This window comes from Chitinophaga lutea (assembly GCF_003813775.1).
Taxonomy (GTDB): Bacteria; Bacteroidota; Bacteroidia; order Chitinophagales; family Chitinophagaceae; genus Chitinophaga; species Chitinophaga lutea.
The window spans coordinates 286289-401631 of record NZ_RPDH01000003.1 but is presented as its reverse complement, the minus strand read 5'-3'; the positions used below and the strand labels follow the sequence as shown (position 1 = coordinate 401631).

The 115343-nt window shown below is 54.4% G+C and carries 97 protein-coding genes and 3 tRNA genes (2 of these 100 running past the window's edge); 59 read left to right on the top strand and 41 right to left on the bottom strand.

Annotated elements, in window-relative coordinates; translation table 11 throughout:
• Positions 1-339: the 3' portion of a hypothetical protein gene (locus EGT74_RS24745; RefSeq protein ID WP_123849301.1), read on the top strand. It extends 273 nt beyond the left edge of the window; 339 of the gene's 612 nt are visible here — the last part of the coding sequence; its start codon lies beyond the left edge, outside the window; it ends in the stop codon at positions 337-339.
• A 110-nt stretch (positions 340-449) separates the two neighbouring features.
• Positions 450-2330 carry an STN and carboxypeptidase regulatory-like domain-containing protein gene (locus tag EGT74_RS24740; RefSeq protein WP_123849300.1) on the top strand — a complete coding sequence of 627 codons (1881 nt, stop codon included), beginning with the start codon at positions 450-452 and terminating at the stop codon, positions 2328-2330.
• A gap of 196 nt (positions 2331-2526) precedes the next feature.
• Here EGT74_RS24740 and EGT74_RS24735 read toward each other — a convergent pair whose 3' ends face one another.
• Complete coding sequence (locus EGT74_RS24735) at positions 2527-3759, bottom strand: BaiN/RdsA family NAD(P)/FAD-dependent oxidoreductase (RefSeq protein WP_123849299.1); 1233 nt, start codon at positions 3757-3759, stop codon at positions 2527-2529.
• A 113-nt stretch (positions 3760-3872) separates the two neighbouring features.
• Here EGT74_RS24735 and EGT74_RS24730 point away from each other — a divergent pair, with 113 nt between their 5' ends.
• The gene (locus tag EGT74_RS24730) at positions 3873-6308 is read left to right on the top strand and encodes an MG2 domain-containing protein (protein ID WP_123849298.1); all 2436 of its coding nucleotides are present in this window, start codon (positions 3873-3875) and stop codon (positions 6306-6308) included.
• 472 nt (positions 6309-6780) lie between these two features.
• Here the strand turns inward: EGT74_RS24730 and EGT74_RS24725 are convergent, their stop codons facing one another.
• Complete coding sequence (locus tag EGT74_RS24725; RefSeq protein ID WP_123849297.1) at positions 6781-7986, bottom strand: hypothetical protein; 1206 nt, start codon at positions 7984-7986, stop codon at positions 6781-6783.
• Between the two features lie 314 nt (positions 7987-8300).
• On the opposite strand from EGT74_RS24725, the gene EGT74_RS24720 reads away from it, so the two are divergent.
• The 3 genes from EGT74_RS24720 (at position 8301) to EGT74_RS24710 (ending at position 11815) form a co-directional block, all read left to right on the top strand.
• A tRNA-His gene (locus EGT74_RS24720) sits at positions 8301-8374 on the top strand.
• 65 nt (positions 8375-8439) lie between these two features.
• Positions 8440-9030, top strand: coding sequence for a DUF445 domain-containing protein (locus EGT74_RS24715; protein WP_123849296.1), 591 nt, complete (start codon positions 8440-8442; stop codon positions 9028-9030).
• 187 nt (positions 9031-9217) lie between these two features.
• Positions 9218-11815, top strand: a complete 2598-nt coding sequence (locus EGT74_RS24710; RefSeq protein ID WP_123849295.1) for an outer membrane beta-barrel family protein — start codon at positions 9218-9220, stop codon at positions 11813-11815.
• An 89-nt stretch (positions 11816-11904) separates the two neighbouring features.
• On the opposite strand, the gene EGT74_RS24705 is transcribed toward EGT74_RS24710, so the two are convergent.
• The 6 genes from EGT74_RS24705 to EGT74_RS24680 form a co-directional block, all read right to left on the bottom strand.
• Positions 11905-12828 (bottom strand): PorP/SprF family type IX secretion system membrane protein, encoded by a 924-nt coding sequence (locus EGT74_RS24705; RefSeq protein ID WP_123849294.1) that lies wholly within the window; start codon positions 12826-12828, stop codon positions 11905-11907.
• A gap of 17 nt (positions 12829-12845) precedes the next feature.
• On the bottom strand, positions 12846-19028 hold the full coding sequence (locus tag EGT74_RS24700) for an Ig-like domain-containing protein (RefSeq protein ID WP_123849293.1): 6183 nt from the start codon (positions 19026-19028) through the stop codon (positions 12846-12848).
• 9 nt (positions 19029-19037) lie between these two features.
• On the bottom strand, positions 19038-20201 hold the full coding sequence (locus EGT74_RS24695) for an ABC transporter substrate-binding protein (RefSeq protein ID WP_123849292.1): 1164 nt from the start codon (positions 20199-20201) through the stop codon (positions 19038-19040).
• Between the two features lie 19 nt (positions 20202-20220).
• Positions 20221-20811: a phage tail protein gene (locus EGT74_RS24690; protein ID WP_123849291.1), complete on the bottom strand. Its 591-nt coding sequence runs from the start codon at positions 20809-20811 to the stop codon at positions 20221-20223.
• Positions 20812-20859: 48 nt separating this feature from the next.
• Positions 20860-22053, bottom strand: a complete 1194-nt coding sequence (locus EGT74_RS24685; protein WP_123849290.1) for a Gfo/Idh/MocA family protein — start codon at positions 22051-22053, stop codon at positions 20860-20862.
• A 230-nt stretch (positions 22054-22283) separates the two neighbouring features.
• The gene (locus EGT74_RS24680) at positions 22284-22940 is read right to left on the bottom strand and encodes a protein-L-isoaspartate(D-aspartate) O-methyltransferase (RefSeq protein WP_123849289.1); all 657 of its coding nucleotides are present in this window, start codon (positions 22938-22940) and stop codon (positions 22284-22286) included.
• Positions 22941-22994: 54 nt separating this feature from the next.
• Here EGT74_RS24680 and EGT74_RS24675 point away from each other — a divergent pair, with 54 nt between their 5' ends.
• The 3 genes from EGT74_RS24675 (at position 22995) to EGT74_RS24665 (ending at position 26535) form a co-directional block, all read left to right on the top strand.
• Positions 22995-23741, top strand: coding sequence for a HEAT repeat domain-containing protein (locus EGT74_RS24675; RefSeq protein ID WP_123849288.1), 747 nt, complete (start codon positions 22995-22997; stop codon positions 23739-23741).
• An 83-nt stretch (positions 23742-23824) separates the two neighbouring features.
• Positions 23825-25549, top strand: a complete 1725-nt coding sequence (locus EGT74_RS24670; protein WP_123849287.1) for a phospho-sugar mutase — start codon at positions 23825-23827, stop codon at positions 25547-25549.
• A 122-nt stretch (positions 25550-25671) separates the two neighbouring features.
• Entirely contained in the window at positions 25672-26535 is an 864-nt protein-coding gene (locus tag EGT74_RS24665) for a DUF2279 domain-containing protein (protein WP_158618294.1), read from the top strand.
• A gap of 3 nt (positions 26536-26538) precedes the next feature.
• Here the strand turns inward: EGT74_RS24665 and EGT74_RS24660 are convergent, their stop codons facing one another.
• The gene (locus EGT74_RS24660; protein WP_123849285.1) at positions 26539-27036 is read right to left on the bottom strand and encodes a phosphoribosyltransferase family protein; all 498 of its coding nucleotides are present in this window, start codon (positions 27034-27036) and stop codon (positions 26539-26541) included.
• A gap of 61 nt (positions 27037-27097) precedes the next feature.
• On the opposite strand from EGT74_RS24660, the gene EGT74_RS24655 reads away from it, so the two are divergent.
• From EGT74_RS24655 to EGT74_RS24645, 3 genes are all read left to right on the top strand, one after another.
• Positions 27098-28390, top strand: coding sequence for a (Fe-S)-binding protein (locus EGT74_RS24655; protein WP_123849284.1), 1293 nt, complete (start codon positions 27098-27100; stop codon positions 28388-28390).
• Between the two features lie 16 nt (positions 28391-28406).
• Positions 28407-29186, top strand: coding sequence for a (Fe-S)-binding protein (locus EGT74_RS24650; protein WP_123849283.1), 780 nt, complete (start codon positions 28407-28409; stop codon positions 29184-29186).
• A 79-nt stretch (positions 29187-29265) separates the two neighbouring features.
• The gene (locus tag EGT74_RS24645) at positions 29266-29775 is read left to right on the top strand and encodes a hypothetical protein (RefSeq protein WP_123849282.1); all 510 of its coding nucleotides are present in this window, start codon (positions 29266-29268) and stop codon (positions 29773-29775) included.
• A gap of 108 nt (positions 29776-29883) precedes the next feature.
• On the opposite strand, the gene EGT74_RS24640 is transcribed toward EGT74_RS24645, so the two are convergent.
• Together EGT74_RS24640 and EGT74_RS24635 are read right to left on the bottom strand one after the other, a co-directional pair.
• Positions 29884-29956: transfer RNA gene (locus tag EGT74_RS24640), tRNA-Gly, on the bottom strand.
• Between the two features lie 48 nt (positions 29957-30004).
• The gene (locus tag EGT74_RS24635) at positions 30005-30487 is read right to left on the bottom strand and encodes a hypothetical protein (RefSeq protein WP_123849281.1); all 483 of its coding nucleotides are present in this window, start codon (positions 30485-30487) and stop codon (positions 30005-30007) included.
• A 210-nt stretch (positions 30488-30697) separates the two neighbouring features.
• Here EGT74_RS24635 and miaB point away from each other — a divergent pair, with 210 nt between their 5' ends.
• The 8 genes from miaB (at position 30698) to EGT74_RS24595 (ending at position 38912) form a co-directional block, all read left to right on the top strand.
• Positions 30698-32116: a tRNA (N6-isopentenyl adenosine(37)-C2)-methylthiotransferase MiaB gene (gene miaB / locus EGT74_RS24630; RefSeq protein WP_123849280.1), complete on the top strand. Its 1419-nt coding sequence runs from the start codon at positions 30698-30700 to the stop codon at positions 32114-32116.
• A 20-nt stretch (positions 32117-32136) separates the two neighbouring features.
• On the top strand, positions 32137-33378 hold the full coding sequence (locus EGT74_RS24625) for a sigma-54 interaction domain-containing protein (protein ID WP_123849279.1): 1242 nt from the start codon (positions 32137-32139) through the stop codon (positions 33376-33378).
• A gap of 8 nt (positions 33379-33386) precedes the next feature.
• A complete protein-coding gene (locus EGT74_RS24620; protein WP_123849278.1) occupies positions 33387-33902 on the top strand; it encodes an LptE family protein in 516 nt (171 codons plus the stop codon).
• Between the two features lie 45 nt (positions 33903-33947).
• Positions 33948-35666 (top strand): hypothetical protein, encoded by a 1719-nt coding sequence (locus tag EGT74_RS24615; protein WP_123849277.1) that lies wholly within the window; start codon positions 33948-33950, stop codon positions 35664-35666.
• A 14-nt stretch (positions 35667-35680) separates the two neighbouring features.
• Positions 35681-36052: a preprotein translocase subunit SecG gene (secG, locus tag EGT74_RS24610; RefSeq protein ID WP_123849276.1), complete on the top strand. Its 372-nt coding sequence runs from the start codon at positions 35681-35683 to the stop codon at positions 36050-36052.
• Between the two features lie 80 nt (positions 36053-36132).
• Positions 36133-37185 (top strand): endolytic transglycosylase MltG, encoded by a 1053-nt coding sequence (gene mltG / locus EGT74_RS24605; protein ID WP_123849275.1) that lies wholly within the window; start codon positions 36133-36135, stop codon positions 37183-37185.
• A 38-nt stretch (positions 37186-37223) separates the two neighbouring features.
• On the top strand, positions 37224-38192 hold the full coding sequence (locus EGT74_RS24600; RefSeq protein ID WP_123849274.1) for a YihY/virulence factor BrkB family protein: 969 nt from the start codon (positions 37224-37226) through the stop codon (positions 38190-38192).
• A gap of 117 nt (positions 38193-38309) precedes the next feature.
• Entirely contained in the window at positions 38310-38912 is a 603-nt protein-coding gene (locus EGT74_RS24595; protein WP_123849273.1) for a thioredoxin family protein, read from the top strand.
• Between the two features lies 1 nt (position 38913).
• Here EGT74_RS24595 and EGT74_RS24590 read toward each other — a convergent pair whose 3' ends face one another.
• Entirely contained in the window at positions 38914-41415 is a 2502-nt protein-coding gene (locus EGT74_RS24590; RefSeq protein WP_123849272.1) for a M14 family metallopeptidase, read from the bottom strand.
• 130 nt (positions 41416-41545) lie between these two features.
• On the opposite strand from EGT74_RS24590, the gene ggt reads away from it, so the two are divergent.
• The 9 genes from ggt to EGT74_RS24545 all read left to right on the top strand — a co-directional run bounded on the left by ggt (position 41546) and on the right by EGT74_RS24545 (position 56107).
• Positions 41546-43231, top strand: a complete 1686-nt coding sequence (gene ggt, locus EGT74_RS24585) for a gamma-glutamyltransferase (RefSeq protein WP_123849271.1) — start codon at positions 41546-41548, stop codon at positions 43229-43231.
• 318 nt (positions 43232-43549) lie between these two features.
• A complete protein-coding gene (locus tag EGT74_RS24580) occupies positions 43550-44074 on the top strand; it encodes a DUF1572 family protein (protein ID WP_123849270.1) in 525 nt (174 codons plus the stop codon).
• Entirely contained in the window at positions 44071-44487 is a 417-nt protein-coding gene (locus EGT74_RS24575; protein ID WP_123849269.1) for a putative periplasmic lipoprotein, read from the top strand. Before EGT74_RS24580 ends, EGT74_RS24575 begins: the two co-directional genes overlap by 4 nt.
• Before the next feature lies 1 nt (position 44488).
• Positions 44489-45541: an aminotransferase class I/II-fold pyridoxal phosphate-dependent enzyme gene (locus EGT74_RS24570; protein ID WP_123849268.1), complete on the top strand. Its 1053-nt coding sequence runs from the start codon at positions 44489-44491 to the stop codon at positions 45539-45541.
• A gap of 3 nt (positions 45542-45544) precedes the next feature.
• Positions 45545-46399 (top strand): TraB/GumN family protein, encoded by an 855-nt coding sequence (locus EGT74_RS24565; RefSeq protein ID WP_123849267.1) that lies wholly within the window; start codon positions 45545-45547, stop codon positions 46397-46399.
• Between the two features lie 196 nt (positions 46400-46595).
• Positions 46596-48749 carry an outer membrane beta-barrel protein gene (locus EGT74_RS24560; RefSeq protein ID WP_123849266.1) on the top strand — a complete coding sequence of 718 codons (2154 nt, stop codon included), beginning with the start codon at positions 46596-46598 and terminating at the stop codon, positions 48747-48749.
• Between the two features lie 64 nt (positions 48750-48813).
• A complete protein-coding gene (locus EGT74_RS24555) occupies positions 48814-49899 on the top strand; it encodes a sensor histidine kinase (protein ID WP_123849265.1) in 1086 nt (361 codons plus the stop codon).
• Between the two features lie 3 nt (positions 49900-49902).
• Complete coding sequence (locus tag EGT74_RS24550; protein WP_123849264.1) at positions 49903-50628, top strand: LytR/AlgR family response regulator transcription factor; 726 nt, start codon at positions 49903-49905, stop codon at positions 50626-50628.
• A 700-nt stretch (positions 50629-51328) separates the two neighbouring features.
• On the top strand, positions 51329-56107 hold the full coding sequence (locus tag EGT74_RS24545; RefSeq protein WP_123849263.1) for a translocation/assembly module TamB domain-containing protein: 4779 nt from the start codon (positions 51329-51331) through the stop codon (positions 56105-56107).
• 6 nt (positions 56108-56113) lie between these two features.
• Here EGT74_RS24545 and EGT74_RS24540 read toward each other — a convergent pair whose 3' ends face one another.
• The gene (locus EGT74_RS24540) at positions 56114-56605 is read right to left on the bottom strand and encodes a hypothetical protein (protein WP_123849262.1); all 492 of its coding nucleotides are present in this window, start codon (positions 56603-56605) and stop codon (positions 56114-56116) included.
• A gap of 218 nt (positions 56606-56823) precedes the next feature.
• Here EGT74_RS24540 and EGT74_RS24535 point away from each other — a divergent pair, with 218 nt between their 5' ends.
• Both EGT74_RS24535 and EGT74_RS24530 read left to right on the top strand, forming a co-directional pair.
• A complete protein-coding gene (locus tag EGT74_RS24535) occupies positions 56824-57876 on the top strand; it encodes a hypothetical protein (RefSeq protein WP_123849261.1) in 1053 nt (350 codons plus the stop codon).
• 13 nt (positions 57877-57889) lie between these two features.
• The gene (locus EGT74_RS24530; RefSeq protein ID WP_123849260.1) at positions 57890-58672 is read left to right on the top strand and encodes a hypothetical protein; all 783 of its coding nucleotides are present in this window, start codon (positions 57890-57892) and stop codon (positions 58670-58672) included.
• On the opposite strand, the gene EGT74_RS24525 is transcribed toward EGT74_RS24530, so the two are convergent.
• The 6 genes from EGT74_RS24525 to EGT74_RS24500 all read right to left on the bottom strand — a co-directional run bounded on the left by EGT74_RS24525 (position 58673) and on the right by EGT74_RS24500 (position 68750).
• Positions 58673-59644, bottom strand: a complete 972-nt coding sequence (locus EGT74_RS24525) for a carboxylesterase family protein (protein ID WP_158618293.1) — start codon at positions 59642-59644, stop codon at positions 58673-58675.
• 4 nt (positions 59645-59648) lie between these two features.
• Positions 59649-62018 (bottom strand): ABC transporter permease, encoded by a 2370-nt coding sequence (locus EGT74_RS24520; protein WP_123849259.1) that lies wholly within the window; start codon positions 62016-62018, stop codon positions 59649-59651.
• 162 nt (positions 62019-62180) lie between these two features.
• On the bottom strand, positions 62181-62657 hold the full coding sequence (locus tag EGT74_RS24515; RefSeq protein WP_123849258.1) for a hypothetical protein: 477 nt from the start codon (positions 62655-62657) through the stop codon (positions 62181-62183).
• A gap of 314 nt (positions 62658-62971) precedes the next feature.
• Positions 62972-63988 (bottom strand): phytase, encoded by a 1017-nt coding sequence (locus tag EGT74_RS24510; protein WP_123849257.1) that lies wholly within the window; start codon positions 63986-63988, stop codon positions 62972-62974.
• A 152-nt stretch (positions 63989-64140) separates the two neighbouring features.
• On the bottom strand, positions 64141-66954 hold the full coding sequence (locus EGT74_RS24505) for a TonB-dependent receptor (protein WP_123849256.1): 2814 nt from the start codon (positions 66952-66954) through the stop codon (positions 64141-64143).
• Between the two features lie 188 nt (positions 66955-67142).
• Positions 67143-68750 (bottom strand): tetratricopeptide repeat protein, encoded by a 1608-nt coding sequence (locus EGT74_RS24500; RefSeq protein ID WP_123849255.1) that lies wholly within the window; start codon positions 68748-68750, stop codon positions 67143-67145.
• Positions 68751-68854: 104 nt separating this feature from the next.
• Between EGT74_RS24500 and EGT74_RS24495 the strand changes: the two genes are divergently transcribed.
• The gene (locus EGT74_RS24495; RefSeq protein WP_123849254.1) at positions 68855-69448 is read left to right on the top strand and encodes a DUF4291 domain-containing protein; all 594 of its coding nucleotides are present in this window, start codon (positions 68855-68857) and stop codon (positions 69446-69448) included.
• Between the two features lie 419 nt (positions 69449-69867).
• Here the strand turns inward: EGT74_RS24495 and EGT74_RS24490 are convergent, their stop codons facing one another.
• Positions 69868-71067 carry a bifunctional 3,4-dihydroxy-2-butanone-4-phosphate synthase/GTP cyclohydrolase II gene (locus EGT74_RS24490; RefSeq protein ID WP_123849253.1) on the bottom strand — a complete coding sequence of 400 codons (1200 nt, stop codon included), beginning with the start codon at positions 71065-71067 and terminating at the stop codon, positions 69868-69870.
• 302 nt (positions 71068-71369) lie between these two features.
• Between EGT74_RS24490 and EGT74_RS24485 the strand changes: the two genes are divergently transcribed.
• The 4 genes from EGT74_RS24485 to EGT74_RS24470 all read left to right on the top strand — a co-directional run bounded on the left by EGT74_RS24485 (position 71370) and on the right by EGT74_RS24470 (position 78186).
• The gene (locus EGT74_RS24485; protein ID WP_123849252.1) at positions 71370-74615 is read left to right on the top strand and encodes a TonB-dependent receptor; all 3246 of its coding nucleotides are present in this window, start codon (positions 71370-71372) and stop codon (positions 74613-74615) included.
• A gap of 210 nt (positions 74616-74825) precedes the next feature.
• A complete protein-coding gene (locus tag EGT74_RS24480) occupies positions 74826-76055 on the top strand; it encodes a M12 family metallopeptidase (protein WP_123849251.1) in 1230 nt (409 codons plus the stop codon).
• 161 nt (positions 76056-76216) lie between these two features.
• Entirely contained in the window at positions 76217-77191 is a 975-nt protein-coding gene (locus tag EGT74_RS24475; protein ID WP_123849250.1) for a hypothetical protein, read from the top strand.
• A 20-nt stretch (positions 77192-77211) separates the two neighbouring features.
• A complete protein-coding gene (locus EGT74_RS24470) occupies positions 77212-78186 on the top strand; it encodes a hypothetical protein (RefSeq protein ID WP_123849249.1) in 975 nt (324 codons plus the stop codon).
• A gap of 56 nt (positions 78187-78242) precedes the next feature.
• On the opposite strand, the gene EGT74_RS24465 is transcribed toward EGT74_RS24470, so the two are convergent.
• Positions 78243-79007: an alpha/beta hydrolase gene (locus EGT74_RS24465; protein WP_123849248.1), complete on the bottom strand. Its 765-nt coding sequence runs from the start codon at positions 79005-79007 to the stop codon at positions 78243-78245.
• 72 nt (positions 79008-79079) lie between these two features.
• Between EGT74_RS24465 and EGT74_RS24460 the strand changes: the two genes are divergently transcribed.
• The 7 genes from EGT74_RS24460 to EGT74_RS24430 all read left to right on the top strand — a co-directional run bounded on the left by EGT74_RS24460 (position 79080) and on the right by EGT74_RS24430 (position 85027).
• Positions 79080-79583, top strand: coding sequence for a DUF695 domain-containing protein (locus EGT74_RS24460; RefSeq protein ID WP_123849247.1), 504 nt, complete (start codon positions 79080-79082; stop codon positions 79581-79583).
• 98 nt (positions 79584-79681) lie between these two features.
• A complete protein-coding gene (locus EGT74_RS24455; RefSeq protein WP_123849246.1) occupies positions 79682-80398 on the top strand; it encodes an esterase family protein in 717 nt (238 codons plus the stop codon).
• 48 nt (positions 80399-80446) lie between these two features.
• Positions 80447-81391 carry an ATP-grasp domain-containing protein gene (locus EGT74_RS24450; RefSeq protein WP_123849245.1) on the top strand — a complete coding sequence of 315 codons (945 nt, stop codon included), beginning with the start codon at positions 80447-80449 and terminating at the stop codon, positions 81389-81391.
• A gap of 89 nt (positions 81392-81480) precedes the next feature.
• Positions 81481-82581 (top strand): carboxylate-amine ligase, encoded by a 1101-nt coding sequence (locus EGT74_RS24445; RefSeq protein ID WP_123849244.1) that lies wholly within the window; start codon positions 81481-81483, stop codon positions 82579-82581.
• A gap of 9 nt (positions 82582-82590) precedes the next feature.
• A complete protein-coding gene (locus tag EGT74_RS24440; RefSeq protein ID WP_123849243.1) occupies positions 82591-83412 on the top strand; it encodes a type 1 glutamine amidotransferase in 822 nt (273 codons plus the stop codon).
• A gap of 15 nt (positions 83413-83427) precedes the next feature.
• The gene (locus EGT74_RS24435) at positions 83428-84618 is read left to right on the top strand and encodes a hypothetical protein (RefSeq protein WP_123849242.1); all 1191 of its coding nucleotides are present in this window, start codon (positions 83428-83430) and stop codon (positions 84616-84618) included.
• A 13-nt stretch (positions 84619-84631) separates the two neighbouring features.
• Positions 84632-85027 carry a RidA family protein gene (locus EGT74_RS24430; RefSeq protein ID WP_123849241.1) on the top strand — a complete coding sequence of 132 codons (396 nt, stop codon included), beginning with the start codon at positions 84632-84634 and terminating at the stop codon, positions 85025-85027.
• Positions 85028-85200: 173 nt separating this feature from the next.
• Here the strand turns inward: EGT74_RS24430 and EGT74_RS24425 are convergent, their stop codons facing one another.
• The 4 genes from EGT74_RS24425 to EGT74_RS24410 form a co-directional block, all read right to left on the bottom strand.
• Positions 85201-85509, bottom strand: a complete 309-nt coding sequence (locus tag EGT74_RS24425; protein ID WP_123849240.1) for a rhodanese-like domain-containing protein — start codon at positions 85507-85509, stop codon at positions 85201-85203.
• 28 nt (positions 85510-85537) lie between these two features.
• Entirely contained in the window at positions 85538-86365 is an 828-nt protein-coding gene (locus EGT74_RS24420) for a PASTA domain-containing protein (RefSeq protein WP_123849239.1), read from the bottom strand.
• Positions 86362-87375, bottom strand: a complete 1014-nt coding sequence (locus tag EGT74_RS24415; RefSeq protein ID WP_123849238.1) for a D-alanine--D-alanine ligase — start codon at positions 87373-87375, stop codon at positions 86362-86364. Before EGT74_RS24415 ends, EGT74_RS24420 begins: the two co-directional genes overlap by 4 nt.
• A 102-nt stretch (positions 87376-87477) precedes the next feature.
• Complete coding sequence (locus tag EGT74_RS24410; protein ID WP_123849237.1) at positions 87478-87825, bottom strand: 4Fe-4S dicluster domain-containing protein; 348 nt, start codon at positions 87823-87825, stop codon at positions 87478-87480.
• Between the two features lie 161 nt (positions 87826-87986).
• On the opposite strand from EGT74_RS24410, the gene EGT74_RS24405 reads away from it, so the two are divergent.
• Both EGT74_RS24405 and EGT74_RS24400 read left to right on the top strand, forming a co-directional pair.
• On the top strand, positions 87987-89009 hold the full coding sequence (locus tag EGT74_RS24405) for an acyl-CoA reductase (RefSeq protein WP_123849236.1): 1023 nt from the start codon (positions 87987-87989) through the stop codon (positions 89007-89009).
• Between the two features lie 243 nt (positions 89010-89252).
• Entirely contained in the window at positions 89253-90788 is a 1536-nt protein-coding gene (locus EGT74_RS24400) for a trypsin-like peptidase domain-containing protein (RefSeq protein ID WP_123849235.1), read from the top strand.
• Between the two features lie 296 nt (positions 90789-91084).
• On the opposite strand, the gene EGT74_RS24395 is transcribed toward EGT74_RS24400, so the two are convergent.
• The 3 genes from EGT74_RS24395 to proS are packed head-to-tail and all read right to left on the bottom strand — an operon-like array spanning position 91085 to position 96291.
• Complete coding sequence (locus EGT74_RS24395; RefSeq protein ID WP_074237512.1) at positions 91085-91846, bottom strand: LytR/AlgR family response regulator transcription factor; 762 nt, start codon at positions 91844-91846, stop codon at positions 91085-91087.
• Positions 91843-94758, bottom strand: a complete 2916-nt coding sequence (locus EGT74_RS24390) for a sensor histidine kinase (RefSeq protein ID WP_158618292.1) — start codon at positions 94756-94758, stop codon at positions 91843-91845. The genes EGT74_RS24395 and EGT74_RS24390 overlap by 4 nt, the downstream gene beginning before the upstream one ends.
• 57 nt (positions 94759-94815) lie before the next feature.
• The gene (gene proS, locus EGT74_RS24385) at positions 94816-96291 is read right to left on the bottom strand and encodes a proline--tRNA ligase (RefSeq protein ID WP_123849233.1); all 1476 of its coding nucleotides are present in this window, start codon (positions 96289-96291) and stop codon (positions 94816-94818) included.
• Between the two features lie 326 nt (positions 96292-96617).
• Here proS and EGT74_RS24380 point away from each other — a divergent pair, with 326 nt between their 5' ends.
• Together EGT74_RS24380 and EGT74_RS24375 are read left to right on the top strand one after the other, a co-directional pair.
• Positions 96618-97688 carry a hypothetical protein gene (locus EGT74_RS24380; protein ID WP_123849232.1) on the top strand — a complete coding sequence of 357 codons (1071 nt, stop codon included), beginning with the start codon at positions 96618-96620 and terminating at the stop codon, positions 97686-97688.
• A gap of 124 nt (positions 97689-97812) precedes the next feature.
• Positions 97813-99387 (top strand): OmpP1/FadL family transporter, encoded by a 1575-nt coding sequence (locus tag EGT74_RS24375; protein ID WP_123849231.1) that lies wholly within the window; start codon positions 97813-97815, stop codon positions 99385-99387.
• A gap of 56 nt (positions 99388-99443) precedes the next feature.
• Here the strand turns inward: EGT74_RS24375 and miaA are convergent, their stop codons facing one another.
• The 5 genes from miaA to EGT74_RS24350 form a co-directional block, all read right to left on the bottom strand.
• On the bottom strand, positions 99444-100346 hold the full coding sequence (gene miaA / locus EGT74_RS24370; RefSeq protein ID WP_123849230.1) for a tRNA (adenosine(37)-N6)-dimethylallyltransferase MiaA: 903 nt from the start codon (positions 100344-100346) through the stop codon (positions 99444-99446).
• A 66-nt stretch (positions 100347-100412) separates the two neighbouring features.
• Positions 100413-100988, bottom strand: coding sequence for an IS1096 element passenger TnpR family protein (locus tag EGT74_RS24365; RefSeq protein WP_123849229.1), 576 nt, complete (start codon positions 100986-100988; stop codon positions 100413-100415).
• A 36-nt stretch (positions 100989-101024) separates the two neighbouring features.
• On the bottom strand, positions 101025-102443 hold the full coding sequence (locus EGT74_RS24360; protein ID WP_123849228.1) for a CCA tRNA nucleotidyltransferase: 1419 nt from the start codon (positions 102441-102443) through the stop codon (positions 101025-101027).
• Between the two features lie 117 nt (positions 102444-102560).
• Entirely contained in the window at positions 102561-103133 is a 573-nt protein-coding gene (locus tag EGT74_RS24355; protein WP_123849227.1) for an L-threonylcarbamoyladenylate synthase, read from the bottom strand.
• Between the two features lie 3 nt (positions 103134-103136).
• Entirely contained in the window at positions 103137-104303 is a 1167-nt protein-coding gene (locus EGT74_RS24350) for a glycosyltransferase family 4 protein (RefSeq protein WP_246008296.1), read from the bottom strand.
• Between the two features lie 130 nt (positions 104304-104433).
• Between EGT74_RS24350 and EGT74_RS24345 the strand changes: the two genes are divergently transcribed.
• The 7 genes from EGT74_RS24345 (at position 104434) to EGT74_RS24315 (ending at position 109156) form a co-directional block, all read left to right on the top strand.
• On the top strand, positions 104434-104586 hold the full coding sequence (locus EGT74_RS24345; RefSeq protein ID WP_123849226.1) for a microviridin/marinostatin family tricyclic proteinase inhibitor: 153 nt from the start codon (positions 104434-104436) through the stop codon (positions 104584-104586).
• Positions 104587-104636: 50 nt separating this feature from the next.
• Positions 104637-104816: a microviridin/marinostatin family tricyclic proteinase inhibitor gene (locus tag EGT74_RS24340; protein ID WP_123849225.1), complete on the top strand. Its 180-nt coding sequence runs from the start codon at positions 104637-104639 to the stop codon at positions 104814-104816.
• Between the two features lie 74 nt (positions 104817-104890).
• Complete coding sequence (locus EGT74_RS24335) at positions 104891-105853, top strand: MvdC/MvdD family ATP grasp protein (RefSeq protein WP_123849224.1); 963 nt, start codon at positions 104891-104893, stop codon at positions 105851-105853.
• Positions 105846-106829 (top strand): MvdC/MvdD family ATP grasp protein, encoded by a 984-nt coding sequence (locus tag EGT74_RS24330; protein ID WP_123849223.1) that lies wholly within the window; start codon positions 105846-105848, stop codon positions 106827-106829. Before EGT74_RS24335 ends, EGT74_RS24330 begins: the two co-directional genes overlap by 8 nt.
• A gap of 54 nt (positions 106830-106883) precedes the next feature.
• Complete coding sequence (locus EGT74_RS24325; RefSeq protein ID WP_123849222.1) at positions 106884-107696, top strand: 2,3,4,5-tetrahydropyridine-2,6-dicarboxylate N-succinyltransferase; 813 nt, start codon at positions 106884-106886, stop codon at positions 107694-107696.
• A gap of 72 nt (positions 107697-107768) precedes the next feature.
• Positions 107769-107852, top strand: a tRNA-Leu gene (locus tag EGT74_RS24320).
• Positions 107853-107950: 98 nt separating this feature from the next.
• Entirely contained in the window at positions 107951-109156 is a 1206-nt protein-coding gene (locus EGT74_RS24315; RefSeq protein ID WP_123849221.1) for a tyrosine-type recombinase/integrase, read from the top strand.
• On the opposite strand, the gene EGT74_RS24310 is transcribed toward EGT74_RS24315, so the two are convergent.
• Positions 109153-109380 carry a helix-turn-helix domain-containing protein gene (locus tag EGT74_RS24310; RefSeq protein WP_123849220.1) on the bottom strand — a complete coding sequence of 76 codons (228 nt, stop codon included), beginning with the start codon at positions 109378-109380 and terminating at the stop codon, positions 109153-109155. The two genes, EGT74_RS24315 and EGT74_RS24310, sit on opposite strands and share 4 nt — an antisense overlap.
• A 265-nt stretch (positions 109381-109645) precedes the next feature.
• Between EGT74_RS24310 and EGT74_RS24305 the strand changes: the two genes are divergently transcribed.
• Entirely contained in the window at positions 109646-110014 is a 369-nt protein-coding gene (locus tag EGT74_RS24305) for a hypothetical protein (protein WP_123849219.1), read from the top strand.
• 608 nt (positions 110015-110622) lie between these two features.
• Here the strand turns inward: EGT74_RS24305 and EGT74_RS24300 are convergent.
• Entirely contained in the window at positions 110623-111288 is a 666-nt protein-coding gene (locus tag EGT74_RS24300) for an SOS response-associated peptidase (protein WP_158618290.1), read from the bottom strand.
• 19 nt (positions 111289-111307) lie between these two features.
• Positions 111308-111553, bottom strand: coding sequence for a hypothetical protein (locus tag EGT74_RS24295; protein WP_123849217.1), 246 nt, complete (start codon positions 111551-111553; stop codon positions 111308-111310).
• Positions 111554-111588: 35 nt separating this feature from the next.
• On the opposite strand from EGT74_RS24295, the gene EGT74_RS24290 reads away from it, so the two are divergent.
• From EGT74_RS24290 to EGT74_RS24280, 3 genes are all read left to right on the top strand, one after another.
• Complete coding sequence (locus tag EGT74_RS24290; protein ID WP_123849216.1) at positions 111589-111894, top strand: hypothetical protein; 306 nt, start codon at positions 111589-111591, stop codon at positions 111892-111894.
• 73 nt (positions 111895-111967) lie between these two features.
• Positions 111968-112294: a hypothetical protein gene (locus EGT74_RS24285; protein WP_123849215.1), complete on the top strand. Its 327-nt coding sequence runs from the start codon at positions 111968-111970 to the stop codon at positions 112292-112294.
• A complete protein-coding gene (locus EGT74_RS24280; RefSeq protein WP_123849214.1) occupies positions 112291-112512 on the top strand; it encodes a helix-turn-helix transcriptional regulator in 222 nt (73 codons plus the stop codon). Before EGT74_RS24285 ends, EGT74_RS24280 begins: the two co-directional genes overlap by 4 nt.
• A gap of 125 nt (positions 112513-112637) precedes the next feature.
• Here the strand turns inward: EGT74_RS24280 and EGT74_RS24275 are convergent, their stop codons facing one another.
• Together EGT74_RS24275 and EGT74_RS24270 are read right to left on the bottom strand one after the other, a co-directional pair.
• Positions 112638-112847, bottom strand: a complete 210-nt coding sequence (locus EGT74_RS24275) for a hypothetical protein (protein WP_123849213.1) — start codon at positions 112845-112847, stop codon at positions 112638-112640.
• Positions 112848-112893: 46 nt separating this feature from the next.
• On the bottom strand, positions 112894-113121 hold the full coding sequence (locus EGT74_RS24270) for a hypothetical protein (protein WP_123849212.1): 228 nt from the start codon (positions 113119-113121) through the stop codon (positions 112894-112896).
• A gap of 525 nt (positions 113122-113646) precedes the next feature.
• Between EGT74_RS24270 and EGT74_RS24265 the strand changes: the two genes are divergently transcribed.
• Entirely contained in the window at positions 113647-114054 is a 408-nt protein-coding gene (locus EGT74_RS24265; protein ID WP_220392963.1) for a hypothetical protein, read from the top strand.
• On the opposite strand, the gene EGT74_RS24260 is transcribed toward EGT74_RS24265, so the two are convergent.
• The 3 genes in view from EGT74_RS24260 to EGT74_RS24250 are tightly spaced (each overlapping or abutting the next) and all read right to left on the bottom strand, a layout consistent with a single transcriptional unit that may run on beyond the window.
• The gene (locus EGT74_RS24260) at positions 114049-114621 is read right to left on the bottom strand and encodes a hypothetical protein (protein WP_123849211.1); all 573 of its coding nucleotides are present in this window, start codon (positions 114619-114621) and stop codon (positions 114049-114051) included. The two genes, EGT74_RS24265 and EGT74_RS24260, sit on opposite strands and share 6 nt — an antisense overlap.
• Positions 114618-115019: a hypothetical protein gene (locus EGT74_RS24255; RefSeq protein ID WP_123849210.1), complete on the bottom strand. Its 402-nt coding sequence runs from the start codon at positions 115017-115019 to the stop codon at positions 114618-114620. The genes EGT74_RS24260 and EGT74_RS24255 overlap by 4 nt, the downstream gene beginning before the upstream one ends.
• Positions 115016-115343, bottom strand: partial view of a hypothetical protein gene (locus tag EGT74_RS24250; protein ID WP_123849209.1) — the 3' portion only. 245 nt of this gene lie beyond the right edge of the window; only the last 328 of its 573 coding nucleotides appear in the window; the start codon falls outside the window, past its right edge; the stop codon is at positions 115016-115018. Before EGT74_RS24250 ends, EGT74_RS24255 begins: the two co-directional genes overlap by 4 nt.

Sequence of the window (115343 nt, the reverse complement as noted above, 5' to 3'; positions counted from 1 at the left end):
GAATGGGGCCTCTGGTATGCCGGCGGGGTATTCGAATACGTGCACAATTCGGATAAACTGTTCCATTGGTCCGCCGGCGCACTCGTTGGCGGCGGCAGGGTAACCGAACGGGAAGACGTCCGGGGCGACCACGACCGCGACCGTGATCGCATTCATGCCTCCAGCGCCGCCTTTGTCGCCGAACCGTTCATCAATGCGGAAATGAACATCACCCCTTACATCCGCGTGATCGCCGGCGGCACCTACCGGCAGGTATTAGGCACCAGCGGCATCGGTCTCGGCAACGACAAACTGAGCGGCCCCTCTTTCCACCTCGGGGTGAAAGCAGGCATATTTTAACCGCCCGTACAGAAAGCACTAGCCCCTTTTATCTGATTTAACCTAATTTTGGCCCGCCGGGAACTGCTCTTACAGTCCCGGCGTTCGCCATGCATAAACCCTGTAGCACATTGTCACGCTTCTGTTTCATACTCCTGATATGCCTCGCCGGCATCTGCGGCGCTCCTGCCCTGTATGCGCAGCAACCTCTCAATAAAAACGTTTCGATCAACGTGGTACGCCAACCTGTTGATACGGTACTGGCCCGGCTCAGTTTACAGAGCAAGGGCTCTTTTTCGTTTATAGGGAGCCCTTTCAGAAAAGACAGCCTGGTCACCCTCCGCGTAGTGAACAAACCCCTGCGCCAGGTGCTCGACCAGTTGTTCCAGGGCCGCATACAGTATGTGGAAAGTGGCGATAACATCGTGCTGCAGCGGGCAGACGGCCAGCGGGAGCGGCATTACATGATCAGCGGTACCGTGCGCGACCGGCTAAGCGGTCAGGCCATCGAGGCAGCCAGCATCTTCGAGCACAGCAACCTCGCATCCACCTTCACCGACAGTGAAGGCCATTTTCATTTGCGGCTGCGCGACCGCGGGCGCATGCCTTCTGTGCAGCTCACGGTGAGCAAGGAATTTTATCTCGATACCGCTTTATACATCATGCCCGGCTTCGACCGGGAAATATCCATCGCCATTGCGCCCGCCCCGCCAGTGCAGCTGCGGGAGTTCACCGTTACCGACGGGGTGGAAAAGACCTGGCTCGGTAAAAAGCTGCTCTCCAACACGCTGCGGCGGCAGACCCAGAACATTTCCCGCTTCTTCGCCGAAAAGCCGGTGCAGACCTCCATTGTGCCTTCGCTTGGCACACACGGCAAGATGGCCGGGCAGGTGGTGAACAAGTTTTCGCTCAACATCGTGGGCGGCTACTCCGCCGGCCTCGACGGCGTGGAAGTAGCCGGCGGTTTCAACATCAACAAAAAAGACGCACAATACGCACAGGTGGCCGGCCTGTTCAACATGGTAGGCGGTCACATGAAAGGCGCGCAGGCCACCGGGGGCATGAACCGGGTGATGAAATCGGCGATGGGCGCGCAGGCGGCGGGCATCGCCAATATCATCGACAGTAGCATGACCGGCGCACAGGCCACCGGGGGCATCAATAAAACCGGCGGTTTTTCAAGCGGCGCGCAGGCGGCCGGCCTCGCCAACGTGGGCAACGGCAGCTTCATGGGGTTCCAGGCCGCGGGCGGGCTCAATATCATCCGCGGCGAAGTGCTGGGCGCACAGATAGCAGGATTGAGCAACTACAGCGAAGGCACATCGAAAGGCGCCCAGATCACGGGCGGCCTGAACCACGCCAAAGGAACGGTGGAAGGCATCCAGATTGCGGGGATCTACAACTCCACCGGCGACAGCCTGAAGGGCATTCAACTGGCGGGCATCGCCAACCGCACGAACGGCATCAACCATGGCGCGCAGATCGGGGTGTTCAACTACGCGCGCACCGTCAAGGGTCTCCAGTTCGGCCTCATCAATATTGCCGACTCATCGGCCGGTACCAGCATCGGCCTTGTGAACATCGTGCGAAAGAATGGATACTACAAATTATCCATCTCCGCTTCGGATCTGCTACCCGTACAGGCTTCCTTGAAAACAGGACGGCGGCAGCTTTATTCGGTGCTGATGGCGGGAAAGGGCGATGCGCAATATGGTTTCGGGTTCGGTATCGGCACGGCGTTCACACTGTACAAAAGACTGGGGATGACGGCGGAACTGGTGCAGCAGACGTTGTTTGACGGGAACTGGGATGTGAGTGCGACGATCGGGCGGCTGATGCCGCTTGTCAATTTCCGCATCGCACCCTGGCTGTCCGTTCACGCAGGGCCCGCGTTTTCCATCGGGGAATACAGCGAGTTGCACCCGGTGCCTGGTAAAGGATATCCTTCTTTCTTCGATAACGGCGACTTTAACGCCTGGCTCGGCTGGCAGGCCGGGATTACATTGTTCTGAGAACGAAGTAAAGGACTGTGCCGCTATCCGGTACACTGATATGACAGGTTGAATTGGATTACCATCCACCACCCGTTTGTATCTGCTGAAAAAAGCGTTTCAATTTATGTTACGGGGGCTCACCGGGCTACTTCGCTATCCGGCCAGTTCACACCCTAATGCGACTTCTCTGTCCGACAACAACCATCCCGGCGCACTAAGCGCCCAGCTGCGCGGCAATCCAGCCGCTGGTCCATGCATGCTGAAAATTAAACCCGCCCGTGATGCCGTCTACATCCATGATCTCACCGGCAAAATATAAATCCTCCACTACCCTGCTGCGCATGGTGAGCGGATCGATCTCGGACAGCTGCACACCGCCGCAGGTCACAAATTCTTCTTTAAAAGTGGTTTTTCCTTTCACGGGGAAGTCCATCGCCGTTAAAAGGCGGATGAGTTTATTCTGCTCCTTGGCCGGCAATTCGGCCCATCTGGCATTTTCGTGTATGCCTGCCTGTTGCAGCAAAAACTGCCAGAGGCGCTGCGGCAGGCTGAAGGGGTTGCGGTGGTGAATGGCCTGTCCGCCCATTTCGAGGCGCAACGCCGGCCAGGCTTCGCGCAGGGAGTTTTCGTTATAATCCGGCAGCCAGTTGACGATCAGCGTAAAGGTGTATTGTTCTTCCTGGAGGTAACGCGCGCCCCATGCCGAGAGCCGCAGCACGGCCGGGCCGCTCATGCCCCAGTGCGTGATCAGCACCGGGCCCGTTTCCACCAGCTTGCTGCCGGCGATTTTCACCTGCGCCCTTGGAACAGACACGCCCATAAGCGCCGTTACCGGGTTCTGCGGCATATTGAAGGTAAAGAGCGATGGCGCCGGTGTTTCAATCCCGTGCCCCAGCTCCTGCAGCCAGCTGTATTTACCGGCCTGGGCATAGCCGCCAGCCGCTATACACACATGTTTCGCTTTGATGGTGCGCCCGCCCTGCAGGTGCACCGTCCATTCGCTGTTCCGTTCCAGCCGCACCACATCCGCATGCATCATCACTTCCACCCCGTATCGATCGGCTTCGCGCAGCAGGCAGTCGATGATCGTCTGGGAATCGTCCGTATCGGGGAACATCCGGCCATCGTCTTCCGTTTTCAGCCGCACGCCGCGCTCGGCATACCAGCGCACCGTATCGTCCGTAAAAAAGCGCCCGAACGATTTCTTCAGGAACCGGCCGCCGCGGGGATAGCGCTTCACCATCTCGGCAATGCTGCCCAAAGCGTGCGTTACGTTGCAACGCCCGCCTCCGGAGACTTTTACCTTCGAGAGCAGCTTGCCCGTTTTTTCCAGCAGCACCACCTCCAGGCCCGGATGCAGCCGCGCTGCGTTCACCGCGCAAAAAAATCCGGCCGCTCCGCCGCCGATCACCACCAGCCTGTTTGTTCCCTGTTGCCTTTGTTCCATGGCGGCGAATTTCGCAAATATGCCGTAAATATGAAATGTTAAAATATCGTCAGCTTTGTCTACTAATTATTCGTAATTCACTATCTTGGAAGATTATAAACCTTCAACAATCCATGCAACGTACATCCCTGAGGAAGTTCCGTGCCCTGTTCATCGCCGGCCTGTTAGCCACCGGCGTCGCCGGCGCGTTGGGTTTTACCAGACCCGACGACTGGACGGAACGGATACTGAAAGCTTTGGAAAAATTCACCAACGATTATCCGCAAGAGAAAGTTTACCTGCACTTCGACAGGGATTATTATGCCGCCGGGGAAACCATCTGGTACTCCGCCTACATCACCCTCAACGAACAGCCCGCACTCGGTGCGCGCAACCTCTATGCGGAGCTGCGCGACGCCAAAGGCGCCATTGTGCAGAAACAGCTGGTGGTGGCCTACCAGGGCGGCGCAGCCGGGGAATTCACCCTGCCGGAAAACATGAAGCCGGGCCTCTACCAGGTACGCGCTTACACTGCCTGGATGCTCAATTTCGACAGCTCTTTCCTCTTCTATAAAAACATCCAGATCATGGACCCGAAATCGGGTAAAACCGGCGAAACAGCCGCTACCCGCGATTTTTCGGTACAGTTTTTCCCGGAGGGAGGCGATCTTATCAACGACGTGAGCAGCCTCGTCGCCTTTAAAGCCATCGACGCGAACGGGTACCCCATCAAGGTAGCGGGGGCCGTACGCGACAGCAAAGACAAACAGGTGGGCGTCATCGAAACGGTGCACGACGGGATGGGCAGCTTTGAACTGAAACCCGAAGCGGGGGAAAGCTACAAAGTGGTGGTGCAGTCCGCCACCGGCCAGCAGAAAACGTTCAACCTGCCCACTGTCAAGCCCAAAGGCGTGGCCCTGAAAGTATACAACCGCGGCGCAAGGGTGTTTTTCCTCGCCGGCTTCAGCGGTATCGACACCAGCCTCAACAAATTGATGCTGGTAGCCCAGATGCAGAACCAGGTCGTGTATAAAGCCAACCTCAATATCGCGGAAGGCCAGGTAAGCGGCCTCATCCCCGTGGCGGAATTGCCCACCGGCATCCTGCAGCTGACCCTTTTCGACACGAACGGCAATCCGCTCAGCGAACGTATCGTGTACGTGCGGCAGAAAACCGAACTGCTCGATTTCATGCTCGACCCGAACGAACTCAACAAAGCCCCCCGCGGCAGAACGGAGCTCGTACTGCAGGTACCCGACAGCATGCGCGGCCGTATCAGCGTTTCGGTAACGGATGCCGACCAGGTAGCGCAGGACCCTTACGCCAACAACATCATTTCCAATACCCTGCTTACGTCCGATATACACGGCTACGTACACAACCCGTACTGGTATTTCCGCAACAACAGCGATACCACCAACGCCGCGCTCGACCTGGTGATGCTCACCAATGGCTGGCGCCGGTTTTCGTGGAAAGAAATCCTCCACGACAAATACCCGCAACTGACCTATCCCTACGAACAGGGCATCAACATCACCGGCACGGCGCGCACTGCCGGCGGTCAGCTGGTCACCGACGGACAGGTGAGTTTCCTCATCCGCATCCCGGTAGACAGTTCGTCCGCCTTTGCCTCCGCCCCCGTGAACCCGCAGGGTAAGTTCGCGCTCACGAACATGCTGTTCAGCGACACCGCCAACGTGTACTTCCAGGGGAATATGACCAACAAGAAATGGAAAGACGTCGATGTGAAATTCGACCGCCACTTCTTCGACGTGTACAACTCCGTTAAAACACCCGTTCCACTGTTGCCGCCCCCGCCGATGGACAACCGGGTATTGAAAAACTACCTGGCCACGGTGAACGAAGGCATCGGCGTGAACAAAATGATCAATAACCGCACGATATACCTCAAGGAAGTGAATATCAACGCCCGCAAGCCCGCACCGTCGGAAACGACCGAAAAACGGTACGCCAGCGGCATGTTCAGCGGCGGCGACGGGTACACCTTCGACCTTACCGAAGAAAATCCCACTTCCTTCAACGTATTCCAGTACCTGCAATCGCGCGTGCCGGGGCTGCAGATCGGCGGCGACATCAGCAATCCCACCCTGAGCTGGCGAGGCGGCGCACCCGGTATCTACCTCGACCAGATGCCCGTGGATGTGAGCATGGTATCGACAATCCCCATGTCGGACGTAGCACTGATCAAAGTATTCCGTCCCCCATTCATGGGCGGCATGGGCGGCGGCAACGGCGCCATCGCCATCTGGACGCGCCGTGGCGGTGATTACAAAGGCGACCCGAACGCCAAAGGCATGGAGCTGGTGAAGAAAGGCGGTTACAAAATCATCAAGGAGTTTTATAGTCCCGACTATGCCGTTAAAAAAGCCGTACACAGCCTGCCCGATAAACGCCTGACGCTGTATTGGAATGCCAGCCTCCGGATCGATACCACCAATAACACCACCCGGTTTACTTTCTACAACAACGACTTCACCAAAAACTACCGCGTAGTGGTGGAAGCGATGGACCAGTTCGGGCGCGTAGGCCGGCTGGAAAAAACTTTCTAAAAGATTATATCTCAGATAAAGATTTCACAAAGGGGAGAGACGCAACATCTCCCCTTTTTTTATTCATCCAATGCACGCTTTCTCCGTCTCCCCGTCCCGAACGAACCTTCAACGAAGCCTCCCTGGGGGAATAACGAACCTACACGGAAAAGTTGATCGTTCGTTGAAGGTTCGTTGGAGGTTCGTTGGAGGTTCGTTGAAGGTTCGTCTTTCATCCAGACTCGTCCTAAACCAGGTTTACACCCTGGCGAGATAATCCGGATGAAGGTTTACACCTCTGTCGTTAATCCGTACAAAGGTTTACAGGGTCAAAGATTTAAAAAAAGAAGCTATTCCGGCCATTGTCATAGTTGTTCTTTTTCCCGGCTCAACTGCTGCCAGGGGAGCCTGGCCGCCGGATGCTCACTACGATACAATAAAAAAAGCCTGTTTCGATGGAAACAGGCTTTTTCTTTCGCGGATTGCGGTATGATTAATCCTTCAGTTTGTTTAAGTAAGAGCTCAGTTTGAACAGCAGTTCATCCTGCAGACCGGCGCGCAGCTTGGCTTCTTCCTCCGTGATACCGAGCCGGCGCAGGCGCTGGTAGTATACGTAAGAACCGCCGATCAGCTCGAGGCATTCCTGGATTTTGGTCTTCACCTCTTCCTCTTTCGCCTTTTTTTCGAATTCCTTTTTAGACAGGATTTTATCTACGAAGTAGAACGCATCCTTGTCCTCCATCCACTTACCGCCTTCTTTGTGCTGGGGTTTGTATACCTCCAGGTAACAATTGTCGAGTTTGAGGGCTTCGCCGAACTCCGCTTTAATGTCGATCACCAGCGGTTTTTCAGCCGCGCGGTTGGCCAGGCGCTTTTTGATGGCATTGCTGATTTCCACGCCCAGTTCCCCGCCGCTCATGAGCAGCTGGTTCAGCTCGGAAAACTCGAGGCCGATGGTGATGCGGGAATAGCTTCTGCCGTTCCTGATTTTACCGAACAGGCTGGGCGTCGTATTGTCGTCGAACACGATGTCTTCCACCTGTATTTTCGAGATCGTTTTATAATTGGGTTTATACCCTTCTTCGGCGGGCGTCAGCCGTTTGTTTTGCGGCTTGGCCACCTCCTGGCGGTGCAGATGCTGCACGAAGTCGTCCACAAAGCGCACCTGGAGCTTTTTCAGCTTGCCGTACAGCTCGTGGGTGGAATAATTGTGCATCTTGCTGAGAACGGCCAGATCCTCCCAGCTTTTGTGTTTCTGCACGTTTTTCAGTTCGTCCAGGATATCCTGCGGCGCCATGTTGCGGCGGTACAGCAACTCCCCTACCAGGAAGATGGCGTACTCGTGGGCGGGATAACCCAGCTCCGGCAGTACATCGTACGGACTGCGTTTCTGATCGCGTGCCTGCGTAAGCAGTTCCTGGTCGCTCATAACGGGTGACAATAAATACTTCCGCGCGGCGGTGCGCAGCTTTTTGCTCACATAGTCGAGCAGTTGGTCATTTACCACACTGTGATTCACAAAATCGTGCAGAATCTGTACGAACCGTTTGGATACCGGCAAACCGAACTGGGTGAGGATGTCGTTCTCGAGCTCCTGCACCGTGTCCTCTTCCCCCTCTGCTGCCTTCCCCGATGGCTGTTTCTCCAGTTTCTGATACTGTTGGTAATACTCCTGTAATTTCAGTTTCAGTTGATCCATATGCATAATTAGTTGAATGTCAGTATTCTATATAATTTTTTGTTGGTATATAAAAACAAAAAGCCCAGCACTTCGCATGCTGGGCTAGTAAGTTTCTTGGGTATTGCGAGAGGCAAAGATAAGGCATTTTTTGTGGAAATCATGTGCATAACCGGGGCATCTGATACATTTCTAGCTTTCATATGTTACGCCATTTATCATCAGCCACTTACCCTCGCGAAAAAAAATTGCTATCTCCTGAAAATTTTTCCCTGGCAGTATTTGGAAAATGAAAAGGTTTTCCATTACCTTTGCACTCCGCAAAACAACACACGGTGACCATAGCTCAGTTGGTTAGAGCATCAGATTGTGGTTCTGAGGGTCGGGGGTTCGAGACCCCTTGGTCACCCAAAAAAACTGAAAAGGCCTTTAGCAATATGGGCCTTTTCTCTTTTATCCAAATTCGAGCTGCAAATGGTCTATCTGATTCCCATATTAGGCGCTTTTACCGGCTGGTTTGTGAACCGCGCCGCCCTCTGGCTGTTGTTCCGCCCCGTTCAACCGGTGAACCTCGGCCTGTTTACCCTCCAGGGCGCATTTCCCCGGCAACAGCAGCAGCTGGCCGCGGCGCTGGGCAAGATGGTGGCCACGCAGTTTTTTTCCTTCGACAACATCCGGCAGAAACTCACCGACCCGCAGAAAATCAGTGCCATCAAACCTGTCGTGGAAGAACATCTCGAACACTTCCTCCGGAAAAAACTCCCGGAAACGATGCCCATGATTTCCATGTTCATCGGCGACAGCACCATCAACCAAATCAAAACCACCCTGGCCAACGAGCTCGATCTCCTTTTCCCGAAACTCATCGGCCAGTATCTCGATAACGTGCAGAACGACCTCGACCTGGAAGCGATCGTAACGGCCAAAGTAGCGGCCCTCTCGTCCGAACAGCTCGAACAGGCCGTTCACCAGCGCCTGGGCGGCGCCCTTAACAAACTGGGCTGGCTCTGCGCCGCTACCGGCTTCCTGATCGGCCTCCTGCAACTGGCCCTGGCGGTGACCTGATCTGTTAACCAATGTTAATACCATCCGCCCCGTTTTACCATCTTTCGTCGACGGATATTATCCCTTTATCAAGATTTCTCCGGGGCGTGCCGAATTGCATCTACTTTTGTGCTGCAAATTATCAGTTCCTGTAAAGGTCTCGTTTAAAAACAACGTCTAAACTCTGAGTCAACGTTTCAAAGCTATTATGATGAAAAAATTGTACGCATTATTCCTGGGACTGATGGTCCTGCAGCTGCATGCTGCCGCGCAGGCGCCACAAGGCGGCAGGCCTGCCGGTGCGGGCGCAGGAGCCGGTCAGCAACGCCCCGGAGGTGCCAATATGCCACAGATTGGACAGATATACGGTAAACTGGTCGACGCTCAAACCAAAAAAGGCGTGGAATACGCTTCCGTAGCACTGCTGCGTGTGAAGGATTCCAGCGTGGTAACCGGCATGCTGAGCAAACCCAACGGGGATTTCAACCTCGAAAACCTCCCCTTCGGCCCCTTCCTCGTCCGTATCAACTTCATGGGTTACAACACCATCTATAAAAAGGTAACGGTAACGCCGCAGACCATGTCGCAGGACCTGGGCAACATCCGCATGGAAGCCAACGCCAAGGCATTGTCTGAAGTGGAGGTAACCGGCCAGCGCAGCGCCTTCCAGATGAACATCGATAAAAAAGTGTTCAATGTGGACCGTAACCTCACCAGCGTGGGCGGTACGGCGGCGGACGTGCTGAAAAGCGTGCCCTCCGTGAATGTGGACATCGACGGTAACGTGAAAGTGCGGAATGCCACCCCTACCATTTTTGTAGACGGCAAACCCAGCACCCTGACCATCGAGCAGATACCGGCGGACGCGATCGAAAGCGTGGAACTGATCACAAACCCCTCCGCCAAATACGATGCGGAAGGCATGAGCGGCATCCTGAACATTGTGCTGAAAAAGAACAAGAAGGCAGGATACAACGGCATGATCATGGGCGGTATCGGTACGGGCGACAAATACAACGCCGGCGGTAACATCAACATCCGTCAGGGCAAGCTGAACTTTTCCGCGAACTACAATTACAATTCCCAGCGCAACTGGGGCAACGGCACCACCGACCGTACCAACTTTGCGGTACCCGGCGCGTCGGAACTGAATTACATTAACCAGAACAGTGACAGCCGCAGCGGCGGCCTGTTCCAGTTCGGCCGTTTCGGCGTCGATTATTACCTCGACAACCGGAACACCATTTCATTGTCGCAGAACATCGTCAGCGGCACCTTCAAAAACAGGGAAACCCTCGGAAGCGTGTACAGCGATGCGGATAAAGACATCACCCGCCGCAATACCCGCTACTCCGACAATAAATTCGGGTTCAACAACTACACCACCACCCTCGGTTTCAAGCATCTGTTCGCGGAAGCCAACAAGGAACTGACGGCGGACATATCGATGAACAAAAGCAATAACAACCGCGACGGCGGTTTCAGCACGCAGAACGAAGACCTTTCCGGCAACCCGGTAGGCAACCGTTTCGTGCAGTCGAACCAGAGCAAGGGCAACACGGATTTCTACACCTTCCAGGCCGATTACGTGGACCCCATCGGTAAAACCGGCAAGTTCGAAACCGGTATCAAAGGTACCTTCCGTAACTACAGCAGCTTCTATGACGTGTTCAACGGCAACAACGGCGTGAAGGAAAAAATCGACAGCCTGTCTAACGACTACAAATACAACGAGCAGATCTATGCCGTGTATGCGAACTACTCCAACGCCATTAAAAACTTCGGTTACCAGGTGGGACTCCGCGCGGAACAATATGTATACGCCGGTGAAATCCCCAGCGAAAACATGAAGTTCAAACCCACGAAAGCCGTACCGGGCCTGTTCCCCAGCGTATACCTCTCGTACAAGCTGGAAAAAGAGCAGGAATTGCAGCTGAACTATTCGCGCCGGGTGAACCGTCCGAACTTTTTCCAGCTCATCCCCTACCGCGACTTCTCCGACCCGCTGAACCACCGCCAGGGCAACCCGAATCTGAAACCGGAGTACACCAACAGCCTCGAGTTTTCGTACATGAAAACCTGGAAGAAACACAACTTCCTCGGTTCGCTGTACTACCGTAATACGAACAACCTCATCAGCACCATCAACGAGCCCATTCACCCGGGCACCGATACGCTGCTGACCACTTTCGTGAACGCCAATAAAAACTTTTCCTACGGTGCGGAACTGACGATGAAGAACCAGATCATTCCGGGCTGGGACATCACCACCAACGTGAACCTGTACCAGACGGAACTGCAGGTGCGCAATGCCAAGGAGAATTACACCAACAGCGGATTCAGCTGGATGGCTAAAATCAACTCCGAAACCAAACTGCCCGCCAACTTCACCTTCCAGGTTACCGCCAACTACCAGGCGCCGACCATTACCCTGCCCGCAGGTGGCGGCGGTGGTGGCCGTGGCGGCGGAGGTGGCGGCGGTGGAGGATTTATGATGATCCCCACTTCCGCGCAGGGCATGATCAGGGGCCTGAGCGCGGTAGATATCGCACTTCGCAAAGACTTCCTGAAGAGCAAAGCGCTCACCGCTACCCTTTCCCTCAGCGACGTGTTCAATACCCGCGAGTTCGGTATGGAGCAGGAGTCCCCTTATTTCATGCAGGACATGGTGCGCAAACGCGAATCAAGGGTATTGCGCCTCAACGTGAGCTACCGTTTCGGCAAATTCGACGCGCAGCTCTTCAAGCGGCGTAACAACCGGAGCGGCGGAGATAACATGCAGATGGAAACAGGCGGAGGATTTTAATTGTAAGTTTTAGTTATCAGTTATATAGCACAAAGGCCGGCGGGAATAATCCCGCTGGCCTTTTTCGTTGCATTCGTTTAAACGGCCGCTTACCGGAACAGGTGGATGGTTGCGCCTATTTCGTAGCTGCCGTCGACATAAGTTTTAATACCGCCGGTTTGCGTGGAATACATCGCCTGTATGACCAGCGTTTCCCGGATATTGACGCCGATGCCCGCCGTTACGCTTTTGGAGGTATGGTACATCGCCATTACGTTCGCCTTGTTTTGCAGGAAACCGACATTCACCCCGACGTCGAGGATGTTATCGAACCCGCGCACGCCGCGGTAGCAGATCTTGGGCTCAATCAAACTGACGGCGCCTTCCGGCAGAAAGCGGTAAGAAGCCGCGGTGAGAAAGATGCTCCCGCCGTTCGCTTCGTTGTTGCCGCTCACGACGCTGCGGATGTTGGGCAGGGCGGCCTGTAACGTCCAGTGCCTGTCGGTATAGGCCATACCGAACTCACCTTCGAAATAATCGTCGCGGCGGTTGAAGGCCGAAACCGAAGGATCGTTGATATCACCGTCGAGGTCTTTGTAGTTGATCCGCTGAAAGTTCATGGCGCCCGAGATACCGAAATGCAGGAACTGCCCGCGATCGGAAACCGGGAGGTGATACGCATAAGTAAGCGCCGCACGCGTCCTGTTCATCAGGCCCGCCTTATCGTTGTACACCGTGAGCCCCGCTCCCACACGGCGGGCTACGGGCCCGTCGGCCGTAAAGAACATGCTCTCCGGCGCGCCTTCAATGCTCCCCCATTGCCGCCGGTAGGCGGCGTTCAGATGCAGGCCCGAGTCGATGCCCGCCATGGCGGGGTTGCCCAGGTACTGATTCTGGAAAAACTGCGTACCGGACGGCACCAGCAACGCAGGTGATTCGCCGGCCGACTGCGCGGCAGCCTGCTGCGTGAGCCCTGCTGCCAGCAGGAATGCGCCGCAAAGGATGCTCCGTAAGTGATATGAATACCTCTTCATGGTACTATAATTAAGGATTAGTTGCGATCCCGCACAATGGTGATATACCCTTTGGCGGTTTTCGCTCCTCCGTTAATAATCAGGATGTAATAATAAGTGCCTTCCGCCAGCGGGTTCCCGTTGACCATGCCATCCCATTCGTTGTTATAATTCCTGCGCGTATACACGATGCGGCCCGCGCGGTCGTAAATCTTCAGTTCATTGTCCGGGTAGCTGCCGATGTTGCGGATCACCCACTTGTCGTTTCTTCCGTCGCCGTTAGGCGTAAGGATGTTGGTAGCGTCCACTTTGAAGTCTTCGAGCACCGTGATCTGGATGTTGCCTGTGCCGTTGCATCCGTCTGCCGTAGTGCCGGTCACCTGGTAAGTGGTGGTTGCCATCGGTTTGGCTTCCAGCACCGGCTGCTGCTGCCCGCTGATGATGCCGTCCGCATTGGCCCAGCTGTAGGTAGCGGCGCCGCTCGCGGTGAGCAATACGACATCTCCCTTGGAAATGGTGCCGCCTTTGTTGCTGCTGATGCTGATGGCAGGGAGGCTGTTGATGGTGATGGTGAAGTTGCGGCTGAAGGCGTCTACACCACCATTGGCCGTTCCCCCATTGTCTTTGATGGTCAGCGTGATGGTTGCCTGCCCGCTTGTTACCGTGTTTTTCAGCTGGTAACTGATGAGGCCGGCCGCATTCACCGACAATACATCAAAGTATGGCTGGTTGCTGCTGATCGTGAAGGCATAGGTCTGACCCGGCTCCGTTGCTGTGGCGCCCGTTACCTGGATGGTACGCATGGTAGTGGATGCACAAACCGCAGCATCGGCCACCGTGTTGAAAGCCGGTGCCTTGTTCACGAAGTTGATGGTGATGGTCACCGGAACCGGCGCGCTGGTATTGAGCCCGTCGCTGATGGTAACACTCACCGCTACGGTGCGGCCTGCATTGGCCGCTAGTATCGCTGCGTCTTTCACGGTGATGTTACCCGTTGCATCTATGGCAAAGGCGCCGCCGGAACCGTCGTTGGTAATCGTCCAGTTCTGCAGGGTGCCCACAGCCTCGGTTGCCGTCACCTTCCCTGCCACTGTGCCCACGGTGCTGTTCTGGCTGGTCGTGAATGCCTGGCCGGCCGTGATGACCGGTGCAGTGCCGTCGTAGTTCACGGAAACCGTATTGGATGCCGTGTTGCCGTTACCGGCGATGTTCACCGCAGCCGCAGCCGGTACATGTATGCTTACCGGGCCGTCTGCCGCCGGCGTGATCAGCAAGGTGTAGGTGATGTTATTGGCCGTTTGCAGGTTGCTGCCGGTGCCGTTGGTGAGTGTTACCTCGCCGGCGGTGAGACCGGTTACCGCCTCACTGAACACCAGCGTGGCCGTAAACGGAGCGTTCACGCGGGCGGGCGCAGCGGTGGATACCGTCACCGAAGGTTTCGCCGTATTCACGAACACGCCTGCCGTGCTGCCGGTATTGTTGAGCGTGGTCAACGCCGTATTACCGGAAGCATCGCGGGCAACGGCGCCGTTCATCGACAGGCCGCCGGTGATGGCAATGCCGTCCATATCCATTTCACCATCCTGCACCGTGTAACGGAACGTCCATGCAGACGAGCCTGAACCGCCCGTGAATACCGCCTGCCGCGTGCTGCTGCCGATGATGACGCTCAGGCTGGGTATTCCGCCGGTTGTATTGACCGTTACGTTTTCGCTGTAGTTCACCGTGAAGTTCAGCACGTCGCCGGCCTTGTAATAGCCGTTTGCCGGTACGGTTACGGAGCTTACTGCCGGCGCGGTGCCGTCGTAATAATAAGAGATGACGTTCGACAGGGTGTTGCCCCTATTCGCGATATTGACGGCCGCGTTTGCCGGCACCTGCAGGCTGACCCCACCCTCCGCTACCGGCGTTACCAGCGCGGTATAAGTGATGTTGTCGCTTGTCTGCAGGTTACTGATCACGGCGTTGGTGGCGACAATATCAGCCGCAGCAAACCCGGTCACCGCCTCGCTGAACACAATGCTCAGCGGGAACGGCGCGTTTAACCGCAAATTGTCGGTCAGCAGTGCTACCGCAGGTATCCGCGAATACACGAAAACATTGCCGGTGTTGCCGACGTTCTGCAGGGCAGGCAATGCGTCGTTGCCGGCTACATCCCTCAACGTGCCGCCATCCGGTATGATGCTGTTGCCGGCGACGATACCATCGGTATCCTGGTCGCCCGCCTGCACCCGGTAGCGGAACAACAGCACGTTCGTCCCGGAGCCGCTTGTATAGTTGGCGCGCACGGTAGCAGCGCCCAGTGTGAGATCGATATAAGGCAGGCCGCCGGTTGTAACGACCGTCACCGGTTCGCTGAACACAACGGTAAAGCTGAGCTGGTCGTCTGTTTTATAATATCCGTCAGCCGGAATGCCTACCGAGTAAATCACCGGCGCGACGGCGTCTACCCGTACAGCGCCGAGGTTGCCGGCGTTGGCCAGCGCGAGTGATGCATGATTGCCCGAAGCGTCCCTGATGCCGGCGCCATTCAACTGCAACGCGCCGCCCAGTGCGATGCCGTCTGTGTCGAGCTCGCCGTTCTGGACGGTATAAGCGAAGGTCAGCGCGGATGTACCATCGCCACCGGTATACCCGGCCTGGCGGGTAACGCCGCCGACGCTCACTCCAAGGGTGGGTGCGCCACCCGAGGTGTTAACCATCACATTTTCGCTGTAATTCACCGTGAATTGCAGGACATCCCCGGCTTTGTAATAACCATTCGCCGGAACAGCCACGGAGGCGACTACCGGCGCGGTGCCGTCATAAGTATAGGCGATCGCATTCGAGGCGGTGTTGCCGGTACCCGCAATGTTGAACGCCATATTCGCCGGTACGCTGATGTTCACCAAACCGTCCGCAACCGGCGTCACCACGGCGGTGTAGGTGATATTGTCCGCCGTTTGCAGGTTGCCGATCGTCGCATTGGTCGCGCTGATATCTGCCGCTATGAAACCGGTTACCGCTTCGCTGAACCCGATATTCACCGTAAACGGCGCATTCAGCGAAGGCGTGCCGGACAATTGCACGGAGGGGACCGCAGGATATACATAAACATTGCTGGCATTACCGATATTCTGCAGAGCTGGCACGGCCATATTGCCGGCCGCATCATTCAGCACCCCTCCGCCCAACATTACACTGTTACCCAGCGTAATGCCGTCCAGGTCCAGATCGGCCGCCGTCACCTGGTAACGGAACGTGAGCGCCCCTGCACCGGTGTGACTGATCAGCGTTGCGGAAACATCGCCCGACGCCAGGTGGACGGTCAGGTATGGGATGCCGTTTGTGACGGTGACGCCCACCGGTTCGCTGAATTGCACGATAAAGTCGAGCTGCCCCCCTGTTTTATAATACCCGGGAGCCGGCACTGTTACCGACAGCACTACAGGAGCTACTGCGTCTACCAGCACGCCCGCTGAGCTTCCCGCGTTATTGAGCGTCAACGTCGCGTTGTTGGTGGCGGCATCTTTGATGGTGCCTCCGTTCAGTGCGATACTGGCGCCCAGTGCGATGCCGTCCTGGTCCAGTTCGCCTGCCTGTATGGTATAGCTGAATACGAACGCCTGGGTACCGGAACCGGCGCTATATGCGGCCTGCCGGGTATTCCCGCCGATGATTACAGGGAGGGAAGGCGTGCCTGTGACCACTACATTTTCGTTGAAGTTCACTGTAAAGTGCAGCACATCTCCGCTTTTGTAATTCCCGGATGCGGGCACGGCGACATTCGCCACAGCCGGCGGATCCGCGTCGTACGTAAGTGTGAGCGTATTGGAAACCGTATTCGGATTGCCGGCGACATTGCTCGCCCGGTTGGCGGGCACTTCCACCGTCAGGTTGCCGGCGGCAACAGGTATGACCTCGAAAGTATAGGTGATGTTATCCGATGTGCTGAGGCCGCTGAGGCTGGCGTTCGTGGTACTGATATCGGCCATTGTGAAGCCTGTCACCGCCTCACTGAATGTTGCCGTGGCGAAGAACCGCTGGTTGACCGGTGAAGTAGCGACAGTACTGAGCGTCACTGTGGGCTGCTGGGTGTTCACCAATATGCCGGATGTGCTCCCTGTATTGTTGAGCGCCGACAGGATGCTGCCGCCAAGGGCGCTCTGCATGGTGCCGCCGTTCAATGTAACGGACGGTGCCAGCGCGATACCGTTCATATCATTGTCACCTGGCTGAATGATATAGACAAAGGTCAGCATACTGGTACCGCTGCCGCCGGCATAGCCAGCCTGTTTGGTGTCCGTACCGATCGTTACGCCGATATAAGGTGTGCCGCCAGCGGTATTCACGGTCACATTCGCATTGAAGTTCACGGTAAAGTTAAGCGCATTACCAACTTTGTAATAACCGTTTGCCGGCACTGCTACGCTCGTCACTCCGGGGTTAAGGATGCTGATGTTCCACGTATATGGTTCAGGTGTAGGATCAACATTCCCAGCCTGATCTTTCGCCCTTACGTTGATGGTGTGAGGCCCCGTTACCAGTCCGGCAAATGTTACCGGATTGCTGGCTGCAGCGAATGCACTGCCGTCAAGACTTACTTCAAAAGTTGCTCCCGTTTCGTTGGAGCCGAACTCGAACGTAGCGCTCGTGCTGGAACTATTCGAAGGCGGACTCGTTACAATAGTAGTGCTTGGCGGGATCTGATCCAGGGTGATGTCATCTGAAATGGTGGCGGTGTTTACATTACCGGCCCTGTCGCGCAGTCGCATTGACACGTTTTTTACGCCATCGCCCGCCGGCAGCGTCCATGCTTTGGTGGCGGCGAACGGTTCATAAGCAGTCCAACCTGCACCATTGGAAAAAGCCATTTCCAGCGGCGTACTGACGTCGGTGCCGGTGATATTGAGCGTTACATTCGGGCTGTTCGTAGCAGCCGCGCCGCTGTTGATCTGTAATGAACCGGTGGGCCCCGTTCTGTCGATGTTATAAATGGTTCCGCCGGTATAGGGTATGTTTACCAGCGGATTGATGATACCGGTACCATTGACGTCCAGGCGGATAGTGCCGTCGCCCGTACCCGTAGCCACGGTGACGGTATACACGTTGCCGGAACCGCTCACACCGGTAATGCTGCTGCCGGTGAGGCCGGTGGTGGTCAATGAAAAAGCCGATGATGTTACTTCATCCGGGAGACCGCTGAAGACAACTGTAAAACTGACACTGGCCGCAGCGGTGGGATTACTGCCCGCCGGCAAGATGCTCGCTACCGATACCGGTTGAGGCGCCAGCTGCAAAAAGCGGCCGATACCACCTGCGCCGCTGCCGTCGTTCACATGAATCACATTGCCTGTACTGTTTACCGCAATGCCCCAAGGGTAACCTAAAATGACGTTCGTCAGACCCGTAAACAACTCCGTGCCGGGCTGCGTAATATCTTTGTACTTCATCACATGCGCCGTGGAGCCATCTCCCCCTTCAATCCCTTCAATCGTATAAATGTAACCTTTGCCATCAATGGCGATGGACGAAAATGACCTGCCGGTGGTGACCGGTGTAGCCGGGGCATAGCCTGGATAGGGTAACTTAATCACACGCCCACCGCTGTTTTCCCACATATCCAGAATGTAAATATTTCGCTGGGCATCGGTGATGATGCCCCAGGGATAGGTGAAGGTAACGCCGGCGGTATAGGTCAGTCCGTTATAAATCTCCACGCCGGCCATGTGCTCCTGCCCCGCCTGGTACCTCATCAAACGGTACCGGGTCGGTGGTCCGGCATAGTATTCCATCACCAATAAATTATTATCAATATCCACAGCCAGTGCGGAATAATATTTTCCGGTTTGTATTACGGAAGGTGTGTATACGCCGGCATTATGGGCCAGCTTTACGATCTCCCACTGGTTGGCAGGATTGGGATTCGTCACAAACACATCGCCGTTGGCGTTGACCGCAATGCCCCAGGGAAATTCAGTGGCTCCGAACGAGAGGTTCGAATAAATCGATATTACGTTGGCAGGATCGCCGTTGACATACTTCGCCACCTCGTATTTGCCAGCCGTACTATTGTAACGAACCAGGTAAACGTTATTCTGCTGGTCCCTGGTTACCGCGCAATAGTACTTTCCGGTTTCAAGGACGGTCGAATTGTACTGCGCCATGGCAAAGATGCTGCAGGCAAGCATGCTGCACAGCAGCAAGAGGGGTTTCATGCTTTTTACAAACATGTTTTTCATAGCAATGAATTAAATACAGAGAAAAGGGTTTTGCCAGCCCGAAACGCTTTCGTTGTGAATCACTTCAAATTCCCCCGCGTCGAAGCGCATACCTTTTCCCTGGTCGAGAATGATTTTATGTATTTTATTTCCGGTCGTATGAATCCGGAGGATATTGGTAACAGGTAACGCGAAGCCGGAGGCCGGGTAAAAATTCCGTTCTCCCCGCGGGCCGTTCACAATGCCGTTGCGCAGCTGCTGCTTCACCGTATCCCAGTCCCTTTTCAGCGCATACGGCAGCACTTCCTTCCAGACCAGCCCCGCCTCATACCCCAGGAGGGCGTAGATGTTTGCCGGCTGTTGCGCCACCGCTTCAAATTGTTTAACAAAGCGCTGGTTGATATTATTTTCATCCTCACGCATCCATTGCTGGGCGGTGTACATTTCGAAGTCGATATGGCGGACGTCTTCGAGCACATCGTCGTACGCCATCGTTTCATTCACGACAAGCGGGATTTTACGGTGCAGCCCGCTGCTGATCCATTTTTGCAAAAACCGGTTGCCTATGCTGCCGGCAAAAACAGCATGCACATAGGGAGGAGGTTCTTTCGTCAGCCGGGCAAAAAGTTCGTCGAGCTCCATTTTCTGCGGATCGTTGGGGTCGAACGGCAGTACGGTGAGCTGCAACCGGGTGCCGCCCGCTGCGGCCACGCCTTGCTGGAAGCTGCTGTTCAGATGATATCCCGCTTCGTACACCGGCATCACTACATGCCCGCCGCTGCCGAAACGTTGCTCCGCCCAGTACCCCAGTGCATACTGTGATTGCCACAACTGGTGGGAGGCGTAAAAAATATCCGGGCTGAGATGGGGGAAATGAGGAACATATTCTCCCATATCGAAGAAAAAAGCCGGCTTTCTGTCTCTTTCCACCAGGGGAATCAAACCCGGCAGCGCCTTGTAACTGATGAGGCCGGAGAGTACATCCACGCGGTTAAAAAAAAGCATTTTCTGCGCGGCGGCTTCACTCTGTGCGATGCCGCCCATTTGTGTATATTCCTGTACGAAACGGATGGTTTGCTGCCTGGCCGGGTCAAGGCCCATCCCCAGCAACCACCCTGTAAACAGGTGCGGCGCATAGTGGGGATATATACCCGAATAAGGTGTCAGAAATCCGACGGTGAGAGATGCGTTCATGTAGCGATTTGTCGGCGTATTAATTTCTCGGAGGGAAGATACCTTCCATGGCAATCAGATAATTCACACCAAGGTACGGGCTCTCGATGCTGAAGGGCTGGCTGCCGCCGGCAATCCCGATATTTATGCCGCCGCCGATAGTTGCAGGCGACAGGGTGGCAGTATTGTCTTTAACCCCATACCCTTTAATGGCGCTTGCGCTGGGGCCGCTGCCAATGACCGGCAACGCGGCAGGTACAAGCGTTGAACCGGGTATGTTTGTGGTGCCTTGCGCCGTACTGGCTGATTGCGTTACGGTAAGCGTGCTGAAATCAGCCACGTGATTATGCATCGGCATATTATTGATCGTCAGTGTAGTGGACGGGCTGCCGCCTATCTGCCCCAGTTCATAGTTCGGTAAACCCGGCCCCTGCCCCCATCCGATCGGCATTCTTCCCCGCAGGTCAGGCAGGGCGAAGGTGGTTTGGCCATTACCGCCGTAAGTAGTGCCCAGCAGGGAAAAAAGCGCGGTATTCTGGGCGATCGATACTATCTGGCCCCAGCAGGTGGACCATCCCCTGATGGCGAAGTTGCCGCCAAATATCATAATCATCGCTAAGTAAGATTCCATGAGTTGTAGAGTTTGGTAATAGAGAATAATTTTTATGAAGAATGATGTTTATGCACTGAAATCGGGCATCGTCATAACCGCGCCGCCCTGTTCGGCAGACTGTTCCGCCAACAGCCCGATCGCACTGTTGGTGGCGGCAGTGTACACCGGCAGCCAATCGCCTGCCGGCTTTTGAAGGATTTCCACGAAGTGATGCAGCGCCAGTGAACATTCCCTGTTATCGGGCAACTGCCGGTAAGGGGTTTGCGTGGCATACCAGCGCCGGTGATCGAACCGGCTGAGGTAAGGGGTATCGGCTTCCCAGGTCTGTTGTGGTGAGCCCTTGCTGTTGATGAATACCGAACCGGCCACGTCCATCCAGCTGCCACCGGTGCCTTTGATGCGGAAGCCGGTAGAGAGCGGCTCCGATTGTCCGGCGGCCGATTGTAAAAACACTTCCTGGCCGCGGCTGGTGCCAAGCATGGCAGTGCGTACAGGCCGCTTCGTAAAATATAACCGGTGTTCCCTGCTTCGCGGATGCGGCTTGTTGATCACACACTCCTGTTCCGCCGTAACGGCGCGTATGGTGGTGTAGCGGTTGCCGCCCGGCAAATCCAGCATTCCCGCCACCGCTCCGCCCGGGTACGCCGGGTAAGGCAACGGAAGCGCCGCTGTAACCTGCCGTGCGCCGGCATGAAGTGTTTCGAGTTCACCGAATACGCCTTCCGATACCATGTTCGACACGGCCAGGAGGTCGCGGCGATAACTGTCTTCTTCCAGCGTAAAATAATGCCGGCCGCTTTGTTTGCAGGTGCGTACAATGTCGAAATGTTCTTCCAGGGTGTTACCCATCACCGGCCCGCAGGCCACGTGTTTGCCGGCCAGCAATGCAGCTTTCGCAATGGTATAATGCTGGTGCCAGGGCGCAGCGATGATCACGGCGTCGATGTCGGCACGCGCGAGCACAGACTCGAATGCGCCGGGCCCCTCCCGGTAAACCGCGGGGCGGGTGTAACCGGCCTGCCGGAACAAATCCAGCGCTGCCTGTAAGGCATCATTATCGTGCTCGCAAACGCCCGTCACATCCAGGTGCCGGTGCTGTAAAGCCTGCGCCAGGTATTGTCTTCCCCACGAACCGGTACCGATAAAGGCAACGCGCAAACGGCTGCTGCCGGCATGCAGGGCCAATGACGGCATACATGCAAGAAATGGGGCGATGATGGCGGTGTTCCTGATCAGGCGCCTTCTTCCGGGATTATGCATAGAGGTATAGATTCAGCGATTTTTTCGGTCTTAAATAATTGTTTTTCACGGCTATGTATTGCTACGACAGTGACAGGCTTTTCAGAAATAGGGCTATTATTTTTTAGGGTATGTGGAGCAAAGGTATATTTTACTTCGGATAAATACTCACTTTCCATGAAGACTCCCCTGAAAGAGGTAGCAGGTGCAGATGTACCGGGCGCAGCAGGTAAGCGCGCCCGTACATTGCGTTATCCTTTTTTGCCCGTGAGCATGGGCACAAAGGAAAAATCGTCGAAAAACTCGCGCTGGTATTCGTCTTCCCCGACTTTGGTGATCCGGAGCATGCGCTGCACGTCCTGCCCGCCTACGGGTATCACCATTTTACCGCCGATTTTCAGCTGCTGCAGCAGCTTTTCGGGCACATGCGGCGCCGCCGCCGTTACCAGCACCTTATCGAAAGGCGCAAACGTGGGCAGGCCTTCATACCCGTCGCCATAGAAAAAGCGCAAAGTGGGATACTTTGCCTTAAAGGGAAACTGTTTCACCAGGTCGAACAGTTTTTTCTGCCGTTCGATGGTGTATACATTGGCCTTCAGCTCTCCCAGCACACAAGCCTGGTAAGCACTGCCCGTGCCGATTTCAAGGATCTTTTCAAAGGGTTTGACTTCCAACAGCTGCGTTTGATAGGCTACCGTGTAGGGCTGCGAAATCGTCTGCCCTTCGCCGATGGGAAATGCCCGGTCTTCATAAGCTATCCCTTCAAAAGCCGTGTCGAGAAAGTAATGCCGGGGGATGTTGTTGATGGCTGCCAGTACATTTTCATCTGTGATACCTTTCTGCCTGATGTTGTCTACCAATTGTTTGCGTAATCCTTTTTGCTTATAATTGTCTTCGTACCGCCTCATAGGCGCAAAAATAACTATTACAGGCGATTTTTTCACAGTCCTTACAATTGTAACATGGCATTTTACGACCTGCCCAAAGAAGCGCGCGCCGCGTTGGTACTGCAAATGGAGGCTGCCATTGCAAAAGCCGTACAATCCGGCCGGCTGGCGCCCTTGAAAAAATATGCAGCCGATGAAGACACCTACATCCGCAAGGCTACCTACCAGTCCCTCGGGCGGCTTCATGGCGCCCATCCGCAGGAGGTGCTGGCCGCCATCGGCATTTTACTGAAAGAAACAGACCCCAAAGTGCGGCAAACGGCCATTAACGCAGCCGGCGAAATCGGGCGCAGCGATTTTAAAGCCGTTCAGCACATGATGGACACCGGCCTGTTCGACGAGCATCATATGGTGCGCAACGCCGTCATCGGTTCGGTGAAAAAAATGGGCGAGAAAAACCCGAAGCCGGTGCTAGCCTGGGCCAAAGGATACCTCCGGCACCCCGACAAAGAAATCCGCCGCGAAATATGTCATGGGATTGAATTGCGGGGCAGAACGCACCCGCAGGACATACTCCCCCTGCTCGAAAGCCTTCAGCACGACCCGACGGCCCGTGTGCGCAACACACTGGTGCACGTCCTGGGGCAAATCGCCTACAAAAAAGGCTGCCTCGAAACGGTGGTGGCCGCTTTGAAAAACTGGGAGAACCAGGCCCTCGTGAAGGATGCGCTGGTGGAAATAATCGACGTGCACGAGCGTTATAAAGACTTTGCGGTGAAAACCCGGGAGGAAGCCGAAGCATATATAACAAAATCATTTTGAAGGGAATCCGGCATGATATTGGTTTTTCTCATTAATTTCACCACAGATTATCATTAAAAGCCCTGTAAACAGTATATTGAAACATGGACGCAAACATTCTCAGCAAAGCAGAACAATGGCTTGACGGCGGATTCGACGCAGAAACCGTAGCCGCCATCCGGAAACTTCAACAGGAAAACCCGGAAGAACTGACCGACGCATTTTACCGCAACCTCGAATTCGGCACCGGCGGCCTCCGCGGCGTAATGGGCCCCGGCACCAACCGGATGAACAAATACACGGTGGGAATGGCCACACAGGGTTTCGCCAACTATCTCAAAAAATCGTTTACGGGAGACATCAAAATGGCCATTGCGCACGACAGCCGCAACAACAGCCGCTTTTTCGCGGAAGTGACGGCCAATGTGATGGCGGCCAACGGCATCAAGGTGTTTTTATTCGAAAGCCTGCGGCCCACGCCCGAGCTCTCTTTCGCCATCCGCCACCTGCATTGCCAGGCCGGCGTGGTGATCACCGCCTCCCATAATCCGCGCGAATACAACGGCTACAAAGCTTACTGGGACGACGGCGCACAGCTGGTCCCCCCCCACGATAAAAACGTCATCCTCGAAGTAGATAAAATCAGCGGTATCGGCGAAGTGAAATGGACCGGCTGGGAACAGAACATCACTCTCATCGGCAGGGAAATCGACGAAGCCTACCTCCAGATGCTCAAAGGTCTCAGCGTATATCCCGAGGCAGTGGCGGCGCAGCACGACCTGAAAATCGTGTACACCCCCATCCACGGTACCGGCATCACGCTCGTGCCCGAAATCCTGCAACGCTTCGGCTTCACCAATGTACATGTAGTGGAAGAACAGGCCAAACCCGACGGCAACTTCCCAACGGTGGTATACCCCAACCCGGAAGAATCCGAAGCCATGAGCATCGGCCTCAAAAAAGCCGCTGCCCTGGATGCGGACATCCTGCTGGGTACCGACCCGGATTCGGACCGTGTAGGCATTGCCGTGAAAGACCATACCGGCAAATGGATCCTCCTCAACGGGAACCAGACCGCCGTGCTCCTATTCAATTACATCGTGGAAGGCCGTAAAAAGAAAGGCCTCAGCAAACCCAACGACTACATCTGCAAAACCGTGGTGACCTCCGATCTGATCGACGTGTTCGCCGCCAGCAATAATATCACCTGCTACAACACGCTCACCGGGTTTAAATGGATAGCGGATCTCATCCGTCGCAAGGAAGCCGAAGAAAACTTCATCTGTGGCGGCGAAGAATCGTACGGTTATATGATCGGCGATAACGTGCGCGACAAAGACGCGATCGCTTCCGTAGCCATGATCTGCGAAATGGCCGCTTACGCCAAAAACCAGGGCAAGTCGCTGTTCGAGCAACTGATCGACATTTACCTGCAGTACGGGCTCTACAAGGAATCACTCATCTCCATTACCAAAAAAGGCATGAAAGGCGCGGAAGAAATCGCCGCCATGATGAGCGCCTACCGCGAGCAACCCCCTGCCGTCATCAATGGTTCGCCCGTGGTAAAAATTTACGATTACCAGTTGCAGCATGTAACCACGCTGGCCACCGGTGAAAAAGAGCCGATCGACCTGCCGAAATCCAATGTATTGCAATTCCTGCTGGCTGATGGTAGCCGCATTTCCGCGCGCCCTTCCGGCACAGAACCGAAAATAAAATTCTATTTCAGCGTGCGTGAGCCGCTGGACAGTGTAGCTGATCTTGAAAGAGTGGAACAATTGCTTGATACCAAAGTCAGCAATATTATTCACGACATGAAACTTGGATGATCCAATCACCGGTAAAAAAACTGCACACAGGCGGGCCCCTCTATATCCTTTGCCTGTGTGCTTTTTTATTTTCAACCATATCTTTACGCGCACAAAAAACAGGGAAGACCGGTTTCTTTGACGTGCCCGACTCTACCGTGCCCGCCCGGGTGTGGACGCTGGCCGCAGGCTCCGTGGCGGCTTACAGCGGTTCCCTGATGGTACTGAACAAATACTGGTACAAAGACTATCCCAAACGCAGTCCCCATACCATCAACGACTTCGGTGAATGGCTGCAGATGGACAAGTTCGGCCATGTATACAGTTCCTATGTTTTTTCTTTGTATAGCCGGGAAATATGGCGGTGGACGGGCCTTTCGCGCAAGCAGCAGATCTGGATAGGCGGCATGAGCGGTTTCGCCTTTCAGTCCGTCATCGAATTGCTCGATGCGCATTCGGCGCAGTGGGGTTGGTCGTGGGGCGACGTAGGCGCCAATGCCCTCGGATCCGGCCTTATGATGGGACAGGAATTATTATGGAATGAACAGCGTTTCCAGCTCAAATTCTCCTCCACACCCATCCATTATCCCGATACCGATCCCAACCTCAAAGCCCGTGCAATAGACCAGTTCGGCGTTCGCATGGTGGAGCGGACCCTCAAAGATTACAATGCACAAACATACTGGCTGTCATTGAACCTTTCCAGCGTGATGAAAGACCAGCACCTGCCCAAATGGCTCAACGTGGCGGTGGGATATGGTGTGGAAGGACTGTACTCCGCGCGGAGGAACCAGTGGAAAAACACCGAAGGGGAAATGATGTATTACGGGCACATCCGCCGCACCCGCCGGGTATTCCTCTCCCCCGACGTGGACTTCACAAAGATACCTACCCGTCACAAAGGCCTGAAGGTTCTCTTCAAAGCGCTGAATGTGATCAAAATACCCGCGCCGGCCCTCGAAGTGAACGGAGCCGGCCAGCTGAAATTACATGCCCTGAAATTCTGATGTTTATACGAGATATGCGGATTTGATGTCATTGCCTTCCACATCCACCATCACCATGTCTTGCAACGTGGTAGAGAGGCTGTAGCCTACGAAGTCCACGGAAAGCGGGAACGACTTATGCCGGCGGTCTACCAGCACGGCCGTCTGTATTTTTTTGGGGAGGTACTGCAGGAAGGGTTTCAGCGCATACAGCATGGTACGGCCGGAATTGGCCACATCGTCGATCAGTACGATCACTTTGCCGGTGAAATCGGCTTCGTGGGAGAGCGTCACTTCTTTCGGCGCCTGTTTGTCGAGTTTGATTTCCATCACCTCGATACCGAACGGCGCGATGCGCCGGAGGTGTTCCGCAATTTTCCCGGTAAGGATGGAACCGCGATCCCAGATGCCGACCAGTATGATGGAGGGCTCATCATAGTTGTGCTCATATATTTCATACGCAATCCGTTCTATTTTCTTTTCTATTGCCTCTTGCGTCAGGATAACGTTCTTATTTTTCATATTGCGGTTTTGTGCAGCCAAAAATACATAAATTGCGATAACAACGGGTCAAATCAAGGATATGCAAATTGTCAGTCAGTTACTTTTCGTCGTTGCCCTGGCCGCCGCCATTTATGTTTTTTCGCGCAGGGTCATGGGCATCCGGCGCAACATTCTGCTGGGCAGGGATGTAGCGTTGAACGACCAGCCGGCATTGCGCTGGAAAAACCTGCTGCTGCTCGCGTTCGGGCAGAAAAAGATGTTCCGCAATCCCCTGGTGGCGGTGCTGCACTTTTTCGTATATGCAGGCTTTCTCATCATCAACCTTGAAATCCTGGAGATCATCATCGACGGCGTCGCAGGCACCCACCGGATATTCGCGCCATTCATGGGCGTCGTTTACGGCGTGCTGATCGGCTGCTTCGAGATACTGGCGCTGCTGGTAGCCGGCGGCTGCCTCGTCTTCCTGCTTCGCAGGAACGTGATGAAGATCAGGCGCTTCCTCAGCAAAGACCTTAACGGCTGGCCCCGCTCCGACGCCAATTACATCCTGATCACGGAAATTGCGCTGATGGTGCTGTTCCTGACGATGAACACGGCCGACCAGGTGCTGCAGAGCCGGGGAGCAGCGCATTACATACAAACAGATCCGTTCTGGATTTCCAGCCATTTCACCCCGCTGCTGGCCGGCCTGTCAGATAACGCGCTCATCGCCGTCGAACGCGGTGCCTGGTGGCTGCACATCCTGGGCGTGCTGGCGTTCCTGAACTACCTCCCCTTCTCCAAACACCTCCACATCATACTGGCTTTCCCGAACGCCTATTACGCCGATCTGCGGCCGAAAGGCAAGATGGAAAACATGCCCGCCATCCAGCAGGAAGTATTGTATGCCATGCAGCCCGAGCTGGCCGCCAGCGCGCCGGCATCGGATACCGTACCGAAATTCGGCGCCAAAGACATTCAGGACCTCACGTGGAAAAACCTGCTCGATGCGTATGCCTGCACGGAATGCGGCCGATGCTCCGCCGCCTGCCCTGCCACACAAACCGGCAAGGCCCTCTCGCCCCGCCTCATCATGATGAAAACGCGCGACCGGGCCGAAGAAGTAGGCCGGAATAAGGAAGCGGACAATAAAACACTGCTGCGAGATTACATCACCGAAGAGGAACTGCGCGCGTGCACCAGCTGCAACGCCTGCGTGGAAGAATGCCCCGTGAGCATCAACCCGCTGCACATCATCCTGCAGATGCGCCGCCACCTCGTGATGGAAGAATCCAGCGCGCCGCAGGAATGGAACATGATGTTCTCCAATATCGAAAACAATATGGCCCCCTGGAAATTCAGCCCGGACGACCGTGATGCCTGGATCCACTAACCGAAAAAAGAATTGTATGCAGATAAAAACGATGGCCGAATATTTTGCCAACGGCGAAACACCGGAAGTGCTCTTTTGGGTAGGATGCGCCGGCAGCTTTGATCAGCGCGCACAGAAAATCACCCGTGCATTTGCAGAAATACTCGACAAAACGGGCATCCGCTTCGCCATCCTTGGCAAGGAAGAAGCCTGTACCGGCGACCCGGCGCGCCGCGCAGGCAATGAATTCCTTTTCCAGATGATGGCTTACAACAACATCCAGGTGCTCAATAACTACGGCGTAAAAAAGATCGTCACCGCCTGCCCCCACTGTTTCAACACCATCCGCAACGAATATCCCGAGCTCGGCGGCCAGTACGAGGTGATTCACCACACCACGTTCCTCCAGCAGCTGATCGACGAAGGCCGCATTAAAATCAAAGAAGGCGGCAGCTTCAAAGGCAAAAAAATCACTTACCACGACTCCTGTTATCTCGGCCGCGCCAACAACATCTACGAAGCTCCCCGCGCCGTGCTCGAAACCCTCGACGCAGACCTGGTGGAGATGAAACGTTGCAAAAGCAATGGCCTCTGCTGCGGCGCAGGCGGCGCGCAGATGTTCAAAGAGGAAGAAAAAGGCACCACCCGCGTCAATTTCGAGAGAGGTCGCGAAGCCGTAGCCACCGGCGCCTCCGTGATCGCCGCCAACTGCCCCTTCTGCATGACCATGCTCACAGACGGTGTGAAAGAAGCCGGCAAGGAAGAGGAGGTAAAAGTCCTCGACATCGCCGAGATCATCGCCGCCGATATGCAATAGTCATCTTATCCAGTGAACTTCTTCTTGAAGTATGACAGACGGCAAGGACCGTATTTGGGAATTCCTGTAACTTTGCAGTATGAATACCGATATCACCCATATATTACCCGCAGATTTTTCACCCTCCTCCAGGGTGTGGATATATCAGAGCAACCGCCCTTTCGGGGAGCGGGAAGCAGAAGAGATCGAAGAACAGCTGCACCAGTTCGCCATGCAGTGGAACTCCCACGGCGTACCTGTCAAAGGATGGGGCCGGCTGCTGTTCGACCAGGTGATTGTGCTGATGGCCGATGAAACCGAATCAGAGGTAAGCGGCTGCAGCACCGACAGTTCCGTGCGCATCATCAAAAGCATTGAACGGCAATACAGCGTCAACCTGTTCGACCGGCTGCTGCTGGGTTTCCTCGTGAAGGAGAAACTGCAGTTACTGCCCATGGCGCAGGTAGGCTATGCACTGGAGAAAGGATACATTTCAAAAGACACGCTGTACCTGAACAACACCGTACAAACAAAAAGCGAACTGGAAAACCACTGGCTGATACCGCTGAAAGAAAGCTGGCTGATGCAGAAACTCGGACAAACTGCTTAATCGTAAAATATTTTTTGCAAGACAGGCTTACCATCAATGGTGAGCCTTTTTTGTAAGTGGAGGGCCATAAAAAAGGTGCGTTTCTTTAGAAACACACCTTTGAACCGGAGCGGAAAACCGGGCTCGAACCGGCCACCCTCAGCTTGGGAAGCTGATGCTCTACCAAATGAGCTATTTCCGCTTTTGATGGATGGCAAATATACAAACAGTCCGAATAATAAGTATAAAATTATTCTTCCTGCAGGCTGAAAATTCTGGTATAGTCTGCGAACTCCGTGTCTTTCAGGTTTTCTTCGATCACCTGCCTGGCGATATTGAAATCCACCACTCTGCAGGCCACTTCCATAGTGCCGCTGCCCGTGCTGCCGCCGTCGCAATGTCCCAGGCCGGTCCACCCCAGCACTTCGTCCAGCTTCTCTTCCAGCCGGTGTCGTTTGTCAAGATCCGCTTCCGTGCCGGAACCGTCTACCTTGTATTCGATTTCGAGCGACACCTGCTCGTCCTCATCCCATTCCGCGTACCCTTCCTCCAGCCGCCGGTCTATTTCCGCCTGCACGATGTTGTTGAACCCGCCGATCATGCGGGATTTTATTTCCCGGTAGTCTCCTTTATCCCCCACCATTCCCCAGTGGATAATGGCTGTTTTTTCATCCTGCTCCCATGTTTCCCAATAGTACAATTGCTCGTCGATCGTTGTATACAGTTTCAGCATCTGATTCGGTTATTTTTCACAACTTAAAGAAAATTCCTTTTTTGCACAACCGGCAGGTTCATGAACAAGACGACCGGTAAAGTGCTCCGCCAAAATGCATCCTGATCCCCTCCACCGTCGTTTCGTGGCGGTTAAGTTTCCGTTAAGCCATATTTCCCCTGTCATTCTGGCATTTTTTTGTATTTTTGCAGTCCTTAAATTGTGCCTGGAATGTTGGAAACAGTTGACAAAGTACACGATGAAAGCCGTCAGGGCGAGGCCATCGCCCCGCTGGAAGGCGACGCCCATACCTATTCAAAAAAATTCTATATAGAAAGTTATGGTTGCCAGATGAATTTCAACGACAGTGAGATCGTGGCGTCCATTCTGAATAAAGAAGGCTTCGGGGCTACCCGCAATGCCGAAGAAGCAGACCTGGTGCTGCTGAACACCTGCTCCATCCGCGAAAAGGCGGAGCAAACGGTGCGTAAGCGCCTCACGGAGTTCAAAAAGACCAAAAAGGCCCGCCCGGGTTTCCTCGTGGGCGTGCTCGGTTGCATGGCAGAAAGGCTGAAAGCGAAGTTCCTCGAAGAAGAAAAGCTGGTAGACCTGGTGGTCGGCCCCGATGCCTACCGCAGCCTCCCTGCCCTTATCGAAGAAGCGGAAACCGGCCAGAAAGCTATCAACGTATTGCTCAGCCGGGAGGAAACGTATGGTGACATCAGTCCTGTCCGCCTCAACAGCAACGGCGTCACCGCCTTCGTATCCATCATGCGCGGCTGTAACAACATGTGCGCATTCTGCGTAGTGCCGTTCACCCGTGGCCGCGAGCGCAGCCGCGACCCGAAGTCGATCCTTGAAGAAGCCACCGACCTGTTTGAAAGAGGCTACCGCGAGGTGACCCTTCTCGGCCAGAACGTGGACTCCTATTACTTCGTGGACGAAACGGCCGGTGAAACCGTTACCTTCGCCATGCTGCTAGAAAAAGTGGCTGCCATCAGCCCGCTGCTGCGCGTGCGGTTCAGCACCTCGCACCCGAAAGACATTACGGACGAAGTACTCTTCGCCATGGCGCGCCATGAGAACATCTGCAACTACATCCACCTGCCTGTACAAAGCGGCAGCAACCGTATCCTGCAGCTCATGAACCGCACCTACACCCGCGAATGGTACATGAAAAAAATCGACCGCATCAGGGAAATCCTCCCCGGCTGCGGCCTCTCCACCGATGTGATCACCGGTTTCTGCACCGAAACCGACGAAGACCACCAGGACACACTGGAGATCATGGAATACGCCCACTACGACCTCGCTTATATGTTCGCTTACTCCGAGCGCCCCGGTACGCTGGCAGCCCGCCGGTACCAGGACGATGTGCCCGAAGCAGTGAAAAAAGAGCGGCTGGCCGAAGTGGTGGCCCTCCACCGCCGGCATACCCTCGAAAGTATGCAGCAGGACGTGGGCAAAACATTTAAAGTATTGATTGAAGGCACTTCCAAACGCTCGGAAAACGACCTGTTCGGCCGCAACGACCAGAACAAGGTGGTGGTTTTCCCCCGCGGCAATCATCAGAAAGGCGAATACGTGTGGGTGCAGGTAGAAGATTGTACCGCAGGCACCCTGCTGGGTAAGGTCTTGGAAGGCCGGTAATAAAACCAAAGGACGGAATTATGGACAATATTCAAAGTATCAAGAACCGCTTCGGCATAATCGGTAACTCGCAGGCATTGAATTACGCCCTGCAGGTGGCCGCCCAGGTGTCCAACACAGATCTGACTGTGCTGATCACCGGCGAAAGCGGTGTGGGCAAGGAAGTATTTTCACAGATCATTCATGCGCTCAGCGCCCGCAAACATAACCCCTTCATCGCCGTGAACTGCGGCGCCATCCCGGAAGGCACCATCGACTCCGAACTGTTCGGGCACGAGAAAGGCTCTTTCACCGGCGCGGTAGACAGCCGGAAGGGGTATTTCGAAACCGTGAACGGCGGCACCATTTTCCTTGACGAGATCGGGGAAATGCCCCTGGGCACACAGGCACGCCTGCTGCGCGTGCTCGAAGCCGGCGAATACATCCGTGTAGGCTCTTCCAAAGTTCAGAAAACGGATGTGCGCGTGATCGCCGCCACCAACCGCGACCTGCTGGAGAATACCCAGTCGGGAAAATTCCGGGAAGACCTTTACTACCGGCTCAACACCGTGCCCATCCGCGTGCCGGCCCTCCGCGACCGGAAAGAAGATATTCCCATGCTGTTCCGCAAATTTTGCGTGGACTTCGCAGAGCGGTATAAAACCACGTCCATCCAGCTCGACGATGAGGCGCGCGACATGCTCGTGAACTATACCTGGCCCGGTAACGTGCGGGAACTGAAAAACATTGCGGAACAGATTTCCGTGCTGGCCACCGACAAACATGTAACGGCTACAGAATTCCGCCGCTTCCTTCCCGAGCAACCCGTGATGAACCGGCTGCCCATGCTCGCCCCGGCACAGTCCCAGGGGGGCAACGGCGATTTTGCCAGCGAGCGCGATATCCTTTACAAACTTTTCTTCGACATGAAAAAGGATGTGACCGAACTGAAAAAAATGTTCTTCGACATCCTGCAAAACCCGTCGATGGCCAATACGCCTGCGTTCCAGGACGGTGGCGTGATGCACAACTTCGCGCCCGCCGAAACGCCCGCCTCGCCCGGTATCATGGCGCCCGCGCAGCCGTATATCATCCAGGACAGTAACAAGATCGACCATCACGAGGAAGTAGAAGAAACGCTGTCGATAGCCGACAAGGAGAAAGAACTGATCGAGAAAGCGCTGAAGAAACACAAGGGCAAAAGAAAAGACGCCGCCCTCGATCTCGGGATTTCGGAACGGACTTTGTACAGGAAACTGAAGGAATACAATATCAACGAGTAAAGCACCCTATGTCAAAATACATATTTCTGTTAGCAAGTGTAAGCCTGTGGCTGTTTTCATCAGCCTGCTCCATAAAATATTCAGCCAGCGGCGCCAGTATCGATCCGGCCGCCAAAACTGTGCTCGTACGTTTTATCGAAAACCGGGCGCCGCAAAATAATCCGCAGCTCAGCCAGCAGGTAACGGAAAAACTGCGTACCAAGATCCTGGCGCAGACCCGCCTTACCCAAACCAACGACCAGGGCGCCGACTACGAGTTTAAGGGCACCATTACCGGCTATTCCATCTCCAATGCCGCGGTGACCAATGTAGACAAGTCCGCCACCGCCCGTTTGACGATTACCGTGAATATTACTTTCATCAAACGCATCGGCGACAAGAAAGGGTTTACCAACCAGTCGTTCTCCCGTTCCGCCGACTTCAACGCTTCACAGACGATCAGCGAGGCCGAGCCGAGGCTGCTGGAGGAGATTGTGCCCAACCTGGTAGACGATATCTTTAACCGGGCCTTCGCCAACTGGTAACAGCGGGCTATTTGATTTATATATTATTTTCATATTTTAGCACCCATGACCGCTAACAGGATCATTCACCATATTTTTAACCAACCGGACCTCCGGCAGGTGGACCAGGCAAGCCTGGAACAGCTGGTGGAAAAGTACCCGTACTTCGCGGCGGCCCGGATGTTCCTGGCCCGGAAAGAATTTACGGACAAGCAGGACCTGACGGCCCCTGCCCTGAAAAAGGCGCAGCTGTACAGCGGCACACCGCACCAGGTGCACCAGTTCGTAACGGCTTCCCTCCTCTCCGGTTCCCTGGAAAATAATGTGGTGGCGATTCCCGTTGAAACTCCTGTTGAACCTGCCGAACAAACCCAGACACCGGTCGAAGCAGCGGTTCCTGAAGCCGTAAACGGTATTGAGGCAGTCATCCCCCCCATTGAAACCGCACCTGAGCCGGCTGCCGAAGCACCTTCCGCGGCTGTTCACGCTGATATTACGGCAGATGAGCCGGTGTTGTCCGCCGAAGACGCGGCCATTTTAGAGGAGCTGGCAGCGGAAGATGCCCGCAACGCTGCGGTTGCAGCCAAAGTGGAGGCGGTAGCACCTGCTGCACCTACGCTGGATGAAGAAGACATTGCCATTGCCGCAAAATATGATGAATTCCTCTACGAGGAAAAACCGGCAGCGAAAGAACCGGAGCCAGCCATAGCTGCGAAACCGGAAGCACCTGCCGCTGAGGCGCCCGACGAAATCGTTGCGATAGATTACGAGGCGGAGAAAGCTGCCGCCGAATTTGAAGCCGCCCGCACCCTTAGCGAGCCGGATGAAATCGTGGCGATTGATTACGAGGCCGAGAAAGCTGCCGCTGAATTTGAAGCCGCCCGTACACTCAGCGAGCCGGATGAAATCGTGGCGATTGATTACGAGGCCGAGAAAGCTGCCGCTGAATTTGAAGCCGCCCGTACCCTCAGCGAGCCGGATGAAATCGTGGCGATTGATTACGAGGCCGAGAAAGCTGCCGCTGAATTTGAAGCCGCCCGTACCCTCAGCGAGCCGGACGAAATCGTGGCCATTGACTACGAAGCCGAAAAGGAACTGGTCGAATTCGAAGCCGCCCGTACGCAAAGCGCCCCCGACGACATTATTGCCGTCGACTACAGTGAAATACGCGAAGCCGAACAGGCTGCCCAATACGAAGCGGAACCGGAAGACGAAGATATTGTAGTGGAAGCCGCAGCCCAGGAAGGCCCTGGTATTACACTACCCGCAGCCGTCAATGGTACCGCCCACGAAACAGCGGCGCCCGAAGAAGGCCCCATCAAGATTCACCCGATGGACACGCCTGAGGAGGAAACCACCCTCACCTTCCAGCCGCTCTACACCGAAGATTATTTTGCTTATAAAAAGCTGAAAGACCCGAACTCTGCAGAAATGATGAATGACAAAGCCGCAGCTGAAATGAGAAGCTTCACGGACTGGCTACGGGAGCTGAAAGACAGCTTTGCCGGGAAAGCCACCAAAGACTGGTATCACCAGCAGCTGAACAAGCTCTATGAGGATGACGAGCCGGAAGTATCGGAAAGAGTAGAAAAAATGGCCATCGAGTCCATTACACTGAACGACGACATCGTGTCCGAAACCCTCGCAGAGATCTGGGTACGCCAGCACCAGCACGGGAAAGCGATTGCCGTCTACCAAAAATTAAGTTTGCTTAATCCCGACAAAAACGCTTATTTTGCGCAGAAGATCAAAGATCTGCAATTACTAACAGACAACAATAAATAAAAATAACAACGAACATGTTGATTTTCTTTGGAATATTGATCGTTTTAGCCTGTGTTTTACTCGGCTTTTTTGTGCTGGTGCAAAATCCTAAAGGCGGCGGTCTTTCCGGTTCTTTCGGTGGTTTCGGCAACCAGGTAATGGGCGTTCGCCAGACAAACGACATCATGGAAAAAGGCACCTGGATCCTCGCGGCTGTGATTGCCGTGCTTTGCCTCACCTCTGCCATGTTCATCGGCAAAGGCGGCAGCTCCTTCCAGAAAGGTGCCAGCACTATCGAACAATCCGCAGGTTCGGCCGCTCCCGCAGGTAATGCTATCCAGCTGAACCAGCAGCAGCAACAACAGCAACTCCCGGCAGATAGCCAGAAAACGCCTGTCAAACCTTAATTAATATTATTCCATTATAATATTTATAAATACCTCGCCGTTAAAAGCGGGGTTTTTTATTGAATTACCTACGCATTTGCATGAAAAGGACTAAAGCGCAAAACACGAACTCTCCCTGGATTCGCCGCATCGCCGTTATTCTGGCCTGTTTGCTGGCCGGCGGCATGGTACTGGCCGCCTACCTGCTGATGGGCCCCAACACCAAATCGTTCGGCGACAAAAAATACTTCTACGTACCCACCGGCAGCAGTTACGACGATGTGCTGAAAGGACTGGAAGAACAGGGCATCGTGCGCTCCGTGTCTACCTTCAACGTGGTGGCACGCCGCCTCGACTATCCCGCCAGGGTAAAAGCCGGCCGCTATGAGATCAAAAAAGGCATGGGCAACCTGGAAATCGTGCGGATCCTGCGCTCCGGCCGGCAGTCGCCCGTGAAACTGGTAATCAACAAACTCCGCCTGAAAGAAGACTTCATCCGGCTCGTGTCCACCAATCTCGAAGCCGATTCCGCCGCCATGAAAGCCATTCTCGAAGATGGTGTGTATCTCCGCCAGTTCGGCCTCGATACCAATACCGTGATGTGCGCCATCCTGCCCAACACCTACGAGTTTTACTGGAATACCAATGCCGGCAAGGTGTTCGATAAAATCGAAAGCGCCTACGAAAACTTCTGGACGGACGAGCGCCAGGCGAAAGCCGCCAAACTGGGGCTCCGCCCCACCGAGGTGACCGTGCTCGCCTCCATCGTGGAAGAAGAAACCAATAAACATGACGAAAAGCCGGCCATCGCCAGCGTGTATCTCAACCGCCTGCGCCAGGGCATGAAACTCGGCGCCGACCCCACAGTGAAATTCGCCATGAAAAATTTCGCGCTCAAAAGGATCTGGGGCAGCTATCTCGAATTCGATTCTCCGTATAATACTTACCGTTATAGCGGCCTGCCTCCCGGCCCCATCTGCACCCCGTCCGCCAAATCGATCGATGCGGTGCTGACGCCGGCGGATACCGAGTACCTTTATTTCTGCGCGCGGGCCGATTTCAGCGGGTACCACGCATTTGCGTCTACCTACAAGGAACACCTTGAAAATGCAAAGGAATACCAGAAGGCCCTGAATGCGAGAGGGGTGAAGTAATATTCTTTGTATTTTTACGGCAGTCCAATAATCCCCTGATGGTTGATGTAGAAAAACTCGTTCTCGAATCAAAACCCGTGCAATGGCTCGTGCATAGAAGCAAAAGCCTCGTGCTGCCGGGTTTTGAAGGAATCCCCCTGTATGATGTGATCGTTTTTTTCCTGAAAGAAACAGCGCGTGAAAGCCTCGTGGAACGGGCCGCGGCTATTTCTTTCAACTTCCTGCTCGCCATCCCGCCTTTTTTCATTTTCCTGTTCACGCTGGTGCCGTTCATTCCCCTGCAGAATATCGAGCCTACGCTGTACGACCTGGCCAAAGCCGTTACGCCCAATGAGAACACGTACCAGATCGTCCGGGAAATGATCCACGACTTCCTGTACACCCACCGCAATACCCTGCTGTCGTTCGCCTTTATCCTCAGCTTCTATTATTCTTCCAACGGTGTAATGGGCATGCTGCGGTCGTTCGATAAATTACTGCCCGGCTTCAACCAGCGCCTCTGGTGGCAAACGAGGCTCACGGCCCTGAAGCTCACCGTGTTCCTCGTGGTGCTGCTGCTGGCCACCGTGGCCCTCATCATCATGCAGGGCACCATCATGAAATGGGTGTTCGAAATGCTCAACATCCGCGACTCATTCTCGCAACTGGGGCTGTTCGCCGCGCGGTGGCTGTTGATCATCCTCCTGTTTTTCTCGATCATTTCCGTGATCTACCGCTTCGGGCCCGCCACCAAAAAGAAATGGAAATTCATTTCCGCCGGCTCCACTTTCGCCACCATTTCCATGATCGTGGTGACGTTGGGCTTTTCTTTCTGGGTCACCAATTTCGCCCAGTACAACCAGATTTACGGCTCCATCGGCACCGTGCTCATCCTCATGCTGGTGATATATTTCAACTCCTTCATCCTGCTCATCGGCTTTGAACTGAACACCAGCATCAGCACCATCCGCGAAATTGCACGGCAGCGCGAAGCCGGCGAAGAACCTGAAATACAGGGACTTTCCTGATTTACCGTTAAAATCCTATCAGGTTTTAGTTAAAGAAAACTGAAAACAGCCGCAACCGCTTTTAAATGCCTGTGAAATACCTTAATTTCATATTCAACCTTTAAACAAAAATGCCCTATGAAAAAGCAATTTGTTTTATTACTTCTTGCTACCGTATGGCTCACTGCATTCCGTACTTCCGACGCACTGGAGATCGGCGCCAAAATTCCGAAGCCGGACGTGAAGATGAAAGACGTATCCGGCAAGGAAGTGTCGCTCAACGATGTTAAAAAAGCCAACGGGCTGCTGGTGATGTTCAGTTGCAATACCTGCCCTTATGTGCAGCGCAACCAGGAACGTACCCGCGAGATCTGCACCTATGCTTTAAAGCACAACATCGGGGTGATACTCGTCAACTCCAACGAAGCGGAACGCGCCGGCGGCGATTCTTATGAGGCCATGAAAGCCTACGCCAAAAAACTGAATTACTCCTGGTATTACGCTGTTGACAAAAACAACGAACTGGCGGATGCTTTTGCCGCCGACCGTACGCCGGAATGTTACCTCTTCAACAAAGACGCCACGCTGGTGTACAAAGGCGCTATCGACGATAACCCCGGCAATGCCGCCGGCGTTCAGGCCAAATACCTGCACACCGCCATCGATGCCATGGTGGCCGGCAGGGCCGTGGAAGTAAACTCCACCGCCTCCGTTGGTTGCGGCATTAAACGTAAAATGTAAACTACTGCCCTACCAGGAACACTGCATTCCCGAATAACAGTTTACCGTTTTCCCAGAAGCTGCGGAACAACGGGTTATCGGCCAGCAATACCACCGAGCCGCTGCCGATCTCTTTTACGCCGAAAACAAGACCGTCTTTCAGCCGGGCTTTCGTTTGCGCACCCACAAAACCGGTGAGGTAGTCGTCTTTTTTCAGCGCGCCCACGTTCCAGCCGCCGGATTCCATGAATTCGATGAGCTGGTCGCTTTGTTTGAGGGTATAATAGTAGGCGGGATAACCGAATGCCAGCGGATGGCTTTTATCGAGATGTACTTTATAAATGGCGCCCGGGATGAACTGCATGACGCTTTCCCTTTCACGGTTGCCATAGGGCTTCAGCGCGGTATAGGGGTCTTTGGGCTCCTCCTCTTTTTTGTCTTTTTCTTTTTCCTCCGCGTCTTTCTTCAGCAGGAATCCCCATTCCGCTTTGGCCAGCTGGTCTATCGCGTCTTCCATGGCGATGAGTTTCCCGCCATTGCTCACCCAGTCTTTCAGCCGCTCCAGCACTGCTTTGTCGTTGAGCGCCGTGTAACGACCAGCCGGTAAAATGAGCACGTCGAGGTCTTTCCAGTTCATGCCGTAGAGGGCCGATGTATTGAGAACGGTCAGCGGATAGTCGACCTGCTGTTCGAAGAAATGCCAGATTTCGCCCATGCTCAGCGAAGAAGCGCCTTCACCCGCCAGCACGGCCACTTTCGGCTTGCGGATGAAGCGCATTTTATCGGACCCGAAGTCGGCCCCTTTATCCACGAAACCCGTGGGCACTTTCACCAGGGATATTTCCATTTTCTGCGCCAGGGCGGGCAATGCATCCAGCGGGCCGTTGCCGGCTTTGGTGATCACGAGGGTGCCGGCGGGGTAGTTCACGTTGTTGATGGTGAAGTCCGCTTCCGCAAAACGTACTTTGATGTTGCGATTGAGCAGGTAGGCCAGGAACTTCAGGTCTTTGATGCTGTTCCAGGGCGCCAGGTAGGCATATGTATTGCCCGCGGGCGGCTGTGCGGGAACGGGTTTCTCCTGGACGTCGTGCAGAGGTGCGTTCAGTTTTTGTTTGAGCGCATAGGCGGGCAGGCCGTAGGCGTAAGGAAGCGCCCAGGCGGTGATGTCGTAAGTTACAGAGTCCGTCAGCCTCGCCACGGGCTCGAACAACACGCGAAGCAGGTTGGAACGGGGCTGGAAGGCGCTGATCACCAGGTCTTCCTTTTCAACGGTGAACGATTCTGTTTTGCCGGTAAAATAGTTGAAGCCGCTGGCCCCGGTGCTGCTGTTGGCGAACCCGGCCACGATCTCATTTTTCCGCAACAGCTCCGCCAGCGCCTGGAGTTTCTCCGGGTTCCCGGCCGCTTTGACCACATATGTTTTATAGTCGCCCGCCGGCTGCTGGCGCGCATCCTGGAAGTACTTCGAAAATTCCGACACCAGTTTGCCGGCGTTGGTGGCGGATACTTCTATGGTGGCGAGGCCGGTGGTGAAATGATGATCGATGCGGTCGCGCAGTGTGAGCGTATCGCCCTGCCGCGTCCGGATCGCCAGGCCCGCGCGGCCGCTGCCGCCCTGCTCGTAAGTCATGCCGATGGACCCGTTGTAAGTGGGATAGGTATCGCCGTAGCTGGGATAAAACAGGTCGAATTGTTCGCGGGTGAAATAGAGCCATCCTTTTTCGTCGAAGTAAGTGGCGTTGTGTTTGCCGATCTGCGTCTGGAAATCGCGCTGCCAGGCCGTTACGGCATCATGCAGCGGTTCCGCCGCGGGCGCGAAATAATACGGTGCATCCACGCCCTGCTCATGAAAATCCACGTGCACCTGCGGCATCCAGCGGTTGTATTGCAACAGTCGCTGCCTGCTCTCCTGCTGGGTTTGCCAGGCCCAGTCGCGATTCAGGTCGAAATAATAATGATTGCTGCGCCCGCCGGGCCAGGGCTCGTCATGCTCCCGCGCAAACGGCGTGGCATCGGGCACTTTGCTATGAATGGAATTATAAAAATTGACATAGCGGTCGCGTCCGTCAGGGTTCAGGCAGGGGTCGATGATCACCACGGCGTTCTGCAGCAACGCCGCACGGCTGGTGATCAGCGTGTAGAGGGTTTTCATGGCCGCTTCGGTAGATACGGCCTCATTCCCATGCACATTATAACTCAGCCAGACGATCACCGGCTGCGAGGCTGTGGTTTTGCCCGCCACCACATCGAGGTTCTGCTGCCGGATGGTCTCCAGCCGCGCCATGTTTTCCGGCGATGCCACGATGGCCAGCAGCAACGGCCGGCCTTCGTACGAACTGCCGTACGTTTCCAGCTTCACGGTATTAACGGTAGCGGCTATGTGCCGGAAGTATTCCACCACCTTGTAATGCGGCGTAAAACGGGTGCCCAGCTCATATTGCAGGAAGGCTGACGGGGATGTTTGGGCGGCGGTTCGGGTAAACGCCATTAAAAACAACAGGATAGTGGAAAACAGATACCTCATAGCGTCGGTTGTGTTCCTCTAAGATAGGGAATAACACGCAACCCCGTTTTCGCCCGGGGAGAGAATTTCGGCGGGATGAATGCCTGATTCCCTGCAAGAAATGTTATTTTTAATGCAAATCATTCCGCTCATGCGTTTCTGCTTGTCAATTGCCCTGTTGTTTTGCGCAGGCCCCGCGCTGGCCCAGTCCAGTCCTTACCGGTACGAGATCACGAAGTACATCACCCCGGCGAAGTGCGCGGTGGTATCGGCGCATCCGCTGGCCAGTGAGGCGGGCGTGCAGGTGCTGCGCCAGGGCGGCAATGCGGTAGACGCGGCCATCGCCACGCAACTGGCGCTGGCAGTGGTATACCCGGAAGCGGGCAACATCGGCGGCGGCGGCTTCCTCGTAGCACGGCTGCGCGGCGGTAAAACCATCGCCATCGATTACCGCGAAATGGCTCCGCAGAAAGCCAGCCGTGATATGTACCTCGATGCTAACGGCGCCGTACAAACGGAGAAAAGTCTTGCCGGCCACCTCGCCGCCGGCGTGCCGGGAACGGTAGCCGGATTGTTCGCCTCGCACAAACATGCGAAACTCCCCTTTGCCAGGTTAATCGCGCCCGCCATACAGCTCGCCGCCGAAGGATACGTGATCACCGCGGCGGAAGCGGCCGGCCTCAACCGGCGGAAAGACGACTTTATACGCATCAACACCAAACCCACCGCATTCGTCAAAGAAACACCCTGGAAGGCGGGCGACACCCTGGTACAAAAAGACCTGGCCCGCACGCTGGAACTGATCGCGCAAAAAGGCGCGGCAGGCTTCTACCAGGGAGAAACCGCGGAGAAAGTAGTGGCGGAAATGCGGCGCGGCGGTGGCATCATATCGGCGGCAGACCTGAAAAACTACCGCGCGAAAGTGCGTACGCCCCTGCAATTCAAATTCCGGGGTTACGACGTGATTTCCATGCCCCTGCCCAGCAGCGGCGGCATCGGCATACGGCAGATGCTCGGTATGGTGGAGCCCTATCCGTTGGAACAATGGGGCTTTCACAGCACCCGAAGCGTACAGGTGATGATTGAAGCGGAAAGAAGAGCGTATGCCGACCGCGCACAGCACCTCGGCGACGTGGACTTTGTTTCGGTTCCGATTGCCTCGCTCACCCACCCTGCCTACCTGAAAAAAAGAATGCAGACGTTCACGCCGGGCCAGGCTACGCCCAGTGAAAAAATAAAAGCCGGCCAATTCCCGGAGAGCATGCAAACAACGCATCTCAGCGTGTTCGATGCGGAAGGCAACGCCGTATCCGTCACCACCACCCTGAACGGCGGCTATGGCAGCAGAGTAGTAGTGGGCGGCGCGGGTTTTCTGCTCAATAACGAAATGGACGACTTCTCCGTAAAACCCGGCTCGCCCAACATGTACGGCCTCATCGGCGCGGAAGCCAACGCCATCCGGCCCGGCAAACGCATGCTCAGTTCCATGACGCCCACCATCGTCGTAAAAAATAACAAACCCGTATTGATCACCGGCACGCCCGGCGGCTCTACGATCATCACCTCCGTTTTCCAGACTATCCTGAACGCGCTGGTGTTCGACCTTGATGCGAAAACGACGGTGTTTGCACCCAAGTTCCACCACCAGTGGCTGCCGGACGAAGTGAGAATCGAAAAAGACTTCCCCGACAGCACCCGCATGGCGCTGGAAAAGATGGGCTATAAAATGGTGGTGGGCACTCCCTGGAGCAGAACGGAGCTCATCAAGATTCATCCCGACGGAAAGATCGAAGCCGTGGGCGATAAACGGGGCGACGACAGCGCAGCGGGGTATTGACGCAGCGCCCGGCGGCAGAAACAGGCTTATCTCATTATTAAAACAAACTGGGGGCAGAGTGGCGGAGTATTGAAACGGCGTCCGGGTGCAGAAACAGTCTTATCTCATAATTAAACCAAACTGTACGATGCCAGTGTGGCGGAGTATTGAAACGGCGCCCGGCCGCCTTAATCAAACAGAACGATGGCAGGGCGGCGGAATGACAATCCACTTCCAATGCGATCGAACGAAAGCAAAGGAAGAAAAGACCGCCCCCAATAAGACAACAGCAAATCCTCCCGAATCCGTAATTTTAGCATAGCAATCAATCAACAGATCATGAGTATGTACCTGGACAGTCTAAAGAAACGCCTGCTCTCCTACAAAGCACTGGCCGACAAAACATTTGCGCAGCTGAACGACGAACAAATCCACTGGCAGCCGGCAGGTGAGCCCAACAATATTTACATCATCGTCAAACATATGAGCGGCAACATGTTGTCGCGCTTCACCGACTTTCTCACCACCGACGGCGAAAAGCCCTGGCGGCAGCGCGACGCGGAGTTTATCGACGACCCCGCCGCCACCAAAGCGCAGATGCTCGATATCTGGGAAAAAGGATGGAACTGCCTGATGGGCGCACTCGAAAGCCTCAAAGAAGAAGACCTCGGCAAAACCATCCACATCCGGACCGAACCGCTGATCGTCATCGACGCCCTCAACCGCCAGCTCAGCCATTATCCCTACCACGTCGGCCAGATCGTGTACCTCGGAAAAGTGATGAAGGCGGAAGGCTGGCAAAGCCTGTCCATTCCCAAAGGCGACTCCCGGAAATTCAACGACGAAAAAGCTGCCGGAAAATGATCACACGATATACCATCGCGGCCTTCGCGCTGCTCCTCACCGCCTGCGGTTCCGGTAAAACGAACGAACTGCTGCAAAACAAAAAGTGGAAAGTGTACGACGTCACCGTTCCCGCCTCCGACCCGTATAACAACATACAGGTTACGCAGGCGAAGGACCTGAAAAACGGATATTACAGTGACGTGCATTACCAGTTTTTCAAAGACGGCCTGTTCATCGCCACCATTGCCGGGCAGCCGGACAGCGGGCGCTACAAGCTGCTGAGCAACGGCCGCATCATTTCCATCACGGCGGCAGACGGCTCCCGCACATCGGAGCACCTCATCGAAGTGACCACGCTGAACGAGGAGGAATTCGACATGAAAGTGAAATCGGGCGACTATCATTTCATACTGCACACGCGCAAACAATAACATGGTAAAGATCACAGACACCGCTCCCGGCAGAACGGCCCTGGTAGAAGGCAGAACCTGCCTGTATTTTTCGGGCTTCTCCTATCTCGGCATGCATGCCTCCCATACCTTCCGCGACCTGCTGGCCGTGGGGCTGGGCAGGTTCGGGAGCGTGTACCCCTCGTCGCGCATCTCCAACCTGCAGCTGCGGCTGTACGAAGAACTGGAACATGCGCTGGCCACGCAGTTGCACCAGCAATCCGCCGTCTGTTTTTCATCGGGCTACCTCGCCGCACAGGCGGCCATCACCTATGCCGCTACACGCGGGCAGGTGCTGTTCGCACCATCCGCCCACCCCGCTTTGCGGTACCCCGGTGCAGAAGTGCCGGCAGGCAACTGGAACGACTGGCTGGCGACGGTGGTGGATATGGTGAACCTCGGCGCGGATTACCAGTACGTGCTGGTGAGCGATGCGGTGAACCCGCTCACCGCCGTCATCAACGATTTCAGTCCGCTCGCCACCCTGCAGAAAAAAGCGCTCGTGCTGATCGACGATTCACATGGCATCGGGCTGCTGGGCCGGGAGGGCGAAGGGATTTCGCCTCTGCTGCCCCCCAATCCCGCCGCGCATTACCTTATTACCGCTTCGCTGGCCAAGGCGTACAGCCTGGAAGGAGGCATGGTGGCCGGGCACGCCGCCGATGTGGCCGCTATCCGCCACCTTCCCCTGTTTACGGCCAGCACGCCCATGATCCCCGCCAACGCTTATGCCTTCCTGCATGCCGGCAATGCGTTCACCAACGCCCGGAGGAAACTGGCCAATAACATCAATATGTTCAAACGGCTCACCGCCGGGCTCGATCATCTCCAGCACCCGCACGAGCTACCGGTGTTCATCCTGGAAGACAGGACGGAAAGCGTATACAGCTACCTGTTGTCGCGCGACACGTTTATTTCATCCTTCGCCTACCCGGACCCGCAGGGCGCGAAGATCAACCGCATCATCCTGTCGGCCCTGCACACGGGCAACGACCTCGAAATACTCGCCGGCCAATTAACCCAATATTATTCGTGACCCATGCGCAAAAGCATCCTCCTCACCCTCCTGCTGGCCCTGACGCTGATACCGGCGCTGGCGCAGCAGTCGCTGCTGTACAGGATTTCCGGTAAAGGGCTGCAGCAGCCCGCTTATCTCTACGGTACGATTCACCTGATTTGTGCGGGCGACTTTGTGATGCCCCCTGCCCTGAAAAACGCCGTAGCCGCCAGTACCGCCCTGTACCTTGAAATCGACCTCGACGATCCGTCCACGATATCGGAGATGGTAAAGGGAATGGCGGCGCCGGAAGGATATTCGCTGCAGCAGCATTTTACGCCGGAGGACTTCGCGCGCCTCACTGCCTGGCTGAAAGACAGCATGCAGCTCGATATCAATCAATTCGCGCGGAGCAAGCCCATGGTATTGCAGATGAAGATGCTGCAACGCGCCGTGCCGTGCAGCGACCCGGTTTCATATGAGATCGAGCTGCTTAAAATAGCCATGGCGGGGAAAAAGCCGGTGATGGGGCTGGAGAGGATCGGCGACCAGATAGCGGTGTTCGACAGTATCCCCGATAGCGTGGAGTGCCGGATGATCATGGACTATGTGAACGACTTCCCCAAACAGCGCGCCACATTTGAACAAATGACAGCCGCCTATAAAAGGCAGGATGCCGCCGCCCTTCACCGCCTGTTCGCCCAGTCGGCCGAATGGGCCGGATATGAAGACGCCCTGGTGTACGACCGTAACCGGAACTGGGTGCCTGTTATCGAAAAAGCCATCCGGCAGGGGCCCGTTGTCATCGCCTGCGGGGCGATGCACCTCGGCGGGGAGCAGGGACTGCTGGCCCTGCTGAAAGCACGCGGGTACGAAGTAACGCCGGTGCGGGAATAAATGATCCCGGGATTGATACCAATAATTCCCTCTTCCTTAAAACCGGCTCGTCCCGGCGTTCGTCCCGCGAAAAACCCGGTTTCGTCATCCTTCCCTTCTTTCAAAACCGGTTCATCCTTTTAAAATACTGATTGGTGTAACGGATTTTACCTCCCCTTTGCGGCAGTATAAGTTTGCAGTATCAAAATTGACCTATATGCAAACGCTTCGCACATCCCTTTTTACAGCCATAGTAACCCTTTCCGCCTTCGCCGCCGGGGCGCAGGAAAAAAAAGATACCGTAAAGCAGTTGAAAACGGTAGACGTTACCGCATCCGCGCCTCCCATTACCATGCAGGGGGGCACCATGGTGATGAACGTCGGGAAAACCGCCACCGCCGCAGGCTCCAATGCCTGGGAAGTGCTTCAGAAAGCGCCCGGTGTAGTGGTAGACAATACCAATAACGTACAGCTCAACGGCAAGTCCGTTACCGTATACATCGACGGCCGCCCCGCCCGTGTGAGCGGCGACGACCTCAAGAATATGCTGGCAGCCACGCCGGGCGGCAACATCGATAAAATAGAACTGATGAGCAACCCTTCCACCAAATACGATGCGCAGGGCGCCGCCATCATCAATATCAAAATGCTGAAACCGAAAGACTTCGGCACCAACGGTTCCGTAACCGTGAGCGGCGGCTTCGGGCGTTATCCCCGCACCACGGAAGGATTCACCCTTAACCACCGCAGCAGGGGCGTGAACCTGTATGGCGGGTACGACTACATGCACAGTAAACAATATACCAACACGGTGACCGACCGCATTTTCCCCGGCGCCTACCGGATGCAGGATAATGATTACAACCGCGAAAACCGCAACAGCCACAACGTAAAGGCCGGCGCCGATATCGACATCAGCAAAACCACGTCCGCCGGCGTACTGGTGAAAGGCCTCTTTTCCAGCCGCGGCCGCAATGGCGACAACCATACCGCGCTGGCGGACTCCAACTTCGTACAGACCGCGAACGGTTCCCTCTCCATTGTAAATCCCAGCGTGAACGCCTATTTCAAAACCGGCAGCGAGAAAAGGAAAAACGAGCTCACCGTGAACGCCGATTACTTTTCTTACGACAAAGACTGGGACGACGCCTTTGCCAGCCAGTATTTTTCCAAAACGAACCAGCCCGTCGGCGATGCCGGTTTCCTTCGCAACCAGTCCAATTCATCCATTCAATTATATTCATTGAGCGCCGATTATACGCAAACGTTCAAATTCGCCAAACTCGAAGCCGGTCTGAAAACAACGTATACCGAAACAGACAACAAGCTCGACTGGCAGAACCTGAACGGCGGCAAATGGGAAAACGACCCCGGCAAGAGCAACCACTTCATCTACAGGGAAAACATCAACGCCGCTTACGTGGGCCTCAGCAAAACCGTTAAAAAGTATACGTTCAATGCCGTACTGCGGGCAGAGCATACCAATGCGAAAGGCAACAGCCTCACCATGAACCAGCGCTTCACCCGCGATTACGTGCAGCTGTTCCCCAGCGCCAGCGTCAGTTACATGAAAGACATGAAGAACCAGTTCAGCCTCTCCTACCGCCGTAGCATCAACCGTTTCGGGTTCGACATCGTGAATCCTTTCATTACTTACAACAGCGCTTATTCTTACCGCCAGGGCAACCCCGACATCAAGCCGATGCTCATGCAGAGCGTGGAAGCCAACTGGAGCCACAAGTACCAGCTCTTTACGACGATCGGTTACACCCGCATCAAAGACAACCTGAGCATCGTGGTGCGCCAGGACCCCGCCACCAAGATCATGGTGCAGAGCTTCGAAAACCAGTCGAACATGAACGTAGGTTCCGCCACCGTGGTATGGACCAAACCCGTAACGCCCTGGTTCCGCACCACCATCACGGCCATGGGCCTGTACCTGAACATCAACACTTTGCTCGACGGGGTGCAGTATAAAAAAGACAACATCACCCTGATGCTCAACACCCAGAACGCCATTACCCTGCCCAAAGGCTTCACCGCCGAAGTGAGCGGCGCCTTCCAGAGCCCGATCACCATGGGGTATGCCAGCCTGAGAAGCATGGGGTATGTAGACCTCGGTCTGCGTAAAACCATCATGAAAGGCAACGGCTCCCTGAAGCTCGGCGTGAACGACGTGTTCAATTCCCGCCAGTTCCGCTTCGATGTGGTGTACGGCAGCGTGAATAACCAGAGCAAACACGAAATGGATACCCGTGTTGTGAACCTGACCTTCAACTACAAATTCGGGAACAAAAACGTGAAGCAGAACAAAGCCCGCAAAAACACCATAGAGGCCGAAGCAGGCAGAACCGCCACACAATCCATGTAATACGAAAGTTCCCCGGCCGATACCGGGGAACTTTCTTTATTTTAGCGATAACTATACACACATCATGTTGAGAAAAATCCAGGAATTTATTGGCCGCGAGTGGAAAAAGATATTGATCCTGCTGATAGTGGCCATTGCCTATCAGCTGTTTTCATTTTTTTTCCTGTACACGATGGACCCGGAACTGGCCAAAGAATCCTATAACCGCCTGGGTGGTTTTTTCAGGCATTCGATCAAAGGCGCGCTCGAATTCACCCTCACGTTTTATGTGCTGATCTATGTCGCCTGGTTGCCCCTGTTGCAGAAGCGGAAGATCCTCCAGTTTTTCCTGCTGATATTCGGGCTGTTTGTACTGAAAGCCGGGTATTCCGTGCTGTTTGAATTCGAAAGCGTGAACTTCAAGGTAGACCAGAATCAGAAAGGCCTGGCGGAATTCATCCGCAACCACAAGCTCCTGTTTTACATCATTTCGATGGGTGTGGCGTATATGTTCACGCTGCTGGCCAGCCTCGTGGTGGCCGTGATCATCGACTTCAACCACCGCAACAAACGGCAGAAAGCGCTCGAAAAAGAAAAGCTCGACGCCGAGCTGTCCGCCATCAAATACCAGATCAACCCTCACTTCCTCTTCAATTCCCTGAGTTTCATCTACAGCAAAACGGTGCCGCTGAGCGAAGAAGTGAGCAACGCCGTGCTGCTGCTGAGCGACATCATGCGGTACGCGCTGGGGAAGGAAGAAGACGCCGAAGGCAAGGTGGCGCTGGAAAAAGAAATCACGCACATGAAAAACGTGATCGAGATCAACCAGATGCGCTTCAACAACAAACTGAGCATCCAGTACGCGGAAGACCTGCGGAACCCGAATGCCCGCATCACGCCCCTGGTGCTCATCACCCTGGTGGAAAACGCCTTCAAGCACGGCGACCTGCTCGACCCCGCCAACCCGCTGGTGGTGAGAACCGAGTCCGACGAACGGCAAATCCGGTTTTATATCCGGAACAAAAAGAAAGCCGGGCCGAAGGAATTGTCGACCAACATCGGCCTCAACAACGTGAAGCAGCGCCTGCAGCTGATGTACGGCGACAAATACCAGTTCAACATCATCGACAACGAACATTTCTATACCTCCGAACTCACGATCAATTTATAAGCCATGATTAACTGCATAGTGATAGACGACGAACAGCACGCGATTGATCTGCTGACGCACCACATCCGGCAAACGCCCTTCCTGAACCTGCTGTACACCACCACCGACCCGCTGGAAGGTTTGCAGCTGCTGCACCAGCACCGGGTAGACCTGATTTTCCTAGACGTGCAGATGCCTTCCATGACGGGCATCGACTTCATCAAGGCCATCAACGGCAAAAGCAAGGTGATACTCACCACCGCCTACAGCGAGTACGCCATGGAAGGTTTCGAGAACGAAGTGCTCGATTACCTGCTGAAGCCCATCTCCTTTGCCCGTTTTATCAAAGGCGCACAGCGTGCACTGTCGATGATACAGCCCACCGCACCGGCGGCCCGCGAAGAAGACGACTTCATTTTCGTAAAAACCGAACAGAAAGGCAAACTCATCAAAATCAATATCAAAGACATTGTGTTCATCGAAGGGCTCAAGAACTACGTGAAGATCCACACCCGCCAGGGAGAGGGCATCATTGCCCTGCTGAACATGAAAGACCTGGAGGAACGGTTGCCGGCCGCCGAATTTGCCCGCACGCACAAGTCGTACCTGCTCGCCACCGGCTTCATCCGGATGATCGAAGGCAACGTGGTGCACCTGGAGCACACCGGCGAAACCGTGCCCGTGGGCGATACCTACCGGGAAACCTTTATGAACCAGATGAAGGGGAAGATCATGACCAATAAAAAATAAACCGGGCCGGCCATACACCAACCCGGTTTTTCAAAACAATAAAAGAGTAGCACCTACCGGTGCGGATATGAGAGGAGTACAAGCTCCTCTTTTTTGTGAATGTCATCTAAATGTTGGCGGATGGTTGGGAAGCGTCGTTTGCCGTTTCGGCAAAAAGCCGCTATTTCATTGTAAACTGTGTAGTCGAAAGGTAGAATCTTTAAAATTTTGTTAAAAAAAACAGCGGTATTCCTGATAATCCGGTTACAATCGGCAAATAGGTTTGCCTCTGTTTAGCAAGGCGGCTCAAACAGCCATAGAACATACAAAAGAACAGCCATTTATGATATGAAGAAGTGGACCATATATGTTGCAACCGTTAGCAATAAGGTAAAAAAGAACAGCTTTTCATTAAAATAACATCAATTAAACACAACTAGCCTGACAATATAATGACAATGACATATTACCCGGCGCTTTATGAAGTGATGCTTTGCCGGTACCCCGGGCGGGGTTTCCGGTGGGTGCGGCAGGGAAATGGGCTTCAGGTCGTTTCCTGCGGCCCCTGTTTCGCGGGTATCGCATTTTCTAACGGTGGAGGTTACACTAAAATGGCGCCCGGCCGCGCCGCTCCCTGCCGCAGATTCAATTGGCAGACATTTTGCGAATCCCTATTTTTGCCAGATAAATCGGCCTTCCCCTGAAGAAAGTTCGCAAAATATTGACCGTCGCCCTGCTGAGCGTGCTGGGCCTCATTCTGCTGGTCAGCATACTGATTAATATTCCCGCCGTGCAAAACGTGCTGGTTGACCAGGTGACCCAACGTCTGAGCAAACAGCTGGCCACGCGCGTGGAAATACGTCATGTGAACTTCAGGCTCTTTAACAGCATGCGGCTGGAAGGCACGCTGATCGAGGATCACAAGCACGACACCCTGCTCTACGCCGGTGTTCTCCAGGTGCGGATCACCGACTGGTTCTTCATCCAGGAAAAACCCGTGCTCAAGTTCGTGGGCCTCGAAGATGCCCAGGTGAACCTCATCCGCCCGAAGTTCGACTCGGTATGGAACTACCAGTTCATCATCGATGAATTCGGCGGCTCCCCCTCCCCGCAGCCCAAAACAGAAAAAACGACCGGCGTTTCGCTCGACCTGAAAAAGGTGGACCTGAAGCGGGTGAAGTTCAATATCGTGGACGGCTGGGTGGGCGAAGACATGCGCGTGGCCGCCAACCGCATTTATCTCGATGCCGAGCGCCTCGACCTGCGGGCCCACGACGTGCTCATCAACGAATTTACCCTCGACCGCCCGGAATTCATCATCGCCAGCTACGCCGCCACCCGGCCCAAACGCAAGCCGGTACCGCCGATGCCCACCGTTGCGCCTACCCCGCTCGACAGCCTTCACCCCGTTCCCCTCCGCTGGAATGAGGACAACTGGAAGCTGGTGGTGAAGTCGATGCGCATCAAAGACGGCACTTTCGGCGTCGATAACCTCGAAGATTCCATCCCTTCCACGGAAGGCCAGTTCGACCCGTCGCACATCCGCTTCGGCAATATCAACCTGTCCATTTCCAACAGCAGCCTCGTCAAAGACAGCATTTTCGCGGACCTGCGGCTCACCACCCGCGAGCGCAGCGGCTTTGAGGTAAAAGACCTCCGCAGCCGGTTTAAAATGTCGCCCGTGGAAATGGAGTTCAATAAGCTCGACCTGGTGACCAACAACAGCCACATCCGCGATTATTTCACCATGCAGTACGAGGATCTTGGCGACATGAACGACTTTGTGGACGCGGTGACCATGCGGGCCAATTTCAAAAACACACGCCTCTCGTCCGACGACATCGCCTACTTCGCCCCGCCGCTCAGCAGCTGGAAAACAGAATTGTCGGTCAACGGCCAGGTGCACGGCCCGGTGAGCAACCTGTCCGGCGACAGCCTCGATCTCAAAGGCGGCAACCACACCCGCCTGAAGGGAGACATCACCATGCGCGGCCTGCCGTATATCGAAGAAACGTTCATCGACTTCACGGCGCACGACCTGCAGACCAGCGGGCACGACATCCGGCAGTTTTTCCCCCTGCTGAAAGACATCACCACCGTGCGCACCGACCTGATCACGCGCCTCGGCTTCCAGGGTACTTTTACGGGGTTCGTAACGGACTTCGTGGCCTACGGGAAATTCCAGACCAACCTCGGCAACCTCGACTCCGACCTGAACTTTAAAACCAGCAAAGACGTGCCCGTTTATTCCGGCCGCCTCAACGCCGACAATTTCCAGGTGGGCACTTTGCTCGACAATACCATCGTGTCCAACGCCAGCTTCCAGGCTAAAATCAAAGGTGAGGGTTTTAACTTCCAGACGCTCAAGGCCTCACTGGAAGCGGAAGTGAAACAGATCGGCCTGTACGGGTACGACTACCGCAACCTCACCGTGGAAGGAGAAATGAGCAAACGTTTCTTCAACGGTTCGCTGGCCGTGAACGATCCCAACCTCGATATGGACTTTACCGGCACCATCGACTTCAACAGCCGCCTGCCGGTGTTCAACTTCTATTCCGAGATCCGCAACAGCGACCTGAAGGCCCTGCGCCTGACCGAAGATTCCATCACCCTGCAGGCCAAAGCCGACCTGAACTTCGCCGGCAGCAACATCGACAACTTCGACGGGATAGCCCGTCTGTACGACGTTTCGCTGTTCAAAAACAAAAGCCGCGTGGAGTTCGACTCGCTGTCGGTCAGCACCACCATGGAAAAGAACCTGAAAACGCTCCGGATCAAAGGGAATGAGGTGGACGGCTATGTGCAGGGTTCCTACAGTTTTATGGAGCTGCCCAATGCGTTCAAACTGTTCCTTAACAAATATTACCCCGCCTATTTCAAATCACCGCCGGCGGCCAATGCCGGCCAGGACTTCTCCTTCTCTTTCGAGTTCGGCGATGTGGACAAGGTGCTGAGGGCTTTCACGAACAATATCAAGGGCCTGAACGGCACGCAGGTGGCCGGTTCGCTCAATACCCTGTCTGGCCAGGTGAACCTCAACGCCGCCGTGCCGTACGGCGCCTATACGGATTTCGGCGTGCGCAACCTCCTGCTCAAAGCCAACGGCGATTTCAACAAGATCAACATGAGCGTGAGCATCGCCGAAGTGTTGTACAACGACAGCACCGTGTTCACCAATCCCGTCATCATGGCCAGTTCAGGCCGGGATACCTCTTACGTGAAAGTGGACCTGAAAGCTGAAGACACTACCAGTCTCGACGGTTTCTATGCCCGTCTCATCACCGTGGGCGACGGCGTGAAGGTGCACTTCCTCAACAGCAACTTCACCGTGAACGGCCGCCAGTGGAGCATGACGCCCGGTAATGAAGTGTACTGGAGCGAAAACTTCCTCACCGTCAACAACCTCCGGATTTCGCGCAACGACCAGAGCATCACCATCCGGACCAATGAATTCAACCCGGACGAAAGCCGGTTCATGATCGCCCTCAAAGACCTCAACCTGTCCGACATCATTCCGGCCGGGCTTACGGACATCCGCGTGGAAGGGCTTGCCAACGGCAACATCAACGTCAACGATCCGTTCGGGGACCTTCAAGTGGATGCAGACATCCAGGCCAGCCAGCTGCGCATCGACAACGATTCCCTGGGCCTGCTCCAGCTGGCCGGCAATTATAACATGCGCCTCGGGCAGGTGAACTTCGACGTCAAATCAGATAACGCGCTCGCCAACTTCGTGGCCAGAGGCAGCGTGGGCGTCAGCGACAGCAACCGCGTGCTGAACGCTTCCGCGGAAATGAACAATACGTCCATCAGCCTGCTCGATAAATACCTCGGCGAATACGTCAGCAACCTCACCGGCGCCGCCACCGGCAAGGTGACCGTTACCGGCACCACCGACAAACCCTCGTTCCGCGGCTCCGTCAAGGTGGAGAACATCGGCATGAAGGTCAACTACCTCGGCACCTATTACAAAATCCCGCTGCTGCACGTGCACAATATGGACGACAACCTGATTGAAATGCATCCCTTCACCATGATCGACAAGTTCAACAACCAGGCGAAGGTGAACGGGTTTATCAGTCACCAGAATTTCTACGACATGAACTTCGAGTTCGACGTGGCGTCGCAGAAATTCCTCTTCCTCAACACCGGTTCGCAGGACAACAACCTGTACTACGGCGATGTGCTGGCCGCGGGCCGCGTATACTTCACCGGCAAGCTGAACGACCTCCAGCTGCGGGTACTGGCCCGTCCCCTGCGGGGCACGCACTTCTACCTGCCTATTTCGGACAGCAAAGACATCGGCAAACACGAATTCATCCGGTTCAAACAATATGGCACCATCAAGGAAGAGCCGAAGAAAAAGAGCGACATCAAGCTGAATGTGAAGATGGACATCGTGGCCAATCCCGATGCCGAGATCGATGTGATCCTCGACCCCACCACCAACGACGTGATCACCGCCAACGGCACGGGCAACCTGACCATCAACGTGAACCTCGACGGGGATTTCACCATGTACGGCAACTACGTGATCAACCAGGGTAAATACAATTTTACGTTTGAAAGGGTGGCTACCTGGAAGTTCGATATCGACAAGGGCAGTACCATCACCTGGAACGGCGACCCCGCCGAAGCCAAGGTGAATATCACCGCCAAATATTCATTGCCCAAGGTAAGCCTCTACAACCTGTCTACCGCCGCACAAACCGGCGGTGGCGGCACGGATGCGCTGAACCGTTCAGAGCGGGTGGAAATCCTGCTGTACCTGCGCAACTCGCTGATGCAGCCCGCCATCACTTACGAGATCACCCTGCCGGATGTAGGCTCGCTGGCATATGAAAGCGGCATCGCATCGCGCCTCAAAGAAATTAACCAGGATCAGAACCAGGCCCTGTACCAGATCTCCTTCCTGCTGGCCACCGGCCAGTTCCAACCGCCGGACGGCGGCGGCGCCAACATCGGCGTGACCGGTAAAAACAGTGTGGGGCAGGCGCTGAGCGCGCAGGCGTCCGCCATCCTGAACAACTTCTCCAATACCTTCCTGAAGAACGCGGGCATCGGTTTTAACGTGAACTATACGGCGTATAACTTCAGCAACAGCGCCAACAGTTCGTTCGACCGTAACCTCGTGAGCACGGGCATCACCAAAAACTTCTACAACAACCGCATCCGCGTGTACGTGGGCGGCGACTACGATTGGGGACGCGTATCGTCCACCGCCTCATCGCAGAACTTCGCCGGCGACTTCCGCGTGGAATACCTGCTGACGCCCGACGGGCGCGTGCGTATCAACGCATTCAGCAAAACGGACTATGACGCCTATTATCTCTCCAACCGTATCAGGAGCGGTGTGGGGCTTTCCTATGTGCGGGACTACAACCACCTGAACGAACTGTTCCGCGACCGCTTCCTCCGCAGGCGGCAGGACAGTCTGCGCCGCGCGGTGATGCAACAGCGGGACAGCAGCAATGCGGCGAGAAGGGATAGTGCGAGATAGCGGCGGTTACTCCATGTTCTCGTAAACTTTCGGGGTAAGGAGCTTCCCCTTCCAGGCCTTCACTTTATCAAAATTCACAACTACAAACAGCAGCAGTACAAAGAATGAGAACACCTGTATAGCTGGAGGACCTATTTTCAGTGAGGTTACGTAGAATCGATAAGTTACTACGGTTGGTGTAAAAGCGATGAGATTGAAAGTACCCAGCAGGATCGTGATCAGCAGAAGGATTTTACCGGGGCGTGGCTTCAGTACCATGAATACTGCGCAGGCGAGCAGCAAAAAGATGGCACCATAATTTTTGTAGGTGAAGATCACGTCAGTAGTAGCAGCAGTATACAGGGTATACGTTATGCCGCCCAGCAATATGCCAAACGGTAGCCAGTTCAACCAGCGTTTTGATTTCGCCCGCGACTTATTGTCCGAAGTCATCTGTGGGATTTCCGGAGGTACGGGTACATGATGAGGGTCTTGCGCCCGGATAGCGGCATCTTCCATAACAATGCTTTGGCGATAAAGATAACAAAAGTGTGGATTAACGATAGTAGCGGCCATTGAATACCACTTACGTTGTATTACAATTCATCCGCTTCTTTATAGCTTTAACAAATGTAACCCGGAATGCATTTGACCCGAATGCAGTGTTAGCCTGAAGAATGAATCGAAAGCCCAGCGTAATCCTACATCCGATCTCATAACCAAATCCCGTTAAGCACATGAACCATTCCCGAATCCTTTTGTTAGCATCCTGCCTGGCTGCATTTGTTTCCTGCCACAAATCCGTCAACAAACCCGACGCGGAGGAGAAAATGTTGTCTGCCAGCGAGCTCCGGCAAAACAGTCCCGTTCCCCCGCATTGTTACGGACTGTCCGATCCATGTTCCGACCCCGCCTGCGAACCTTTCTGGAAATGTGAGGAACCCGGCGGAGAGCAATCCGTACAATATGCGGGCGTTATTGTCACACATGAATATCACTCCGGCCTCCTGCGTTTCAACAGTGAGGCGGACCTGCAAACCGTGCTTGACCAGCTGGACGCCAATTATGAAACGCACAATGCCAATTATGAAAATCTGTATCCCACGCTCACGCCCGAGCAGCTCGATGACATGGATGTGACCACCGGATTTGATGAGTTCGCCACCTATCGCGCATTCGAAAATCTCTTCCCGGGTTATACATCCAAACGGAAAGAACTGGAGATCATTGAAGAAAACTGGCTGGCTGCGGACATGACGGGCGCCCACCCCGACAATTCCGACATGTCGTTCGACAACTCGGAGAACACCGTATTCGGCCCCGGTTACCAGCTTAAAATCGGCACGACCGTATACACCCTCAGCACCGACCTTCAACCTGCATCGATCGGGGTAAGCCCGATGCTGATCGGCTGCATTTCCAACAAAAGAAGAACAAAAAATTTCACTTCGCCCGACGGCAGCAGGAAGTTCGAACTGAAAGTTGCTTTAAATTCGATATGGGTCAGAAGCAGCGCCAAAGGGAAAGTTGTTTCCTATGTAAAAAGCGGCAACCGCTGGAAACGTTCCAGGGCGCATATTGCAGCCGGCAACGGAGGCACCATCTACGATAATAACTGCAGCAACACCTGGAACTTCACCGGACGCCATCCCGTGAACGGATATAAGAAGAGAAAAGAAATGAAGGAAGTGCGGCGGGGATACGCCACCTGGTGGAAAACCATGCCGGGCCAGGTATTTGCCACGTTTGACGCGCTCAACATCGCCACCGGCACATTGGCTATCAACTGAGTAAACGAATGATATGATCAATATCCGGAACGCCGGCAGCATTCTTCGTGCTGCCGGTATTTTAACCTTGCTGATCACATTGGCCTCCTCTCCTGCCAACGCCCAACGCGACCGCTGGCACATGGGCTTCACCGCCACCGCCGGCTTAGCCGCCAAAGCGGATATCAACGGCGATAAACGGCCGTTTGGCCTTTATAGCCGCCGCGTGGGTGCGTTCGAAGGAACGTTCAATGCGTACCTCCCGCTGACGGGCGGCTTTTGGATAACCGTGGGATTGGGCGCCGGCGTTACGGGGCACAGTATCATTTACAACGTTCCCAAAGAAGCTTTCACGCCGCCGATGAACTATGATCTCACTAACCTGGGGGCCGGTTCGCGTGAAATGGATCTGGTATATGCGAAACTGCCCGTCGAAGTAGAAAAACGATGGATGGTGAAGCATCGACGCCATTGGCATGTTGCGGCCGGCGTCAGCCTGCTGTATGCCTCGCCGATCGATGTGAGCATGGCCGAGTCCGTGTGGTACAACAACGGTTATTATATTTTCAAATCGGGTGAGTGGAATAGCGACAATCACCGGAAGCCGTGGATGACTTATCATTTGTCCGGCGGGCATACCTGGAAATTCCGGTACGGGCATTCCATCCGCGCCAGCCTGAAAGGCACCCTGTCGTTCACGGACGCTACCACCGGCACTTACCGCTTCACGCTACCGGACAAGCCTGTGGAAGGGGGCACGTTCAGTTTTACCGGCAGTTACCTCGGCGTTTCGGTGAGTTATCTTTTTACGCGGTAATTATCTGACCTTTTTGAACGGCTGCCGCCTGTCTCCTACCAGTATAAGCTCCGCTGGCGTGCCGTCCGGCTTGCGGGTGAACTCCATGTGATCGAAAGCTTTCTCATCGAAAAAGAAGATATTGTCGGCGCCGGGCTTCAATTCGATTTTGCCTTTACGGGAACCGGCAACCAGTTTGCCATTTTCGAGGACGATGGTAACCGTGTCCGTATTCTGACCCGCATAGGCGCCTTCATAGGTTTTCAGCACATTTTCCGCAACCGGCACCGGCCGGTGACGGTAACGTTTCTGCGAGAGCAGCCAGGTGTAGAGGCTGTCGTTATTATAGGCTTCTACCCAGCTGTCGTGGCCCGTTTCCGGGTAGATGGTGAATTTCACGTTTTTATTAATGGGTTTCACGGCATCTATCATCCGTTGCGACGCATCCAGCGGCACCACGTAATCTTTGGCGCCATGAAAACACCATACCGGTATGTTTTTCAGCCGCCATGCCCTTGAAGCGTCGCCACCGCCGCAGATGGGCGCAATGGCCGCAAACAGTTGCGGAGAGGACATCGCGAAATCCCAGGTACCGTAACCGCCCATACTGAGACCGGTGAGATAAATACGGTCATCGTCCACGCGGTATTTTTTCTGCACGTCGGCCAGCAGTTCCTTGAGCAGCGCAGCATCCCAGGCTCTTCCTTCCGGCGCCTGCGGCGACACCACGATGAAGGGGAACTGTTTCCCTTTCTCGATCAACATCGGCGGGCCGTGCTGTTTTACTTTTTCCACATCCGTTCCTCTTTCACCCGAGCCATGCAGGAACATCAGCAGCGGCCAGGTTTTGGAAGGATTCGCGTCATACTGCTGCGGGAGGTACAGCAGGTAAGGCGTTTCGCGGATAAATTTCTGTACGGTCTGCTGCGCGCTTACGTGCGCAGCCAGCAACAGCACCAGGGCAGCGAGGACGGTTTCTTTTGAACGGCTCATGATATCAGGATTCTGCTTTTAAACTTTTTACAGGGTTCGTTAACGCGGCCCGGAGGCTCTGCATGCTCACCGTCAGTGTGGCGATGCTGACGGTCACGAAGGCGGCCAGCCCAAATACCCACCACACCATGTCCGTTTGATAGGCAAAGCCCTGCAGCCAGCGGTACATCGTGTACCAGGCCAACGGAAAGCCGATCAGCATGGCGATCACCACCGGTTTCAGGAAGTCTTTCGACAATAACCGGATGATATCCGGCACCGATGCCCCCATCACTTTCCGCACGCCGATCTCTTTGGTGCGTTGCTCGGCCGTGAACATCGCCAGCCCGAACAGGCCCAGGCAGGAAATAAAGATCGCCAGGAAGGCAAAAACACCGGCCAGCTTGCTGACCACCGCTTCACTTTTATACAGCCTGTTATACTCAAGATCGGAAAATTGGTACGTAAAAGGAAATTTCGGGTTGATTGTTTTGGATAGTTTCTCCAGGCCGGTCAATGCCTCCTGCGTTTTGCCCGCCGCCGTGCGCACCAGCACCGTGCCCCATTTGAAATTTTCATCCAGCCGCACGATCAGCGGTTCGATGGCCTGGTGCATGGAATTGAAATGAAAATCTTTCAGTACGCCTATGATGCTGCCTTTGCGGTTGCCCCAAGTAACGGGCTGGCCGATCGGATCCGCCAGGCCCATCTTCTTCACCGCCGATTCGTTCACCAGGAAGCCGGAGGAATCCGCCCCGTACGCCCTTGAAAAATCACGGCCCGCTTTCACCTGCAGGTTCAGGGTTTTCACAAAGTCGTATCCCACCACCGCATCCGCAAAAGACACCGCAACCCCGTCCGGTTTGCCCGGCCATTCGATGCCGTTGCTATGGTGACCGATCACCGTAGGTGAGTTCCGCATCCGTGACACCGACAGGATACCCGGCAGCCGGCCCGCTTCTTCCCTGAACAGGTCGAACTGCTGCAGGAGGTTGCCTTCCAACGGTATATACAGCAGGTTCTCCCGGTCGTATCCCAGGTTTCGGGACCGGAAGTAGTCCATCTGCCGGTACATCACGATCATCCCGATCAGCAGCACGATGGTGAGCGTGAATTGCAACACCACGAGGCTTTTCCGGAATATCGCCGGCCCCTGCCCGAACTTCAGGCTGCCCTTCAATACACGCGCCGGCTTGAGGCTGCTGAGGAAAACAGCCGGGTAACTGCCCGCCACAAAACCCGTCACGATCATCAACCCCGTCAGAGCCAGCCAGAAAAACGGCTGGCCTACCGGCAGGCTTAACTGTTTACCCGTGAGCTGGCTGAACGCCGGCAGGATACAGACCACCACAAACAGCGACACCAGTACGGCAAAGAAGGTCAGCATCAGCGCCTCTCCCACGAACTGCCCGATGAGCGCCGAACGTTGCGCCCCTACCACCTTCCGCACGCCCACTTCCTTCGCACGTTTTGCAGAGCGCGCCGTGGCGAGGTTCATGAAGTTGATGCAGGCGATCAGCAGGATAAACACCGCCACCACGCTCAGCATCCGTACATATTCGATACGCCCGCCGCTGATTGTGCCGTTTTCGAAAGCGGAGTGCAGGTACCTTTCGCGGAATGGCTGCAAGTCGAGCTCCACCACCATTTCCGGTTGTTTGCCTTTATAGCGGTAAATAAAGTCTTTGATTTTGGTGCTCACCTTTGCAGCGTCCGCCCCGGCGCGCAGCTGCACATAAGTAGCAGGACTGGTATTGCTCCAGTTATGGACCCAGACGTTTTCCTGCACGAACGCTTTCCATGATCGTACGAAGTCGAACTGATGCGTGGAATTGACCGGCAGGTTATCGAAAACCGCCGTGACGGTGAGGTTGAGTTTATTTTCAAAACGGATGGGCTGCCCCACCGCTTTTGCCGCGCTGCCGAAAAACTGTTCCGCCATTTTCCGGGAAATCGCCACCGCCTCCGGCGTATTGAGTGCGGTTTGCGCCGTCCCTTCCAGCAATGGATAGGTGAACATGGAGAAGAAGTCTTCTCCCGCAAAGGAGCCCGTCATTTTCCCGATACGGTCGCCCGCCTCGAACGTGGCTGTGCCGTTCGATTCCAACCCGCTGGCGTACTCCACTTCCGGGATCACGTTTTTCAGTTCCTGCGCCAGCAGCCCCTGTGTGTTATACATCCCTTCCGTTTTACCGTCGAACGTACTGCGCTCGTACACCTGGTACAGGCGGTCGCCGTTGGTATGGAACGCATCCACCCCCCGTTCGTCCTGCACCCACAGCATGATCAGCAGGCTGCAGGCAAGACCGGCGGCCAGGCCGAGGATGTTGATGGCCGAGAACGATTTGTTGCGGATGATGTTCCGCCAGGCGATTTTAAGATAGTTGGTAAACATACGGACGTGGTGTTGAAAATAATGTGCCAGTGATTCAACTATCTAATATACATCAATTTATACTGAGAAATATTTCTACTTTGTTCGGTTTCGGTACAGGGGGGTGTGCGGAAGCGGGCGGGAGCATTTTGCCTCCCGCAATAAACTCGAATTCAAACCACTTTAATATTTTCTTGTTGGAGCACTTCGCGTGTGTGGCCGCACGTATGTTCCGTCCTTCCGATAATAGCCTTTAACCTGAACTGAGCCACCCGTTGAAGTTCCGGACAAAGAGCTGCTTTGAATACTGCTTTTCTTTTTATTGTACTCAGCAAGTTGTTTATTCTGCGTCTCAATCCACTCAGCTGGTAATATTGTATAGCCAGTATTTTTTGATTTTCCGTATTTCAGCACTCTTACATAGCCGCTTAGTGAACCATAAGATATAAGCACACTTTTCTTTCGGCCAGGATATTTGGTGTAAACAGGCACACCTGCAGGAATAAATCCTATCGTTTCACCTTTACATGCGCTTGTTGCGTAAAGATGGTAGCCAAGTTCCGGCACAATTTCATAGTAATTTGTTTCGACATAGTTTTTGGTAGTCAGGCAGGATGTAAAAAGAATAAAGGCTAAATAGCAGAGCATTAGTCGTTTCATAGAAAATGGGATTACGAGGTTAAAAATGTTCTTCGGGGAGCATAACATAAGTGGTTCAGAAAGAACCAACATTTGCCTCTTCTAAATAGGAGAACTACGAGCAAGAATAGCGGTATTAAAGCAGATTTTCGGCACTAGACTTTACTTGTCGATTAAAGATATGAAAATCGCAGATATACAAAACAATCTTTAACAGAAATTAAGTCATAACGAGCTTACAAACATATTTGTAAGGAATAGTGGCTGTCTTTTCTAAACGAGTATTAGAAGTCTCAAAAAAAAGGAGGGACTACACGTCCCTCCTATCCCCCATCTCATTTCTTTATCCTCCCCTCAAAATCCTCCCACGAATAATAATGAAACACCTTCCCGTTACTCATCGCCACCAGCATCCCCTTGGGGAACCTCGGCCCTAATGGTACCGCCGTCACCTCGGACCCGTCGCTCTCCACCGTCGATACCGGTACTTCGGTCACGAAGGCTTGGTTGTCCCGCCGGAACACCATGAAAGTATTCGCCTGCTGGTTCGACACGAGAATGTAACCGGTGCTGTCCGTTAACGGGTAAATGGAAATTCCTTCATGATCGGAAGCAAACCCGGTTGTACCGAACAGCGCCAGCTGGGCAGACGATGAATCCGGATCGGCGAAGTATTTTCGGATACCCACGGTTTCGTCTGAGTAATACACATACCCGGGCTTGTTATCAACGGCGATCGCTTCGATTTCCTTTTTGCCGCTGTACTGCCCGAACTTCCTGACCAGCGAGCCTTTCACGGCACCGTGGCCGTCGTCTTCGAGGCGGTATTGCCAGAGGTATTGATCGGCAGGACCGCTCTTCCGGCCCGCAATCGCGAATATCGTGGAATCAGCCGGGCGGGTGTACAGCGCAATACCCATCGGCGCCCGCTCTTCAGCGCCTTCAAATACCGGGATGCCGCCATTGTCGATCGGCGTCAGTTCCGGCAGTTTGAACACACGGAGTTTGTTCGTTTCCCTTTCGGTGAGTACGGCAACATCTATCCGGCGGCCGCCGATCAGCAGACCGTAAGCAATATCCACATTGTTGGGGCGGCGAAGGTCTCCTGCTTTACGAACAATCCTGCCATCGAGATCAAAGGCGTACAACGCCCCGTCGCTGTCTTTATCGGTGCCGATGATGAGGCTTTTCAGCGTATCGGCTGCATTGATCCAGATGGCGGGGTCATCGGTATCGTGCGCAACGGCTTCGGTAACAACCGCCGGCTTCAATGCATCGGCGCGAACGGGCGCCCTGCCCGGTTCGCAGGCACATAAAAACGCTGTAACAATAATTATATAGCTTCTTAACATTCAATTTCCTTTAATCAGGTGAACAAATTCAACCGGAGCCATGTGCTTCGACTCCTGTGCCCGGCACGGCATCAACGAGACACATCACCACAAACCGGCACATACAGACATCACACGCAATAACTACATCTTTGCGTTGGCAGCTGCCCCGATCACAAGTCAAACTTAAACCCGAAATTATACCTCGGCCGGTAAAACTCCGCCTGCATCGTTCTGTCTGAAACGCCCTGGTAATAACGCAACACCTGGTTGGTGAGATTGTTCGCTTCGGCAAACACGCGCAGCTGGCGCGTCAGTTTGAAAGAGGCATTGGCGTCGAGGAAGAACTGTTTGTCGTAATAACGGTCGTCGAAAGCGGATCCGCCCAGTTCGTCGAGGTAAGCGGCGGCATAGTTGCCGGATAAACGCGCGGAGAAACGTTTGTTCTCATACGACAGCGATGCATTGAACATGTGCGGCGCGGTGCCGGGCAACGTCACACCGGTGCGTTTTTCGCCATCGCCGTTGTACACGCCTTCGGCGGAGGATTTGGTGTAGGTATAGTTCATATACACCCCGAAACCTTTGAGGAAACCGGGCAGGAAATCGAGCTGGCGCTGCAGGGCCACTTCAAACCCGTACACCTTCACACTGTTCCCGTTGCGGGCCTGTTTGTACGTCCAGCGTTCGCCGGCGGGCACGGGGTTCTTTTCAGCAGGATATTCGGCGGCGAATTTTTCGGTGGAATATTGCTGGTCGCTGTACATGTAAATGAAATCGCGGATGTGCTTGTAAAACACGCCCCCGGAAAGGATGCCGACGGATTTGAAATAATGCTCGGCCATGAGGTCGAAGTTCCAGGCGTAGGCCGCCTTCAGATTGGGATTACCGGCGGTCAGCGCTTCATCGTCGGCCACACTGCTCAGGTAAGGGGCAATATCGTAATAGTTCGGGCGGGCGATGGAAGTGGTCGCGGCGAGGCGGAGCACGGTCTGGCTGTTCACATCGTATTTGAAAGACAAACCGGGCAACACGTTGAGGTAGCTGTTCTTCACGCTGCGCGTACCGGCCAGCTCTTCCTCGTCTTCCACCACGTTCCCCTTATAATCGATGTTCGTATTTTCAAAACGCACCCCGGCGATCATCGACAGGCGGGACGACAGATCCTGGTCCCAGCGGAGATAACCGGCCATGATGGTTTCTTTCGCAGTAAAGTTAACGGCGAGATATTCGGCGGGATTGTCGTTCTGTTCGAACAGTGCAGGGTTGGTCAATGCAAGCCCGCCGAGGAAAGAATTTTTGACGAACGAACCGGGATTGTATTTTTTCCCGGGCTGAAACCCTTTCCCGTCGCTGGTGTACAGCGGAATGGAAGAGAGTTTGCCGAAATCCGTCACCGGCTCGTATTCGAAGAAATTGTTCGCACGCTTTTTATCTTTCAGGCGCAGCCTTCCCCCTGCTCTCAGCCGCCCCTTCTGATCGGGCAGCACGCTGAAAGGGAAACGCAGGTTCAGTTTCAGGCCCAGTTCGTTTTCACGGGTGTAGTCGTGGTTCTCCGACAGACCTTTAAACTTAAAATCATTGGGAGTGCTTCCCTGTGAAGTGAGGTTCGGGAAACGGAGATCGGATAAATCGAGCGACACGGGTACGTCTTTCTGCTGGAACTCCATGTAACGCTCATTGGGACGGTCTTCGCTGGCGGTGGAATAACTGGCGGCCCAGTCGAGGTCTACTTTGCTGCCGATCAGGTGCTCGCCGCGGAGAGAATAATTCTGTACCCGCTGGTCTTCGAGCCGCCTGTTTTTATTACGCCCGTTGTCGATGCCGCCTTTGGTTTCGCGGCGCAGCGTTGCGGCATAGCCGGTGAGGTTGTCGCTGGCGTCGTATTCGGGCTCAATGTCCACCATCCGGAGGCGGTAGCGGTTCTCCCGGTCGTCGCGCCAGTTGTACATGGCATTGGCGTATACCGTGTTGCTGGAATTGATCCTGTAATCCAGCGCGGCGGAGAGGCTCCGGCGAACGCGCTGTACATAATACTTGCGGATTTCTATCTCTTCGGTGAACACCTTGTCTTTATCGTCTTTCGCCCACACGGCCTCCACATTGTCGGAACCGTAATCGTTGTTATTGTACGATGCGCTCAATACCGCGCCGAACCTGTTTTGAAAAAAGCGGTTGCCCAACACGAGCGATGCATTGTAGAGCGGTTTGTTGCGGATGGGATTAAAGCCGCCGGACAAGGTAGCGGAAACCCTTGGGCCATTAGGTGTGGCACGCGTCACGAGGTTCACGGAACCGCCGATGGCGTCGGCGTCCATATCGGGGGTGAGCGTTTTATTCACTTCGATGGTCTGCACCATGTCGGAAGGGATAAGGTCCATCTGTACCCGGCGGTTGTCGCCTTCGGCGGACGGGATGCGGTCGCCGTTCAGGGTCACGGCATTCAGCTCGGGCGCCAGGCCGCGGATGATGATATTACGCGCCTCGCCCTGGTCGTTCTGCATAGTGATGCCGGGAATGCGTTTGATGGCATCGCCGATGTTGGCATCGGGGAAACGGCCGATCTGGTCGGCCGATACGATGTTGGTCACATTGGGATTGTTCTTCTGCTGGTTGAGCGCTTTGGCCTGCCCGCGCAGGCGGTCGCCCAGCACCACTACTTCATTCCCGGAAATGCCGCCGGCCTCCAGTTTGAAATTCACCACCGCGTTCGCGCCGGCTTTTACGTCCACGCTTTGCGATGCTCTTTCATAACCGATATAGGTGACCTTCAGCGTATAACTGCCTGCAGGCACACCGAGGAACTCAAAACGGCCCTGCTGGTTGCTCACGGTGTAGTGGTTGCCGGGATGCAGACGAAGGGTGGCGCCGGGCAGCGACAAATGCTGGTTGTTGTCGATCACCTGGCCGGTAACCAGGCCGGTACCCTGGGCATAGCCGGCTATGCTCAAACAGGATAAAAGAAGGAATGATAAAAATGTTTTCATGCGGTAAGTCTTTTTTGCAGACGCCACAAAGTTGTGCCCCGCACCGCCCCATTGGCAAATTTCCGGCGTGAACAAAAAGGCTACAGCATTGCCGGGCATCGTGAACAAAGGGGCAACATGCCCTCTTTAACCTGTTGATAATCAAACATCGTGTCCGTTACAAAATGCCTGTTAAGAAAACGTTACCACTAAAGCGACTGTATAAAAACCGACAGGCTTTCGCCTTGCGGAAGGTTCAGTTTTTTACGGAGGCGGTACCGCACCACCCGCAAACTGTCGGGCGAGATGCCCAGTAAAGTGGCAATGTCGCCGGAGTTGAGGTTCATCCGCAGCAGGGCGACGAGGCGGAGATCTCCCGGCGTCAGGTTTTCGCAATAGCCTTTCAGTTTATCGAAAAACGACTGGTGCACCTGTTCAAAAATGCCCCTGAACTCATCCCAATGCTGGTCGTGATTAAAGTTCTGGTTGATCTGGTGCTGCAATTGCTTCAGTTGTTTTTTCTGGTCGCGGCGGTCTTCCCGCACCATTTCCTCGAGGCGGGCATGTAGCGTTTCGAGCAGCTGGTTTTTCTGGATGATGTGGAGGGTGTGGGTACTCAGTTCTTTCGACCGTACTTCCAGTTCCTGCTTCAGGGTATGCTCCTGCAACTTTTTGTGTTCCATTTCCGATTCCATGAGCGCCTTTTCGATCTCGTAATGCCGGCGTTCCTGCGCATTGAGCAACTGGGCGTTGCGGATCTTCAGCCGCTGCCGGCTGATCACGAGCGCGGCCGTCACCACCAGCAGCAGCCCCACGGCCACCAGGGCGAGGGTGATGTTGCGGGCGTTGCGGAGGCGGCCTATTTCGTTGTTCTTTTTTTCGATGTCGTACATGGTTTGCAGGAGCGCCACCTGCCGGCCGTTTTCCTGTGAGTAGATCTGCAACAGATGATGGCGGCTGAGTTCGAGGTAGTGATAAGCGCTGTCGTGGTTCCCCAGGCCGTTGTGCGATTTGGCGATGTCGCGGTAGGCGCTGCTTACCTGGTATTGTTCGTTGCTGCGCAATGCGAGGGCAAGCGCGGCGCGGGATTGTTCCAGCCCTTCTGCGTAGCGGCCGGTTTTGCGCAACACGTCGCCGAGGTTGTTCAGCACTTCGATGCAGGCCAGCGAATCGCCCATTTCGCGGTTGAGCCGGAGGGCCTGGCGGAAGTATTGTGCGGCGGAATCGTAGCGGGCGAGGTCTTCATAAATGCTGCCCAGGTTCTCATAAATCTTGGCGGTGCCGGACCGGTCGTTGATCTGTTGGTATTGCGAGAGGGCGAGTCGCTGGTAGTAGTACGCGCTGTCGTATAGCTGCTGCTTCTCATAGAGGTGCCCGATCTTGCCGTGCGTGAAGGCCATGCCGGCGGGATTTCTTACGCGCCGGTAAATATCGAAGGCCTCGTTGTACATCGTGCGCGCCTGTGCAGGCTGGCGGTTATAATAATATAAGGTGCCGATGTCGTTGAGGTTGTCGGCATGAAGGAGCGTTTCGCCTTCCTGCTGGAAGAGCCGGCCGGCCTGCAGGTGATAGTCGAGCGCCTGGGGGTAATGCCCGAGGTGGTAACAGATGCGCCCCATCTCCCGGAAACAGCGGGCGGCCACAAGCCAGTGCTGCTGCTCCATGGCACGACTGCCGGAGTCTTTCAGGGCCAGGAAAGTGGTGTCGGTGAGCGGCCGGCGTTGTTCCGGCATGTGGATGATCAGTGTTTTTTCTTCCTGCGCGTAAAGGCTGCCCGTGATCAGCAGCAGCAACAGGATGCGGAATAACGGCATCATACCGCAAAGAAAGTGTTCTAATGTTATGTTATTATTAAGGCCCGTCTGGCATCATTTTAACCGGATCAATCCCTACTTTTACATCCACCTAAACCGGACCAATTATGAAGGAAAGAGTGATCAGGGCGCTCTACAACAGCAACACCGTCACCGTGTACCAGGCGTTCAATTCCGACATCGCCCGAACGGCCGTAAAAAACCAGACCTTCGTTTCCCCGCCTTTCAAAAAAGAAAGGATGACCTGGATCAAACCCTCCTTCCTCTGGATGATGTACCGCGCCGGCTGGGCCACCAAAGAAAACCAGGAACACATCCTCTCCATCCGGATAAAACGCGAAGGTTTTGAATGGGCGCTGAAAAATGCCACGCTCGCACATTTCGATGATACGGTACACTCCTCGCAGGACGGCTGGAAGGAAACCGTGCAGACTTCACCCGTGCGCATACAATGGGACCCTGAAAAAGACATCCGGTCGCAACCGCTGCCCTACCGCTCCATCCAGATCGGGCTGTCCGGCATCGCCGTGGAAAAATACATCGCCGACTGGATTGTGGGCGTGGAAGACATCACGGCTTATTGCAAACACGTTCACCGGCTCGTGCAATCCGATAAAACGGACGAAGCGGGGGCGATGCTGCCCGTGGAGAAGCCCTACCCCCTCCCGGACGGGATTGCTTCGAATATCAACGCTTCCTAGGCCTACTTGAGCCCAACTTTCCGCTGAATTTCAACTACTTAGCCAATCAACCGTAATTACTTTCAGGAAACTCGGATCCCGATTAGCCTGAAACCGTTACTGCTATTGTCTTTCAATGGGGTTGCGTCATATCTCCTTTATATTTCCGTCATATCTCCTTCATAGTTGCGTCATCCTATTTAAGATATGGCTTAACTATAGAAGAATTATGTTGAAATAATACAGGAAATATGGCGGGTTATTTATAAATGACAAAAGGAGAACTATATTAAGTCATTGTTATTCAACTATTAACGATCATAACACAACTGAACACCAGGCCTTTCAAGGCGAAGCCGGGGAAGAAAGGGATGGCGGAAGGGCATAAAAAAGGGCTGCCTCACGGAGACAGCCCTCTATACAGTACATTTAGCGCATTATTATTTCATGATCTCATGCCCCAGCTTGTCGCGCTTGGTTTTGAGATAAAATTCGTTGTGCGGGTTGGGATGTATCTCGATACCCACGTTTTCCACGATCTCCAGCCCGTAACCGCTCAGCCCGGCGCGTTTGCGCGGGTTGTTGGTGATGAGGCGGATTTTGGTCACGTGCAGGTGGCGGAGGATCTGTGCGCCCACGCCATAGTCGCGCTCATCCATGCCGAAGCCGAGTTCCAGGTTGGCTTCCACGGTGTCGCGGCCCTCTTCCTGGAGTTTGTAGGCCTTCAGTTTGTTCATCAGGCCGATGCCGCGCCCTTCCTGGTTCATATACAGGATAAGGCCTTTTCCCTCTTTCTCCACCAGTTGCATGGCGGCCTGCAGCTGTTCGCCGCAGTCGCAGCGGAGCGAATGCAGGATATCGCCGGTCACGCAGCTGGAGTGCACGCGTGTCAGCACGGGCTCGCCGGGCTCCCAGTCGCCTTTTTTAAGGGCCATATGGATGTCGCCGGTATTGAGCTGTTTGAACGCCACCAGTTCGAAGTTGCCGTATTTGGTGGGCATCTGCACGCGCACCTCTTCTTCGATGAGGGTTTCGGTGCGGAGGCGGTATTCGATCAGGTCTTTAATGGAAATCAGCTTCAGGTCGAACTTTTTGGCGATCTCCCGCAGTTCGGGGAGGCGGGCCATGGAACCGTCTTCGTTCATGATCTCCACCAGTACGCCGGCGGGCTCGAAGCCTGCCAGGCGGGCCAGGTCGATCGTGGCTTCGGTATGGCCGGTGCGGCGCAGTACCCCGCCTTTTTTGGCCCGCAGGGGGAAAATATGACCGGGTTTGCCCAGCTCTTCAGGACGGGTTTCGGGATTGATCAGCGCCTGTACGGTTTTGGCCCGGTCGTGCGCCGATATGCCGGTGGTGCAGCCGTGGCCCAGGAGGTCGACAGACACCGTGAAAGGCGTCTGGTGCAGGGCGGTATTGTCCCGCACCATCAGTTCCAGCCCCAGCTCCTCGCAGCGCTCCTCCACCAGGGGGGCGCAAATGAGGCCGCGGCCGTGGATACTCATAAAATTGATGATCTCTGGTGTTACATTCCGGGCGGCAGTAATAAAATCCCCTTCGTTCTCGCGGTCTTCGTCATCCACCACGATCACGAGTTTTCCCTGTTTTATATCCTCAATGGCGGATTCAATCGTATCCAGCATAATGTCTCCTCTGTTAGATAAAAGAATGTGCAAAGTTATGACATAAATTCCAGTTGCAAGGGTACGGCTGATAAAGGTGCATAACTTGTCATATAACGTTTATTTTCATTTGAAATTTTTGAAATTCTACAGTTGCATTTGAACATTTTCACCTCAAAAAAGGTTTTACACTTGTTCAATCAAAATCACGGAGGCCATTTCCTTCGAAAAATAGAAGTTGTAACAATTTGTTAATTTGAAGTTAAAGTTTGAATAGCATATTTCTTCATCTTTGCACCATCATCTTCATCAAATCTGTTGTTATGGGATTTAAAAAATTACTCATTACATTATTATGTGTACTGGGAGTCGCCACCGCATTTGCGCAGGTGACAACCAGTGGACTGAATGGCATTATCAAGGACGATCAGAACCAGGGGCTGCCGGGTGCGACCGTGAAGGCGACCCACCTCCCCACCGGAACCATCTACGGTACCACCACCCAGCCGGACGGGCGTTATACCATCCCGAACATGCGGGCCGGCGGTCCCTACAAGGTGGAAGTATCCTTCATCGGCTACTCTACCCAGACCTTTGACGATATTCACCTGAAACTGGGCGTGGCCCAGAAACTCGACGCCACCCTGGCCAGCGGCTCACAGCAGCTGAAAGAGATCAGCGTAACCGGCCAGCGCGGCGGTATCATCAACCCCAACAACAGCGGCACGGCGGTGAACATCTCCCGCAACCAGATCGAGAACCTGCCCACGGTAACCCGCAGCGTACAGGATTTTGCCCGTCTGAGCGCACAGGCAAGCACCTATTCCAGCGGCAGCGACGGGTCCCCCCTCGGTATTTCATTCGGCGGCCAGAATAACCGCTACAACCAGTTCGCCATCGACGGCGCCATGGCCAACGACGTGTTCGGTCTGGCGGCATCGGGCACCAACGGCGGCCAGGCAGGCGCCAACCCGATCTCCATCGAGGCCATCGATCAGATCCAGGTGGTACTGAACCCTTACGACGTTAAACAGAGCGGTTTCGCCGGCGGCGGTATCAACGCCATCACCAAAAGCGGCACCAACGATTTTCACGGTGCGGCTTATTACCTGTTCCAGAACGAGGGCCTGGTAGGTAAATCCCCGAATGCCGTCAAATCCAAATACGGAAAGTTCAACAACGACATTTACGGCATCGGCATCGGTGGCCCCATCATTAAAAACAAACTGTTCTTCTACCTCAACGCGGAAAGGACGAAAAGAAGCAATCCCATCGAATTCAATCCTGATGATCCCGGCACCGGCGCTACCAACTATACGGCAGCGGAGCTGAAAGCGATCTCGGACAAGGTGAGGACCGACTATAATGTAGACCTCGGCCCATATACCGCCCAGAATAAAACACAGGAGTCTACCTCCATCCTCGCGCGTATCGACTGGAACATCAACAGCGTGCATAAACTCACCCTGCGCCACAGCTACCTCGATGCGAACAACATGCTGGGCACCAGCCGCAACCGCGATCAGGCTTATTTCCTGAACAGCTACTACGATTTCCCGTCCAAAACCAATTCCACCACCCTGGAACTGAACTCCCTGTTTTCCAACAAGATCAGCAACGAACTGAGGATCGGGCTGAACGTTGTAAGGGATAACCGCGATTATAAAGGAGAACCTTTCACCAACGTCAGAATTAACGACGCCGGCCGTACGTTCAACCTCGGCAGCGAGTTCTCCTCAACGGTAAATGCACTGAAACAGAACATCGTCACCCTGACCGATAACGTAACCCTGTACAGGGGCAAACACACGATCACGATCGGTACCAGCAACGATTTTTACAATATGAAGAACGACTTCATCCAGGCGAACTTCGGTGCTTACACCTTCAACTCCCTGAACGACTTCATGACCAACGCGAAACCGTTCCAATACCAGATCAACTACACCACGAACGATAGTCTTGCCAAAGATGGCGTGAAATTCTCCGCCGCCCAGCTGAGCCTTTATGCGCAGGATGAATGGGATGTGTTGTCCAACCTCCGCCTGACCTACGGTCTGCGTGTGGACCTCCCCATCTTCCCGACCAATCCTCCGGGCAACAGTACTTTCAGCAAAGACTTCCCCGGTTATTCCACCTCCATGCTGCCGAAATCCAGACCCCTCTGGGCGCCGCGCATCGGCTTCAACTGGGACGTGATGAATAACGGAAAAACGCAAATCCGCGGTGGTGTGGGCATATTTACCAGCCGTGTACCGTTTGTATGGATATCCAATCAGTATAACAATACCGGTAACCTGTACACCAACGTAAATCTGTCCGGCAACGCACTGCCTGCGGCATTCCGCATGCGGTTCAACAAAAACGATCCCTTCTACGGACAATACAGCGCGGCCAACCTGGCTGCCATGGGTGCGAACGTAGCAAGGCCCACCAATATCAACATCACCGCCGAAGACTTTAAATTCCCGCAGGTATTTAAAACCAACCTGGCGGTAGACCAGCAGCTGCCGTGGGGCATCATCGGTACCCTGGAGTTCAACTATTCCAAAACCATCAACAACACCATCTGGACGAACCTGAACGCAGAACGCACCAACAATACCATCACACTCGGCGGCAACGAAAAACGCCCGGTATGGGATACGGTGTACCGCAACTACGACCAGGTGCTGCTGCTCGATAATACCAACGAAGGTTACACCTACAACTTATCCGCAGAATTCACCAAAACCTCGTCCAAAGGCCTGTTTGCAAAAGTGGGCTACTCCTTCGGCGAATCTTATTCGCTGAACGACGGTACGTCTTCCACGGCGGGCTCCAACTGGCGCTTTCCGCCGAACACCAGGGGCCTGAACGAACTGGACCTGGGTTATTCCAAATACCGTATGGGCCACCGTATTCTCGGCGCCGTTGCACAAACCTTCAAATACGGCAATGGCAAAAAATGGGCGACGACCGTGAGCCTGTTCTACAATGGCCAGTCCGGCACACCTTACAGCTGGGTGTACTTCAACTCTGTTGACCCCACCGGCGACGACCGTGGCAGCAGCGGCAACAACGACCTCGTGTATGTGCCCACCCAGGCAGAAGTGGCCACCATGCGCTTCGAGACGATCACCAAAAGAGACCCGGCAACCGGCGCAGTAACGTACACCCGTACGGAAGCGCAGCAACGCGTCGACTTCGAGGAATTGATCCAAAACGACAAATACCTCAATTCTCACAGAGGCCGGAATACTGAAAAATACGATGTAAGAACACCGTTTGAGCACGTATTCGACTTCAAACTGGTGCAGGTGATCCCCATCGTCAAAAACCACAAGATCGAGCTGACTTTCGATGTGATGAACGTCGGCAATCTGCTGAACAGCAAATGGGGCCGTACCTACTTCATTACCAACAACGTATCTACCCCCATCACCTTCCGCAGGAACGAAGTGGCCGGTCCGCTGTATCAGTACGACAAAACCAGGCTGAACGATACCGACGGGAAGTTCACCCCGTACTTCACCAACAACTTTACCTCCCGCTGGAGAGGCCAGGTTGGCGTACGGTATAGTTTCTAAAAATATCACTCCTTTAAAAAACAATAGCCGCCCGTTGAGGCGGCTATTGTTTTTATGCCATCCGGAAGTTATTTTTAGCAACAGACAGACTTTAACCCGTTCTTATACCGGCCCCGACCTTTTACCCGGCATCCCGATATACCGGTATCAGAAAACCCTGGCCATGACCCGACAGACCCAAGCCTTTTTTTCACACATCAATATACAACTATGAAAATGACCGTTAAGAACCATGCCGTGCCCCGCGTACGCCTCGCCACCATGCTGGCGGCCCTGTTTTTCACCATCGCCTGCACGAAAGAACAGGTAAACGAACAACAAACCCCGGAAAAGAAAGATTGCCACTGCAACGCAGAAGGCGCCAACCGGCCCGGTGAACTGGTTACCCTTACCAACCAGCAGACCGGTAAACAAATAACGCTCAAAAAAGCCGGCGAAGACTACATCATGGGCGGAGACATGCTGCTGACGCCCGAACAGCTGACCATCCTCAAAGGCGGCCAGAAGCCGGAGCCCGGCGGCAGAACGTTCCGGGGAGAGTTCGCAAGGCTCTGGCCAAACAGGACCGTGTTTTACACCATCAACGCCAACGCGCCCGATCCCTGGAGCATACAGGACGCTATCGACCACTGGGAAGCCAATACCAACATCACGTTCGTACAGCGCACCAACCAGGCGAACTACATCGAATTTGTGGACGGCACTACCTGCGAATCATACGTAGGCATGAAAGGCGGCCGGCAGGAGATCCGGTTAAGCTGGCTGTGCGGCACCGGCAACATCATCCACGAAATCGGGCATGCGCTCGGATTTTTCCATGAACAGATGCGCGACGACCGGGGTAACTGGATCAACGTTCACACCGCCAACATCGCTCCCAATGCGATGATCAACTTCCAGACTTACTCGCAACTGGGCATCCCCGGCGCCGAGATCGGCACCTTCGACTTCGGTTCCATCATGATGTATGATTCCTGGGACTTTTCCATCAACAACCAGCCGACTATCACCCGCCTCGACGGCTCGACTTTCAACTCGCAACGCATCGGCCTCTCCGCCGGCGATATCGAAACCTACAATTACCTGTATAATCCGCCGTACATGCGGGTAACGTACGAAGAAACCTATAACAACAGCGACCCGCTGAGCGGCGTTTACGATTACGGCTGGAATTACCGCATCCGTTTTTACCAGGACGCTGCGCTGACCATCCCCTACACGCTGCAATACCCCATCGTGATGCTGCAGTACGCATGGCAGGAAGACCTGAACGGCTCCACGGGCGGTACAGGAAAAGTGGTGTTGCCCGCAGGCACCAGTCAATTTGTGCTGGGCCCTTCCTATTACACCGAGCAGAACGATTTCGGCAATGTGATCTATAAATCCTCTTACCGCATCGGGCCGGCTACTTTCCCGGGATACATCATCGTCAATAATTAGGCTTGCATAACGATGCTATAAATCTGAAATGGCCGCCCTGCGAAGGCGGCCATTTTTCTACAGGGCCGTTTTGCCCTTGTTCGGATCGGGAAATCTTGTTACGGATAGGAAAATATTTAAAATATCATTAACTTGAACCATAATTCCCATTACCCGAAACCATGAAATATTTACCAGTTGCCCTGACCATCATTGCCTTCGCCGTTTCCTGTACAAAAAAGCACGACCCGCCACCGCCGGAAAATCCCGGAGCGGTATCCGTACGCCTGCAGTTGTCGGGCGATTTTACCGTTACGGAAACAGGGCTGCCCATGGGCCGTAAAGCCAGTTCCGGAACGGCCTATACGAAAACCCTGCGCGACAGTACGGTTTACGCCGTGATCGTATACAGGCCGAATGGCGGCTTTTATTACGATATTTTCTCCAGCGGGCTTTTTAACCAGAGAGATTCCATTACCCTGCTGCTGCCGAAGACCGGCACGGCCAAAATCAGCGCTTTTGCACTGAAAAGAGGCAGCAGCGAAGGATTGTTCTATACCATGCAAAACGGGCTGCAGGCCTTTCCCTACCCGCTGCAAACGGTGATGAACAATCAAATGGATTCCCTTCACCGCTCATTGCAAACCAGGCAGTGGGATACACTCAGCTCCCTGCAGGTGGTGGACCCGGCGAACATGGCGCAGCCCCTGCCCTTCGCGGATTTGCCGGAACTGGACGCCTACCATGGCAGTACGATATTCAGCGTAACGAACATGGCGCCTACGTTGACGCTGCCCATGCGGCGCCTCGCTTTCGGGTTGAAACTGGAAGCGGTCAATTTCACCAGCGGCAAACTGGTGATTGAATTCCCGCAACAGTACGGCCCGACGGCTAAAACGGTGACGCCGGCCGATATCAATACCACGCAGTTCATTCACTCGTCGGACTACTTCAAGTATGCGGACAATCCGCAGCAACACGGAATGACGGTCCGCATCCGCTGGGTGAAAACCGACGGCAGCTCCGTTACGCTGGGTGAAAAGGTGATCATGGTCAAACGCAACATCCTCACCAAACTGCAGGTGACCATTCCCGGGCCGGGTAAAACCAGCGCCCCTGCCGGCATCACTGTGACCGATTCAGCACTTTCATTCTAAACTCCATATAATCCCGACATATGACATCACGCTATTTCCTGCTCGCGGCCCTGTGTATCTTCGCCGCAGCCTGTGCCAAGAAAAACGACCCGCCGCCACCCGCTCCGCCGGACAATAAAGAAACCGTCAAAGTGCAGTTCCGCCTCACCGGCGATATCCTGTCGTTCGATACCGACCTGCCTTTCGGTCGCCAGGCAGGCAATTCACCGGACTGGTACGGCCGCGCGCTGCGCGACAGCACCATCTTTGCCGTTATGGTACAAAAAGCCGACTCGGCATCATGGCTGCCGCCGCTTTATGCCAGCGGTATGTTCAGCCGGGCAGACGCCATCGTGCTCGACCTGCCGGTGAACCTGAAAGTGAACATCATTGTGCGCGCCTTCCGCAAAGGTTCCGGCGGCGGCATCTTCTACACCTGGAAAAACGGGCTGCCTTATTTCGACGCTCCTCTCAAAGCCACGCTCAACAACAGGATGGACACGCTGCAACGCGCCATGACAGACACGGTGAGCTGGGTACGGGTGACCGACCCGGCGGACTCCACGAAATCGTTCGGGGAAAAAGTACATCCCGAGGTGGACTTTTTCCGCGGCTCCACCACATTCGTGGTATTGCCCAGCCCGGTGAGCCAGACGCTCAGCCTGAAGCGCATGTCGTTCGGCGTCAAACTCAGTTCACCTAACTTCACCACGGGCAAACTGCTGCTGGAGCTACAGGGCAGCCATCCCCAGAGCGTAACGCCGGCCGACATCAACACCCGGTACTTCGTATTCGGTTCCGACGTCTTCAAGTTCATGCAGCAGTTCACGGGCCATGTGGCCATCAAATGGCAGAAGCCCGACGGCGCCATCGTATCGCTGGGAGAAAAAGACATTGTGTTCAAACGCAATGTGCTGACCAAAATAGAAGTGAAAATCTCGGAAGACGGGCGGGTGAACCTCGATCCGGTGATTACGGAAACCGACTGGAGCGGCACCGAAACGGTGGTATTCTGATCGCAGTTAACAATGATAAAAAGGGCCGGCGTTTGTAGCGCCGGCCCTTTGTTTTTTTATGTTCTCACCACCCAGTCGAGGAACTCCGGCATCACGCCGGCCCAGGTGGCTTTGTCGTGTTTACCGCCTTCAACGAGGGTGTAGTGAATATGTTTTCCTTTTTCGTACCCCTTTTCTTCGAGCAGGGCCACCAGTTCTTCCGTATCGTCCACCGCGTCGATCACGCCGTTGATGTTACGGTCGGCCGCTTCGTCGTTCGTACCGGCTTCAAAAAAGAAACGCAGGTCCGGGTGAAAGCGCCCTTCCTTCACCTGGCGGTGCATGATGCGCTGTTGCGGCGTTTCATTGGAAGCGCGCCACCAGAGCGAGCCGGAGAATACACCGGCTTTGTGGAACTGCTGGGGATGATTCCACACGATGTCGAGCGCGGACAATCCACCCATGGAAAAACCGGCAAAGGTTTTATCGGGAAACTGCTGGTGGTAACGGCTTTCGAGGAAAGGCAGCAGTTCGCGCAGGATGAAACGGGTGTAGAGCCCGGCTTTGCAACCCCTGCCCTGGTAATCGATGTGTTTGGCGGTACCGTACTCCTGCAGCCTTTGCGGGCCGGCATGGATAGCCACTACCCAGAGCGACGGGTGGCTGGTGTTGTGCAGATGCTCCAGGATCGACGGAAAACCCATCTCCTCCAGGTCCTGGCCGTCGTTCATCAGCAACAGGTGCGGCGTGGCGCCTGTATTGGGCGGCAGGTAACAATCGAAAGCCACTTCCCTTTGCAGGAAAAGCGAATACTGTCCATATGATTCTTTTCTGGGGAGCATAAGCAGACGGGTTATGACTAAAGTTAAAAAAATTGCGCCAGAGTTGAAACGAATAAATGTTAATTTACGGAGATGAAGATCATATACGCCATTTTAGGGGTCCTGCTTTATGGGGGCGCAGCGGCACAACTGCCGAAGGTCTACGCCAAACATTACGAAGGCGACCGCCTGGGCATTACTGTTGTATACGAGAAGCTGAAGCCCGCGGCGCCCGATACCGCCAAAAAATTCCTGCTGATCACCGGTATCCGCTTTACAGCATGCAACGAGCGGGGAACGCCGAAAAAAAGTTTCGTGGAAACCCTGACGAGCATCGACGCCGCAGTCCAGCAGCAAATAAACCTGCTCGGCACCGGAGTGAAAGCCGGTACTTTCACCTATAACTGCAGCCAGCTGGGATATTATTATCTGAGCGACACTGCGGATGTGCGGGCCGTACTGGAAACTTTCTACAAACAGAACTTCCCGGAATACGGTTCCCATATATACCTGCGGCCGGATCCTCAATGGGAGGCCTATCTCAAGTACCTGTACCCGGACGAAAGCCGTGGCGCCGTTTTGCCGCCGCTCCGGTAAATATTTATTTCCTGCCCCACCTTTGAGAAGCCGTAAATTTTCGTGAAATTCGTAACGTATCCTGTGAACCCTTCAAACAATTACCTAAAACCGTTCCTTTGACTGAAAACTACTATAAATGGCATTCGTCGCGCATCGGCCGTGATTTTGAAATGCTGGTCTTCGGCGAGGGCGGCTTCCCGCTCATCCTGTTCCCTACTTCCATGGGCCGTTATTACGAAAGCAAAGACCGCGGGCTGATCGACGCCGTGGGCTGGTTCGTGCGCAACGGGCTGGTGAAGATCTATTGTCCGGATGGCCTCGACGTGCACACCTGGTACAACAGAAACGCCCATCCCGCCGAAAGGGCCCGTAACCATACCTTATACGACGAACTGATCCTCGAGGAAGTGATTCCCCGCGCCATCGCGGAAACGGGGTATGAAAGGGTGGCCGTGGCCGGGTGCAGCTTCGGCGGGTACCATGCCGCCAACTTCGCGTTCCGCCATCCCGAGGTGGTGGCTTACCTGTTTTCGATGAGCGGGCTGTTCGACATCCGTTCGCGTACCGACGGGCATTATGACGATAACGTGTATTTCAACAACCCGATGGATTACATGCCGGACAATGCGCATCCCGACCTCTGGCGCATGGGCATCGTGCTCGGCGCCGCGGAAACGGACGTATGCCGCGGGCAGAACGAGCAGCTCTCCGGCATCCTGCAACAAAAAAGCATACAGCACTGGCTCGACGTGCGTCCCGATACCGTACACGACTGGCCCGTGTGGCGGCAGATGCTGCCGCATTATCTATCGCTGCTGAAACCGCAATCATAAGCGGCGGGCGGCGACCGGCATTTGGTTTTACCCCTAAAACGCTGACGGATGAAAAAGATCGGCATTTTATTCGGACAGGAGAACACTTTCCCGCATGCCTTCGTGGAGCGGGTGAACCGCCATGCCGGGCCCGGCATCTGCGCGGAATTCGTGATGATCGACCAGGCGCTGCAGGGGCAGCCCGGTGAATACGCGGTGATCATAGACCGCATCTCGCACGACGTACCCTTTTACCGCGCCTGGCTCAAAAATGCGGCGCTCGACGGCTCGGCCGTGCTCAACAATCCGTTCTGGTGGAGCGCCGACGAAAAATTCTTCAACAACGCCCTGGCCCTCAGCCTCGACGTGCCCGTTCCCAAAACCGCGCTGCTGCCCAGTTTCGAGCAGCCCCCCGACACCAGTAACCGCTCCTTCCGCAACCTGCGGTACCCGATGGACTGGGACGCGATTTTCCGTTTCACCGGCTTCCCCGCCTATATGAAACCTTATGCCGGCGGCGGCTGGAAAGACGTGTACCGCATCGCCGACAGGGAAGATTTTTTCCGCAAACATGCGCAGACGGGGCGCGAAGTGATGATGCTGCAGGAAGAGATCGTCTTCGAGGAATATTACCGCTGCTACTGCATCGGCGGGAAACATGTGCGCATCATGCCGTATGAGCCGCGCAACGCGCCGGCAGACCGGTACAGGGCCGGTTTCCGGCCCGGCGAAAAGCTGCTCGCGGCAATGGAACATTCCGTGATCACGCTCAACCAGGCGCTGGGATACGATTTTAATACCGTGGAACTGGCCGTGCGCGACGGCGTGCCCTATGCCATCGACTTCTGCAACCCTGCCCCCGACGCCGACCTCGTTTCCGTCGGAGAAGAAAACTTCGAATGGGTGGTGGACACTATGGCCCGCTATGCCATCGGGCGCGCCAAAGCCCAGCGTTTCGGGCAGAACAATCTCACCTGGGGTACGTATATCCGTGAGAGTGCGCAGCCGCGTTAAGTGCAAACGTTTTAATTGGCAAATAATTCACGATCTTCATGGTTTGATTTGAATGAACAAACTCAGGCCGTCTATAAACATATTGATGCATGAATTTCTCCGCGTTTACCCTCGGAATTGAAGAAGAATACATGGTGCTCGACCCGCAGACCCGCGAGCTCCGCTCCCACGAGCAGAAGATCGTGGAACAGGCGCAGAAAGTGATCAAAGACAAAGTGAAGGCCGAAATGCACCAGGCCGTAGTGGAAGTAGGCACGCAGATCTGCGCCAACATCGAAGAAGCGCATGCGGACGTGACCCTGCTCCGCCAGACCATCCGGCAGATCGCCGGCGACCTGGGGTTCAACATCGGCGCATCCGGCACGCATCCTTTTTCGAAATGGGAAAAACAGCTCATCACCGATCATCCCCGTTATTTTGAACTGGTGAACGAAATGCAGGACGCCGCGCGCTCCAACCTGATTTTCGGGCTGCACGTGCATGTAGGCATGGAAAACCGCGAAATGGCCCTGCACATCGCCAACAGCGCGCGGTACTTCCTCCCGCACATCTTTGCCCTCAGCACCAATTCCCCTTTCTGGGAAGGCCGCAACACGGGTTTCAAATCGTTCCGCACCAAGGTGTTCGACAAGTTCCCCCGCACGGGCATCCCCGACTATTTCGCCAGCATCGAGGAGTACGATAACTACATCAAGCTGCTGGTGAAAACCAACTGCATCGACAATGCGAAAAAAGTGTGGTGGGACCTCCGGGTGCACCCGTTTTTCGATACCGTGGAATTCCGCATCTGCGACGTGCCGCTGACGGTGCGGGAAACCATCACGCTGGCCTCGCTGTTCCAGGCGGTATGCGCCAAGATTTATAAACTGCGCATGCAGAACCTCAACTTCATCATTTATAACCGCGCCCTCGTCAATGAGAACAAATGGCGCGCCTCCCGCTACGGCATCGACGGGAACCTGATCGATTTCGGGAAGGAAATGGAGGTCAATACCCGGGCCCTGATTTACGAATTGCTTGATTTTGTGGACGATGTGCTCGACGACCTGGGCTCCCGCTCCACCGCGGTAGACGGTACCCACCGCATCCTGGCCGAAGGCACCGGGGCCGACAAGCAGCTGAAAGCGTATGAGGAGGCCAACGACCTGGTGGCGGTAACCGATTATATACAATCCCGCTTTCTGGCGTAATTTTGCAGTATGAAGGTAGCCTTGTTAGATATGTACGAGGGGGTGGAAAACGAAGGGATGCGCTGCATCCGCGAACTGCTGATACAGTTTGCGGAAACGGAGCAGATCCCGCTGCAGCTGAATGAATTCGAGGTACGCCGGCAACGGCAGGTACCCGATCTTTCCTACGATGTGTACATCTCTTCCGGCGGCCCCGGCAGCCCGGTAGACAGTGCCGGCAGCGCCTGGGAACAGGCGTATTTCCGGTGGCTCGACGGGGTGCTGGAGTGGAATGCGGGGCCCAATCCCCGTAAAAAATACGTTTTTCTCATCTGTCACTCCTTCCAGGTGGTGTGCCGCTATTATGAGCTGGGGCAGGTGTGCCGGCGCAAATCCGCCGCTTTCGGGGTGTTTCCCGTGCATAAAACGGCCGGAGGGCTCGAAGAGCCGCTTTTTGGAGGACTGCCAGACCCGTTTCATATCGTGGACAGCCGCAACTGGCAGGTAGTGCAGCCCAACGAGGCCCGGCTGGCCGCCATGGGCGCCAGCATCCTCGCCATCGAAAAAGAAAGACCGCATGTACCGCTGGAACGCGCCACCATGGCTATCCGCTTTAATCCGTATATGATCGGCACCCAGTTTCACCCGGAAGCCGATGCCCCGGGTATGCGCAAACACCTGCTGCTGCCCGCCAAAAAACAGCGGGTGGTGGCCGAGCATGGCGCCGAAAAATACGACAGCATGCTGGAGCTGCTCCGGGAGCCGGACAAAATCCCGCTCACGCACGACACGCTGCTGCCCAACTTCCTGCACGATGCCTTGCTGCACCAGCGGGAATATCAATACACGTAAAACGTTGAAGACATTATGATCCCATCCGTCCGACAGGCATATAACCAGCAGTTTTCCACCGCACGGTACAATGCCCTGCTCCAGGGCCTCACCGCCGAAACCGGTATTACGCCTGACTTCAGGGTGGCTGAAACACCCGTGTTCGTTCCCCGCGCCCTGCAACAGCAACTGATCGATGCCGGCAACGCCATCAACGCCCTCATCATGCGGCCCGATTTCAGGGAACTAACGGAAGCGGCTATACCCAAACAGCAGCTGGTGCCGAAGGAAGATGCACATCCTCACTTCATCATCATCGACTTTGCCGTAACGCGCCAGGAAAACGGCGAGCTGGCGCCCCAGCTGATAGAGCTCCAGGGATTCCCCAGCCTCTTCGGTTTCCAGGAACTGCTGGCCCGCCATTACCGCCGGTATATGGACGTACCGCCCGGCATGAACAACTTCGGCAGCGGCCTCGATGCGCGCGGATATGCCGATCTGCTCCGCCGCACCATCGTAGCGGGCCACAACCCGGAAAACGTCATCCTGCTCGAAGTACTGCCGCAGCAACAGAAAACCCTCATCGACTTTGTATGCACCGGTAATATGCTCGGCATTCCCACCGTATGCCTGTCTGACCTGGTGCAGGACGGCAAAAAACTCTTTTACCGCCGCAACGGGCAGCTGGTGCCCGTGCACCGCATTTATAACCGTATGATCGCAGACGATGTGGAAGCCAACCGGGCGCGGCTGGGCGACACCGTGAACTTCCAGCACGAGCTGGACGTGGAATGGGCGCCGCATCCCAACTGGTACTACCGCATCAGCAAATACCTGCTCCCGCATGTGCAGGGGCCTTTTGCGCCCAAAGCCTGGTTCCTCCACGAAATTCCCGTGCTGCCGCAGGACCTGCACAATTATGTGCTGAAACCCCTGTTTTCTTTCGCCGGCCAGGGCGTGATCATCGACCCCACGCCCGAAGACGCCGACCGCATCACCGACCCGGAAAACTGGATCCTCCAGCAGAAAGTGGACTACGCCCCCGCCATTGCCACGCCCACCGGCCTGGCCAAATGCGAGATCAGGCTGATGTATTGCTGGCCGGACGATGCCCCCGCTCCCATCCTCGCCCATAACCTGGCGCGGCTGAGCAAGGGCAGGATGATCGGGGTGAACTTCAACCGCGATCACGACTGGGTGGGCGGCAGCAGTTGCTTTTTCGAATAAAACAATCCAATATATGCAACGCTTAAACATCAGTTCCGGCGCCCCCTGGGAATCCAAAGTGGGCTATTCGAGGGCGGTGCGCATCGGCAATGTGGTGGAGATTTCCGGTACCGTATCGGTAGACGGGGAAAAAGTGATCGGCATCAATGACGCGTATGAACAAACGAAACACATCCTGGCCAAGATCGAAGCGGTGCTCGTAAAGGCAGGCGCTTCGCTGCACGATGTGGTGCGCACCAGGATGTACGTGACCGATATCTCGAAATGGGAAGAGATCGGCCGGGCCCACGGTGAATTCTTCCAGGCCATCCGTCCCGCCACCACCATGGTGGAAGTAAGCCGCCTCATCGACCCGCAGCTGCTCGTGGAAATTGAAGCCACCGCCGTGGTGCCGGCGTTGAAAGGATAGTGTATTGTTACCTGCATGCTCCGCCGTTTTGCCGGCGTGGCATCAGCAATCCTGTGAAGGAGCCCGTTGATAATGCCCCCGCGGTACCGGCATTGAAAAGCATGCCCTGTTTGAAGCCACCCATAAAAAAAGCCGCCCGTTGACGGAGCGGCTCAAAAATTGAAAAGAAGGTATTACCGGCCGAATTTCTCCTGCCAGTGCAGCATCCCGCCTGCAAGGTTTTTTACGTTCTGGAAACCGTACGTTTCGAGCAGCATGGCTGCCTGTGCGCTGCGGTTACCGCTTCTGCAGTATACGATCACTTCCTGGTCTTTCAGGTTTTCCACCGCATCCGTCTGCATCGCGCGGATATCGCCCAGCGGCAGCAGGATGCCGCCGATGTTGAACTCCGCGTTTTCGTGGGGCTCACGAACGTCTACCAGGTTCAGGCTTTCGCCGCCGTCGATGCGTTGTTTTACTTCTTCCGCAGTTATATTTTCCATGTTGCGAATATTTTTACAAAGTTAATATTTATTCTTCTGTTGCCGGCGGCGGTGCTGGCGCGGCTATGCTGTCCTTCACCGGTTTGGTGGCCGTGAGCCATAAATCTACGCTTTCACCGGCCCGGATGAGGTTCAGTTCTCCCAGCTCGTTGCGCCGTGCGGGCGATTGTTTGAAAATGAAGGCGCCCAGGGTGTCCGTTACGCCCCCGTCGATCAGTACCGTGCCCACGTTCAGGTTGCTGGCCGCAAGTATCTCACGGGCCTCGAAATAAGTGCTGCCCACGAGGTCTGGCACCGGGTTTTCCATGCTGCCCGTGCCGCTGCTGAGCACCAGGGTGATGTTGCTCCCTTCGGGGATTTCCTTGCCGGGTTTGATGGGTTTGCCGTTCAGCAGTTGTTCCAGTACGGTATTGGTGGCGAAGTCCGGTTTATAGATGGTATCGCCGATGTTGAGGCGGCGGGCCCGCAGCGTCATTTCCGCGGAGCGGTAAGTGAGCCCCTCCAGGTCGGGCATCGGCACCATGGGCGGCACTACCTTGTTGACGGTGAGGTAGATGGTGCGGTTCACCTTCACCACATCGCCGCGCTCGGGCGTTTGTTCGTATACCAGCAGGGCCGGCATCGTATCGATGTAGATGGAGTCGCGCACTTCCACTTCAAAACCCATCTTCTCCAGGGCGGCGGTGGCTTCCTTGATGCTTTTGCCCCTTACGTCGGGCACCGTCACTTCCTCGCCGTGGCGGGTCAGGAAACTAAGCGAACTGAAAAAGATGATGAAAAAAAGCACAATCACGCCCAGGATAACCAGCAGGTTGAAGCCGAAGGACCGTTTAGTGATGTTGTCGAATAGTTTCATGCGTTGAAAGTAAGGGTATTTTTCTTGCCAAGGCATTCTTCAATAAGCATGCCGTAAAAAGCCTGCAAAGTCAGTCCTGCAGCCCGCACCTGCTGCGGTACGAGGCTGTTTTCACTCTGTCCGGGCATGGTGTTCACCTCCAGGAAATACACATTGCCGGTGCTTTCTTCGAGGATAAAATCGGCCCGCACGATGCCTTTGCAGTTGAGGCGCACATACAGTTCCTGTGCGGCCGACCGGATTTGGGCGGCGGCGGCTTCGGGGATTTCCGCGGGGGTCACCTCGTTGGTGATGCCCGGGGTGTATTTGGCTTCGTAGTCGAAAAACTCCTTGCTGCTGCGGATTTCCGTGAGCGGCAGCACGTTCAGTTTCCCGCTGGCGTAAAACATGCCGCAGGTCACTTCCGTGCCTTTGATGAATTCTTCGATGAGTATCTGGCTGTCTTCTTTGAACGCTTTCTCAATGGCCGGCTGCAGCTCCTCCGCCGTATTCACCTTGCTCATGCCGATGCTGCTGCCCCCTTCCGCCGGTTTCACGAACACGGGAAGGCGGAGCTGTGAAAGGATGGCGGTGGTGTCGTAGGGTTTGTCGCGGAAGATGTGGGCGGATTTGCTCACGTTCACCACGTTCAGCTGGGCCACCACTTTGTTGCAGTAGCTTTTGTTGAAGGTAAGGGCCGACGTGACCATGCCGCAGCTGGTATAGGGGATGCCGAGCATTTCGAAATAACCCTGGAGGCGCCCGTCTTCGCCCGGCGTGCCGTGGATGCCGATGAAAACGGCGTCGAAGCTGATCTTCCGGCCCTCTACCGTCAGGCTGAAGTCGTTTTTGTCCACCTCGTACCCCCTGCCGTCCGGCGCGGTGTAGAGCCAGCTTTCACGGGTGATGATGATTTTGTAAACGTCGTACAGCGCCGCGTCGATGTTTTTTTCGATGACGGCCGCGCTTTGCACCGAAATCACATATTCTCCGGAATAACCTCCGGCTACTAGGGCTATGTTCTTCTTCATAAGGTTTGTAAATAACCTGAAAAGTAAAAAATTAAAAAGGAAGAGCCAACAAATCGCTGGTCCTTCCTTTTCACTTATAGCAAATATTATTGATTTTGAAGGCTAGATGTGGAGTTTGGCTTTTTTGGCCATCAGCTCATCCACCGTTTCCTGGTACATTTCATCGGGTACGCAGCAATCTACCGGGCACACCGCCGCACACTGGGGCTCTTCGTGGAAACCCTGGCACTCGGTACATTTATTCGGTACGATATAATAAGTATCCACGCTGATAGGAGCATTCCGCTGGTCGGCATCCAATTCCGAGCCATCCATGAGGGTATAGGAGCCTTTCACGGTCGTTCCGTCTGCAATCGCCCATTCAACCCCGCCTTCGTAAATGGCATTGTTCGGGCATTCCGGTTCACATGCGCCGCAGTTAATACATTCGTCTGTTATCTTAATTGCCATGTTGTAAACTTTTTGTTTAGGATGTAAGCCATTAATTTTGCTTCAAAAATAGAATATCTTCAATTTAAATACTCAAATAATTTTCGGGGACGCCATGGAGAAATCCGGGCCAAAATATAAAAAACGGCAGGAATATCCGAGGGGGCTTTGAAAAAGACAACATGATACAACACAACATATCACAGAAACTGGCCGTGCTGGAGCGGCTGAACGCCTACCTGGGCGGAGCGGGCACGGACGAAGAACGGGAAAGCCTGGACACGGTGAAACGGCAGGCCTACCAGCACAACGGGTGGTTTACGCCCGAGTTCATCGACCTTTCCATCGACAATATCCGCCAATATTACCTCGCCCGGCCGAAGCTGGAAGAGTGGCTGGCCCAGTATCCCGGCTTCGGGGAACCGGCCGCGCCGAAAAAAGTAGGCATCGTGATGGCGGGGAATATTCCCCTCGTGGGGTTCCACGACTGGCTGACGGGTTTCCTCAGCGGCCACGAGATCCGGCTGAAACTCTCGTCGAAAGACAATATCCTGCTCCCCCACCTGCTCAAAAAGGTGGAAGAATGGGCCCCGGAACTGGCCGGCGTCACCACCATCCACGAGGTGCTGAAAGACTGCGATGCCTATATTGCCACCGGCAGCAACAACTCCGCCCGGTATTTCAACTATTATTTCGCCAAATACCCCCACATCATCCGCCGCAACCGTACTTCCGCCGCCGTGCTCACCGGGGAAGAAACGCCGCAGGAACTGGAGGCGCTGGCAGACGATGTGATGCTGTATTTCGGGCTGGGCTGCCGCAATGTGACCAAGGTGTATGTGCCCGAAGGGTACGATTTCGCTCCCCTGCTGGAGGCCCTGAAGAAATACGATTACCTGGCCGACCATCACAAGTACAAAAACAATTACGACTATAACCTGGCGCTGTACCTGCTCAATACCTCGCCGTACCTGACGAACGACAGCCTGCTGCTCCACGAGTCCGACCCGCTGTTTTCGCCGCTGAGCGTGCTGCATTACGGCTTTTACCGCAACCGCGGGGAGCTGGAAGCGCAGCTCAAAGCCCACCCGGACTTACAGTGCCTGGTGGCCCGCGACGCAATCCCCTTCGGGCAGGCGCAGCGGCCGTCCCTGACGGATTATGCGGACGGCGCCGATACCGCCGCGTTCTTCCGGGGGCTTTAACCAAAATGTCATTCCCTTTGTTATCTTGACAGGCACCGCCAATACTTTTGGCAGTGCCTGTGCCGTTTAATGGGGAGATCATTAAGGCGGCTTTAACGATTGGTATAAAAATCTGTTAAATACTTTGGTGTTATAACGTCTAATCCCGTTTCAGGGTTAAATTTGTATACACAGGCATGCAAATTGATCTTGGAATACCTGAATAAAATTATACCTAATAACCCTTTTAAAACCATCACAAATATGAAATTCAGGCAAGTTGCGGCAACCATTCTGATCAGCGCTGCCACCGCCTTTGGGAGCATATTTGTTTACAGCAAATATTTCCAGCCCCGTCAGGAAGGTGTATTTCAGAACGGTTCGCAGACGGTTCCCGTGAACTATGCGAACTACATGCCCGGCACAGCAGGCAATAACAACCTCACCCCGCCCACGGATTTTTCCGAGGCAGCCCGAATCGGCACGCCGGGTGTGGTGCATATAAAAACGAAAATCAACCCGAAACAGTTACCCAGCAATATTCAGAAGAGAAGAAGCCTGCTGGAGGAATTTTTCGGTGAACAGTTTGAAGACGAAGGCAGCCGCCGCCGGTATTATTCACCGGGCCAGATGGCTTCCGGCTCAGGGGTATTGATCTCCGACGACGGTTTTATTGTAACCAATAACCACGTGGTAGACGATGCGGATGAGATTTCCGTGACCCTCAGCAGCAACAAAACTTACACGGCGAAGGTGATCGGCACCGATCCGAACACTGACCTGGCCGTGATCAAAATAGAGTCCAAAGGCCTGCCTTACCTCCTCTATGGTAACTCGGACGATGTGCAGGTAGGCCAGTGGGTGCTGGCGGTAGGTTATCCCCTGAACCTGGAAACCACCGTTACGGCCGGTATCGTGAGCGCCAAAAGCCGCGCCATCGGCATCAACACCCGCAATCGCCGTTCCGCCATCGAATCGTTCATCCAGACGGACGCGGCGGTGAACCAGGGTAACAGCGGCGGCGCGCTGATCAATACCGCAGGCGAACTGATCGGTATCAACGCGGCCATTGCCTCTCCCACGGGCGCATACGCAGGATATTCCTACGCCATCCCCGTGAACCTGGTGAAAAAAGTGGTGAACGACCTCATGAAATTCGGCAACGTACAACGCGCCTACCTGGGTATTGAATACATGAACCCGAACACCATGAGCGAAAAAGAACTGGAAGCAGCCGGCATGAGCCGCGACCTGGCAGGCATCAAGGTGCTCAACGTACCCGCCACCGGCGCCGCAGCCGCAGCAGGCATCAAGGAAGGAGACATCATTACAAAGATAAACGGCGTGAAAACCTCCTCGATTCCGGAGTTGATGGAGCAGATCAGCCGATACAAACCAGGTGACAAAGTGAGCGTGAATTATTTGCGCAACAACAAAGAGTACACGGCCAGTGCAATTCTGAAGAACCTCGACGGGAATACGGACATTGTGAAGCCAAGTGTACTCGACTACCTGGGGGCTGAGTTTTCATCGCTGAATACACGGTATTCGAAGGAAATGGGGATAGAAGGCGGCGTAGTAGTCACCACTATCAACAGCGGGCTGATTAAAAAGCAGACCAACATGAAACCCGGTTTCGTGATACTGAAAGCCGGCAGCGCCAAAACGACCAATGTGGATGCCCTCAAAAACGCATTGCAGGGTAAAGACAAAGTGAGGCTGGAAGGTTTTTATGCGAACGACCAGTACAGTAATATCCTGTATTACGACCTGGACCTGAGCAATTCCGTGGATTTTTAATCAAGTGTTTTCATATAGGTTTTATAGGTTAGGATTGAAGGCCGCCCGCTTCTCGGGTGGCCTTCTTATTTGAACGCCAACGCATCGATACGGTTAGACGGTTGATACAATTAAAAAAGCCCTCCTGGCGGAGGGCTTTTCTTATGGCCATTTCGGTATTGTGTACAGGAATGACCATATATCCTATGAAAACCCTACTCTAATGTAGGACTATAACCCAATGCGGCGACAGGGCATTTGGTAAACGCCAAGAAATTGTCCGTTAACGGTAATAATCGAAAGGTGAAAATAAGGGCTTACAGGTTGATGACCCCTTTCAGCTGGGTGAAAAACTCGTCTTTCTTACGGGAGGAAATGGGGATATTCTTCTGGTCGCTCATGATCACGGCGGTGCCGAGGCCCTTGATGATCTTCACGATGTGATGGATATTGATGAGGAACGACTTGTGCACGCGGTAAAAACCCTTGTCCGACAACATTTCCTCATACTCCTTGAGCGACTTGGAGATGAGATGGGATACGTTGTTGATGAGCTGGATTTTGGTGTAGCTGTCGAATGCTTCGCAGTAAATGATGTCTTTGAGGTCGATGACATTATAGCCGTCGTTGACGGGGATAACGATTTTGGAGAAGGCGTTATCGTTATTTTTCACGTAGTCCTTCAGGATCGAGGCCAGCTCGTTGAGGCGGCCTTTTTTGCTGCGCTTCACTTTTTCCAACGCGTCTTCCACCTCGCTCACCTTGATCGGTTTGAGCAGGTAGTCCAATGCCGCAAATTTGATCGCCTGTAGCGCATACTCCTGGAATGCCGTAATGAAGATCACTTCAAAGTTAAGGACAGGGAACATTTCCAACAGCTGGAAACCGTTATGTGGGGGCATCTCAATATCCAGAAACAGAACGTCAATAGGGTTATTCTTGATCATTTCAGCGGCCTCGTGGATATTTTGCGCTTCTCCTATCACTTTTACATCCTTGCAGTAATTCTCCAGTATGTTTCGCAGGATATGAATGTTGCGGACCTCGTCGTCTACAATGGCAGCTTTTATAATACTCATAACATCTTTACAATGGGAATCAGGATTTCAACCAAGGTACCTTCCTTGTTGCCGAATCCAGACTTAAATTTATCAATAATTTCTAACTTTCCAACGCTTCCATTAAAAGATTTAATAATCTGGAGTCTTTCTCTAATAACACTCAGGGCGGTGGATTCGTGCTTGGCGAGCTTCCCGCTTTTGATATTATTGGCGTGTTCCCAGCCTATCCCGTCGTCGTCCACCGCACAATACAGCAGGTCCCCATGCATCTCCAGCCGCACCAGCAGGTGCCCGCTGCCGTTTTTAGGGGCCAGGCCGTGCTTCACCGCATTTTCGAGAATGGGCTGTATGATCATGGGCGGGATATACACGGTATACTCCTTTAATTCATCGCTTAATTCGAATTTATATACGAAAGAATTGGCAAAACGTATTTTTTCCAGTTCCAGGTACCGCGCCAGGAAAGCGACCTCTTCCTCCAGCGAGATGTAAGACTTCCGGGAATTGTTGAGCATCTGGCGCATGAGGGTGGCAAAGTCCGCCAGGAAATTGAGGGCCTGCTTTTCCTCTTTCTCCAGGATCAGGTGCTGCACCGAATTGAGGGAGTTAAAGATAAAATGCGGGTTCATCTGGTTGGTCAGCGCCTTGGCTTCCAGTTCGGCGATACGCCGGTTATACTCGGTTTTCCGCTTCTCCCCGCCTTTGATGCGGCCCACGATATACCTGAGAATCAATAATATAGCCAGGATACCCAGCACCACAAGGATAGCCCTCGCCCACCATTCCTGGTACCACCGGGGCAAAATCGAAATGCGCATGGACACTGGGGCGCTCCAGTCGCTTTTGTACTTGCGGGCCCGGAACAGCAGGGTGTAATCTCCCGGCAGCAGGCGCGGGTACGGCACGATGTTGCTTTTGGTGGTCACCCAGCCGGATGTGGTGTCGCCGGAGAAGTTGTACTGGTATTCCACCAGTTCGGGCAGGTCGTACGCGATGGCGCCGAATTCCACCTCCAGAGCGCCCTTGCGCTGGTAGAGGTGGGAAAAATGCGGCCTGGGCGGGAAGCTGCTGTCCGCATACCGGATGGCATTCAGGTACACGGTGGGCGGCACCGTGTCCACGGGAATATGGTCGCGGGAGAAGTAACAGAGGCCGTTGGAGGTGGCCACAAACAGGGTGTCGCCGTAATGGCAGAGCCCCCGGATGTCGTCGCTCATCAGCCCGTCGTTCGACGTGATGTTACGGATAAGCACCCGTTCTTTGGCGTCGATGACGGACACCCCGCGGTTAGTGGCTACGTACAGCCGGTCTTTCCCGTCGTAATATAATTGCTGGCAGATATCGCTGACCAGGTTGTCGCTCGTTTTGAAATGGCGCACGATCTCGTTGTCTTTCAGCACAAAAATCCCCTGGTCGCTGGTGCCTACCCAGAGGTAGCCGTTGATCCACTGCAGGTCCTTGATGCTCTGGCCCAGCCGCGGGTCGCGCTGTACGGGCACCGGCGGCTGGTGGCCGCTGCTGTAGTACAGGCCGGCGCCGGTACCGAGGTAATAAGCGGAATCGTTGATGCACGACACAGACGACACCAGGGTTTCGAGACCGGCAAGGTCGGTGATGTTTTTGGCGTCGATACCCGTCAGGAGTTTGTTGCGGGTCACCACCCGCAGCCTGCCGGAGGGAGTGATGTCCATATCTTTAATGGAGCGCATGTTCATCACCAGCCGGGGTTGCCGCATGCCGGGGGCGTACTGGTAAATGCCGTTATCGGTGCCGATCACCACTTCCTCCCCCTTCGGCAGGGCCATGATCCCGAACACGCTGTTGCGCCCCACGGTGGAGTCGAGCGAAAGGCGGGAAATGTTGCCGTTGCCGTTCATGATATTGAGCATCCCGGCGTTTTCACCGATGTACAGCAGCCCGTTGCGGCGGTCTTTGAACACACTGAACACGGAATGGGAATAGAGCCCGTTGGTATTGTCGAGGTACCCGAAATAAAAGTGTTTGAAGGGAATATGGTACACCCCGTCGCCGTAGGTGGTGATCCAGATATTGCCATCGCGGTCGTTGAGGATGCCGGTAATGTAGTGGTTACTCAGCAGTTTGTTCACCTTCCGCTCCCCTTTAAAGAAGTCGCGGATATAGTAGAGCGCCCGCTGGGTGCCCACCCAGAGGTTGTTGCGGTCGGTGCAGATGCTGCTGATATCCTCGTTGATCCCCCACTCCGAGCCTTTGAGGAAGGGAATCACTTCCCCGGAGGTGTAGGAATACGCCACGTTGCCGGCGAGCAGGATGGGGTATTTGCGGATACGCTCCCCGAAGTCCGGGTCCTTTAGCGGGTACGGCGCGGTGAGGAATATTTTCTGGTTAACGTTGTTGCTGTCTTTGACGGAGGGCAGGTTAAAATACCGCTGGAGGGGCCTGAAGATGCTGTCTTTACTGAGCAGCCAGAGCACGTCGGCCTGTTTGGCGCCCAGCTTGTCGTACACGATCTGCCGGCCATTGTACTGGATGATGCGGCCGGCGGTGTTGAGGAACCATACGGCGCGGGCCTTGTCTTCAAAGGCATACTGCATGTAATGGCTGCGGCTGTTGAAACGCAGGCTGGTGTCGTTTTCCTCGTTGTGCAGCGTATGGCGGCTGTAGAAGGAAGGTTTGCCGTTATTGGTGAAAAACCATACCCTTCCCCGGGAGTCTGCCGCGAGTTTCACGACGTCGTTGTCGGTGAGGCCGTCTTTTTTGGTGTAGTTGCGGAAGCGTTTGCCGTCGAATTTGCTGACGCCGGTGGGGGTGGCGAACCAGATGAACCCTTCCGGGTCCTGTACGGCGGCATATACGGTAGCGTTGGCAAGCCCATCCTTTACATTATAATTGCGGATCACCAGGCCTTGTGCGCACGCAGTGCTGTACAATCCCAGGCTAAAAAGCAGCATTATTATGTAGCGGATGGCTTGCATCAACGATGTTGGATGACAGTATTTTTTGCTTGATTAATAAGCCCTTGCGAACAGCACCCGCTCTTTGGAGGGTTTGCCGGTCAGAATGCAAACACCTGCTTCCTGCGGATTGTTCAACGGGATGCAGCGGATGGTCGCTTTCGTTTTTTCCTTGATGGCGGCTTCGGTTTCAGGGGTACCGTCCCAGTGGGCGGCCACAAAGCCGGTTTTCTCATCCAGCGCGCGTTCGAACGCTTCCCAGGAATCCACCGGGGTGATGTGCTCGTTCCGGAAAGCGAGGGCTTTGTTATACATATTCTGCTGGATTTCGTCCAGCAAAGCTACGATATTGCCTGCCAGGCCGTCGAGGGACAGGCTTTCCTTGGTTTTGGTATCCCTGCGGGCTACCTCGGCCACGTTGTTTTCGAGGTCGCGGGAGCCGATGGCGATACGCACGGGCACGCCTTTCATTTCGTGCTCGGCGAACTTCCATCCCGGGCGGGCGTTGTCGGAATCGTCGTATTTCACCCGGATGCCGGCGGCTTTCAGTTCTTTCACGATCGCGGCCACTTTGGCGTCGATGGGATCTTTCTGGTCCTGCCCTTTATAGATCGGCACAATCACCACCTGTAACGGCGCGATGCGGGGCGGTAGTATAAGTCCGTCGTCGTCGCTGTGCGCCATCACGAGGGCGCCCACGAGGCGGGTGGATACGCCCCAGCTGGTGGCCCAAACATATTCGAGTTTATTCTCCTTGTTAGAGAACTGAACGTCAAAGGCTTTTGCAAAGTTCTGGCCCAGGAAATGGGAGGTGCCGGCCTGGAGGGCCTTGCCGTCCTGCATGAGGGCTTCGATACAGTAGGTGTCCACTGCGCCGGCGAACCGTTCGGAGGCGGATTTAACGCCTTTTACCACGGGCACGGCCATGTAATTTTCCACGAAATCGGCGTACACGTCCAGCATTTTGCGGGTCTCCTCGATGGCTTCCTCTGCGGTGGCGTGGGCGGTATGCCCTTCCTGCCAGAGGAATTCGGTGGTACGGAGGAAGAGGCGGGTACGCATTTCCCAGCGCACGACGTTGGCCCATTGGTTCACGAGCAGGGGGAGGTCGCGGTACGACTGGATCCAGTCTTTATATGTATTCCAGATGATGGTTTCGGAGGTGGGGCGGACGATCAGTTCTTCTTCCAGTTTGGCGTCCGGGTCCACGATCACGCCGCTGCCGTCCGGGTTGTTTTTGAGGCGGTAGTGGGTAACCACGGCGCATTCCTTGGCAAAACCTTCCACGTGGTCGGCTTCTTTGCTGAGGAAGCTTTTAGGGATAAAAAGCGGGAAATACGCGTTCTGGTGGCCTGTTTCCTTGAACATCCGGTCCAGTACGTCTCTCATGTTTTCCCAGAGGGCAAAGCCGTAGGGCTTGATTACCATGCAGCCTTTTACGGCCGAATAGTCAGCGAGGCCGCCTTTCAAAACGAGGTCGTTGTACCATTGCGCATAGTCCTGCGACCGGGCTGTAATCTCTTTACTCATATCAATTTTTTTCTTTTACCGTTTACCCGGTTTGGCTGCTGCTGCAACTGCTTCCTTTACAGGCGGTTAGTGCCTTCTTTTTTCCGTTTATCCGTTTCAGCGGCCACTCAGCAGAAACCCTGCATTTCCGGCGCATCTGACACAATTTATTGGCGTAATATTTGTTTATATAATAATACGGAAAGTGCCACCAACCGGTGTTAAAAATCAGCTACGGCTTAACCGGGTGTGCGAAGATAATAAAACGCTTTGGTGCGGGGCCCATTCTTCAACGATAAAATTCGTTTAAATTGAGTAAATTTACATTGTTCATTAAATATCACCAGATGAGACCTATGATATATAGTGCCGTAGCTGCCGTGCTTGTGTTAAGCAGCTGCTCTTCGGCATATCAAACCGCACAAACGCCGGATGATGTATATCACTCTCCGGCGAGACCGCAAACAGTGTATGCCAGTAACACTGCCAGAAATACGCAAAGTAATGCAGTAGAAGAAACGTATGATGACAATGGCAACACCTATGTAACTTACCAGGACGAAGACGAAGAGCGTTATGATTACGCCCGCCGTATCGACAATTTCAGCAGGGGCTATCGCGGCAACTACTGGGATGGTTATTATTACGACGATTTCTACGGTAGTCCGAATGTTTACATCAACAATTATTACGGCAGCCGCTGGGGCTCATGGGGTTCATACTGGGGCCCTTCGCTCAGCATCGGCTTCGGCTGGGGATATAATCCCTACCGCTGGGGCGGCTGGTACAGCCCGTGGTATGGCTACAGCAATCCCTGGCACGGCTGGTACGGCAGTGGCTGGTATGGCAGCTACTATCCCGGATGGTACGGTGGCAGCGGCTGGTATGGCGGCGGCTACCCGGGTGGCTGGCACGGCGGTTATTACAACTCCCGTCCGTCCAACTCATGGGGCCCGAGAGGTTCTTCCAGCTCAAGGGTGTTCAACAACACCAACAACTGGAATTCCGGCAACAACAGCGGCAGCGGCCGTGGTGCGGCACCCCGGAGGGTATTCGACCGCAGCGGCGGCAATTATACGCCCGATAACACGTCAGGCGGCCGCAGCAGCAATACCAGCGCTCCGAGAAGGGTGTTCGACAGATCATCCAGCGAACGTCCGGTATCACAACCGAACTATAACAACAACAATAGCAACAACAGCGCTCCGAGAAGGGTGTTCGACAGGTCGTCCAGCGAACGTCCGGTATCACAACCGAACTACGAACGCAGCACCCCGCAGCGCAGCGCTCCCGTACGCAGCGAACCTACTTACAGGGCGCCGGAACCGAGCAGGTCTTATCCGAGCCCGAGTTCTTCTCCGTCCAACAGCAGCGGAAGCAGCGCACCGGCCAGAACTTTCCGTCCCAGAGGCGGTTGATCCATATTCTTTGAATGATCAATTGCGGACCGTATAACAACGTCCGTAATTGATCATTCCCTTTTTTACCCCTGTGCTACCAGGTTCAGGTTCGCTTGTTCCACAACAACACAAAACGTTACAGATGAATAAAAGAATCACATTTCTTTTGATAGCCCTTGGTGTATCCGCTCATGGATGGGCCCAGGAAGAAGCGGATGCGCTACGCTACAGCCGCCTCACCACGGGAGGAACGGCGCGCACGCAGGCTATCGGAGGCGCGGCAGGCTCTTTGGGCGGGGATATCACGGCTTCGCACGTTAACCCGGCAGGTATCGGCTTTTACAAAACGAGTGAAGTGGTTATCACACCCGGGTTCTTCTTTAAAAGCAACAGTTCCAGCTACCTCGGCAACAGCGCCGACGAGAAGAAATCAGGCGCCATGCTGGGCAATGCCGGTATCGTTTTCGGCCTGCCCGTACGCAACAGCAACAGCAAATTCAAAAACCTCGCTTTTGCACTGGATTATAACCGCCTCGCCAACTTCAACAATACTTTCCGCCTCGACGGCATCAACCGCACCAGCAGCTACTCCGACCGGTGGGTGGAAGAACTGAACCGCGGCAACAACCCCGTTCCGTTCAGCAGCGCCACGATCGACTACCCGCTGGGCGCAAGCCTCGGGCTGAACACCTACGTGATCGACGCCGAATTCGACGGCTCCGGCAACGCCACCAAATATGTTTCCGGCGTGCCCATCGGCGCCAATGGCATCCGGCAACAGGACCTGATAAAGGAAAAAGGCGGGCAGGACGAGTTTTCCCTCGCACTGGGCGGCAACTACAACGACCAGTTCTACTTCGGGGCCTCGCTGAACTTTCCCACCATCCGCTACGAGCGCACCCGCACCTTCGCGGAAGACGATGAAAGCGGCGACAATAACAACAACTTCGCTTATTTCGAGCATACGGAAAACCTGAAGACAGACGCGGTAGGTTTTAACGCCAAACTCGGCATCATCTACTCGCCCGTACCCAGCCTGCGTTTCGGTGTGGCTTATCACACGCCTTCGTGGTACTCCATGCGCGACCAGTCTACCGCCCGCGTACAGGCCGACCTGGAAGGGTTCAGGCCGCCGAACGACCCGAACTTCACCAACCCGATCTGGCAGGATACCGAGGAACTGACCGACGGTTACCCGATCGAGTACGAATACAAACTGCAAACGCCCAGCCGCGCCATCGGCAGTATCTCCTACATCTTCGGCACCAATGCCGACGTGAGCAAACAGCACGGTTTCATCACCGCTGATGTGGAGTATGTAAACTATGCCGGCGCGAAATATAACTTCAACAAAGGCACCGCCGGCGACCAGGATTTCGCGCGCCGCCTCAACCAGTCGATCGAAGACCTGTACAAAGGCGCGCTGAACTTCCGGGTGGGTGGTGAAATGAAATTCACGGTACTGGCCGTTCGCGCAGGTTTTGCTTATTACAGCAGCCCCTACCAGAACACTGTTTCCGGTGCAGACGGCAGTATGAAAAAATTCAGCGGCGGCATCGGTTACCGTAACAAAGGATTTTTTGCGGACCTCACGTATGTGCATACACTCGCGAGCGACGCCTATCAGCCTTACCGCCTGAGTTCAACCGCCGTAGCACCCGCTACGGTAGACCTTTCCGGCGGTAACGTGCTTGCCACCGTAGGTTTCAAATTCTGATCATAAACATTCCGGATACAAAAAAAGGAAAGGGCGCCGCTCTTTCCTTTTTTGTTTTAGTGCAGTTGCGCCAGTAATGCCTGCATGATGGCATCCCCTTCCCGCGCGTCGAACCATTGTATGTCCGCGTCTTTACGGAACCAGGTGAGCTGCCGTTTGGCGTACTGGCGGGTATGTGTTTTGATGGCTTCCACGGCCTGCGGCAGGCTCAGGGCGCCGTCGAAATAATCGAAGATCTCGGCGTACCCCACCGTCTGCAAAGCATTGTGATGGCGGAATGCTTCCACACTGCGCACTTCCTCCACCAGCCCGGCGTCCATCATCCCGTCTACCCGGCGGTGGATATTGTCGTGCAGCATTTCTTTGGGCAGCTGGATGCCGATTTTGATGATGTTGAAGTTGCGCTGTTGCGGGGTGGCTGTTCTGAAAGCGGTGATGGATTGCCCCGTGGCCTCCAGTACTTCAAGGGCCCTCAGCAGGCGCTGGGGGTTCTGCGTTTCCGCCACGGCGTAGAATGCGGGGTCGCGCCGCCGCAGGGTTTCCTGCAACCAGGCGAGGCCGTGGGCGGCGTATTGTTCGCGTAGCGCGGTACGTATCTCCGGCGGAACAGGCGGCATCCGGTCCATGCCTTCGAGCAGGGCGCGGATATAAAGACCCGTGCCGCCCGCCACAACCGCCACCGGGCGGCGTTTGAAGATATCGTCCGCATACTGCAGCGCGAGCTGCTCATACATGGCCGCGTTCACTTCTTCGGTGATGGAGTGGGAATTGATGAAATAATGCGGTACCGCGGCCAGTTCTTCCGGCGAGGGTTTAGCCGTGCCGATGCTCAGTTCGCGGTAGCACTGACGGGAATCAGCGGAGATAATCTCCGTTCCCAGCTGTTGAGCGATTCGTATAGCCAATGCCGTTTTACCTACAGCCGTAGGGCCGGCCAGTACCACCACCGTATTTTTCATCCGGATGCAGGAATATGTTGTATGCAAAACGGGGCCGCTGTAGCAGCGGCCCCGTCAGTATGGTTATTAAAAGATATTTTCTTCTTCGCCGCCGCTTTCTTCCGCGCCGTCCTCTTCTCCTTCCGCCTCCTCTCCTTCTTCACCGAAGCCGTCTTCCGACATGCCTTCGCGGTTGAGGTCATATTTCTCTTCCATTTCCACCAGTTTGTCGCCGATCAGGCCCTTGGTGCCGTACTGGCTGGGGGCCAGGCCTTCTTTGCGTACGCAGGCGGGATAGGTGAGTTTCACGTTTTCATCTTTGGCTACACCGATCAGTTCAACGAGAAACGTCCAGTTTTTCGCATAATCGTAGAGGTAAATGAATTTCTGGTTGGGAGCCTTCACCATGGCGCCGATGGGCGTTTCCCCCATCATCAGCGGTTCTACCTTTCGGGCCTGGTTATCGGCTTCGAGGATGATCTCGCGGCCACGCTGCCAGTTGTCGTTGCTGCGGAAAAACGTGGCTTTGTGTTTACTGTCAAACTCATATGCAGTTAATATGGCTTGATGGAACTGTAAAAAATTCTGGGACGGCTTAACCGCAATGTCTCTGTAGACACTCTCATCTTCTTCCCAATAAACTCTAAACTTCAATACCGGCATATGATTAAGTTATAGGCGTACGGCAAAAGTACCAAATTATTTAACAGGGGTCAAATTCAGTTCTTTGGCTTTATCCAGCATGTACTGGTAAGCTGCTTCATAATTGTTCGGAATGATACCGTCGAGGATCGCTTCCCGGATGGTGTTTTTAAGATCACCCACGATGCGCCCGGGCTTGAGGCCGAACACTTCCATGATCAGCTCACCGGTGATGGGCGGCTGCCAGTTGCGGATGCGGTCGCTTTCCTCCACTTCTTTCAGCCGTTCGCGCACGAGTTCGAAATTCTCGAGGTACCGCTTCACTTTCGCGCGGTTCTTGGAAGTGATGTCCGCTTCGCAAAGCAGCATCAGCGCCTCGAGGTCTTCCCCGGCATCGAACAGCAATCGCCGTATAGCCGAATCCGTTATATTCTCCTTGGTAAGGCTGATGGGCCGCAAATGCAGTTCCACCAGCTTGCGCACCTGGCGCATTTCCGCGTGCTGCGGCAGTTTCAGCCGGGCGAAGATGCGGGGCACCATTTTGCCGCCCACCGCATCATGACCATGAAACGTCCACCCATGGCCTTCTTCGAAGCGTTTGGTGGCCGGTTTGCCGATGTCGTGCAACAGGGCCGACCAGCGGAGCCAGAGGTCCTTGGTATGACGGGCGATGTTGTCCACCACCTGCAGCGTATGATAAAAATTGTCCTTGTGCCCTTTGCCTTCCTGCATTTCCACGCCTACGAGGTCGATCATCTGTGGGAAGATGATTTTCAGCAGGCCGGATTTGTACAACAGGTCGAGGCCCACAGAAGGTTTGGGCGACAGCAATATTTTATTCAGTTCGTCCGTGATCCTTTCCTGCGAGATGATTTTAATCCTTTCCGCATGATCGGCGATGGCCTGGAAGGTTTCCGGCACGATGCTGAAATTCAGCTGTGAGGCGAACCGGATGGCGCGCATCATGCGCAGCGGGTCGTCACTGAAGGTGGCGCCCGGTTCCAGGGGGGTACGGATGAGTTTATCCTGCAAATCCTGCAGCCCGTTGAACGGATCCAGCAGGCTGCCGTAATCGGCTTTATTGAGGCTGATGGCGAGTGCGTTGATGGTAAAATCGCGGCGCAACTGATCGTCTTCCAGCGTGCCCGGCATTACTTCCGGGTTGCGCGATTCGCGGCTGTAACTTTCTTTGCGGGCGCCCACGAACTCTATTTCGAGGTCTTTATACCGGATCTGGGCGGTGCCGTAGGTTTTGAAATAGTTCACTTTCAGCGCCGGATCGAGGGTGGCCGCTACTTTATGGGCCAGCGTAATGCCGTCCCCGACGCAAACGATATCCATATCCTTGGTGGGCCGGCCCAGGAGCTTATCCCTGACGAAACCGCCGATGAGGTAGCAGGGAACGCCAATCTGGCGCGCTGCACCGGCCACGCTTTCGAACAAATCCATTTCCCGTGGTGTACAGGGAATCTGCATATACTTTCTACTGGTTTAAGGCGCAAAAGTAATTGAATTGAGGGAGGAACCCAAGGGATTGCGCTTCATTGCGGCCTTTCGGCCCCGCAGCGGCTGAATAAAGCCGCCATGGGCCCGCTACGGGCGCAGCACCTCCATCTGTCCGTCTTTTCTTATCCGCACAATCCGGGAAGGCTGGTGCTCGGAGGCATCATCCTGGCGGTATTTCACTACATAATCCGCACCGTTGAGGATTTCCGGGGAAATATCGGCGAAACTGCGGGGCGCCGGCTCCCCGCTGATATTGGCAGAAGTGGACACCAGGGGCCTCCGCAGGCGTTTCACCAGGTGGCGGCAAAACGGGTCTTTGACGAGGCGGATGGCCACGGTGCCGTCTTCAGCCACCACGTTGGGCGCCAGGTGCAGGGCCCCTTCGTAGATCACGGTAGTGGGGCGGTCGAAGCCCGCCAGCGTATCCGCAATGTCGGGCGGGGGATGCGACAGGTACTTTACGAGGTCCTTGACATCCGCCATCAATATCACCAGGCTTTTGGACTCGTCCCGCTTTTTGAGGGCGAAGATGCGCCGTACCGCCGCCTCATCGGTGGCATCGCAGCCCAGGCCCCAGATGGTGTCTGTAGGGTATAAAATGGTGCCGCCCGTTCTCAGGACGGCCAAAGCATGTTCCAGGTCGTTCTCGAAATGAATCATCGGTTACAGGTTTTCGTACACGTTCATGACCGCTGCCGCGCATTTGGGGATGGTGAAATTTTGTGCGTGCATCCATCCCCGTTCCCTCATGCCCTCAACAAATGTTCCATTTTCGGATACGCTTTCCATAGCGCCGGCAATGGCTTCCGGGCTGAGGGGATCCACATACAGCGCCGCGTCGCCGCCCGTTTCCAGGAAGCAGGATCCCTGCGAGGTGATCACGGGGGTGCGGCTCCAGAGCGCCTCCAGGATGGGAATGCCGAACCCTTCGAAGAGCGACGGGTACAGCAGGGCCAGTGCGCCCTGGAAGAGAGCGGGCAGGTCTTTAAAAGTGAAACTGGCCGTTTCGTTGAGCCAGATCACCTGTTGGGCCAGCCCTTTCTGCCGCAGGTAACTTTTAACCGTTTCCTTGTATTTACCGCCATCGCCCACCACCACCAGGGGAACGTTGAGGCGCCCTTTCAGCTGGTGCAGCGCTTCGGCGATGCGGAGCAGGTTTTTCCGCTCGATCACCGAGCCTACGTAGAGGAAATACTTTTCCGGCAGCCCGTACTGCCGTAGCATGGCGCTAATGACCTCCTGCGGGTGCAATACGGCAAAAGCGGGGTCGCAGGCCTGGTAGCAGACGCTGATACGGTCCGCAGGAACGCCGTAAAAGAGCATCAGGTCCTGTTTGGTCTGCTCGCTGATGGCAACCACCCGGTGGGCGTGTTTGCAGGCGTAACGGGCCTTTTTGCGGTAAGTATACACATCGATCGGGTTGTACTGGCCCGGATATCGTTCAAAAATAAGATCGTGCATGGTAACGGCCGTTTTCACGGGGATGCGGTGCACGCCGAAGGGCAGTTCCGCGCTGAGGCCATGAAACACGTCGATTTGCTGTTGTTGCAGGTCGCTGACCATCCAGCGGCTTCTCCATACGGATTTGAGCAGGCGGTGATGGGTTTTGCCGGGCAGGATGACCGGCATGTGCGCCGGTGGCCGGAACAGGGGCTTCGTTTTAGGCGCGAATAAAAAATACTGGTGTTGCGGGTATATTTCCGCGAGCGAACGGATGAGGGTACGGCTGTAGTTCCCCAGGCCCGTCCGGTTCTGGAAAGCCCTTTTGGCGTCGAAACCGATGTTCAAGGTGTGCAGTGTTTTGTCCGGGGGCAAAATAATATTTCTCACAGCCACATCGTTAATATTTTTTTTCTTTCTGTAAAAAATGCTAAATTGTTTGTCTGCCCGGAAACGAGTCGGGCCACACGGAGCTAACGGAACATTGTTTAATGCATTCATCACTTAAAACCGATCCTGTATGCAACCCTCCACCAATCCGGTGAAACCATTTTTTGCACAGTTCCTGGAAAAACAGCGTAAGACACAGCAGGAACCTCCGATATTCACCCTGAAGATCTGGGACCATATAGAGCACACATTGAAATATCCTTCGGACGGTGATGAAGTGTAACATCAGCTTTACTTTCAAACTTTATCAGTAACTAAAAAACATATCAGATTATGAAACCCAATGAACAGGTATTAAAGCCATTCTTTGCGCAATTCCTCGAATCGCAAACGAAAGCGGAAGAAGAGAAAAACCGCCGCGAGTCCGGCATCTGGACGAGCAAGCTGGCGGATGCCCCCGATCAGACGCACAAATACCCTTCAGACGGGGATGAGGAATGGTGGCTCCTGTAAGCTGCCTTCCCCTTCACATTGATCATTTGCAAGCAATGGCTGCGGCTGTTGCTTGTTTTTTATAGGAACCATACATGATTCTCTGCATTACGCATTCTCAGGATACTTACACCATCGATTTAGTACAGCAACACCTCGAACAACTGGGGTATCCCAGTTTCCGCTTCAATTCAGACGAGTTCGGCACCCGTTACCGGTTGCGCTACCGCCTCACCGCCGCGGGGCCGCAATACCAGCTGGAACATGGCAATACGCTGATAGATGCGGCCGACATCACCGGCGTGTGGTACCGTAAATTATGGGAACTGAAAGTGCCTGCCTCCCTTGATCCCGCCTATGTGCCCGCTTTTGTCAAAGAATACAATACCTCGCTGCACATTTTCCTCGACTCGCTCGACGTACCCTGGATCAACCGCATCGACATCGACCATGCCGTGAGCGGCAACAAGCTGCTGCAGCTCACCGCCGCACAGGCCGCAGGTTTGGCAGTGCCGCAAACGCTCTTCAGCAACCATGCAGAAGACGCCATCCGGTTTTACGACGACCATAACGGCGACGTAGTGGTGAAGCTGCACGGCGCCCTCTCGAAAACGATGGACGGGCGCGGCGACTTCTTCCCCACCACCCGCCTGCGCAAGGAAGATGTGCCCATGCTGGAGTCGCTTTCCGCCTGCCCCATGATTCTGCAGCAATACATCCCCAAAGACCGGGAGCTGCGGATCGTGTATGTAGACGGCGAGTTTTTCACCGGCAGCCTCCGCGCTCCGGACACTACCGACTGGCGTACGGCGAGCACCACCATCATACAGTGGGAGCCCTTCGTGCTACCGCCCGCGCAGGAAGAAAAGATCACGCGGCTGATGCAACTGCTGGGGCTGCCCTTCGGCGCAATAGACATGATCGTGCAACCGGACGGGCAGTATGTATTCCTCGAAGTGAACCCCCAGGGCGAGTGGGGCATGCTGCAGAAATATTTAGGTTTTCCAATAGCCGAGACGATCGCTGAAAAACTTGTACAAAAGATCACCCATGCCTGAAGGGAAAGTGCTGATCATCACCCATACGGCCGACAACGAGGCCGCCGACACCGTTATACAGGCCATTGCCGAATTGGGCGGGCAGAGCGTCCGTTTCGACGTGGACCGTTACCCCGCCGACCTCACTTTAACGACCACCTGGCAGGGCGGCCGCTGGGCGCTTTGGCTCGGCGACGAGCGCCTCGACGATATTACAGCCGTCTGGTACCGGCGCAGCTACCACATCGGGAAAGGGCTTGAACCTTTGCTGGACAAGGAGTTCCTGAGCTCGGCGCTCGGTGAGGTGCGGCGCACGCTCTTCGGCATGCTCGAAGGCCTCCCCTGTTTCCAGCTGGAGCGGTACAGCGTGTACCGCCGCCTCGACAGCAAGGAAGAGCAACTGCGCATGGCCGTCAAACACGGCCTGCTGGTGCCTGAAACCTGCATCACCAATTCCCCGCAGCAGCTACAGCAGTTCCTGGCCGCTACCGGCGGGCCCGTGATCGCCAAAATGCAGAGCTCGTTCGCCATTTACCGCGAGGGCGAAGAACATGTGGTGTTTACGAACGAGATCTCGGATGAACATCTTTCACAGCTCGACCAGCTGAAATACTGCCCCATGGTGTTCCAGGAAAAACTGCCGAAGGCGCTCGAACTGCGGGTCACCATCGTGGGCCGGGAGGTGTTTTCCTTCGCCATCGATTCCCAGCAGCTGCCCGGCGCCGCCACCGACTGGCGGAAAGAAGGCGCCGCCCTCGTCAACAACTGGAAACCCTATCCCCTCCGGGAAGACGTGGCCAATTCCCTCCTGTCCATGATGGACGCCTACGGGCTCAACTACGGCGCCATCGACCTCATCCTCACCCCCGACGGAAAATATTACTTTCTCGAGATCAATGCCGCCGGTGAATTTTTCTGGCTCGACCGGCTTTGCAGCAACGCCATTTCCCGCCACCTGGCCGCGATATTGTTAAATGCGGCAGAAAGAAGGGAATGAAACGCTATCAACTGTGCCCGATTATATTATTTTTGCGGTCTAAATATTTTCGCAATGGATGTACAGCAACAAATCCAGGCTGCGTGGAACGACCGCAGCCTGTTACAGCAATCACAGTATTCCGATGCCGTGAAAGCCGTTATAGAAGCCGTAGATAAGGGTAAATTACGTGTGGCGGAGCCGACAGCCGACGGCTGGAAGGTGAACGAATGGGTAAAACAGGCCATCCTGATGTATTTTTCCATACAGCCGATGGAAACCATGGAACTGCCTCCCTTCGAGTTCCACGATAAAATGAAGCTCAAAACCAACTATAAAGAGCTGGGCGTACGCGTGGTACCGCATGCTGTGGCCCGTTACGGCGCATTCATCGCCAGAGGCGCCATCCTGATGCCTTCTTATGTGAATATCGGCGCTTATGTAGACGAGGGCACCATGGTGGACACCTGGGCCACCGTTGGTTCCTGCGCACAGATCGGCAAACACGTGCACCTGAGCGGCGGTGTGGGCATCGGCGGCGTACTGGAGCCCCTGCAGGCCAGCCCCGTGATCATCGAAGACGGCGTGTTCGTAGGTTCCCGCTGCATTGTGGTGGAAGGCGTACATGTGGAAAAAGAAGCGGTACTGGGCGCTAACGTGGTACTAACCCAGAGCACCAAAATCATCGACGTGAGCGGTCCCGAGCCGATCGAATACAAAGGCCGCGTACCGGCCCGCAGCGTGGTGATCCCCGGCACTTACACGAAAAAATTCCCGGCAGGCGAATACCAGGTATCCTGCGCTTTGATCATCGGTCAGCGCAAAGCCTCTACAGACTTGAAAACCAGCCTGAACGACACACTGCGTGAGTTCAATATTGCCGTATAATTTTAAAATTTTTTGGGTGCGGAATTTGGAAATAATTGAAAACTCCTTACCTTTGCACTCCCTGAACGGGATGCCCAGATGGCGAAATTGGTAGACGCACTGTGTTCAGGTCGCAGCGCCGGCAACGGTGTGCTGGTTCGAATCCAGTTCTGGGCACTCAAAAAACAGAACCCGCTCCTAGAGCGGGTTTTCGTTATTTAGGGCCAGCCCGGGGCCACAATGGGGCCACGGGTCGAAAACATAAATTTCTGGACATGCAATATCGCCCCGCAAAAATTTACCCCGAAACGCTCGACCTCAGCGTAAAAAAATGGTATGTGTTTTACTCGTTCATACACCCATTCACCGGCAAGTTTGAACGGTTTAAGGTGTACGAAGACATCAACCTGTTTAAGGGTGAGGAAAAAGTAAACTACGCCAAAAATCTCCGCGATGCCGTTAATCTTTCGTTGCAGAACGGATATAGCCCCTATGATGAAGAGGAGAAACTTAACTTATGGGTAGAAGAAACAAGTAAGCAGGCCGCAGCTGAGGCTGCAGGCGACCGTAGCCGATTCACCATGGTTCAGGGTGTAAATCTCTTCCTAGCCGAAAAAAAGGAGCAGGGAAAATCGAAATCCACAATGAGCGCATATACAACGACTGCAAACTTTATTAAATCCTGGCTGAATGAAAACGGCATGCTGCTGGTGCCAGCTGCAAACATTACTGCAGTACAACTTCTAACTATTCTGAAGGACGAAGCAACAAAAAACAACTGGGAGAATAAGACTTACAACAATTACTTGCTGTATACCGAAACGATCCTGAACTGGCTCGCTGAAAAAAAGAACGGGAGGATAATACCAGAAAACCCGATCAAAGGTGCCGATCAGCGGGAAGTCGTGGAGAATAAGCCATCGACATATACCGACCAGGAGCTCAATGACATGCTTGCCCTTGTCCGGTCCGCTAACGATGTCTACATGGAGGGGATTATCATGACCTGTTATTATGCTGCAGTGCGCAGCAAGGAAGAAATGCGAGCCTTCAAGATAAAGAATATCCTGTTTGACAGAGATTTGCTGCTCCTGTGTCCGGAGGGGACCAAAGCCCGAAGAGAAGACTACGTGCCTCTTGACCCGATATTGAAGCGGTTTTTTTTAGCGCAGAAATTGGACAAATTACCACTCGAATGGTATGTTTTCGGAAAGGGTGACCGACCGGGCCCAGTGCCGGCGAGCAGCAACCACTATGCTACGAAATACCGGCCATACCGGGAGAAACTGAAAATCGATGAAAGCAAAAAGCTCTATAACTGGAAGCACACCCGCGGCATACACTTAGCCAATGCAGGTGTAGACCCATATGCAATTATGCAATTATTCAGGCATGCGTCTTTGGAGCAAACCATGCAGTATTTGCGCGACTTGGGCTGCGTGATAAACAGAAAGGCGGTGGAAAACAGCCGGGAGATTTAAAGTCCACGGAACAATTCAGAGAGAGGAATATCCAGCGCCTGCGCAATGGCCCGGAGGGTACAGATTTTCACGTCGAGCTCTCCTTTGTCGATGCGGTTGACCTGGGAGGCGGCGATGCCGGCGGTGTTGGCGAAATCACGATCGGACATACCGGTTGCATGGCGGAGGGCTCTCACCCTCTTCCCCAGCGCCTTTAAGAATTTGTCGTCTCGAATTTCGTCCATGCCGCCCCAAATTGGAGAAAGTCGGCAAATATATTGACCGCATGCGTGCGGTCGATTGAAAATTTAGCTATATTCGATTACTTTTGCAGCCTAAAAATATTAGTAGCTGCTTCTTTTGAAACACGCCCGGGAAATGTCGAAACTTCAGATGGTGCGGTGTTAAGAAGGAGAAAGCTCACGTTTCGGCGTGGGCTCTCTTGTCTGCACCAGGCCTTCGACAGCCTCCCGGCGGCAAGTTGAGTTCCGCGCCTCTTTTTTTGTGCGGATGAACCCAAAAATCAAGCTTATGTATTCCCACCACGATGAAGATGAGCTCCGCACCCTTTTCCTTAAGAGCCTCGCCGGCAAGCGTCTGGCCCTCGAAGAGCAACAGTTCATTGAAGAGGCAATGAAAACCCCGCACCTCGAGAAAAAGCTGAAAGACCTGGAGGTGATCTACCAGGACTGTGACATGCGCAGGTTACTTATCCTGCGGCCCACTTACGCCCGTTGGCAGGAGGTATGGAAGCAGGTACAGGATAAGCAGGAAGAAGCCATGTTCCGTCAATATCGGCAGGGTATAGTATTGCTTGCTGTTATGGCGGCGCTGTGCCTTGGGTGCGGGGCCTGCTTGGCTATCCTGCTTCTCACATAATTTCAAAATCCGCGATCATTTTACGGCACAATCGCTCAAGGGATTGGTGCTCTGCATGTATCGGCCGGCCGTAGTGTATGCAGTCCCATATCTGCATAAGCGCGCTGCACTTCCTCTGCAGTTCCTCGTCGCATCCAATGTATTTAAGCCGCTTGGGATCTATGGCCCACATAGGCACGGGCCAGGCATGGGCTTCGTTCTCGAGGCAGCTGATAAGGCCCACCCCCTCCCGCCTCGGGACGACACGCATAAACATGACCGGCGAAAGGGAGTCCTGGTATATGGATCCAACTTCGAACGAAGGGAAGCCGCCGCGATAATGCTTTACATTTTCTTTGTTCATTGTAATGAGTTCCAGAATGATGCTCTTGTCAATCTTTGACAGCCACCAGTCGGGCGTCGACCAGCAAACTGAATATCCCTGCCCATTAAACCGTACCACTTGGCCCCAATACCGATTATTGACCATAATGTGGAACCCGCCGCCGGCCCCAAGCGGTTCACTGATATCAACATCGCAGACCTCATGGCCGAAGGTCGCTTTGAATTTTATCTCCGTTAGCACCACCGTAAATTACTAATATTTTTAGCAATTAGCAAGAAAGTGGCTATACAGGGTTGGTCAGCTCTTTGTAATTATTGCGGGAATTTCCTACAGCTGGGCCGACCTCGTACTTCGTCATTCGATCGGATGGGAAGGGTTTCAGGATCTCTTCAGGCGGGGCTCCGGCCAGCCAGGCGGCAACATCCTCGGCCTGCGGGTCCAGAAACACCGGCATGCGGTTGTGAACTTCGGCCATGAATTCGTTGGGCGCCATGGTCAGCATTGTGAAGGAGCGCTTCACCTCGCCGGTCTCCCGGTTCACCCAGTTGTCGTACAGGCCGGCCACCCAGAACATACCGTCTTCGGAGGGTTTAATAAGGTAGGGGGTCTTATCTTTAGGGGTCAATTTTTTCCACTCATAAAACCCGCCCATGGGAATCACTACCCGCTGGCTGGCGACGAGCTTCTTCCAGTAGGGTTTCTCCAGCTCCTCGCTCTTCTTATTGAATAGGGTGAACTTCCCTGCTTTGAATTCCTTTTCATAACCAGGAATCAGCCACCAGTGCATGAACTCCAGGTTCTTCAGCTCCCGCATCACCGGCACGGTCTGGGTGGGTGCTATGTTATAGCTGTTGAACAGGTCGCCCTGGAAGGTCTCCGGGAGAAAGTCCTTTTCTTTGAGTGTAATGTGAACGGGACGTTCAGATTCGAGGATATATCGGCCGCACATGGTGGTTTTTTTTGGTAAATTACAGAGATTCCAGGTAATCCTCGATGGCGCTGGCGATCTGGGCATACAGCCGGTCCAGGTGGTGATCAATCCCGTATTCATGGTCCACCGCCTGCAGGGAGATGCTTTCTTCGTCCACTTTGAAAACAACCGGGTCACCCTCAATCTCCACGGCGAAGGTGCTGGAGAGATCGTCCACAATCTCGGTCACCCGGTACTCGTACCCATCGACGGTAATATTGAACATTTCAGTTATACTCCCCATAACGCGTATTTTCCATAATTTAACAAAAAAAAACGATGGAAGAAAATCCAATGAAACAAACCAGGGGCCTGCATCACATGCCGGAATTCTGGCGCTGCGAACCGCTGGATGGCGAAGCCGAAGGCATGTACTTTTTCTGTGGCGGGATTCCCGCAATCTTCGTTCGGGTCATTCCCGCAGCCAACCCACGGATTGACGCGCATCAGATGGATGTCCTTTTCCACTACGGCCGAGAGGACGAATACTCCTCATCCTCGGAGGTCCTTATACAACTGTCCTACTTCCTGAAACTGAAGGGGATATTGCCGCCGGATATTAACGAGTTGACCAACCCGAAGTAGGATCGCGCTTCTAGCAAAAAATATTATGCCAATACGTTATAACGTATTATATTTGTGTTGTAAACCAAATGTTATGACACTTTCTGAAACGATCAATTCACTTCTTAAACAGGCTGAAGGCCGTCGAACTCAGTACATTAAGTGTGTTGATTCAGATGGAGACGAACTGATCATCCGGGTATCAGACCACCGCTGCAACGGCAGGAACAACTACTTACGGCACAATGCGAGGGTGTTGTCATTCGTAACCTCGACCGCCCGCAAACAAGATGCCCAGATGATTGATATGGAGTGGGTTATCGACGAAACAGGCATGGACAAGAACTATAACACAGTGGCCGACATCCTGGCCGATTTCGAAATTGAATCTTTTCAGGAACCAATATACCTAGAACAATGAGCACACCTTCACACCTTCATCACATCGGCCAGATGATCAAACAGGCCCGCGAGCACCGCGGGTATTCACAGGCGGATTTAGCGAACCTGGCCAGCCTTCGCCAGGCGACAATCGCCGATATCGAACTCGGGAAAAGTAACTTTGAAATCAACACGCTGGTGCGCATCTGCAGCGCATTGAAATTCTATCTCGATATTAATATGGCACCGGCCGATTAAACCGAAAAAAAGCCGGGGTAAATACCCCGGCCCAAAAATGTTACTTGAAACAAAAATATTATGTAAGGCGAAGGTACTCACATTACAAGGATTGTATTTACGGGAACCCGTAGCACTGTAAAGTATTATGGGCCGGTTTTCGCCATCTCTTCTTTCATTAATTCCTCCACTCGGCGGGACCACCCGCGGCCGTATCGGGCATAGAATGCTTCATAAATGTCGGGCAAGATAGTAAGCGGCTTCTGAATTCTTTTAACCGTTACGCGAGTAGAGCCTTTTTTATTACCCGCCCCGACGCGGGCGCCGCCACGTTTATTCTGTTCCGATTTGGTCATCGTATTGTTTGATTACGGGCCGGAGTCACCCGGCCCGGTGACAATTTTATTCGTTAAGGTTTAAATCCCCAATCCTAGCCAGGCACTTTGCGTTTTGATAACCGGCCATGTAAACAATAAACAGGTCGTTAATCTGGCCATTGGTGTAATAGTAGTGGCTGTCCCGCGGCTCGCGTTCAGGTTGAGCGCCTACATAGGGCATATTTTCGCCTTTAACAAGATCATGCTCAAATTGCGCTCTCAATTCTTCAAACTCTTTGCTGTTCTTTTTCATGTGCTTGTTTGTTTTGTTGCAACAAAGATACAGCTATGTTTGATTAAAACAAAATATTTTAATCAAATTATCTGACCAGATTTGGGCCGTTTTAGTACTGATTCAGTACAACATTCGTACTATTTTCGTACAACATTGGAATTTCAATTTTAACATCTCATATGATTATCAATTATTTGTGCAGTTTTTAAATTACCACTTGTAAATTTTAATTTGCTAATAATTTGGCTATTGCTAATTTCGTAGCAATTGGTTTGGAATTTGCACTACCAATAAGTCCTAAAACAGCATCTTATACCTGAGAATCAATAGCGCGACTGAATGATGCCTTCCAATAAGTGCCCACGTTAGTTCACGTTTTAAAGAACAAAATCATGGCAACAACACTCGAAATTAGCAACAGGCGTTACCAAGCAACTACTGAATCCCCGGCCCCTCTTCGCCCAAAAAATGTGGGTTGGTTTCAACGTTGCATCTTGAAGCTAAAAGCAAAAAGACAAGTCAATAAAATAATGCGCAGTCTGCATGAAGCAAAAGAAATCCACGCAGGACGAAGAAAAGGCCAGTCCCTCTCAGAATTCCTTAAAGAGTTATGAGGTTATTGTAACTGATGTCTGTAAGCGAGATATCAAAAAACTGGCAAAAAAATATCCCTCTATCGCCTCCGACATTTCTAATCTCAACACAATACTAGAAAGTGACCCGCTTTCATGTGTGGAAGCTGCCTTGGGCATGGATTGCTATAAGATTCGCATGCAGATTACGGGCAAAAATTCTGGCAAGTCTGGCGCTGCAAGGATAATTGCTAAAATACATGTTATTGATTCCGTAGTCTATTTAATTGCGATGTACGACAAAGCCACACAGGAAACAATGGTTATTAAGGACATCAGAAAGCGCCTAAAAGATATAGCCGTAGATCTCGTATTATAACTGAATCAATCCTCTATCCATCATCCTCACCAGAATAACCGCGGCGCCGATCTGCTTGCTTACCGCATTGGGATTATATTCACCGTCGGCCACGAACTTCCCTTTTTCGTAATGCTGGCTTCCCGACCATAAGTACGGCGAAGGAATGCCCACCTTACGATATCCGAGCCCGTTATACCGCTCCAGCCGGTCGAGTATGGAAGTAATACCCCACGTGAGGCTTTCGGTCTTCTTTTCGCCCGGTTTGGCCTCTTTCCGGGCGTAACCCATGAGGGTGAGCGCATCCACTGCACTTTCTTCCCATGTAAACGGCGGTTCTCCGTTGAGCGGCCGGCCGGCGGGATGCTTCTTGGTACGCGCAGTGAGCGGGTCGCCGTTGTGCAGGTGCGTGGTGAATTTGCCGCCGGATTCCAGCTGGTGAACAACCGATATAAAAAACCAGGGCACACCGGTGATCTGGGCAACGAACTGGTACCGGGGTTTACCTGCCTCGATCTTTTGAATTACCGCGTCAACCTGGTCGGGATTGCTAACCTTGCAGATAAGGAACATTTCTTTGTTGGTCATTGAGTCAACTTTTTAAGCGTGATAAAACCATCCACCTGCAACAGTCCCTCCCTGCTCGGGTGTGGGTCATGGACCAGTTTGCCATGCCGATAGATGACCATATGATGCACTCCGCGCGACGCTGGCCCGACTGCGAAGTAATAATCCTTGTAGCCAGATTCAGCAGGGTCTACCGGCCTTCCTTGCTTAAAATGATTGCGTTCCTCATCATATCCCAATGAATTCAGCCAATTCACAAGCCGCTCATACCAGGAAACGCTTTCATCATCGAACAGTTCCTCGATAGCTGGGACTTGGGATAATTCGAGATCGAAAAAGCTGGCATAGCATGCCATCATGCAATTGCCCCTAACGCCAGCTGTTGGGTCATAAAACTTTGTTTGAGTTAAAAACTTCATCCGAAAAGACGTTTAAAAATTCCAGTTACGAACGATAGCTTCCCGGCCAGCAGAAGCCACAGCACAATGGCGCCGATGATCGTGCCACCGCCAGCCCAACATCGGGTGCGCCATTTCTTTTTCTGTGCCTCTTCCTTATCGGCCCGCTGCACCTCTTTTGCATGAGCATGGCGCAAATCGGCATAATCCTCTTTCGCGTCCTGGATGTGCTGATCGCGGAGTTCTATCTGGTACCTGGCTGCATCCATGCTGTCCTTCATAGCCTGCAGGTCACCACGATCACGAACTGTTAATGTACGGGTGATGCGTACAGTATCGGTTCGA

Bases quoted from the DNA above. Each gene is read 5' to 3' on its own strand.
- EGT74_RS24735 (WP_123849299.1), bottom strand. From the start codon at position 3,759: ATGGAACAAAGGCAACAGGGAACAAACAGGCTGGTGGTGATCGGCGGC.
- EGT74_RS24730 (WP_123849298.1), top strand. From the start codon at position 3,873: ATGCAACGTACATCCCTGAGGAAGTTCCGTGCCCTGTTCATCGCCGGC.
- EGT74_RS24725 (WP_123849297.1), bottom strand. From the start codon at position 7,986: ATGGATCAACTGAAACTGAAATTACAGGAGTATTACCAACAGTATCAG.
- EGT74_RS24715 (WP_123849296.1), top strand. From the start codon at position 8,440: ATGGTCTATCTGATTCCCATATTAGGCGCTTTTACCGGCTGGTTTGTG.
- EGT74_RS24710 (WP_123849295.1), top strand. From the start codon at position 9,218: ATGATGAAAAAATTGTACGCATTATTCCTGGGACTGATGGTCCTGCAG.
- EGT74_RS24705 (WP_123849294.1), bottom strand. From the start codon at position 12,828: ATGAAGAGGTATTCATATCACTTACGGAGCATCCTTTGCGGCGCATTC.
- EGT74_RS24700 (WP_123849293.1), bottom strand. From the start codon at position 19,028: ATGAAAAACATGTTTGTAAAAAGCATGAAACCCCTCTTGCTGCTGTGC.
- EGT74_RS24695 (WP_123849292.1), bottom strand. From the start codon at position 20,201: ATGAACGCATCTCTCACCGTCGGATTTCTGACACCTTATTCGGGTATA.
- EGT74_RS24690 (WP_123849291.1), bottom strand. From the start codon at position 20,811: ATGGAATCTTACTTAGCGATGATTATGATATTTGGCGGCAACTTCGCC.
- EGT74_RS24685 (WP_123849290.1), bottom strand. From the start codon at position 22,053: ATGCATAATCCCGGAAGAAGGCGCCTGATCAGGAACACCGCCATCATC.
- EGT74_RS24680 (WP_123849289.1), bottom strand. From the start codon at position 22,940: ATGAGGCGGTACGAAGACAATTATAAGCAAAAAGGATTACGCAAACAA.
- EGT74_RS24675 (WP_123849288.1), top strand. From the start codon at position 22,995: ATGGCATTTTACGACCTGCCCAAAGAAGCGCGCGCCGCGTTGGTACTG.
- EGT74_RS24670 (WP_123849287.1), top strand. From the start codon at position 23,825: ATGGACGCAAACATTCTCAGCAAAGCAGAACAATGGCTTGACGGCGGA.
- EGT74_RS24660 (WP_123849285.1), bottom strand. From the start codon at position 27,036: ATGAAAAATAAGAACGTTATCCTGACGCAAGAGGCAATAGAAAAGAAA.
- EGT74_RS24655 (WP_123849284.1), top strand. From the start codon at position 27,098: ATGCAAATTGTCAGTCAGTTACTTTTCGTCGTTGCCCTGGCCGCCGCC.
- EGT74_RS24650 (WP_123849283.1), top strand. From the start codon at position 28,407: ATGCAGATAAAAACGATGGCCGAATATTTTGCCAACGGCGAAACACCG.
- EGT74_RS24645 (WP_123849282.1), top strand. From the start codon at position 29,266: ATGAATACCGATATCACCCATATATTACCCGCAGATTTTTCACCCTCC.
- EGT74_RS24635 (WP_123849281.1), bottom strand. From the start codon at position 30,487: ATGCTGAAACTGTATACAACGATCGACGAGCAATTGTACTATTGGGAA.
- miaB (WP_123849280.1), top strand. From the start codon at position 30,698: ATGTTGGAAACAGTTGACAAAGTACACGATGAAAGCCGTCAGGGCGAG.
- EGT74_RS24625 (WP_123849279.1), top strand. From the start codon at position 32,137: ATGGACAATATTCAAAGTATCAAGAACCGCTTCGGCATAATCGGTAAC.
- EGT74_RS24620 (WP_123849278.1), top strand. From the start codon at position 33,387: ATGTCAAAATACATATTTCTGTTAGCAAGTGTAAGCCTGTGGCTGTTT.
- EGT74_RS24615 (WP_123849277.1), top strand. From the start codon at position 33,948: ATGACCGCTAACAGGATCATTCACCATATTTTTAACCAACCGGACCTC.
- secG (WP_123849276.1), top strand. From the start codon at position 35,681: ATGTTGATTTTCTTTGGAATATTGATCGTTTTAGCCTGTGTTTTACTC.
- mltG (WP_123849275.1), top strand. From the start codon at position 36,133: ATGAAAAGGACTAAAGCGCAAAACACGAACTCTCCCTGGATTCGCCGC.
- EGT74_RS24600 (WP_123849274.1), top strand. From the start codon at position 37,224: ATGGTTGATGTAGAAAAACTCGTTCTCGAATCAAAACCCGTGCAATGG.
- EGT74_RS24595 (WP_123849273.1), top strand. From the start codon at position 38,310: ATGAAAAAGCAATTTGTTTTATTACTTCTTGCTACCGTATGGCTCACT.
- EGT74_RS24590 (WP_123849272.1), bottom strand. From the start codon at position 41,415: ATGAGGTATCTGTTTTCCACTATCCTGTTGTTTTTAATGGCGTTTACC.
- ggt (WP_123849271.1), top strand. From the start codon at position 41,546: ATGCGTTTCTGCTTGTCAATTGCCCTGTTGTTTTGCGCAGGCCCCGCG.
- EGT74_RS24580 (WP_123849270.1), top strand. From the start codon at position 43,550: ATGAGTATGTACCTGGACAGTCTAAAGAAACGCCTGCTCTCCTACAAA.
- EGT74_RS24575 (WP_123849269.1), top strand. From the start codon at position 44,071: ATGATCACACGATATACCATCGCGGCCTTCGCGCTGCTCCTCACCGCC.
- EGT74_RS24570 (WP_123849268.1), top strand. From the start codon at position 44,489: ATGGTAAAGATCACAGACACCGCTCCCGGCAGAACGGCCCTGGTAGAA.
- EGT74_RS24565 (WP_123849267.1), top strand. From the start codon at position 45,545: ATGCGCAAAAGCATCCTCCTCACCCTCCTGCTGGCCCTGACGCTGATA.
- EGT74_RS24560 (WP_123849266.1), top strand. From the start codon at position 46,596: ATGCAAACGCTTCGCACATCCCTTTTTACAGCCATAGTAACCCTTTCC.
- EGT74_RS24555 (WP_123849265.1), top strand. From the start codon at position 48,814: ATGTTGAGAAAAATCCAGGAATTTATTGGCCGCGAGTGGAAAAAGATA.
- EGT74_RS24550 (WP_123849264.1), top strand. From the start codon at position 49,903: ATGATTAACTGCATAGTGATAGACGACGAACAGCACGCGATTGATCTG.
- EGT74_RS24540 (WP_123849262.1), bottom strand. From the start codon at position 56,605: ATGGAAGATGCCGCTATCCGGGCGCAAGACCCTCATCATGTACCCGTA.
- EGT74_RS24535 (WP_123849261.1), top strand. From the start codon at position 56,824: ATGAACCATTCCCGAATCCTTTTGTTAGCATCCTGCCTGGCTGCATTT.
- EGT74_RS24530 (WP_123849260.1), top strand. From the start codon at position 57,890: ATGATCAATATCCGGAACGCCGGCAGCATTCTTCGTGCTGCCGGTATT.
- EGT74_RS24525 (WP_158618293.1), bottom strand. From the start codon at position 59,644: ATGAGCCGTTCAAAAGAAACCGTCCTCGCTGCCCTGGTGCTGTTGCTG.
- EGT74_RS24520 (WP_123849259.1), bottom strand. From the start codon at position 62,018: ATGTTTACCAACTATCTTAAAATCGCCTGGCGGAACATCATCCGCAAC.
- EGT74_RS24515 (WP_123849258.1), bottom strand. From the start codon at position 62,657: ATGAAACGACTAATGCTCTGCTATTTAGCCTTTATTCTTTTTACATCC.
- EGT74_RS24510 (WP_123849257.1), bottom strand. From the start codon at position 63,988: ATGTTAAGAAGCTATATAATTATTGTTACAGCGTTTTTATGTGCCTGC.
- EGT74_RS24505 (WP_123849256.1), bottom strand. From the start codon at position 66,954: ATGAAAACATTTTTATCATTCCTTCTTTTATCCTGTTTGAGCATAGCC.
- EGT74_RS24500 (WP_123849255.1), bottom strand. From the start codon at position 68,750: ATGATGCCGTTATTCCGCATCCTGTTGCTGCTGCTGATCACGGGCAGC.
- EGT74_RS24495 (WP_123849254.1), top strand. From the start codon at position 68,855: ATGAAGGAAAGAGTGATCAGGGCGCTCTACAACAGCAACACCGTCACC.
- EGT74_RS24490 (WP_123849253.1), bottom strand. From the start codon at position 71,067: ATGCTGGATACGATTGAATCCGCCATTGAGGATATAAAACAGGGAAAA.
- EGT74_RS24485 (WP_123849252.1), top strand. From the start codon at position 71,370: ATGGGATTTAAAAAATTACTCATTACATTATTATGTGTACTGGGAGTC.
- EGT74_RS24480 (WP_123849251.1), top strand. From the start codon at position 74,826: ATGAAAATGACCGTTAAGAACCATGCCGTGCCCCGCGTACGCCTCGCC.
- EGT74_RS24475 (WP_123849250.1), top strand. From the start codon at position 76,217: ATGAAATATTTACCAGTTGCCCTGACCATCATTGCCTTCGCCGTTTCC.
- EGT74_RS24470 (WP_123849249.1), top strand. From the start codon at position 77,212: ATGACATCACGCTATTTCCTGCTCGCGGCCCTGTGTATCTTCGCCGCA.
- EGT74_RS24465 (WP_123849248.1), bottom strand. From the start codon at position 79,007: ATGCTCCCCAGAAAAGAATCATATGGACAGTATTCGCTTTTCCTGCAA.
- EGT74_RS24460 (WP_123849247.1), top strand. From the start codon at position 79,080: ATGAAGATCATATACGCCATTTTAGGGGTCCTGCTTTATGGGGGCGCA.
- EGT74_RS24450 (WP_123849245.1), top strand. From the start codon at position 80,447: ATGAAAAAGATCGGCATTTTATTCGGACAGGAGAACACTTTCCCGCAT.
- EGT74_RS24445 (WP_123849244.1), top strand. From the start codon at position 81,481: ATGAATTTCTCCGCGTTTACCCTCGGAATTGAAGAAGAATACATGGTG.
- EGT74_RS24440 (WP_123849243.1), top strand. From the start codon at position 82,591: ATGAAGGTAGCCTTGTTAGATATGTACGAGGGGGTGGAAAACGAAGGG.
- EGT74_RS24435 (WP_123849242.1), top strand. From the start codon at position 83,428: ATGATCCCATCCGTCCGACAGGCATATAACCAGCAGTTTTCCACCGCA.
- EGT74_RS24430 (WP_123849241.1), top strand. From the start codon at position 84,632: ATGCAACGCTTAAACATCAGTTCCGGCGCCCCCTGGGAATCCAAAGTG.
- EGT74_RS24425 (WP_123849240.1), bottom strand. From the start codon at position 85,509: ATGGAAAATATAACTGCGGAAGAAGTAAAACAACGCATCGACGGCGGC.
- EGT74_RS24420 (WP_123849239.1), bottom strand. From the start codon at position 86,365: ATGAAACTATTCGACAACATCACTAAACGGTCCTTCGGCTTCAACCTG.
- EGT74_RS24415 (WP_123849238.1), bottom strand. From the start codon at position 87,375: ATGAAGAAGAACATAGCCCTAGTAGCCGGAGGTTATTCCGGAGAATAT.
- EGT74_RS24410 (WP_123849237.1), bottom strand. From the start codon at position 87,825: ATGGCAATTAAGATAACAGACGAATGTATTAACTGCGGCGCATGTGAA.
- EGT74_RS24405 (WP_123849236.1), top strand. From the start codon at position 87,987: ATGATACAACACAACATATCACAGAAACTGGCCGTGCTGGAGCGGCTG.
- EGT74_RS24400 (WP_123849235.1), top strand. From the start codon at position 89,253: ATGAAATTCAGGCAAGTTGCGGCAACCATTCTGATCAGCGCTGCCACC.
- EGT74_RS24395 (WP_074237512.1), bottom strand. From the start codon at position 91,846: ATGAGTATTATAAAAGCTGCCATTGTAGACGACGAGGTCCGCAACATT.
- EGT74_RS24390 (WP_158618292.1), bottom strand. From the start codon at position 94,758: ATGCTGCTTTTTAGCCTGGGATTGTACAGCACTGCGTGCGCACAAGGC.
- proS (WP_123849233.1), bottom strand. From the start codon at position 96,291: ATGAGTAAAGAGATTACAGCCCGGTCGCAGGACTATGCGCAATGGTAC.
- EGT74_RS24380 (WP_123849232.1), top strand. From the start codon at position 96,618: ATGAGACCTATGATATATAGTGCCGTAGCTGCCGTGCTTGTGTTAAGC.
- EGT74_RS24375 (WP_123849231.1), top strand. From the start codon at position 97,813: ATGAATAAAAGAATCACATTTCTTTTGATAGCCCTTGGTGTATCCGCT.
- miaA (WP_123849230.1), bottom strand. From the start codon at position 100,346: ATGAAAAATACGGTGGTGGTACTGGCCGGCCCTACGGCTGTAGGTAAA.
- EGT74_RS24365 (WP_123849229.1), bottom strand. From the start codon at position 100,988: ATGCCGGTATTGAAGTTTAGAGTTTATTGGGAAGAAGATGAGAGTGTC.
- EGT74_RS24360 (WP_123849228.1), bottom strand. From the start codon at position 102,443: ATGCAGATTCCCTGTACACCACGGGAAATGGATTTGTTCGAAAGCGTG.
- EGT74_RS24355 (WP_123849227.1), bottom strand. From the start codon at position 103,133: ATGATTCATTTCGAGAACGACCTGGAACATGCTTTGGCCGTCCTGAGA.
- EGT74_RS24345 (WP_123849226.1), top strand. From the start codon at position 104,434: ATGCAACCCTCCACCAATCCGGTGAAACCATTTTTTGCACAGTTCCTG.
- EGT74_RS24340 (WP_123849225.1), top strand. From the start codon at position 104,637: ATGAAACCCAATGAACAGGTATTAAAGCCATTCTTTGCGCAATTCCTC.
- EGT74_RS24335 (WP_123849224.1), top strand. From the start codon at position 104,891: ATGATTCTCTGCATTACGCATTCTCAGGATACTTACACCATCGATTTA.
- EGT74_RS24330 (WP_123849223.1), top strand. From the start codon at position 105,846: ATGCCTGAAGGGAAAGTGCTGATCATCACCCATACGGCCGACAACGAG.
- EGT74_RS24325 (WP_123849222.1), top strand. From the start codon at position 106,884: ATGGATGTACAGCAACAAATCCAGGCTGCGTGGAACGACCGCAGCCTG.
- EGT74_RS24315 (WP_123849221.1), top strand. From the start codon at position 107,951: ATGCAATATCGCCCCGCAAAAATTTACCCCGAAACGCTCGACCTCAGC.
- EGT74_RS24310 (WP_123849220.1), bottom strand. From the start codon at position 109,380: ATGGACGAAATTCGAGACGACAAATTCTTAAAGGCGCTGGGGAAGAGG.
- EGT74_RS24305 (WP_123849219.1), top strand. From the start codon at position 109,646: ATGAACCCAAAAATCAAGCTTATGTATTCCCACCACGATGAAGATGAG.
- EGT74_RS24300 (WP_158618290.1), bottom strand. From the start codon at position 111,288: ATGTGCGGCCGATATATCCTCGAATCTGAACGTCCCGTTCACATTACA.
- EGT74_RS24295 (WP_123849217.1), bottom strand. From the start codon at position 111,553: ATGGGGAGTATAACTGAAATGTTCAATATTACCGTCGATGGGTACGAG.
- EGT74_RS24290 (WP_123849216.1), top strand. From the start codon at position 111,589: ATGGAAGAAAATCCAATGAAACAAACCAGGGGCCTGCATCACATGCCG.
- EGT74_RS24285 (WP_123849215.1), top strand. From the start codon at position 111,968: ATGACACTTTCTGAAACGATCAATTCACTTCTTAAACAGGCTGAAGGC.
- EGT74_RS24280 (WP_123849214.1), top strand. From the start codon at position 112,291: ATGAGCACACCTTCACACCTTCATCACATCGGCCAGATGATCAAACAG.
- EGT74_RS24275 (WP_123849213.1), bottom strand. From the start codon at position 112,847: ATGACCAAATCGGAACAGAATAAACGTGGCGGCGCCCGCGTCGGGGCG.
- EGT74_RS24270 (WP_123849212.1), bottom strand. From the start codon at position 113,121: ATGAAAAAGAACAGCAAAGAGTTTGAAGAATTGAGAGCGCAATTTGAG.
- EGT74_RS24265 (WP_220392963.1), top strand. From the start codon at position 113,647: ATGAAGCAAAAGAAATCCACGCAGGACGAAGAAAAGGCCAGTCCCTCT.
- EGT74_RS24260 (WP_123849211.1), bottom strand. From the start codon at position 114,621: ATGACCAACAAAGAAATGTTCCTTATCTGCAAGGTTAGCAATCCCGAC.
- EGT74_RS24255 (WP_123849210.1), bottom strand. From the start codon at position 115,019: ATGAAGTTTTTAACTCAAACAAAGTTTTATGACCCAACAGCTGGCGTT.